At 56.8% G+C, this 92,670-nt stretch carries 81 protein-coding genes and 1 pseudogene; 22 read left to right on the forward strand and 60 right to left on the reverse strand.

The features are described from left to right. Window positions 1–82: 82 nt before the first annotated feature. The 3 genes from ACVCAM_RS15925 to guaB form a co-directional block, all read right to left on the reverse strand. Window positions 83–1,273: a tyrosine-type recombinase/integrase gene (locus ACVCAM_RS15925; RefSeq protein ID WP_028120223.1), complete on the reverse strand. Its 1,191-nt coding sequence runs from the start codon at window positions 1,271–1,273 to the stop codon at window positions 83–85. Between the two features lie 307 nt (window positions 1,274–1,580). Continuing rightward, complete coding sequence (gene guaA, locus ACVCAM_RS15930) at window positions 1,581–3,158, reverse strand: glutamine-hydrolyzing GMP synthase (protein ID WP_025912810.1); 1,578 nt, start codon at window positions 3,156–3,158, stop codon at window positions 1,581–1,583. A gap of 67 nt (window positions 3,159–3,225) precedes the next feature. Continuing rightward, entirely contained in the window at window positions 3,226–4,692 is a 1,467-nt protein-coding gene (guaB, locus tag ACVCAM_RS15935) for an IMP dehydrogenase (protein ID WP_008502128.1), read from the reverse strand. 158 nt (window positions 4,693–4,850) lie between these two features. Between guaB and xseA the strand changes: the two genes are divergently transcribed. From xseA to ACVCAM_RS15950, 3 genes are read left to right on the forward strand one after another with little or no spacing between them, the layout of a single operon-like run. Then, window positions 4,851–6,224, forward strand: a complete 1,374-nt coding sequence (gene xseA, locus ACVCAM_RS15940; RefSeq protein WP_025912811.1) for an exodeoxyribonuclease VII large subunit — start codon at window positions 4,851–4,853, stop codon at window positions 6,222–6,224. A gap of 58 nt (window positions 6,225–6,282) precedes the next feature. After that, complete coding sequence (locus ACVCAM_RS15945; protein ID WP_025912812.1) at window positions 6,283–7,302, forward strand: M4 family metallopeptidase; 1,020 nt, start codon at window positions 6,283–6,285, stop codon at window positions 7,300–7,302. Continuing rightward, window positions 7,303–7,653, forward strand: coding sequence for a protealysin inhibitor emfourin (locus tag ACVCAM_RS15950; protein WP_025912813.1), 351 nt, complete (start codon window positions 7,303–7,305; stop codon window positions 7,651–7,653). On the opposite strand, the gene ACVCAM_RS15955 is transcribed toward ACVCAM_RS15950, so the two are convergent. The 17 genes from ACVCAM_RS15955 to ACVCAM_RS16035 all read right to left on the reverse strand — a co-directional run bounded on the left by ACVCAM_RS15955 (window position 7,650) and on the right by ACVCAM_RS16035 (window position 31,996). Beyond that, window positions 7,650–7,871, reverse strand: a complete 222-nt coding sequence (locus ACVCAM_RS15955) for a zinc ribbon domain-containing protein (protein WP_025912814.1) — start codon at window positions 7,869–7,871, stop codon at window positions 7,650–7,652. The two genes, ACVCAM_RS15950 and ACVCAM_RS15955, sit on opposite strands and share 4 nt — an antisense overlap. Before the next feature lie 50 nt (window positions 7,872–7,921). After that, window positions 7,922–8,956, reverse strand: coding sequence for an oxidoreductase (locus ACVCAM_RS15960; protein WP_407223584.1), 1,035 nt, complete (start codon window positions 8,954–8,956; stop codon window positions 7,922–7,924). A gap of 58 nt (window positions 8,957–9,014) precedes the next feature. Continuing rightward, window positions 9,015–10,559, reverse strand: a complete 1,545-nt coding sequence (locus tag ACVCAM_RS15965; RefSeq protein WP_008502133.1) for a peptide MFS transporter — start codon at window positions 10,557–10,559, stop codon at window positions 9,015–9,017. A gap of 299 nt (window positions 10,560–10,858) precedes the next feature. Next, window positions 10,859–12,334: a ribosome biogenesis GTPase Der gene (gene der, locus ACVCAM_RS15970; protein ID WP_447093626.1), complete on the reverse strand. Its 1,476-nt coding sequence runs from the start codon at window positions 12,332–12,334 to the stop codon at window positions 10,859–10,861. Window positions 12,335–12,446: 112 nt separating this feature from the next. After that, on the reverse strand, window positions 12,447–13,625 hold the full coding sequence (gene bamB, locus ACVCAM_RS15975; protein ID WP_008502135.1) for an outer membrane protein assembly factor BamB: 1,179 nt from the start codon (window positions 13,623–13,625) through the stop codon (window positions 12,447–12,449). Between the two features lie 10 nt (window positions 13,626–13,635). Beyond that, window positions 13,636–14,256, reverse strand: coding sequence for a YfgM family protein (locus ACVCAM_RS15980; protein WP_008502136.1), 621 nt, complete (start codon window positions 14,254–14,256; stop codon window positions 13,636–13,638). A gap of 13 nt (window positions 14,257–14,269) precedes the next feature. Beyond that, on the reverse strand, window positions 14,270–15,544 hold the full coding sequence (gene hisS, locus ACVCAM_RS15985; protein WP_025912817.1) for a histidine--tRNA ligase: 1,275 nt from the start codon (window positions 15,542–15,544) through the stop codon (window positions 14,270–14,272). 80 nt (window positions 15,545–15,624) lie between these two features. Continuing rightward, window positions 15,625–16,743, reverse strand: a complete 1,119-nt coding sequence (ispG, locus tag ACVCAM_RS15990) for a flavodoxin-dependent (E)-4-hydroxy-3-methylbut-2-enyl-diphosphate synthase (protein ID WP_023308814.1) — start codon at window positions 16,741–16,743, stop codon at window positions 15,625–15,627. Window positions 16,744–16,769: 26 nt separating this feature from the next. Continuing rightward, window positions 16,770–17,786 carry a cytoskeleton protein RodZ gene (rodZ, locus tag ACVCAM_RS15995; protein ID WP_407223586.1) on the reverse strand — a complete coding sequence of 339 codons (1,017 nt, stop codon included), beginning with the start codon at window positions 17,784–17,786 and terminating at the stop codon, window positions 16,770–16,772. A gap of 292 nt (window positions 17,787–18,078) precedes the next feature. Then, on the reverse strand, window positions 18,079–19,245 hold the full coding sequence (locus ACVCAM_RS16000) for a bifunctional tRNA (adenosine(37)-C2)-methyltransferase TrmG/ribosomal RNA large subunit methyltransferase RlmN (protein ID WP_014171168.1): 1,167 nt from the start codon (window positions 19,243–19,245) through the stop codon (window positions 18,079–18,081). Window positions 19,246–19,414: 169 nt separating this feature from the next. Next, window positions 19,415–19,846 carry a nucleoside-diphosphate kinase gene (gene ndk / locus ACVCAM_RS16005; protein ID WP_003860625.1) on the reverse strand — a complete coding sequence of 144 codons (432 nt, stop codon included), beginning with the start codon at window positions 19,844–19,846 and terminating at the stop codon, window positions 19,415–19,417. A gap of 121 nt (window positions 19,847–19,967) precedes the next feature. Continuing rightward, entirely contained in the window at window positions 19,968–20,843 is an 876-nt protein-coding gene (locus ACVCAM_RS16010; RefSeq protein ID WP_025912819.1) for a 4Fe-4S binding protein, read from the reverse strand. Continuing rightward, complete coding sequence (locus ACVCAM_RS16015; RefSeq protein WP_348582017.1) at window positions 20,843–21,631, reverse strand: dimethyl sulfoxide reductase anchor subunit family protein; 789 nt, start codon at window positions 21,629–21,631, stop codon at window positions 20,843–20,845. The genes ACVCAM_RS16010 and ACVCAM_RS16015 overlap by 1 nt, the downstream gene beginning before the upstream one ends. Continuing rightward, window positions 21,624–22,253 (reverse strand): DMSO/selenate family reductase complex B subunit, encoded by a 630-nt coding sequence (locus tag ACVCAM_RS16020; RefSeq protein ID WP_025912820.1) that lies wholly within the window; start codon window positions 22,251–22,253, stop codon window positions 21,624–21,626. The genes ACVCAM_RS16015 and ACVCAM_RS16020 overlap by 8 nt, the downstream gene beginning before the upstream one ends. Next, complete coding sequence (locus tag ACVCAM_RS16025) at window positions 22,250–24,628, reverse strand: DMSO/selenate family reductase complex A subunit (protein WP_025912821.1); 2,379 nt, start codon at window positions 24,626–24,628, stop codon at window positions 22,250–22,252. Before ACVCAM_RS16025 ends, ACVCAM_RS16020 begins: the two co-directional genes overlap by 4 nt. 86 nt (window positions 24,629–24,714) lie before the next feature. Beyond that, window positions 24,715–27,042 carry a peptidoglycan glycosyltransferase PbpC gene (gene pbpC / locus ACVCAM_RS16030; RefSeq protein ID WP_025912822.1) on the reverse strand — a complete coding sequence of 776 codons (2,328 nt, stop codon included), beginning with the start codon at window positions 27,040–27,042 and terminating at the stop codon, window positions 24,715–24,717. Between the two features lies 1 nt (window position 27,043). Then, a complete protein-coding gene (locus ACVCAM_RS16035; protein WP_025912823.1) occupies window positions 27,044–31,996 on the reverse strand; it encodes an alpha-2-macroglobulin family protein in 4,953 nt (1,650 codons plus the stop codon). A 288-nt stretch (window positions 31,997–32,284) separates the two neighbouring features. On the opposite strand from ACVCAM_RS16035, the gene ACVCAM_RS16040 reads away from it, so the two are divergent. The 4 genes from ACVCAM_RS16040 (at window position 32,285) to ACVCAM_RS16055 (ending at window position 36,915) form a co-directional block, all read left to right on the forward strand. Then, on the forward strand, window positions 32,285–33,829 hold the full coding sequence (locus ACVCAM_RS16040) for a PTS transporter subunit EIIC (RefSeq protein ID WP_220421227.1): 1,545 nt from the start codon (window positions 32,285–32,287) through the stop codon (window positions 33,827–33,829). Window positions 33,830–33,841: 12 nt separating this feature from the next. Continuing rightward, entirely contained in the window at window positions 33,842–35,209 is a 1,368-nt protein-coding gene (locus ACVCAM_RS16045; RefSeq protein WP_407223588.1) for a 6-phospho-alpha-glucosidase, read from the forward strand. A gap of 90 nt (window positions 35,210–35,299) precedes the next feature. Beyond that, window positions 35,300–36,145: a 3-mercaptopyruvate sulfurtransferase gene (gene sseA, locus ACVCAM_RS16050; protein ID WP_021241863.1), complete on the forward strand. Its 846-nt coding sequence runs from the start codon at window positions 35,300–35,302 to the stop codon at window positions 36,143–36,145. Then, complete coding sequence (locus tag ACVCAM_RS16055; protein ID WP_021241864.1) at window positions 36,145–36,915, forward strand: MurR/RpiR family transcriptional regulator; 771 nt, start codon at window positions 36,145–36,147, stop codon at window positions 36,913–36,915. Before sseA ends, ACVCAM_RS16055 begins: the two co-directional genes overlap by 1 nt. 17 nt (window positions 36,916–36,932) lie before the next feature. Here ACVCAM_RS16055 and sseB read toward each other — a convergent pair whose 3' ends face one another. The 11 genes from sseB to trmJ all read right to left on the reverse strand — a co-directional run bounded on the left by sseB (window position 36,933) and on the right by trmJ (window position 45,728). Next, on the reverse strand, window positions 36,933–37,709 hold the full coding sequence (gene sseB / locus ACVCAM_RS16060) for an enhanced serine sensitivity protein SseB (RefSeq protein WP_407223589.1): 777 nt from the start codon (window positions 37,707–37,709) through the stop codon (window positions 36,933–36,935). A gap of 141 nt (window positions 37,710–37,850) precedes the next feature. Beyond that, window positions 37,851–39,137 carry an aminopeptidase PepB gene (gene pepB / locus ACVCAM_RS16065; RefSeq protein WP_025912825.1) on the reverse strand — a complete coding sequence of 429 codons (1,287 nt, stop codon included), beginning with the start codon at window positions 39,135–39,137 and terminating at the stop codon, window positions 37,851–37,853. A 60-nt stretch (window positions 39,138–39,197) separates the two neighbouring features. Next, the gene (gene iscX / locus ACVCAM_RS16070) at window positions 39,198–39,398 is read right to left on the reverse strand and encodes a Fe-S cluster assembly protein IscX (protein ID WP_003860650.1); all 201 of its coding nucleotides are present in this window, start codon (window positions 39,396–39,398) and stop codon (window positions 39,198–39,200) included. A 1-nt stretch (window position 39,399) separates the two neighbouring features. Beyond that, on the reverse strand, window positions 39,400–39,735 hold the full coding sequence (fdx, locus tag ACVCAM_RS16075; protein WP_003860652.1) for an ISC system 2Fe-2S type ferredoxin: 336 nt from the start codon (window positions 39,733–39,735) through the stop codon (window positions 39,400–39,402). A gap of 1 nt (window position 39,736) precedes the next feature. Continuing rightward, window positions 39,737–41,587 carry a Fe-S protein assembly chaperone HscA gene (hscA, locus tag ACVCAM_RS16080; protein ID WP_407223590.1) on the reverse strand — a complete coding sequence of 617 codons (1,851 nt, stop codon included), beginning with the start codon at window positions 41,585–41,587 and terminating at the stop codon, window positions 39,737–39,739. A 14-nt stretch (window positions 41,588–41,601) separates the two neighbouring features. After that, a complete protein-coding gene (gene hscB, locus ACVCAM_RS16085; protein ID WP_008502155.1) occupies window positions 41,602–42,117 on the reverse strand; it encodes a co-chaperone HscB in 516 nt (171 codons plus the stop codon). A gap of 80 nt (window positions 42,118–42,197) precedes the next feature. Next, window positions 42,198–42,521: an iron-sulfur cluster assembly protein IscA gene (gene iscA / locus ACVCAM_RS16090; protein ID WP_008502156.1), complete on the reverse strand. Its 324-nt coding sequence runs from the start codon at window positions 42,519–42,521 to the stop codon at window positions 42,198–42,200. A gap of 13 nt (window positions 42,522–42,534) precedes the next feature. After that, window positions 42,535–42,921 carry a Fe-S cluster assembly scaffold IscU gene (gene iscU / locus ACVCAM_RS16095; RefSeq protein ID WP_003860661.1) on the reverse strand — a complete coding sequence of 129 codons (387 nt, stop codon included), beginning with the start codon at window positions 42,919–42,921 and terminating at the stop codon, window positions 42,535–42,537. Window positions 42,922–42,945: 24 nt separating this feature from the next. Next, window positions 42,946–44,160 (reverse strand): cysteine desulfurase, encoded by a 1,215-nt coding sequence (gene iscS, locus ACVCAM_RS16100; RefSeq protein ID WP_008502157.1) that lies wholly within the window; start codon window positions 44,158–44,160, stop codon window positions 42,946–42,948. Window positions 44,161–44,279: 119 nt separating this feature from the next. After that, a complete protein-coding gene (iscR, locus tag ACVCAM_RS16105; protein WP_008502158.1) occupies window positions 44,280–44,771 on the reverse strand; it encodes a Fe-S cluster assembly transcriptional regulator IscR in 492 nt (163 codons plus the stop codon). 231 nt (window positions 44,772–45,002) lie between these two features. Next, the gene (gene trmJ, locus ACVCAM_RS16110) at window positions 45,003–45,728 is read right to left on the reverse strand and encodes a tRNA (cytosine(32)/uridine(32)-2'-O)-methyltransferase TrmJ (RefSeq protein ID WP_008502159.1); all 726 of its coding nucleotides are present in this window, start codon (window positions 45,726–45,728) and stop codon (window positions 45,003–45,005) included. A gap of 131 nt (window positions 45,729–45,859) precedes the next feature. Between trmJ and suhB the strand changes: the two genes are divergently transcribed. Further along, window positions 45,860–46,663, forward strand: coding sequence for an inositol-1-monophosphatase (gene suhB, locus ACVCAM_RS16115; protein ID WP_003860668.1), 804 nt, complete (start codon window positions 45,860–45,862; stop codon window positions 46,661–46,663). A gap of 59 nt (window positions 46,664–46,722) precedes the next feature. Here the strand turns inward: suhB and ACVCAM_RS16120 are convergent, their stop codons facing one another. Both ACVCAM_RS16120 and ACVCAM_RS16125 read right to left on the reverse strand, forming a co-directional pair. Beyond that, entirely contained in the window at window positions 46,723–47,703 is a 981-nt protein-coding gene (locus ACVCAM_RS16120; RefSeq protein ID WP_320751692.1) for a nickel/cobalt transporter, read from the reverse strand. Further along, window positions 47,694–48,332: a DUF1007 family protein gene (locus tag ACVCAM_RS16125; protein WP_320751693.1), complete on the reverse strand. Its 639-nt coding sequence runs from the start codon at window positions 48,330–48,332 to the stop codon at window positions 47,694–47,696. Before ACVCAM_RS16125 ends, ACVCAM_RS16120 begins: the two co-directional genes overlap by 10 nt. A gap of 125 nt (window positions 48,333–48,457) precedes the next feature. Between ACVCAM_RS16125 and csiE the strand changes: the two genes are divergently transcribed. Next, window positions 48,458–49,735, forward strand: coding sequence for a stationary phase inducible protein CsiE (csiE, locus tag ACVCAM_RS16130; RefSeq protein WP_320751694.1), 1,278 nt, complete (start codon window positions 48,458–48,460; stop codon window positions 49,733–49,735). On the opposite strand, the gene ACVCAM_RS16135 is transcribed toward csiE, so the two are convergent. Then, complete coding sequence (locus tag ACVCAM_RS16135) at window positions 49,730–50,875, reverse strand: 3-phenylpropionate MFS transporter (protein WP_039266861.1); 1,146 nt, start codon at window positions 50,873–50,875, stop codon at window positions 49,730–49,732. The genes csiE and ACVCAM_RS16135 overlap by 6 nt on opposite strands. Window positions 50,876–51,048: 173 nt before the next feature. Between ACVCAM_RS16135 and ACVCAM_RS16140 the strand changes: the two genes are divergently transcribed. After that, window positions 51,049–51,471, forward strand: coding sequence for a DoxX family protein (locus ACVCAM_RS16140; protein WP_008502164.1), 423 nt, complete (start codon window positions 51,049–51,051; stop codon window positions 51,469–51,471). A 54-nt stretch (window positions 51,472–51,525) separates the two neighbouring features. Here ACVCAM_RS16140 and glyA read toward each other — a convergent pair whose 3' ends face one another. Then, entirely contained in the window at window positions 51,526–52,779 is a 1,254-nt protein-coding gene (glyA, locus tag ACVCAM_RS16145; protein WP_008502165.1) for a serine hydroxymethyltransferase, read from the reverse strand. Window positions 52,780–53,083: 304 nt separating this feature from the next. Here glyA and hmpA point away from each other — a divergent pair, with 304 nt between their 5' ends. Beyond that, a complete protein-coding gene (gene hmpA / locus ACVCAM_RS16150) occupies window positions 53,084–54,274 on the forward strand; it encodes an NO-inducible flavohemoprotein (protein WP_248244655.1) in 1,191 nt (396 codons plus the stop codon). A 73-nt stretch (window positions 54,275–54,347) separates the two neighbouring features. On the opposite strand, the gene glnB is transcribed toward hmpA, so the two are convergent. The 5 genes from glnB to purL form a co-directional block, all read right to left on the reverse strand. Next, a complete protein-coding gene (glnB, locus tag ACVCAM_RS16155; protein ID WP_003860685.1) occupies window positions 54,348–54,686 on the reverse strand; it encodes a nitrogen regulatory protein P-II in 339 nt (112 codons plus the stop codon). Window positions 54,687–54,766: 80 nt separating this feature from the next. Beyond that, complete coding sequence (gene glrR / locus ACVCAM_RS16160; protein WP_021241871.1) at window positions 54,767–56,104, reverse strand: two-component system response regulator GlrR; 1,338 nt, start codon at window positions 56,102–56,104, stop codon at window positions 54,767–54,769. Beyond that, window positions 56,091–56,828, reverse strand: a complete 738-nt coding sequence (gene qseG / locus ACVCAM_RS16165) for a two-component system QseEF-associated lipoprotein QseG (protein WP_025912830.1) — start codon at window positions 56,826–56,828, stop codon at window positions 56,091–56,093. The genes glrR and qseG overlap by 14 nt, the downstream gene beginning before the upstream one ends. A 1-nt stretch (window position 56,829) precedes the next feature. Then, complete coding sequence (qseE, locus tag ACVCAM_RS16170) at window positions 56,830–58,257, reverse strand: two component system sensor histidine kinase QseE/GlrK (protein WP_025912831.1); 1,428 nt, start codon at window positions 58,255–58,257, stop codon at window positions 56,830–56,832. A gap of 532 nt (window positions 58,258–58,789) precedes the next feature. Beyond that, the gene (gene purL, locus ACVCAM_RS16175) at window positions 58,790–62,677 is read right to left on the reverse strand and encodes a phosphoribosylformylglycinamidine synthase (protein WP_025912832.1); all 3,888 of its coding nucleotides are present in this window, start codon (window positions 62,675–62,677) and stop codon (window positions 58,790–58,792) included. Window positions 62,678–62,943: 266 nt separating this feature from the next. Here purL and mltF point away from each other — a divergent pair, with 266 nt between their 5' ends. Beyond that, window positions 62,944–64,494, forward strand: a complete 1,551-nt coding sequence (gene mltF / locus ACVCAM_RS16180; RefSeq protein ID WP_407223591.1) for a membrane-bound lytic murein transglycosylase MltF — start codon at window positions 62,944–62,946, stop codon at window positions 64,492–64,494. Here the strand turns inward: mltF and tadA are convergent. The 4 genes and pseudogenes from tadA to murQ all read right to left on the reverse strand — a co-directional run bounded on the left by tadA (window position 64,382) and on the right by murQ (window position 67,851). Continuing rightward, on the reverse strand, window positions 64,382–64,921 hold the full coding sequence (gene tadA, locus ACVCAM_RS16185; protein ID WP_008502172.1) for a tRNA adenosine(34) deaminase TadA: 540 nt from the start codon (window positions 64,919–64,921) through the stop codon (window positions 64,382–64,384). The genes mltF and tadA overlap by 113 nt on opposite strands. A gap of 24 nt (window positions 64,922–64,945) precedes the next feature. Next, window positions 64,946–65,581, reverse strand: coding sequence for a phosphatidylglycerophosphatase C (gene yfhb / locus ACVCAM_RS16190; protein ID WP_021241877.1), 636 nt, complete (start codon window positions 65,579–65,581; stop codon window positions 64,946–64,948). A gap of 3 nt (window positions 65,582–65,584) precedes the next feature. After that, window positions 65,585–66,946: pseudogene (locus ACVCAM_RS16195) on the reverse strand (PTS transporter subunit EIIC). Window positions 66,947–66,957: 11 nt separating this feature from the next. Further along, the gene (gene murQ / locus ACVCAM_RS16200) at window positions 66,958–67,851 is read right to left on the reverse strand and encodes an N-acetylmuramic acid 6-phosphate etherase (RefSeq protein WP_046091439.1); all 894 of its coding nucleotides are present in this window, start codon (window positions 67,849–67,851) and stop codon (window positions 66,958–66,960) included. A 117-nt stretch (window positions 67,852–67,968) separates the two neighbouring features. Here murQ and ACVCAM_RS16205 point away from each other — a divergent pair, with 117 nt between their 5' ends. Together ACVCAM_RS16205 and ACVCAM_RS16210 are read left to right on the forward strand one after the other, a co-directional pair. Then, window positions 67,969–68,817, forward strand: a complete 849-nt coding sequence (locus ACVCAM_RS16205; RefSeq protein WP_023294330.1) for a MurR/RpiR family transcriptional regulator — start codon at window positions 67,969–67,971, stop codon at window positions 68,815–68,817. Between the two features lie 46 nt (window positions 68,818–68,863). Next, window positions 68,864–69,124 carry a YfhL family 4Fe-4S dicluster ferredoxin gene (locus tag ACVCAM_RS16210; protein WP_008502177.1) on the forward strand — a complete coding sequence of 87 codons (261 nt, stop codon included), beginning with the start codon at window positions 68,864–68,866 and terminating at the stop codon, window positions 69,122–69,124. Here the strand turns inward: ACVCAM_RS16210 and acpS are convergent. From acpS to rseD, 12 genes are all read right to left on the reverse strand, one after another. Further along, entirely contained in the window at window positions 69,121–69,501 is a 381-nt protein-coding gene (acpS, locus tag ACVCAM_RS16215; RefSeq protein WP_008502178.1) for a holo-ACP synthase, read from the reverse strand. The two genes, ACVCAM_RS16210 and acpS, sit on opposite strands and share 4 nt — an antisense overlap. Then, window positions 69,501–70,232: a pyridoxine 5'-phosphate synthase gene (gene pdxJ / locus ACVCAM_RS16220; RefSeq protein ID WP_023325885.1), complete on the reverse strand. Its 732-nt coding sequence runs from the start codon at window positions 70,230–70,232 to the stop codon at window positions 69,501–69,503. The genes acpS and pdxJ overlap by 1 nt, the downstream gene beginning before the upstream one ends. 33 nt (window positions 70,233–70,265) lie before the next feature. Next, window positions 70,266–70,973 (reverse strand): DNA repair protein RecO, encoded by a 708-nt coding sequence (recO, locus tag ACVCAM_RS16225; protein ID WP_008502180.1) that lies wholly within the window; start codon window positions 70,971–70,973, stop codon window positions 70,266–70,268. 17 nt (window positions 70,974–70,990) lie between these two features. Next, window positions 70,991–71,896, reverse strand: coding sequence for a GTPase Era (gene era, locus ACVCAM_RS16230; RefSeq protein WP_008502181.1), 906 nt, complete (start codon window positions 71,894–71,896; stop codon window positions 70,991–70,993). Next, window positions 71,893–72,573, reverse strand: coding sequence for a ribonuclease III (rnc, locus tag ACVCAM_RS16235; protein WP_003860711.1), 681 nt, complete (start codon window positions 72,571–72,573; stop codon window positions 71,893–71,895). The genes era and rnc overlap by 4 nt, the downstream gene beginning before the upstream one ends. Window positions 72,574–72,795: 222 nt before the next feature. After that, window positions 72,796–73,770: a signal peptidase I gene (gene lepB / locus ACVCAM_RS16240; protein WP_008502182.1), complete on the reverse strand. Its 975-nt coding sequence runs from the start codon at window positions 73,768–73,770 to the stop codon at window positions 72,796–72,798. Between the two features lie 15 nt (window positions 73,771–73,785). Further along, entirely contained in the window at window positions 73,786–75,585 is a 1,800-nt protein-coding gene (lepA, locus tag ACVCAM_RS16245; RefSeq protein WP_008502183.1) for a translation elongation factor 4, read from the reverse strand. 184 nt (window positions 75,586–75,769) lie between these two features. Continuing rightward, entirely contained in the window at window positions 75,770–76,246 is a 477-nt protein-coding gene (gene rseC, locus ACVCAM_RS16250; protein WP_032653064.1) for a SoxR-reducing system protein RseC, read from the reverse strand. Next, window positions 76,243–77,196, reverse strand: a complete 954-nt coding sequence (gene rseB / locus ACVCAM_RS16255; protein WP_008502185.1) for a sigma-E factor regulatory protein RseB — start codon at window positions 77,194–77,196, stop codon at window positions 76,243–76,245. Before rseB ends, rseC begins: the two co-directional genes overlap by 4 nt. After that, on the reverse strand, window positions 77,196–77,846 hold the full coding sequence (rseA, locus tag ACVCAM_RS16260; protein WP_008502186.1) for an anti-sigma-E factor RseA: 651 nt from the start codon (window positions 77,844–77,846) through the stop codon (window positions 77,196–77,198). The genes rseB and rseA overlap by 1 nt, the downstream gene beginning before the upstream one ends. Window positions 77,847–77,877: 31 nt before the next feature. Next, complete coding sequence (gene rpoE / locus ACVCAM_RS16265; protein ID WP_006176728.1) at window positions 77,878–78,453, reverse strand: RNA polymerase sigma factor RpoE; 576 nt, start codon at window positions 78,451–78,453, stop codon at window positions 77,878–77,880. Next, the gene (gene rseD / locus ACVCAM_RS16270) at window positions 78,450–78,533 is read right to left on the reverse strand and encodes a rpoE leader peptide RseD (protein ID WP_223605340.1); all 84 of its coding nucleotides are present in this window, start codon (window positions 78,531–78,533) and stop codon (window positions 78,450–78,452) included. Before rseD ends, rpoE begins: the two co-directional genes overlap by 4 nt. Before the next feature lie 343 nt (window positions 78,534–78,876). On the opposite strand from rseD, the gene nadB reads away from it, so the two are divergent. After that, the gene (nadB, locus tag ACVCAM_RS16275) at window positions 78,877–80,496 is read left to right on the forward strand and encodes an L-aspartate oxidase (protein WP_407223592.1); all 1,620 of its coding nucleotides are present in this window, start codon (window positions 78,877–78,879) and stop codon (window positions 80,494–80,496) included. Here the strand turns inward: nadB and trmN are convergent. Then, window positions 80,481–81,218 (reverse strand): tRNA(1)(Val) (adenine(37)-N(6))-methyltransferase TrmN, encoded by a 738-nt coding sequence (gene trmN / locus ACVCAM_RS16280; protein ID WP_032675352.1) that lies wholly within the window; start codon window positions 81,216–81,218, stop codon window positions 80,481–80,483. The two genes, nadB and trmN, sit on opposite strands and share 16 nt — an antisense overlap. 132 nt (window positions 81,219–81,350) lie before the next feature. Here trmN and srmB point away from each other — a divergent pair, with 132 nt between their 5' ends. Then, entirely contained in the window at window positions 81,351–82,679 is a 1,329-nt protein-coding gene (srmB, locus tag ACVCAM_RS16285) for an ATP-dependent RNA helicase SrmB (protein WP_316462782.1), read from the forward strand. 50 nt (window positions 82,680–82,729) lie between these two features. Here srmB and grcA read toward each other — a convergent pair whose 3' ends face one another. Continuing rightward, window positions 82,730–83,113: an autonomous glycyl radical cofactor GrcA gene (grcA, locus tag ACVCAM_RS16290; protein WP_008502190.1), complete on the reverse strand. Its 384-nt coding sequence runs from the start codon at window positions 83,111–83,113 to the stop codon at window positions 82,730–82,732. A 313-nt stretch (window positions 83,114–83,426) separates the two neighbouring features. Between grcA and ung the strand changes: the two genes are divergently transcribed. Then, complete coding sequence (gene ung, locus ACVCAM_RS16295; protein WP_023294333.1) at window positions 83,427–84,116, forward strand: uracil-DNA glycosylase; 690 nt, start codon at window positions 83,427–83,429, stop codon at window positions 84,114–84,116. A 40-nt stretch (window positions 84,117–84,156) separates the two neighbouring features. Here ung and ACVCAM_RS16300 read toward each other — a convergent pair whose 3' ends face one another. After that, a complete protein-coding gene (locus ACVCAM_RS16300; protein ID WP_407223593.1) occupies window positions 84,157–85,257 on the reverse strand; it encodes a tRNA/rRNA methyltransferase in 1,101 nt (366 codons plus the stop codon). Between the two features lie 204 nt (window positions 85,258–85,461). On the opposite strand from ACVCAM_RS16300, the gene trxC reads away from it, so the two are divergent. From trxC to ACVCAM_RS16325, 5 genes are all read left to right on the forward strand, one after another. Continuing rightward, window positions 85,462–85,881 (forward strand): thioredoxin TrxC, encoded by a 420-nt coding sequence (trxC, locus tag ACVCAM_RS16305; RefSeq protein WP_021241886.1) that lies wholly within the window; start codon window positions 85,462–85,464, stop codon window positions 85,879–85,881. Between the two features lie 69 nt (window positions 85,882–85,950). After that, window positions 85,951–86,649 carry a tRNA-uridine aminocarboxypropyltransferase gene (tapT, locus tag ACVCAM_RS16310; RefSeq protein WP_023325890.1) on the forward strand — a complete coding sequence of 233 codons (699 nt, stop codon included), beginning with the start codon at window positions 85,951–85,953 and terminating at the stop codon, window positions 86,647–86,649. Between the two features lie 35 nt (window positions 86,650–86,684). Then, entirely contained in the window at window positions 86,685–89,348 is a 2,664-nt protein-coding gene (locus ACVCAM_RS16315; RefSeq protein ID WP_407223594.1) for a bifunctional acetate--CoA ligase family protein/GNAT family N-acetyltransferase, read from the forward strand. 110 nt (window positions 89,349–89,458) lie between these two features. Then, the gene (pssA, locus tag ACVCAM_RS16320; protein ID WP_023294337.1) at window positions 89,459–90,814 is read left to right on the forward strand and encodes a CDP-diacylglycerol--serine O-phosphatidyltransferase; all 1,356 of its coding nucleotides are present in this window, start codon (window positions 89,459–89,461) and stop codon (window positions 90,812–90,814) included. Window positions 90,815–90,859: 45 nt separating this feature from the next. Beyond that, complete coding sequence (locus ACVCAM_RS16325) at window positions 90,860–91,183, forward strand: YfiM family lipoprotein (RefSeq protein ID WP_008502197.1); 324 nt, start codon at window positions 90,860–90,862, stop codon at window positions 91,181–91,183. On the opposite strand, the gene ACVCAM_RS16330 is transcribed toward ACVCAM_RS16325, so the two are convergent. Beyond that, the gene (locus ACVCAM_RS16330; RefSeq protein WP_008502198.1) at window positions 91,180–92,475 is read right to left on the reverse strand and encodes an MFS transporter; all 1,296 of its coding nucleotides are present in this window, start codon (window positions 92,473–92,475) and stop codon (window positions 91,180–91,182) included. The two genes, ACVCAM_RS16325 and ACVCAM_RS16330, sit on opposite strands and share 4 nt — an antisense overlap. Window positions 92,476–92,670 lie beyond the last annotated feature (195 nt).

Genomic DNA, 92,670 nt, shown 5'->3' on the forward strand with positions numbered 1-92,670 from the left:
AGATTCAGTAAATTTTAGCGGCTAAAATTGCTCTCCTGGCGTAGATAAAAGAAGTATATCCACTTAAATTACTGATTATTAACTACTTACTAGTCCATTCATCAATCATATTCGCCCAATCTTGTAGCATCTCGGCCCTCTGCTCACGATATTCAGCCTTGTTATAAACAGCTCGTACCCCCTTTTGTTCATGGGCAAGGCACTTCTCAATCCAGTCAGTATTGTACCCGGCCTCATGTAGCAAGGTGCTGGCAGTACGCCGTAAGTCATGGGGACCAAACTTAGGTAACAAGTCCCCTTCTTTCTGAGCCAGACGATACGTCAGTGTCAAAACCCGGTTTAAAGTAGCGCTACTCATTGGCGCATCGGAATCGTACCGCGAAGGAAGGATAAAATCAGAGCTACCGGCAAAGGTTTTGAGAGCAATCATAATATCCATTGCCTGTCTGGAAAGAAAAACCAAATGTGGATTACGTCGTTTCATCCTCTCCTTTGGTATCGTCCATAATGCCTCACTAAAATTGATCTCGTTCCAGGTTGCGTTAGTAAGCTCACTTTTACGTACCATCGTTAACAGCAAAAGTTTAACCGCTGCTCTGATTGATGGCGTCGTTCCTACCCGTTCCATGTACCGATACATCAGACCAATTTCAACTGGCGTCAATGCCCTGTCACGAGGCTCAAATTTCGCTATGCTTGCAGGCCGTACCAGATCAGCGGGATTCTCAACCTTCTGACCGCGCTCAATAGCCCAGCGATAGACTTGCAATACAATCTCTCTGGCGTGCACAGCTGTCGCCGGTGCCCCTCTCTCGACAATGTTATCGGTTAATGCGCGTAAGTCTTCATGTGTAATCTCGGTCAATTTCTGCTGCGCAAATTTTGACTTCAACTCCCTTTGATATACCGAACGCCGCATATCACGCGTCGATTCAGCCATTTGATAACCGCGTAACCATTTCTCAGCCCATGCACCAAAAGTCTCCGCATCTTTGATACGAGCTTTATCTCTGGCTTTTTCCCTCGCTGGCGATCTTCCACTGGCAACCATTTTTTTAGCTTCATTGAGCCGTTCACGCGCTTCTGCAAGCGTGATCCCTCCAACACCATAGCGGCCAAAAGTAACGGTCTCCTGTCTTCCGTTTATTGAATAGTTATAACGAAATGAAATAGTTCCAGCCGGAGTGACCGCAACATACAGACCATCACGGTCATTAACTTTATAGAGTTTCTCCTTCGGCTTAAGGTGACGCAGCCTGGTGTCAGTCAACATGTTTTATTGTTTTCCTTTATCAAAAATACCATGTTGTAAAAAATTCAGAAAACTTGTTTAACTCTCTGTTTTTAATTGAGTTATAAAAAAATAAATACCATAACTCAACCGAAATTTATCACATGGTACTTTTTCAAACCTGAATTCGAAACCAGAGAGTACCATCAAAAATTCCATTGAAAAAACCGTGCTTCCCGTTGCTAACAGCTGCCAGAAAGTGCCAGATACAAAAACAAAAAAGCCCGCAGTTACGCGGGCTTAGAGGTACTTTACTGCTTTTACGTGCAGGCTGTTGCCAGACGTTAAATCATTCCCACTCAATCGTAGCCGGTGGCTTACCGCTGATGTCATACACCACGCGGGAAATACCGTTCACTTCGTTGATGATGCGGTTAGACACACGTCCCAGGAAGTCATACGGCAGGTGCGCCCAGTGCGCGGTCATAAAGTCGATGGTTTCTACCGCACGCAGGGAAACAACCCAGTCGTACTTACGGCCATCGCCCATCACGCCAACGGAGCGAACCGGCAGGAACACGGTGAACGCCTGGCTTACCTTGTTGTACAGGTCAGCTTTGTGCAGCTCTTCGATGAAGATCGCGTCCGCACGACGCAGCAGGTCGCAGTACTCTTTCTTCACTTCACCCAGCACGCGCACGCCCAGACCCGGGCCCGGGAACGGGTGACGGTAGAGCATGTCGTACGGCAGACCCAGTTCCAGACCGATCTTACGCACTTCGTCTTTGAACAGCTCGCGCAGCGGTTCAACCAGGCCCATCTTCATCTCTTTCGGCAGGCCGCCCACGTTGTGGTGAGATTTGATGACGTGTGCTTTACCGGTTGCGGAGGCCGCAGACTCGATCACGTCAGGGTAGATGGTACCCTGCGCCAGCCACTTCACGTCGTCCAGCTTCAGCGCTTCTTCGTCGAACACTTCAACGAACACGCGGCCGATGATCTTACGTTTCGCTTCCGGATCGTTCTCGCCTTTCAGCGCGTCCAGGAAGCGCTGCTCGCCTTCCACGTGAACGATGTTCAGACCGAAGTGGTCGCCGAACATGTCCATGACCTGCTTCGCTTCGTTCAGACGCAGCAGACCGTTGTCCACGAAGACGCAGGTCAGGTTTTTGCCGATGGCACGGTGCAGCAGCATCGCGGTGACGGAGGAGTCCACGCCGCCGGAGAGGCCGAGGATCACTTTGTCATCGCCAACCTGCTGGCGGATACGCTCAACGGCGTCGTCGATGATTTTTGCCGGGGTCCACAGGGCTTCACACTGGCAGATGTCACGCACGAAGCGCTCCAGCATGCGCATACCCTGACGGGTATGGGTCACTTCCGGGTGGAACTGCACGCCGTAGAAACGTTTTTCTTCGTTCGCCATGATGGCAAACGGGCAGCTCTCGGTGCTGGCAACGGTCACGAAGTCAGACGGGATAGCGGTGACTTTGTCGCCGTGGCTCATCCACACGTCCAGCAGCGGTTTGCCGTCTGCGGTCAGGGAGTCTTCGATACCGCGCACCAGCGCGCTGTCGTTAACCACTTCAACCTGCGCATAGCCGAACTCGCGCTCGCTGGAGCCTTCTACGTGGCCGCCCAGCTGCATTGCCATGGTCTGCATACCGTAGCAAACCCCGAATACCGGCACGCCAGCTTCGAATACGTACTGCGGCGCGCGCGGGCTGTTTTCTTCGGTGGTGCTTTCCGGGCCGCCGGACAGGATGATGCCGCTTGGATTGAATTCGCGAATCTGTGCTTCCGTGACATCCCACGCCCACAGTTCACAGTAAACGCCCAGTTCACGCACGCGACGCGCCACCAGCTGAGTGTACTGAGAACCAAAGTCCAGGATGAGAATGCGATGTTTATGAATGTTTTCCGTCATTGACGCTAATTCCGAGGCAAGTGAAACAAAAACAGAGCGCCCGGCAGAAGCCGGGCGCGGAAATTAATCAGGAGCCCAGACGGTAGTTCGGGGACTCTTTGGTGATCGTCACGTCGTGAACGTGGCTCTCCTGGATACCCGCACCGCTGATGCGTACGAATTCCGCTTTAGTACGCAGCAGGTCAATGGTACCACAGCCGGTCAGACCCATACAGGAGCGCAGGCCGCCCATCTGCTGGTGGATGATCTCTTTCAGACGGCCTTTATAGGCAACGCGACCTTCGATACCTTCCGGCACCAGTTTGTCAGCGGCGTTATCGGTCTGGAAGTAACGGTCAGAGGAACCTTTGGACATCGCGCCCAGTGAGCCCATACCGCGGTAAGATTTGTAAGAACGGCCCTGGTAGAGTTCGATTTCACCCGGGGATTCTTCGGTACCGGCCAGCATGGAGCCTACCATCACCGCCGCTGCGCCCGCAGCGATCGCTTTCGCGATGTCGCCAGAGAAGCGGATACCGCCGTCAGCAATAACCGGAATACCGGTGCCTTCCAGCGCTTCAACCGCGTCAGACACCGCGGTGATCTGCGGAACGCCCACGCCGGTCACGATGCGCGTGGTACAGATAGAGCCAGGGCCGATACCCACTTTCACCGCGCTGCAGCCAGCGTCAGCCAGCGCGCGAGCGCCTGCGCCAGTGGCTACGTTACCGCCGATGATCTGCAGGTCAGGGTATTTGGCACGGGTATCACGGATACGCTGCAGAACGCCTTCAGAGTGGCCGTGAGAGGAGTCAATCAGCAGGACGTCAACGCCCGCGGCAACCAGCGCGTCAACGCGCTCTTCGTTACCGGCACCTGCGCCAACCGCAGCGCCAACGCGCAGACGGCCATGCTCGTCTTTACAGGCGTTAGGCTTACGTTCTGCTTTCTGGAAATCTTTAACGGTGATCATGCCGCGCAGGTGGAAGTTGCTGTCAACAACCAGCGCTTTTTCAACGCGTTTTTCGTGCATTTTTGCCAGCACCACGTCGCGGGTTTCACCTTCGCGAACGGTAACCAGACGCTCTTTTGGCGTCATGTACACGCTGACAGGCTGGTTCAGGTCAGTCACGAAACGCACGTCACGACCGGTGATGATGCCCACCAGTTCGTTCTCTTCGGTCACCACCGGGTAACCGGCGAAGCCGTTACGCTCGGTCAGGGCTTTCACTTCGTGCAGGGTGGTGGTTGGCAGAACGGTCTGTGGATCGGACACGATGCCGGATTCATGTTTCTTCACGCGGCGAACTTCTTCCGCCTGACGTTCGATAGACATGTTTTTGTGAATAAAGCCAATGCCACCTTCCTGTGCCAGGGCAATTGCCAGGCGCGCTTCAGTCACGGTGTCCATTGCCGCAGAGAGCATAGGAATGTTCAGGCGAATGGTTTTCGTCAACTGCGTGCTGAGATCGGCAGTATTCGGCAGAACGGTGGAATGAGCGGGAACGAGGAGGACGTCGTCAAACGTCAGTGCTTCTTTAGCGATACGTAGCATGGGCAATATCTCTGACCTGGGTGGTTAAATATTGCCGTGGCATTATACAGAGCGTAACCGATTGCATCTACACTTTTTTATAAAAAAGCTTGCGATTGCCTCTCAGCAGGTTACTATCGACTGAATAACTTGCTGATTTAGAATTTGATCCCGCTCACATGTTATCCTCTCAATCCCCCTCAATTTATACCGTCAGCCGCCTTAATCAGACGGTGCGTTTGCTGCTTGAGCAGGAAATGGGGCAGGTCTGGATCAGCGGTGAGATATCTAACTTCACGCAGCCCTCCTCCGGACACTGGTATTTTACCTTAAAAGACGACACCGCCCAGGTGCGCTGCGCGATGTTCCGCAACAGCAACCGCCGCGTGACGTTCCGTCCACAGCACGGCCAGCAGGTTCTGGTGCGCGCCAATATCACCCTCTATGAGCCGCGCGGTGATTATCAGATTATCGTCGAGAGCATGCAGCCTGCGGGCGAAGGTCTGCTGCAGCAGAAGTATGAACAGTTAAAGACTAAGCTCTCGGAAGAGGGACTTTTCGACCAGCAGTTCAAAAAGCCGCTGCCCTCCCCTGCCCACTGCGTGGGGGTCATCACCTCGAAAACCGGTGCGGCACTGCACGATATTTTGCACGTCCTGAAGCGTCGCGACCCTTCCCTGCCCGTCATCATCTACCCGACCGCCGTGCAGGGTGACGATGCGCCGGGCCAAATTGTGCGCGCCATTGAGTTGGCGAACGCGCGTCAGGAGTGCGACGTCTTAATCGTCGGACGCGGCGGCGGCTCGCTGGAAGACTTGTGGAGCTTTAACGACGAGCGCGTGGCGCGGGCAATCTTTGCCAGCCTTATCCCCGTGGTGAGCGCCGTCGGCCACGAAACGGACGTGACGATCGCCGATTTTGTCGCGGATCTCCGCGCGCCGACGCCGTCCGCGGCGGCGGAAGTGGTCAGCCGCAACCAGCTGGAGCTGCTGCGTCAGATCCAGAGCGGCCAGCAGCGTCTGGAGATGGCGATGGACTACTACCTCGCCAACCGGACCCGGCGCTTTACCCAGCTTCATCACCGTCTACAGCAGCAGCACCCGCAGCTGCGCCTGGCGCGTCAGCAGACCGTACTGGAGCGCCTGCGCCAGCGCATGAACGTGGCGATGGACACCCAGATCAAGCGCGCGGTGTCGCGCCAGCAGCGCGTGACGCAGCGTCTGAACCAGCAGAACCCGCAGCCGAAAATTTATCGTGCGCAAACGCGGATTCAGCAGCTTGAGTACCGTCTGGCGGAAACTCTCCGCGCGCGACTGAGCGCCACCCGCGAACGCTTTGGCAATGCGGTGACCCACCTTGAAGCGGTCAGCCCTCTCTCCACGCTGGCGCGCGGCTATAGCGTGACGACGGCAACGGACGGCAAGGTGCTGAAGCAAACCAAACAGGTGAATACCGGCGACGTGCTGACGACGCGTCTGTCAGACGGCTGGGTAGAAAGCGAAGTGAAATCAATTAAACCGGTGAAAAAGACGCGTCAGCGTAAAACCGGATAATTCTTCGCCGGTTACTTACTATACTGCTGCTATTCCCTTTTTTAATAAGGAGAGCAGCATGCCCCATCTTCATAGCGTTATTCCCCCGTATATTCTTCGTCGTATTATCGAAAGCGGTTCCGAACCGCAGCAGCGCTGTGCCCGCCAGACCTTAACCCACGTCCAGACGCTGATGGCCCATATGCCGGGCAAACCCGCCGCGCCGCACGTGAATAAAGCCGGACAGCTGGAGCGTGATATCTACGACGCGAAGCAGACCCAGGAGCTGCCGGGTACGCAGGTGCGTTATGAAGGTCAGCCGTCGAACGGCGATGTGGCGGTAGACGAAGCGTACGAGTATTTGGGTATTACCCATGATTTCTTCTGGAAGGAATATCAGCGCGATTCGCTCGATAACAAAGGGCTTATTTTAACCGGCACCGTTCACTACGGTCGGGAATATCAGAACGCCTTCTGGAACGGTCAGCAGATGGTATTTGGCGACGGCGACGGGGAAATATTTAACCGCTTTACCATCGCCATAGACGTCGTGGCGCATGAGCTGAGCCACGGCGTGACCGAGACCGAAGCCGGGCTTATCTACTTTGAGCAGTCCGGCGCGCTGAACGAGTCGCTGTCGGACGTTTTTGGCTCGCTGGTGAAGCAGTACCATCTGAAGCAAACCGCCGATAAAGCAGACTGGCTGATTGGTGAAGGGCTGCTGGCAAAAGGCATCAACGGCAAAGGGCTGCGCTCGATGTCTGAACCGGGCACCGCCTACAACGATCCGCTGCTCGGCAAAGACCCGCAGCCTGCACACATGAAGGATTTCATCAAAACGCGTGAGGATAACGGCGGCGTGCACCTGAACTCCGGCATCCCCAACCGGGCATTTTATCTGGCCGCGACGGCGATCGGCGGTTACGCCTGGGAAAAAGCGGGTTATGCCTGGTACGACACGGTTTGCGATCGCAATCTGGCGCAGGATGCGGATTTTGAGGCCTTCGCAAAACTGACGGTAGCACACGGAGAGAAACGCTCCGGCGGCGACGTTGGGGCGGCCATAAAACAAGCCTGGGAACAGGTGGGAGTGTTGTAAATGCAGGTTCCGGAACTGACGGATGACGCCGTGGTTGAGGTGGCCCGGGAAGGCGGCGTCGCTTATATTCCCAAGCTGAGCGGCCAGCGCACCATCGCGCTCTCCTCGCTCAATGAGGCCCAGCGCCAGCGCCTGGTCAGCATCCTGGAGCAGGCCTTTCCGCGCGGTCAGCCGCCGGGGCAGGCCTCGTCACCCGGCAGCGGCGACCAGCGCTATTTCCGCATCCAGATTATCTGGACCGGGCAAAATCAGGCGCACTACGCCGATATCATCGTGCTGGTGCCGGAGCAGGAAGCTCCCGAGTCGCTAGTCGAGCTGTGGCAGAAAGGCGAAGGCTGCGTGTGCGATTAACCTTCGGCCCGAACAAACTCCACGCGTTTTTTGGAGATAAGGCCGTGGCCGTTCTGGCAGAAGTAGTCCACCGCCCCGCAGGCTTTTAAGACCTGGAGTGGCTGATGGCACTCCGGGCAGCGGGCTTCAAGCGCAATATCCTTATTACAGCTCTCGCAATGCGCCACCCCGTTCTGGGGCTCAAGCGGTGCCTGGCAATCCGGGCAGGTAATCGTCATGGTGACTCCTTAAAAGCATTCTGGTCTGCAATAATTTTACCACGTCGCGGTCAGTGCGGGCCACGTAGCTGTTGCTGCAAGGTCAGCAGCAGCTCAACTTCCTCGATTCGGCGACGCGTCGTGCGGCTCACCTCGTGCGGATCCCGTTCAAAAAGACTGTTGGTGCCCAGAATGTGCCCGGCAAGACAGTGCTCGTAGAGTGTCCCGGGAATATGCCAGCGCTGAATGTTCTGACCCTCAATCAGCTCAAGCACATCCTCCGCGCCGCGCCGGTCGTGGCTAATGATGCGCCCGTCGCGCAACCAGAGCCGTAATCCTTTTTGCCCGCCCGCGGGTCCCGCGTATTTGTTAAGCCAGATATCCACCGGCACGCCGCTGATGCGGCCCTGAAGATGCGCCTCGCCCTCCGCCGTGGTCAGGTCTCCTTTTGCGATAGCGCGGCCCAGGCGGTCTTTAGCCGTGACCACCTGCAACGTCATCTCATCACTTCCGCCCAGATAACGCACCGTTTCGCGCAGCATCGCCAGCACGTGCGTACCGATATCCAGGATTACGCCGTCCGGGTGGCGAAGCGTACGCGCGTCCGGCTCGCCGGTAGCAAAGTTAAGCGCGATGGGTTCCCCTGCGGCGTTAACTCCGCTCGGCTCCTGCAAAAAGCCGTCGATTTTGACGATGTCAGAGACGCTGCCAACCAGTGACCGCTTTACCGTTTCGATGCGCGCCATCCAGTGATCGAGCGCCAGCACGCGGGAAGCAGCGTCGGGGTTTGCCAGCAGCGCGTTGAGCTTTTCGATTTGGGGAAGCGTGGCGACGATCGGTTTTTCAATCACAATCCGCGGAACGGCCGAGGCTATGGCCTGTTCCAGCACCTCGAGGTGGTGCAGCGATGCGGTGGTAATAAAGAGAGTATCAAGCGGTACGGCGAGAAGGTCCGTAAACGAAGCGCAGCGCGTGACGCCTTCAGGCTGCCTGGTGGGGAGAACATCAAATCCAAAACAATGAACAGTGTGACCAAAAAGGCGACGTAAGGCGGGCAGATTCGCGGTTTCCACGACCGCACCAAGACCGACAAATCCTAACTGCATAGTTTCACCTCAGGGAATCGATGCCGGGGCATAACGCCTGCCCCGGCAAGCCCGAGGTTTATGAGGCGTTAGCAGCCGGTTTAGTCTGCGCATTTTCCAGCATGCGACGTACCGGAACAATGAGGACGATCAGTACCGCGGCACAAATCAGCAGCGCGACGGAGCAGCGCGCAAAGAGATCCGGCAGCATATCCAGCTGGTCGGCCTTCACGTGGCCGCCAATCAGACCCGCCGCCAGGTTACCCAGCGCGCTCGCACAGAACCACAGCCCCATCATCTGGCCGCGCATTCTCTCCGGCGCCAGCAGCGTCATGGTCGCCAGGCCAATCGGGCTGAGACACAGCTCGCCGAGCGTCAGCATCAGGATACTGCCCACCAGCCAGAACGGCGATACGCCCGCCCCACCGCTGCTCAGCACGTTCTGTGCCGCCAGCATCATCAGGCCAAAGCCCGCTGCGGCACACAGGATACCGATAACAAACTTGGTGATGCTGCTCGGACGAATGTTCATGCTCGCCAGCTTCGGCCACGCCCAGCTGAACACCGGTGCCAGCAGGATGATGAACAGGGCGTTGATTGACTGGAACCACACCGCCGGGATTTCGAAATCGCCGATCATGCGGTTAGTGTAGTCGTTGGCAAACAGGTTGAACGAGGTTGGCTTCTGCTCGAACGCGGACCAGAAGAACGCCGCGGAGATCAGCAGAATAAAGCAGACCAGCAGTCTGGCGCGCTCTTTACGGTTCAGTCCTGCAAAAACAAACAGATAAATAAAGTAGAGGGCAACGGATGCCGCAATCACGTAGACCAGCACGCTGGCTACCGCGACCGGGTTAATCACAATCACACCCTGCGCAATCAGCGTCACGATCGTTGCCACGCCTGCCGCCAGCGCCAGCAGCCAGGCGCCCACGCCGTTACGCTTCACCACCGGGCTGTTCCAGGTGGAGTCGAGGCCGACTTCGCCGTCATAGCGTTTCATTGCCGGAACGGCAAACACGCGGAAGATAATCAGCGCCACCAGCATCCCGATACCGCCAATACCAAAGCCCCAGTGCCAGCCGTGGGTTTTGATCAGCCAGCCGGAAATCAGCGGGGCAATGAACGAGCCCATGTTGATGCCCATATAGAACAGCGAGAAACCGCCGTCACGGCGCGCGTCGCCTTTTTTATACAGGGTACCGACCATTACCGAGATACAGGTCTTAAACAGCCCGGAGCCAAGCACGATGAACATCAGGCCGATAAAGAACAGGTTATTGCCCATGATGGCCGAGAGCGCAATCGACAGGTGACCGAGCGCAATCAGGATCGAACCGTACCAGACGGCTCTCTGCTGGCCGAGCCAGTTATCCGCCAGCCAGCCGCCCGGCAGCGCGGCCAGGTACATGGTACCGGCAAAGATACCGACAATCGCCGAGGCGTTTTCACGCGCCAGGCCCATCCCGCCGTCATAGACGGTGGCGGCCATAAACAGGATCAGTAACGGACGAATGCCGTAAAACGAGAAACGCTCCCACATCTCGGTGAAGAACAGGGAACCGAGCGGATACGGATGGCCGAAGAACGTTCGGCTTTCTTTTTGATTAACAGAGGATTGCATAATTCTCCCGAAAGGTATGTCGTCGTGCTTGTAAACACCAGCATGTACGCCGGCCAGTTACGTATCTGGCCGATTTTTTACATGCGGCGAAAAGTTGGTTAACCATTTGATAACCAGGCGCTAGTTTTGTCTAGTACCGGACCCTGGACTTTAAGATGAAAATTCGACGATTGTCTACTTTCTTAGATTTAAACTTGGTTAAAAGTGAATAGTGATTGACTTCACACAGAGAAAACCGGCGGTATGAATGGGCAAAAAAAGCCCGCGATAGTCGCGGGCTTTCGTGCGTTCAGCAAAGCTTATTTGCTTTTCTTAATGTGCTTAATCAGACGTTTACGCTTGCGCATCTGGTTCGGCGTCAGGGTGTTGCGCTTGTTGGCGAACGGGTTTTCCCCTTCCTTGAACTGGATACGGATAGGCGTGCCCATCACGTCCAGCGATTTACGGAAGTAGTTCATCAGATAGCGCTTGTAGGAATCCGGCAGGTCTTTCACCTGGTTGCCGTGGATCACCACAATTGGCGGGTTATAACCACCGGCGTGGGAGTATTTCAGCTTCACGCGACGGCCGCGCACCAGCGGCGGCTGATGGTCTTCCGCAGCCATATTCATGATACGGGTCAGCATGGCGGTGCTCTGACGACGGGTGGAGCTGTCGTACGCTTCGCGCACGGATTCGAACAGGTTACCCACGCCGCTGCCGTGCAGCGCAGAGATGAAGTGTACGCGAGCAAAGTCGATAAAGCCCAGACGGAAGTCGAGGGTCTCTTTCACCTGCTCACGCACTTCATTGCTCAGGCCATCCCATTTGTTGACCACGATAACCAGTGAGCGCCCACTATTGAGGATAAAGCCGAGCAGAGAGAGGTCCTGATCGGAGATCCCTTCGCGCGCGTCGATAACCAGCAGCACAACGTTGGCATCTTCAATCGCCTGCAGGGTTTTGATAACGGAGAATTTTTCCACCACATCGGTGATTTTCCCACGCTTACGCACCCCGGCGGTGTCGATGAGGACATACTCACGCTCATCGCGCTGCATCGGGATGTAGATACTGTCGCGGGTGGTGCCCGGCATATCGTAAACGACCACGCGATCCTCACCCAGAATACGGTTAGTAAGTGTAGACTTACCTACGTTTGGACGGCCTACGATGGCCAGCTTGATCGGCAGATCCTGCGGGTTGAAGTCGTCTTCAGGCTCTTCTTCTTCGCCCGCTTCGCCGTCTTCAAACTGCGCCCAGTATTCCGCGTCTTCGTTCACCTCTTCCGGCGGGTTCACTTCGTCAACCCACGGCAGCAGAACGGTTTCCAGCAGGCTGGTGACGCCACGGCCATGCGATGCTGCGATAGGGTAGATCTCACCCAGACCCAGTGACCAGAAATCTGCGATGGCCTGATCGGCATCGATGCCGTCGGTTTTGTTCGCCACCAGGAAGGTTGGCTTTTCGCGTGAACGCAGGTGTTTAGCGATAGCGGAGTCCGCCGGCATCAGGCCAGCGCGCGCGTCCACCATGAACAGCACCACGTCCGCTTCTTCAATCGCCAGCAGCGACTGTTCCGCCATGCGGGTTTCCACGCCGTCTTCTGTGCCGTCAATACCACCGGTATCAATACAGATGAACTCGCGTCCTTCCACCTCTGCACGACCGTACTTACGGTCACGCGTCAGCCCCGGGAAATCCGCAACCAGCGCATCACGGGTGCGTGTTAAACGGTTAAAAAGAGTGGATTTTCCAACGTTAGGGCGCCCGACAAGCGCGACCACAGGTACCATGTTTGAAGCCTCATAAAATTCAAAATAACGTCGCTTTCGCGGCGTTTTTAAAAATGTCAAAACGGCTCCTGAGTGAACAGGAGCCGTTTAGTATACTACAACCGCCGGGTAATTAACGCGTGATCGCGTACAGCGTGCCGTCTTTTGCCTGAATCAGCAGTTTGCCGTCGGCCACGACCGGGTCGGTCAGGAAACCAGAGCTGTCGACTTTTTGCTGTGCAACAAAGCGGCCATTATCCGGATCGATCCAGTGCATATACCCTTCGCTGTCGCCCACAACCAGGCTACCGTTGTACAGCGCTGGCGCAGTCAGCAGACGGTGCAGCAGATCGCTTTGCGTCCACAGCGTCACGCCGCCTTCGGTGCTCAGGGCCAGCAGACGGTCGTTCTGGTCAACCATATAGATACGGTTACCTTCAACGATGAAATCATTCACCGAGCCCAGCTCACGTTTCCACATGATCTGGCCGCTGCGCAGATCCAGCGCGGTCAGGTTGCCGTTGTAGGCCAGCGCGTAAACCACACCGTTAACGATGACCGGCGTTGTGTCCACGTCGCTCAGACGGTCAATTTCCGTTGAGCCAGTGGCCTGAGAGATACGCTGCTGCCAGATCATCTGGCCCTGCTGCATCAGCACGGCGCTTACGCGACCGTTGTCGCCGCCGACAATGGCAGCACCAAATGCGGTAGCCGGGGCAGATTCGCCACGCAGAGAGAGCGCAGGCATATCCAGGTTAACGGTCCATTTCACCAGGCCGTCCGCTTCGTTCAGCGCCTGCAGCTGGCCGTTGCTGGTATGAATCAGCACCAGGCCATCGCTCACCACCGGACGAGAGAGGGATTCACCCGCCACGGTCGTTTGCCAGGCAATGGAACCGTCGCTGCTGTTCAGGGCATACACCTGCGCTTTTTCGCTGCCCACGTAGACGTGGCCACCGGCAACGGTCAGGCCGCCAGACAGCAGTGCAGGCTTACGGGAGAACCAGCCGTCTTTTTCCGCCAGGTTAACGGACCACACTTCTTTTCCGTCATCCGCGTTCACCGCTTTTACGGTACCTTTGCGATCGGCCGCATAGACAACGCTGTCTGCATACGCAGGATGAAGGTTGGAATAGAAATCACCAATCCCATTGCCCACGGAGACATCCCACGCGGTGGATGGGGTAAACTGGTTTTCAACCGTCGGCAGTGGGGACATTTTCACAACGTCTTCTTCGCCACTGAACAGTGAACAACCACTCAATAACGTAACAGAAAGCAGTCCTGGCAGAAGTAATTTACGCAATTGCATCGGGTCCCTCTCAGACGGACAAATTATTTATTTTCATCTGCATCATTTCGCTCAGCGCAGGTGAGGCATTGCTCTCTACGCCAGCTTGCCACGCTTTACGCGCGCCCGCTTTGTCACCTTTGCTCAGCAGTGCTTCACCGCGCAGATCGGCAACGATGGCAGCAAAACCTTCGCCTTTGATGGTATCGAGCGTTTTCAGCGCATCGTCAGCTTTTTTCTGCTGAACCTGAATACGTGCCAGGCGCAGATTGATCACCGCTTTCAGATTTTCATCACTGGCGGCAGCAAGGCCCTGAGACAGCTGAGCAACGGCTTTATCCAGTTCGTTCTTATCAACGTACTGCTGAGCCACTTCCAGCGCAGCCAGTGCACCGTAGGTGTTTTTGTTGTCAGCCGCAAATTTTTCTGCCGCCGTCAGCGTTTGCGGCTGATCGGCACGAATTGCGCTCACGGTATTTTCATAGGACAGGGACGCGCCGCGCGCGGAATCCGCCTGATGATTGTTCCAGTAACGCCAGCCTACCAGCGCACCGACACCTAAAATAACCCCAACAACCAGCGCTTTGCCGTTTTCAGCAAAGAAGCGTTTAATCGCGTCGACCTGATCGTGTTCGTTCTCGTAAATTTCCACGCAGTCCTTCTCCTTAGCCCAATAGAGTGCGCAAGTGCGCCGCAACGCCGTCCTGCGTTACCGTTGTCTGCTCACCAGAGCGCAGGTCTTTCACCACCACTTCGCCGTTAGCCACTTCGGACTCACCCAGCACCAGTGCGATACTTGCGCCCCACTTATCGGCACGAGCAAACTGTTTTTTGAAGTTGCCGCCGCCATGGTTGGTCATCAGCTTAACGCCCGGCAGCGCATCGCGCATGCGTTCGGCAAGCTGCATTGCCGCAGACTGCGTTTCCGCGCCTGAGGCCACCAGGTATATATCGACAACAGAATCTGCTTTAAATTCCGGATTAACTGCCTGAACCAGCAAAACAAGTCGCTCAAGACCCATCGCGAAGCCAACCGCAGGCGCAGCGCGACCGCCAAGTTGCTCTACCAGACCGTCATAACGGCCGCCCGCGCACACGGTGCCCTGAGAGCCGAGGCTGGTGGTCACCCACTCAAACACGGTACGGTTGTAGTAGTCCAGACCGCGCACCAGGCGCTGGTTTACGGTGTAGGCGATGCCAGCCGCTTCAAGCAGCTTGCACAAGCCCGCGAAGTGTTCGCGAGATTCTTCATCCAGGTAATCACCCAGCGCAGGCGCATCGTTCAGCAGTGCCTGAACATCGGCGTTTTTGGAATCCAGAACGCGCAGCGGGTTGCTGTACATGCGACGTTTGCAGTCTTCGTCCAGTTTCTCTTTATGCTGTTCCAGGAACGCCACCAGCGCATCGCGGTAGTTCGCACGCGCTTCCAGAGAACCGATAGAGTTCAGCTCGAGGGAAACGTGATCGGCGATACCGAGCGCACGCCACCAGCGGGCGGTCAGCATAATCAGTTCAGCGTCGATGTCCGGGCCCTGCAGACCAAAGACTTCCACACCCAGCTGATTGAACTGGCGATAACGACCTTTCTGAGGACGTTCGTGGCGGAACATCGGGCCGATATACCACAGGCGCTGCTCCTGATTGTACAGAAGACCATGTTCGATGCCGGCGCGTACGCAGCCCGCCGTACCTTCCGGACGCAGGGTCAGGCTGTCGCCGTTGCGGTCCTCAAAGGTGTACATCTCTTTTTCAACCACGTCGGTCACTTCACCGATCGCGCGTTTGAATAACGGGGTCTGCTCTACAATCGGCAAACGGATTTCGCTGTAACCGTAGCTGCCGAGCACCTGCTTCAGTGTGCCTTCAATGCGCTGCCAGATGGCGGTTTCGCCAGGCAGATAATCGTTCATGCCGCGGATGGCTTGAATGTTTTTTGCCACGTTTATTCTCTTTCTATATACAAAAAAAACCCAAAGAATGGGTTCAATCATACATGGGAAGCGGCACGCTTCCCATCACGTTATTTTTCAACCTGCTGAACGCTGATACGCTGTGTTTCGTCCATCATGGCGGCTTTGGCGCGGATGCGGGCTTCAAGCTGGTCGATCATGTCGCTATTATCCAGACGATCTTTACGAACGCCATCTTCATAGAGACCACTTTTCTTGTTACCGCCGGTTACGCCCAGAGTTGACACCAGCGCTTCACCCGGACCGTTTACCACACAGCCGATGATGGAGACGTCCATCGGGGTGATAATGTCTTCCAGACGTTGCTCAAGGGCATTCACCGTCCCGATCACATCGAACTCCTGACGTGAACAGGTTGGGCAGGCAATGAAGTTGATCCCACGCGCGCGAATACGCAGTGATTTCAGAATATCGAAACCAACCTTGATCTCTTCGACCGGATCGGCCGCCAGCGAGACGCGCAGGGTGTCACCGATCCCTTCAGAGAGCAGCAGCCCCAGACCGATCGCGGATTTTACCGAGCCGCTACGCAGGCCGCCCGCTTCGGTGATCCCGAGGTGCAGAGGCTGATCGATCTGCTTTGCCAGCAGGCGATAAGATTCTACGGCCAGGAACACGTCGGACGCTTTTACGCTGACTTTGAACTGATCGAAGTTAAGGCGATCGAGATGATCGACGTGACGCATCGCGGATTCGAGCAGCGCCTGCGGCGTAGGCTCACCGTATTTTTCCTGCAGATCTTTTTCCAGGGAACCGGCGTTAACGCCGATACGGATAGGAATATTTTTATCGCGAGCGCAGTCCACGACCATGCGGATACGCTCTTCGTTACCGATGTTGCCCGGGTTAATACGCAGGCAATCGACACCGTATTCGGCCACTTTCAGTGCGATGCGGTAGTCGAAGTGAATATCCGCCACCAGCGGAACGCTGACCTGCTGTTTGATCAGTTTGAACGCCTCAGCCGCATCCATGGTCGGGACGGAGACGCGAACAATGTCCGCGCCGACACGTTCTAATGCTTTGATTTGATTGACCGTCGCTTCCACATCGGTGGTGCGCGTATTGGTCATCGACTGAACGGCGATAGGTGCCCCATCGCCGATTGGCACATTCCCAACGTAAATCCGTTTCGATTTTCTACGTTGAATCGGAGCCTGGTTATGCATGAAAAATCTCCCGCGTTGCCCGTCTGTTACTGTGCTGCTGATTGTTCGGCATTAACGGTAAGACGTGCAACCTGGTTAGTTCTGATAAAGCGGCTCAGGTCGACAGGTTTTCCTTGATACTGGATCTGTACCGCTGACGGAGCGCCGATTTTAAGTTTATAAGGCGCCTGGCCCGTTAGGTTTAACGTGCCATCTTTGCGCTGCAGGCCGCTGAACAGTTTTTTACCTGTCGCGTCAGTCACTTCCAGCCAGCAGTCGGCGCTGAAGTTCATTACCAGCGCGTTAGGATCGGCTGCGGGTGTCGCCGTACCCGCCGGGCTGGTTGGCAGAGACGCTGCGGTATTGTCTGCAGGCTGAGTAGCCGCAGGCGCGTTCGCCGCAGTATCAACATTCGCCTGAGAAGGGGCAACCACCGCGTTTTGATCCTGAGCCTGAGGCGCAGCGGTGTTAGCCGTTGCTGCCGGAGCCTGCGCAGCATTGGTCGCTGTCGCATCTGGCGCTGCGGTCTGTGGCTCGCTGGAAGTCGCTGCACCGTCGGTATTCAGCGGCACGCTCTGGGCGTTATCCGCTCCGGCCTGGTTGAGTTCGGCGGAGGATTGATCGGCCATAGTGGTGATCTCTTCCTGCTGCGCCTTGTGGTTTTGCCACCACCACGCACCGGTCAGACCGACCACCACAAACAGCACCAGCCAGGTAAAGCTCATCAGCCAGCCATCACGTTTTTTACGACGTTTCCCCAGGGAGAAGGTCTGCATCGGCGCAACTTTTGCTGCACGGACCGGCGCCTGCTTCTCCATCATTGGCAGTAATTCGTTTTCGGGGATGTGCACCAGTTTTGCGTAAGAGCGGATATAACCGCGCAAGAACGTTGAAGCCAGATCGGCGGGTGCCTTATCTTCTTCAATATCGCGAACCGTGGAAACCTTCAGGCACAAGCGTTCTGCGACGGCTTGCTGGCTGAGTCCGAGTTGTTCACGGGCGTTGCGAAGACGAACGCCAGTGGAGAGTGCTTCATGTTGGTCGTGAGTGGCTTCAGTATTCATTCGCTACAACTACTGGTACGTGAAAAAAAGGGTTCAGGCGCCGGTGAGTCACAATGCCACCCGCACCGCGAAACTTCTGGTCAGTTAACCTTGAACACAGAGTATAAGACTGTCAGCCCGGAGATGACAGTACAGCCCTGCCCGTACGGCTAAACTGTTGTTACGTCGTTACATACTGCCCGAAAGTCGGATGAAACGCACCGTAATTATTGATCAGTCTTCACGAATCTGACTGATTATTCAGTAAGGTTATGTCTCACGGCGCAGATAATGCGCCGTGAGTGCATAATAATCAAACAGCTTTAACCGCGATCGTCTCGCCCTGCATGCGTTTACGCAGGGTACGCTTGGTACGGTCAATAACATCACCAGCCAGCTGTCCACATGCGGCATCAATATCATCACCACGCGTTTTACGCACGATGGTGGTGAAACCATACTCCATCAGCACCTTGGAGAAACGGTCGATACGGCTGTTCGAGCTACGGCCATACGGCGCGCCCGGGAACGGGTTCCACGGGATCAGGTTGATTTTACATGGCGTATCTTTCAGCAGTTCAGCCAGCTGATGCGCATGTTCGGTACCGTCGTTGACGTGGTCCAGCATCACGTACTCGATAGTGACGCGACCCTGGTTGGCGTTGGATTTCTCCAGATAGCGACGTACGGCAGCGAGGAAGGTTTCGATATTGTACTTTTTGTTGATTGGCACAATTTCGTCACGAATTTCATCGTTTGGCGCGTGCAGGGAGATCGCCAGCGCGACGTCAATCATATCGCCGAGCTTGTCCAGCGCAGGCACAACGCCTGAGGTCGACAGCGTGACGCGACGCTTGGACAGACCAAAGCCGAAGTCATCCAGCATGATTTCCATCGCCGGAACGACGTTGGTCAGGTTCAGCAGCGGCTCACCCATCCCCATCATCACCACGTTGGTGATTGGGCGAGTGCCGGTCACTTTTGCCGCGCCGACGATTTTCGCAGCACGCCAGACCTGGCCGATAATTTCTGAAACACGCAGGTTACGGTTAAAGCCTTGCTGCGCGGTTGAGCAGAATTTGCACTCCAGCGCACAGCCAACCTGGGAGGAGACACACAGCGTCGCGCGGTCTTCTTCCGGAATGTAGACGGTTTCAACGCGCTGATCGCCCACCGCAATCGCCCATTTGATGGTGCCATCTGCGGAGCGCTGCTCTTCCACCACTTCCGGGGCGCGGATTTCAGCCACTTCTTTGAGCTTATTGCGCAGGACCTTGTTGATGTCAGTCATGTCATCAAAATTGTCGCTGCAGTAATGGTACATCCACTTCATGACCTGATCGGCACGAAATGGCTTTTCGCCCATCTCTTTGAAGAACTCGCGCATCTGCTGACGGTTCAGATCCAGCAGGTTGATTTTTCCATTTTTATTGGGAACCGCAGGAATGGCGACTTCGGAGGTATTCACTAATTCAGACATAATATTTACCGGCCTCGTTGTTACACGTTATGGCCCATGGAGGGTTGAATAGAAACGCCCCGGAAAGCGGTCTGCTCGTCCGGGGCGTTGCATTGTACAAAGTCTGGCGCAGGGATGCCACGTCTGGACGCGGCATTTACGAAAATAATGTGTAAACGAAACCGTTAAATTAACGGGTACGTGGACACACTTCGCCTTCTGCGAAGAAGAAAGCGATTTCGCGTGCAGCAGATTCAACAGAGTCAGAACCGTGGGTACCGTTCTCGGTGAAGCTGTCAGCGTAGTCAGCGCGCAGAGTACCTGCCAGCGCGTTGTCCGGGTTGGTTGCGCCCAGCAGGTCGCGGTGACGCTGTACGGCGTTTTCGCCTTCCAGTACGGATACCACGATTGGACCGGAGGTCATGAACTCAACCAGGCCGTCAAAGAATGGGCGACCTTCGTGCTCAGCGTAGAAGCCGCGCGCCTGCTCAACGGTCAGGTGCAGCATTTTGGTACCAACAATTTTGAACCCTGCAGATTCAAAGCGAGCGAAGATGCTGCCAATAACGTTTTTTGCCACCGCGTTTGGTTTGATGATGGAAAAAGTACGTTCAATAGCCATGATAACCTCTGTCAATGTTCTGTTGTTTTGCATACCTGAGTATGGTGTGGCGCGGATTATAAAGAGCTATAGCGCTATTGCCTATGGTTCTGCATAACATTTTTTTAAAATGAGACGAAGATTAGCAACAGTCCGGGTTTCGCATATCGTGTTGATGGTGAAAACAGAGCGGACACTGCTTTTCATCAGGCGTAAATGACCAGAAATGACGGTGGCACGTCAGGCAAACGGCTTCATATGCCAGTATGGCGACGTTTTTCGCCGTTCCTTCTGTTTGCGTCACTTTTATCGCCGCATGCTGGCATACCGCTTCGCAGCCGCAGCAACCGGTACAACGTCCGGTTTCGACGATCAGTTCAGCGTTCTCAAACCGAATCGCGTTTTCCGTACAACTCCGCCAGCACGCGCCGCACAATACGCACTTTCCGGCGTCGAGATCTATCTCTGCCTCACTAACCCCAGAAAACGCTCTGCGCAGTTCACGCTGACCGGGCACGACGCTACAGGTCCGGACATCCTCACGGGGAACGTGCATCAGCGCACGGCGGGCGATATTAACCTCGTTGACGGGGAAAAGTTTAAACGCCCATGCCGCTTCACCGCGTCGACGAAGCACAAGATTAAGCCGGGCAATCGCCAGCAGCCAGTCAGGATACTGCTCCACGTCGATACTGATAAAACGAACATGGTGCTGTGCATGCCAGAGCAGCAGTTCATTCACATCCGGCGCACGTTCAGTAAAAGGCCCGACAAGCGTATCGCCACACAAAAAGCGTTTTCGCGGCGTGATGCCGGTGATGGCCTCAGTGGGGCAAACAAACAGGCAGTCACCGCATTCAATACAGCGGTTCTCATCAACCGAGATATCTGCGTCCGTAAAAGAAAAAGCCTGCACGGGGCAAACGTCAGCGCAGGCGCAACAGGAAGCATGGCGAAAACGGCGACGGACGCACGCATGCGTCACGTCCATCGCCGGGCCAAACGTCAATCTGCCCATCAGTCAATACTGAAGAAAACGAAGCGCAGCATCAGCTCACCCGCAATCAGCAAGGCGCTGCCCAGCAGCATTGTGCCTCGCGCCGCTTTTAACCCGCCTGCAGCAAAGCACAGCATACCCACGACAGACACACACCAGCTCAGCAGATGCACGGTGCGCAGTTGTTGCAGCATCTGTAATGGCGCATGAGGGAACGTCACCACGGTGTTGTCCATAGCCGAGATGTCGGCCAGCCAGACGGGCTGCATCACCAGACGCACAAGCACCAGCAGCGTGATAATGACCACCGCCGCACGCAGAGTAGCCCGGGAACGCATCCCAACCGCCATGCAGGCTGAACCAATAATGCCCACCGAGCCGATAAACAGCACCAGCGTGTTGATATGCTGCCACGTCACCACGGACGCATGCATGTAGATCTGCGCCATGCAGAACACATCCACCAGCCCGACAAGGCCCGCCGCCGCCAGAAGCAGCTTCCAGCCTGGCTTTTTGGCGAACATCAGCAGCGTCGCGAGCCCCAGCGCCGCCAGGTAAAGGCTGGCAAAGATAATCTCACGGCTCAGCCAGGAGCTGGAGACATGGCGCAGCGCGTTGAGAGCATTGAGCGGATAGCCCATGTGCAGCGCCGAGGCGAGCAATCCGAGGCTTGCGAGCACAAACGCCCCGGCAGCAGGCAGAAGCGCGCTACGCTGCAAAACATGCGCCCCCCCGAACGCCAGCCAGAGCGTCACGCCTACCGAGCCCTGCAGGAACAGTGTAAAAATCAGCAGCGGTAACTCATGCATGGCGTTTGCCCTCTTTCTCTGCACTCTGATGCGCTTTGATCACCAGATTCGGTTTTGTGATGGAAGAATCAGGCAAGCCTTTCACGTCACAGACCGCACCATACTTCGCCCGCAGTTCATCAATCGGCCCGAATTTAATCGCTTCGAGTGGACAGGTTGCCACACAGACGGGCTGCTCCCCCTTCGCCTGCAGATCCACGCAGAAATCGCATTTTGACATCTGCCCGGTCTGCTCGTTGAGCTGTGGCGCGCCGTAAGGGCATGACCACGCACAGTAGCCGCAGCCGACGCACTTATCTGTATCAACGCGCACAATGCCGTCTCCAGGACGCTTGTGCATCGCCGTGGTCGGACAGTTTTTAGTGCAGATGGGGTCTGCACAGTGGTTACAGGAAATAGAGAGCGTGTAGGCAAACACATTGTTGCTGACGCCGCCCTGCCCGGTGGGGATGAAATTCCCGCCGTTGACTTCGTACAGGCGACGGAAACGACGTCCGACCTCAAGGTTGTTTTTATCTTTGCATGCCACCTGGCAGGCTTTACACCCTGAGCAGCGTGAAGAGTCGATATAAAAGCCCAGCTGTTTGTCGCTCACCGGCGCGTAGTGTTTAAACTGACTCATGCTTTTGCCACCTCCACCAGCATGGTTTGATGTGAATTCCCTTTCGCAAGCGCGGTAATACGAGCCGAACTGAGCACGTTCGCGCAGCCGCCTTTATCAATGCCCTTCTCATCCGGCTGCCACCAGGCACCTGCCTGCATGGCTACCACGCCAGGAATGATGCGCGGCGTAACCTCCGCCGGGATCTCACAAATGCCGCGTGCGTTATGGATACGCACGGTATCTCCCTGCGCAATGCCGCGCTTCTGCGCGTCCTGAGGGTTAATCCACAGCTTCTGCTGCTGTGCTTCAATTAACCACGGGTTGGCGTACTGGGTAGAGTTGGCGCGGTTTTTCCCTTTCCAGGTGATCAGCTGTAGCGGGAAGGTTTTTGCCAGTTCGTCTTCCGGCCCTTCGTGGGCAGGCACGTAGTGCGACAGCGCCGGAATTTCCGGGTGCTGCATGTCGTACAGACGCTTCGAGAAGATCTCAATTTTCCCGGACGGCGTCGGGAACGGATGATTTTGCGGGTCGCGAATATTGTCTTCAAAGGCGACAAACGGCGCGCTTTTGAAGAGATGCTGACGCGTCTTTTGCAGCGTCGCGAAGTCCGGCAGGTTTTCATCTGGCATGGAGAGCCGCGTCTGCTCCCAGATGTGCTCAATCCACGCCTTTTCGTCACGCCCTTCGCTGAATGCCGGTTCGACGCCAAGCTTAGCAGCGACCTCCCGCAGCCAGTCGTAGTCTGAACGGCGCTCAAATTCAGGCTCAATCAGCTTTTCCGACAGGATCAGATAGCTTGCAGTACCCCAGGTTTCGCCGATATTCCAGCGTTCCATAAAGCTGGTTTCCGGCAGGAGAAGATCGGCGTATCGGGCGCTCGGCGTCATAAACAGATCGCTCGCGACGATAAACTGGATTTTCGACTCGTCTTCCAGCACGCGGGTTGCCTGATGAAGATCCGGGTTCTGGTTAGCCAGATAATTGCCCGCCAGCGAGAAGAGGATGCGGATATTGCTGTCCAGCTTTTCGGCATCCTTCAGGCCGACGTCCGCCGTTACCTTAGAGGCATCGTCGGCGGCCTGCACCCAGTTCATCACCGATATTTTGGCTTTCACCGGGTTATCCGGCATCTCCGGGCCTGCGGCAAATTTACGGTTAGCACAGCCGCCGTAGCCTGCAGCCCAGCCGCCTTTCACCCCGACGTTACCCGTCAGCGTGGCCAGTATCGTCGAGCCGCGCGCGGTGCGCTCGCCGCAGTTATGGCGCTGCGGTCCCCAGCCCTGGATCAGCGCAGCGGGTTTGGTGGTTGCGTAGTCGCGCGCCAGCTGACGAATGGTTTGCGCAGGCACGTGGGTGATCTTCTCTGCCCACTCAGGCGTTTTTGCTACGCCATCTTTTGCCCCGTTCAGGTAAGCCATCAGGGATTCATTGGCCGGAACGCCTTCCGGCATAGCGTCTTCATCAAAGCCCAGGGTATAGCGCTGAATAAAGTCGCGATCGTGCAAGTTCTCCGTGACGATCACGTACATCATGGCGTCCATCAGGGCGTTATCGGTTGTTGGCAGCAGCGGGACCCACTGGTCAGCAAGGGAGGACACCGTATCTGAATAGCGCGGATCGACAACGATGAAACGGGTGCCGTTTTGCTTCATCTTCTGGAAGAAGTAGTTGCTGTGACCAAAAATCGTTTCCGTCGGGTTATGTCCCCAGAGGATGACCAGTTTGGTGTCCAGCAGCGTGTCCAGCGAGCTGCCGCTGGAGGCGGTGCCGTAGGTATAGGGCGTTGCCGCTGCGGTGTTGCCCATGCTGACCGAGTGATAGCTTTCGAGATAGCCGCCGGTTAAGTTGAGGAGACGACGAACCATTTTATCGCCGGAGAACGTTCCTCCCGAAACTGCGGTGCCAACATGCACATAGCGCGAAGCAGCACCGTATTTTTGCGTAATGGTTTTTAATTGATTCGCAATAAGCGTTGTGGCTTCATCCCAGGTAATACGTTCGAATTTTCCTTCGCCACGTTTACCCACGCGTTTCATTGGATATTTAAGCCGATCGGGATGATAAACAAATTTCCGATACGCGCGTCCGCGAACGCAGGCGCGCATCACCGGCATTTGAGGATCCAGTTCATTATCCGGACGCGTAGAGATGCGTGTGACCACGCCGTCGCTGACGTGCGCCCGAATATCGCATTTCCCGCCACAGTCAAAGGTGCTGCAGGTTTGAATGACTTTTTCTTCGGGTTCGTTCACTGCCGCAGGCATTGTCGCCGCCTGCGCTTTTCCGCCTTTTACCACAAACGGCAGAGCGGCAAGCGCGGACCCGGCCTGAATAAAGTGACGCCGGGAGAGAGCGGGATTAAGACTCTCTCTCAGTTTATTATTTTTTTTCATTGCTCGTTCCTTCAAATAAAAACGCATTCTCGTTTTTTTGCAGAACCGAACATTGATAATTATCAAGCTAACCCTTCTGGATTATTTTAATAAGCCATTTCGAAATTCACCGTCGCTATTTGACCGTTTTCATCCATTACTATTAATTGATATTCACCCGGCAAATATAATTTCAGTGAATATTTATATTCATGTCCCTCTAAAGGCTCGCCATTTAAAAACCACCATCGCTGCCCTTCTCCACCGCTGGTTGAGAGAGAAAGCGTTATAGTTGTCTCACCCGGAAGACGCTTGATGACGGCCCCCTCTCTGACCCCTGACAGCATAAGCGGCGCGATATTGCTGTTATCCAGAGGCGGACAAACTGTTGATGCTGCCGGGAGACGCGCCGCTCTTTTTTCCGAAGCGGGCAGCCACGGCTCCAGCGGCAGCGGCCAGACATCCAGGACTTTTTCAGTAGCATCCGGGCAATCTGCGGCCACGCGTTTGCCGGTTTTATCCAGCCAGACCGGGAAACGAATGCCGCGTATGCCCTCCTGTTCAGGGAGAAGCAGCGTGGGCGGTTCACTCCCTTCCAGCAGCCAGGTCGACAGGCGACGTCGACAGTTTTCACTGCCTTCCGGTAGCGACTGGCCGCCCGGCCAGCAGATCACGCCCCGCCCGACGCTCTCCGGACGCGGATCGCGCGGCAGGCGGGCTTCGTCTACCGTTGAACGTGACTGAAGCAGATTATTGACCTGGTTTAACAGCGGAACCGCGCTGGCAAACCCAAACTGTCCCGCCACGGGCGTGCCGTCCGGTCGTCCGGTCCAGATGCCTATCACATAACGGGCATTCAGACCGATGGCCCAGGCATCACGGTACCCGTAGCTGGTGCCGGTTTTCCACGCCAGCGGCGCAATCTGTGGCAGCGCATTGTCCGGCAGCGGCTGCGCTTCATTGGCAAGAATACGGCGAATAATCCACGCCGAGCCTGGCGATAACAGCGGGCGTTCAGTCAGCGGATCGCCCGGCTGTAACCGCAGCCTTCCCGCCTTACCGTGTCGGGCAAAGGCACTATAGGCCGCAGCGATATCTGCCAGCCGCGCGCCCGCCCCGCCGAGGATCAGAGACAAATTCGGCTGTGCCCCCGCAGGCAGGATCAGCGGCAAGCCTGCGTTGCTTAGCATCCCGGCAAATCGTTTTGGTCCGTAGGCTTCCAGCACCTGAACGGCCGGCAGGTTGAGGGAGCGGACCAGCGCTTCACTCATGCTGACCGGTCCATGGAACCCGCTGTCAAAATTCCCGGGACGATAATCACCGGTTTTTCGGGGAACGTCCTGAAGCAGCGAGGCGGGATGGATCAGGCCATCGTCCAGCGCCATGCCGTAGATAAAGGGTTTTAAGACCGATCCTGGGGATCGGATCGCATTGACCATATCCACATGGCTAAAACGCGTGTCATCGTTGATATCCACCGACCCAACCCAACCGCGCACTTTCATATCGGTATGATCGACCACGATCATCGCCAGCGAGCTGCGGGCCGGCAGGCGGGATTTCCAGTTCATCGCCAGCTCTTCCAGCTGCCGCTGCAGTCCGGCATCCAGCGTGGTGACAATTTTCGTGTCGCGACTTTTGCCGAGCATCATCCGAGCAAAGAGCGGCGCCAGCTGCGGCATCTGCCGGGGCGCCAGCCATACTGATTCTTCACGGGACTCTTTGACCTGCTTTGCGGACCAGACCCCCTGCGTCGCCATGCGGTCGAGCACTTTATTGCGCGCCGCTTCGGCCCGTTCAGGCCAGCGGTCCGGGCGTAATCGACTCGGTGCCTGCGGCAGCACCGCCAGCAGCGCCGCGTCGGAATAGCTGAGCTGCGACGGCGGCTTGCCCAGATACGTCCAGCTTGCCGCTCCCACGCCCTGCAGCGTACCGCCAAAGGGGGCGCGATTGAGATAGAGCGTCAGGATTTCGCGTTTGGAAAGATGCCACTCCAGCTGCATGGCACGCCAGAGCTGGCGAATTTTGCCGCCAAAGGTGCGCGGATGCGGGTCCAGCAGTCGCGCGACCTGCATGGTGAGCGTGCTTCCGCCAGAGATGACTTTCCCGGAACTGAGATCCTGCCAGGCGGCGCGCAGGACAGAGAGCGGGTTTACGCCGGGGTGATCCCAGAACCAGCGATCTTCATACTGGATCAGCGCCTCAAGATAACGGGGAGAGACCTCTTCGATCGTCACCGGATAGCGCCAGATCCCATCGCTATCGGCAAAACGCCAGAGCGGCGTGCCCTTCTCATCCACCACCACCCGGGCAGGGTTAACCTCTTTCAGCGGCAACGGCCACAGGCGGTCGGCAGCGATAATCAGCCCCCCTAAAACGAGAAGCGCTCCCGCCAGCCATAGCCAGCGGGAGCGTGTCAGACGTGCCATTCGCATATTACGGAACAACAATCAGCGGGCCGCTGGCCGCACCCGTTGCCCGCCACTGCGGCACATACATAGACTCGACCATCGGAACCGGCACCTGGTAGGTTCCCGGCGTCACGGCGCGCGCCAGATAAACCAGCGTGACCGGCTGACCTTCATTTACCGGCACGGCCGCCACAAAGCGGTCGTCGCGGAATTCCATATGCTGAATGTCCGCCTGCTGCATCTGGCTGAGCAGGTTCTGCACCTCACTGCCGCTGTCCTGCAGGCTGGCGCTGCTGCTTGCCAGGTTCTGGTTTTCCAGCTCCAGCCCCGCAGGCAGGAGATCTACCACCAGCGCGTCCGGCACGTTCTGGCTGGCTTTAACTTCCAGCCACACCAGCACCAGCTCGCCGCTCTTCAGCGAAGAGAGTGATTTCGTACTGCCGTCGGTTGCCAGGATATGACGTTCGACCTGCAACACGTTCGAGCTCGGCTGAGGGGCATATTCCGGATAACCGGTGCTGTCCAAACGTACCCAGAGCGGTGTCGTTCCGGTATTGGTGACCTGCAGCGCGCCAAGCTGGTCGCCGCTCACGTTTTGTACCTGCGCTTTATCGCCACCTGATGCGGAATCTGACAGGGAGGTTTTCGCCTGCCATGCACCTGACAGAGTTTGCAGCGAACGTCCGGCCAGGAACAGCGCGTTGCTCTCCTGAGTGGACAACCAGCGCTGGCTGAAGGCCTGTTCAGACAGGGCATTCAGCAGCGTATTTTGCGCATCCGGCAGCAGTTTGTACTCCTCCAGCAGGGAGAGCATCAGCGCGTTATCGCGAAGCTGGCTGCCGTAATCGGCCATCCAGGTTTTGCTGTCGTTGCGCGGCGTTTTGAGCGCCAGATCCAGCGCCTGCTGGCTGCGCGGGGCATCGCCCATCAGCCTGAGCGCCATGCCCAGCTGCATCAGCGGCAGGCCGGACGCCGCCTGATCGTGACGATCCCAGATTTCACGCAGCGCGCCCAGCGGCGCTTTTTGCTGACGAGCCAGCACCAGCGCGGCATAGGCCTGAACGGCAAATTTACTGGCCTGAGTATCATCGCTATAGCGAATGGACATCATGCCCGGGTCCTGCAGGTAGCGCAGCAGACGGCTATTGGCGTTATTTACCGCATCGGCAGGCACGCTATAGCCCTGCTCGCCCGCCCGCACCAGGAAGTCGGTCACGTAGGCCGTCAGCCAGTACTCTTCCGGACCGTTTTTATCCCACAGCGCAAAACCACCGTCTTCACGCTGCATCTGCAGCAGACGGGAAATACCGATATCAATGGCGGCACGGCGTTTATCGTCCGTATCACCTTTGATACCAAGCGCCGTCAGCTGCGCCGCGTTGGTGTAGAGCGACGGGAACAGGCCGCTGGTGGTCTGCTCCAGGCACCCATACGGATAGGCCTGCAGTTCGCGAATATAGCGCGCCAGGTTGAGCGGTGGTTTGCCGCTCAGCAGCAGTTGCCCCTGCAGAGTGGCAGGAGAGAAACCGTTACTGTGCTGCGCCGGTGCGGTCCAGGATTCGCCAGGGTTGAGCATGGCACCGGTATTCACCGTCTGTGCCGGAAATGCCGGACGCACGCCGATTTTCCAGCTCTTCTGCTGTGGTGCAAAGGTCTCGCCCGGAAGCTGCAGGCCGGTAACCTGTGCTGTTACCTCTCCGTCACCATACCCCTCCAGCGCACGCACCGGAATAAACAGGGTGGTCCGCGCCCCCGGAGGCAGCTGCACCGGCTGCGGCTGTCCACCTTCCAGCGACAGTTTGCCTGTCGCGGTCAGGGCAACGTTCAGCGTTTGCGGCTGGTCGGTCAGGTTGGTGAGATCCAGCGTCAGGCGTGAGGTGTCTCCACTTGCCAGGAAGCGCGGCGTGTTGAGCTCAGTAATAACCGGCGCGGCCACCACAACCTTGCTTTCGCTGCTGCCGAAATCGTCTTCTGTCCAGGCCTGCGCCATCAGACGCAGTTCGCCGTTGAAATCACCAATCGGCAGCGTAATCGTGCCTTCCCCGTTGACATCCAGCGTAACCGGCTGTGCCTGCTGGGCAATGATGGTGACGTGGTTCACCGGCGGTTTGCCGCCGCGCTTCAGTTCATCCCCATCGCCACCGAAGCGCAGCGCGGCCAGACGGCCCTGCCCTTCAATGACCTGGCCGTATATATCGTAGATATCCGCGCCGTAACGCTTCTGGCCAAAGAAAGCCTGCCACGGATCCGGCGTGACGTAATCGGTAATGTTCAGCACGCCGCTGTCCACCGCCGAGACCAGCACGTTCACCTTCTGCGGCACGGCCCCCTCTTTCACGCTGGCTTTCACCTTCACCGAGAGCGTCTGGTTTGGACGCATTTTCTGCGGGTTATCGAGCGCAATATTCAGACGGCGATTTTCATCGCCCATCGGCAGATGCAGCAGACCGACCGCACGTTTCGGCGTGGCGGATTTGGATTTATCTCCGGGACGTACCACCAGCGTACTCAGGTAGAGGTCGTGACGCTTCCAGGCCTTGTCGACCGGGATAGCGAGATCCAGTCCGTTTGCCGGTACGTCGATCTCTTTCCACCACAGCGGCCCTTCGCTGGACTCGATCATCGCATAGCCCTTGCCTGCGGCCGGCGCGGCGATGTGCAGTTGGATGGTGTCGCCCGGCTGATAGGCTGGCTTATCCAGTTTCAGCGTCACGCGGTCAGGGCGCGCGGCCCCAGTGCCATCGCTGTTATCCTGCCAGCTGTAGCCTGCCCAGAAGCGCACGCTGCTGACCATTTCATCAGGCGCTTTGACTTCCAGACGATAAGAGCCCCACTCTACCGGGAAGGTAACTTTACCCGTTTCATCGGCCTTAAGCGTCAGCTCCTGCTCGCCTTCGACGAGGTCTTTCTGATCGAACTGAGACTGCCAGCCTTCGCTCTCAGACCAGTTCCAGAAGTAGTCCCGACGCTCGCGAATCAGACGAACCTGTAACCCGGAAACGGCCTTTTTCGCGCCGCTGGCATCGGCATACACGATGTCGAAACTGGCGTTGCCGTTCTCATCAACAATCGGCTGGTTGACGGTCGTATCGGTGCGGTAGTCGTAAACCGCCTTGCTGGCGAACTGAGGGCGAATACCCGGCAGCTCAGCCGCCGGCCAGATAGCCTGCTCAGCGCGACGCGTCACCGGACGACCACCTGATTCCAGCAGGCTGGCCTGCAGGATCAGCTGCAGCGGAGAGTGCACGTCTTTCCACTGGCTTTCGGTAGAAACCTGCCCACGCCCCTGCTCGTCCAGCGTAAGCTGAACTTCATCCAGGCTGCGGCTCAGGTTCTCTTCGGCGATATCACCAAACTGGAAGCCCGGCAGCGCGGCCACCGCGTCACGCAGCGGACGCAGGAAGAGCTGGCCCTGCAGAGAGTTACCGTTGGCCGGTGCGCCATACAGGTAATAGCCGACCACGTTAAAGTCGACGTTATCCTGCGGTGAAACCGGCGTTTTTTGTCCGCTCAGGTTGAGCGCCATGCGCTCTGGCATGAAGTCTTCGACGTGGAAGTCCCACAGGCGCTGCAGGTTATCGCCCGTGTTGGCGCGGATATGCCACATGCCGGTCTGCGCCCCGCTGTCCAGCGGGTAGTTGAATCGGTAGAGACCGTTTTCAGGCTGAACAACGATCGAGCGAGCCACCTGACCGTCAGGGCGCAGCACGTCAAGCTTCACGGGCTGATCGGGAAGCGGCTTACCGTCACTGTCGCGCAGCAGGCCGTTGAGGATCACCGTTTCGCCCGGGCGATAGAGATCGCGTGGGCCAAACATGAAGAATTGCTTGCTGTAGCCCGGGCTCCCGGCAATATCAAACTCCGCCAGATCAAGAGCCGGTAGCTTGAGGTCAAGCAGCGTGGTCTGGCCGTCTTTACTCGCCAGAATCAGGGCAGCCTCTTTGTCGGTCTCAAGCTTTGCGTGGCCATCGCCGTCGCTTTTCGCTTCGGCAAGGGTCTGCCCTTTGTCATTCAGCAGGGTAACGGTAACCCCGGACTGCGCCGCACCGTTCTCCAGACTCTGGGTGAAGATGTCCAGGCGATTATGATAACGGTGAGCGGACAGGCCAATATCGCTTAAGGTAAAGAGCGTCGCGGCGTTGCTGTAGTTATAGTGCCCGGCCTGGTTCATGACCGCGATGTAAACCCCAGACTGCTGGAGCGGTTTAATATCCTTCAGGGGCAACAACAATTTTTCGCGCGTGTTGCGCGCCGGATTAAGATCGAAGCGACCGGTGTAAACCAGCTCCGCCATCTTTAGCAGGTTGTCGGATTCCCAGTTGGTGAGGGAGTTGCGGTATTCCCACTGGCTGACAAAAGAGGCCAGCGATTCCGGCTTCACGCGGTAGAAATTGACGTCCACGTTGTTGACGTTAAGCGCCATCACCGGCAACCCTTCCACCACCTTGCCCGGCAGCAGCGAGCCGCGGCTGGCAAACCCGACGGTAGGCTCGACGTCCCGGGTGGTGAGGGCTTTTTCATAATCAATGCCGAACGTCGCCTTATTCAGCGCCTGCAGGCCCCGTTCAACGGTGACGACCAGGTTGCGGTTGGGCTCCAGATGACGCAGGCGAAGCTCTTTCAGGTTAGGCGCAAGTTCCCACGCCCCGTCAACTTTGCCGCTTTTTTTGTCCACGACATGCACGGTTTTCGCGAAATCCTGATCGGGATTCAGCGGAACCGAGAATGTCAGCACCAGCGTGGCGGCACCGTCGAGCTGAACTTCAGAAGCATCCAGCAGGGTCAGCGCTTTTCCCTGACTCTGGGCGGCTAGCTTAGCCAGCGTTTCAGCATTTGGCTTTTCCGCGGCTTTTGGTGTGGATGCGGTGGATGCCGCGGGAGCCGCAGCCTGAGGTTTATCGTCGCTGTTATCACAGCCGACAAGCGTAAACGTAGTAAGCAGCGCAAGAGAGAGCGCGGCTAAGCGAAACGGTTTCATCCTTTGTCCCTGGCCCAGAGGGGGCCTGTTGGTCGTCGTCCGGATAAGTATTATCCGCAAGTTTCATTAATTCAAAAAGTCCAATTTTAGAATCTGGAAAACGCCTCGCAGAATGGCATCACGCCGCTACGCCGTGATGGAACCGCGATCACAGCGCATAACGTCACATGTTACCTTTCACGTCATTTGTTTTTAAAACAAGAAGATAGCTGGATAAACACATCTGAAGACTGCTAGTTTTATGACCATGACGCACCCCGAGTGCGCGGTTCAAAAAGAGAGAAAGCCATGAAACGAGCCGTGAACGCCCTACAAAATTTCGGAAAATCATTGTACGGACCGGTGCTTATCTTACCGATCGTCGGTCTGTTTATCGCCTTTGGTAACGTGCTGGGTAACGGTAATCTCGCCGAGTACCTGCCGTTTCTCGGTCATCCGCTGATTCAGCATCTTGGTCAGTTGATCGCAAAATCTGCCGTGTCGGTGCTGGTTAACCTGGCGCTGGTGTTTGCCGTCGGTATTCCGATTGGCCTGGCAACGCGCGATAAAGGATATGCCGCGCTGATTGGCCTGGTCACTTTTGTCGTATTCATCAACGCCATGAACGTCACGCTGCAGCTGCAGGGCGCACTGGCGCCAGCGGCGCAGATGAAAGCGGCCGGACAGACGCTGGTACTGGGCGTGCAGGTGCTGGAGATGGGGGTCTTTGCCGGGATACTGACCGGAGCGCTTTCCGGCTATCTGTACAACAAATATTCCGGCGTACAGTTTAACGGCGCGATGGCGATTTACTCCGGCCACTGTTTTGTCGCCATTGTGATGCTGCCCGTCTCCATGCTGCTCGGCGTGGTGTTGAGCGAACTGTGGCCCTTTGCCCAGCATGGCATTAGCGCCCTGGCGCTGGCCATCAAAGGCTCCGGGCCGTTTGGCGTGGCCATCTACGGTTTCCTGGAACGCATTCTGGTCCCCACCGGCCTACACCATCTGGTTTATACGCCGTTCCTCTATACCGAGCTGGGCGGCACGCAGGAGGTATGCGGCGCAACCTATCAGGGCGCGCGCAATATCTACTTTGCCGAGATGGCCTGCCCGGACGTGAAGCAGCTCAGCAGCACCGTGGTGTGGGACGCACGCGGCATCAGCAAAATGTTTGGCCTGCCTGCCGCGGCGCTGGCGATGTATATGACCGCCAGGCCAGAGCGTAAAGCGGCGGCGAAAGCGATTCTGATCCCGGCGGCACTGACTTCGCTGCTGGTCGGCGTGACCGAGCCGATTGAGTTCTCCTTCCTGTTTGTCGCCCCGCTGCTGTTCGTGGTGCACGCGGTGCTGACCGGCATCGGCATGATGCTGTTCTCGCTGCTGGGCGTTCACGCCATCGGCGCCAACGGGATTATCGACTTCATCCTTTACAACCTGCCGCTCGGCACGGCCAAGTCCAACTGGCCGATGTACATCTTTGTCGGGCTGATCATGTTCGCCCTCTACTTTGTGGTGTTCCGCTTCCTGATCCTGCGCTTCAACATGAAAACGCCGGGCCGTGAAGATGAGGACCAGGAGACGCGCCTCTACAGCAAGCAGGAGTACCAGGCGAAGGGCAATAACGACGGTCTGGGCGAGTCCATCGTGGTGGGGCTGGGCGGTCGGGAAAACATTGAAGTGGTGGACAACTGCTACACCCGCTTGCGCGTCACGGTAAAGGACGTCGCCATTATCGACGAGCCGCGCCTGAAGGCGACTGGCGCGAAAGGGATTATCAAACAAGGTAACAACGTTCAGGTGGTCTACGGGCTGCATGTCAAAAAAATGCGAGAAGCCGTTGAGACGTTTCTCTGAAAGGAGCTAAAGATGTTAACACCCCCATTCATTCTGTCGATTGCCGGCGGCGGCAGCACCTACACGCCGGGCATTGTGAAAAGCCTGATGGTGCGCCTGCAGGATTTCCCGCTGGCCGAAATTCGCCTTTACGATATCGACGAAGCGCGTCAGAACACCATTGCGCCGGTCGTCGAGAAGGTCATTCGCGACCACAGTCAGCGCATCACATTTACCGTCACCAGTGACCCGGAAGTGGCCTTTAGCGGCGCGCATTTTGTCTTCGCCCAGATGCGCGTCGGCCAGTACAAAATGCGTGAGCAGGATGAGAAGATCCCGCTGCGTCACGGCGTGGTGGGCCAGGAAACCTGCGGCCCCGGCGGGCTGGCTTACGGCCTGCGCACGATCCTGCCGATGGTGGAGCTTATCGATCTGGTCGATCGCTACGCGCATGAGAAAGCCTGGATCGTGAACTACTCCAACCCTGCCGCGATCGTCGCGGAAGGCATGCGCCGCCTGCGCCCGAACGCAAGGGTGCTGAACATCTGCGATATGCCGGTTGCCGCGATGCGCAATATGGGCGCCATTCTGGGCGTGGATCGTCATAAACTGGAAGTGGACTACTTCGGCCTGAACCACTTCGGCTGGTTTACCCGCGTGCTGGTGGACGGCGAAGACAAGCTCCCGGCGCTGCGTAAGCATATCGCGAAGTTTGGCCTGCTGACGGAAGATGCGGCTAAAACCGACCCGCAGCACTCGGATCCGTCGTGGGTGAAAACCTGGCGCAATATCAAGCCGATCATGGACAACTTCCCCGAGTATCTGCCGAACCCGTATCTGCAGTATTACCTGATGCCGAACCAGATTGTGGCGCATCAGAACCCGGACTATACCCGCGCCAACGAAGTGATGAACGGGCGCGAGAAAAAGCTGTTCGCCGCCGCCGAAGAATATCAACGCACCGGAATTTTACCGGATGCCTTCCACGTGGGCGTCCACGGTGAATTTATCGTTGACGTCGCCTGTTCGCTGGCGTTCAACCTGCGAAGCCGCCATCTGGTGATGGTGGAAAACCGCGGGGCGATTACCAACCTGCCGTACGATGCGGTGGTGGAAGTTCCCGCTTATATCACCGCCGAAGGCCCGGAACCGATTCGCGTCGGCCAGGTGCCGCTGTTCCATCAGACCCTTTTGCAACAGCAGCTCGCGTCTGAACAGCTTCTGGTAGAGGCGACAATCGAAGGCAGCTATGAAAAAGCGTTGCAGGCATTTACCCTGAACCGCACCGTGCCGACCATGGAACATGCAAAAGCGATTCTGGATGAGATGATTGAAGCCAACCGCGACTACTGGCCAGCGCTGCAAAAAGCCTGGCAGGACGGCGAACCGGTGAAAAAATAGGGGCTTGCTCGCGAGTTGAACGTGGTTTGCTTGTCGGTGTCAGAAAAAACACCGACAATCCTTTTTTACGGAAAAGAATGGAGGCAACCCATGTCCACCTCATATTTTGTCGCTGCCGACTGGCTGATTGAGCACGGCGACGATCCGGAAGTGCAGATTATCGACGCGCGTATGGCCCCTCCGGGACAAGAGCATCGTGACGTGCCCGGTGAATACCGTGCCGGGCATCTGCCGGGTGCGGTATTTTTTGATATCGAAGCTCTCTCCGATCACACCTCTCCCCTGCCGCACATGCTGCCGCGCCCGGAAGCGTTTTCCGTGGCGATGCGCGAGCTGGGCATCAGCAAAGACAAACACCTCGTTGTCTATGACGAAGGGAACCTCTTCTCCGCGCCGCGCGCGTGGTGGATGCTGAAAAACTTCGGCGTGGAAAAAGTTTCGATTCTGGCGGGCGGCCTCGCGGGTTGGAAGCGTGACGAACTGCCGCTTCAGCAGGGTGACGTCACGCTGCCGGAAGGCGAGTTCGATGCCACGTTCGACGCACACGTGGTAAAACGCCTGACCGACGTGCTGGTTGTAAGCCACGAAAAAACGGCCCAAATCGTTGATGCCCGCCCTGCGCCACGCTTCAATGCCGAGGCGGATGAACCGCGTCCGGGGCTGAAGCGTGGACATATTCCGGGCGCGCTGAACGTGCCGTGGGGCGACCTGGTGTTTGAGGGCGAGCTGAAAACCACCGACGAGCTGCGCGCCATTTTTGAACGTCAGGGCGTGGATTTGCATCGTCCGATTATCGCCAGCTGCGGTTCCGGCGTAACGGCCTGCGTGGTCATTCTGGCGCTCGCCACGCTCGGCGTAAGCGACGTCACGCTCTACGACGGTGCCTGGAGCGAATGGGGCGCGCGTGACGACCTGCCGGTTGAACCCGCGAAATAATGGATAACCGCCTGGCCACGCTGTTAACGCGCGGGGCGTCATTGACCCGCGCCGAGTATCGCGTCCTCGCCCACCTCACGGAGCATCCGCTGCTGGTGGGCAACATCACGGTGCGCGAGCTGGCGCAGGCGACGTTTGTTTCTACCGCCACCATCATGCGACTGTGCCAGAAGCTGGGGTTCAGCGGCTTCAGCGAGTTTATCTGGCACTGCAAGCAGCTGCTCTCCGACACGCCGCATATTGCCGCTCAGGCGCAGTCGCGTCCTGAACTCCCGGTGCTGTTTAACCAGTTTATCGCCAACTATCAGCACACCTTTCAGTGGGTTACCCAGGACAAACGCCAGCAGTTTTCCGACCTGCTGCGCCAGAAAGAGAGCTTCTTTCTCTACGGGGCCGGGTTTTCTTATCTGTTTGCGGAGTACCTGACCAAGAAGCTACAGGTAATGGGCAAAACGGCGTTTATCTCCGGACCGGGCGACAGCCGGAACATTTTTCTCAGCAATGCCGCCCGCTATCAGGTGTTTATTGCCGTCTCGCGCAGCGGCGAAACGGAGCAGGTGCTGGATAAAGCGCGGATAGCCAAAAACGTCGGCATGACGATCGTCGCGTTTACCCGCGCCTCGGCCAACACGCTGGCGGAGATGGCCGACGTGCACTTTGCGCTCTATGACGAAGCGGTACACTTCGCCGCCGAAGCCGCAGGGGTGACGTCGTTTGAGTCGAATCTGGTGCTGCTGATGGATTTACTGCTGCTGGAAGCAACGGGGTGATATTCACCCCGCTGTCATCAGATGATGCGGTTGGTCTTGAGATCGCGCAGGAAGCCGCCCCAGCGACGCTCGTAGAACGGCGTAATGTGCTCGGTAATAAAGTGGCTGATGCCCTTCTCACCGTTTTTCACCTGGCAGATATCAATTGGTTCATCGCCCGGTAGCGTGTCGGTCGCCACGCTGCCCGCTGCCTGAACGATCTCGTCGAAATCGCCATCAGCTTCAATACCGATCAACAGCACCGGCTTTTCGTCCGCGCGCTCTTTAATGGAGCAGAGAAACGCGCGCCTGACGGGCTTGAGCGTTTTGAACAGCGTCGTCAGGGAATCAATCATCTGCGCGGGTGGCTCGGCCACTTCAGAGAGCAGCAGCGTTTCGCCCCCTTCCAGCACTTCCTGCGTGCTGAGCGGGTTGCCCTCTTCGCCAATCAGGTGGCTGATTTCACGTGGCGTAAACTCTTTCCCGGTCGGCAGCTTCGCGTTCAGGAACAGCGTCTGGCCGAGCGTCATTTCAAACAGGGTACGCACCGGCATCACCACGAACGCCTGTTCGTCTTCTACCGCTTTCTGCAGCGCTTCCAGCGAGGTGAAGAACGGGATCACCGACGTGCCGTCGTCTTCCTCCCAGTGCAGCAGATCCAGCGCGCTGTCTTCTACGACCTGTTCACCTTCCGCGGCGGTACCCGGCACCCAGACGGTGGATTCCAGCAGCGTGCGGAAAAAGGCCGGACGGTGGGCGGGTTCGGTCGCCGCCTGCTCCAGCAGGGTTTCTAATTCGTTTTTGGTATCTGACATAGTTTGGCTACTTCAAATAACGCCGGGTGGCGCTTCGCTTACCCGGCCTACAAAACCGTAGGCCCGTGCAAGCGCAGCGCCGCCGGGCAATATGATGACGCCGAAGGCGCGCGTAAGCGTAGCGCCACCCGGCAAAAAAGATTACTCAGCCGTCAGCAGGTTCGCCACGGTACGCACGCCCAGACCGGTCGCGCCTGCGGACCACTGCTCAACCGCCGCTTTACGGTACGTCGCGGAGCAGTCGATGTGCAGCCAGCCCTCGTGGTAGTTCTCAACGAAGTGAGACAGGAAGCCTGCTGCGGTGCTTGCACCCGCCGGGTACGCCGCGCTGGCGGTGTTGTTCAGCTCGGCAAAGTTAGACGGCAGCTGGCTGCGGTGGAACTCGGCCAGCGGCAGGCGCCAGAACGGCTCGTTCTCTGCGGCAGCACTCGCCAGCAGGCGTGCGGCCAGCTTGTCGTCAAAGCTGAACAGCGCGTGGTAGTCGTTACCCAGCGCGGTTTTCGCCGCACCGGTCAGAGTCGCCATGTCGATGATCAGCTCAGGCTTCTGGGCAGATGCGTCGATCAGGCCATCGGCCAGCACCAGACGGCCTTCGGCGTCGGTGTTCATCACCTCAACGTTTTTGCCGTTGCGGTAGCGGATGATGTCGCCCAGCTTGAAGGCGTTACCGCTGACCATGTTGTCGGCGCAGCACAGGTACAGCTTCACGCGCTTGTTCAGACCGCGGGTAATCGCAAACGCCAGCGCGCCGGTGATGGTGGCCGCGCCGCCCATGTCGGACTTCATGGAGTCCATGAACGCGCTCTGCTTCAGGCTGTAGCCGCCGGTGTCGAAGGTGATGCCTTTACCTACCAGGCAGGCAAAGACAGGGGCGTCTTTATCGCCGGTTGGGTTGTAGTCCAGCGCCAGCAGCACCGGAGGACGCTCGGAGCCGCGGCCCACGGTGTGGATACCCATGTAGTTCTGCTCGCGCAGGTCTTCACCCTTGGTGATGCGGTAGGACATCTTGTCGCCCGCCACGCCGCACAGGAGATCCACGGCACGCTGCGCCAGCTGCTCAGGGCCTAACTCTTCCGCCGGGGCGTTAATGGTGTCGCGTACCCAGTCGATGATTTTCAGGCGGCTTTCCAGCTCTTTCTGACCGGCTTCGTCGAGGTTCGCCCACTCAATTTTGCGGGTGCCTTTCGGCCCTTTGTAACCCGCCCAGAATGCCCAGCTGCGGTCGGTGTCCCACCCTTCGCCTTCCAGCGAGACATGCTTAATGCCCAGACCGTCAATTTTACGCGCGGCGCGCTGGATCAGGCCCAAATCATCATTGCCCGTCAGGTGCAGGGTAATACCGTCGTTATTAATGCTGTAGGTGGCTTTCTCGCCCCAGCGCGCGTCGGCAGGCTGATTCGAGAGCGTAATCTTCATCGCTTCGGTCATTTTATTTTTCCTTATTAGCAACTAGCAAACGGGCCGCCTGAAGGCAGCCCGTTTTGTTATTTATTCTGCTTCATCTAACCAGACTAACAGAATCGCCTCCAGAATTTTTTCATTGGATGCGTTTGGATCGTCGTCGAAATCCTCTAAATCGCAGATCCACTGATGCATATCGGTGAATCGTACGGTCTTCGGATCGAGATCCGGGTTCGCGTCGTAGAGCGCTTCGCCGATTTCACGGCTGTCTGTCCACTTCAGTCCCATATTAATGCTCGCGTGCGTGGTTGATGGTGTAGCGTGGGAACTCCACGACCAGATCTTCATCGGTCACCGCTGCCTGGCAGCTTAAGCGGCTGTCTGGCTCCAGACCCCATGCTTTATCCAGCATGTCGTCTTCGTCTTCGGTGCTCTCGGCAAGAGAGTCAAAACCTTCACGCACGATGCAGTGGCAGGTGGTGCAGGCACAGGATTTTTCACAGGCGTGTTCCACTTCGATACCTGCACGCAGGGCTACATCGAGAATGGTTTCACCGGTCTTCGCTTCCAGAACAGCACCATCCGGACAGAGGTCCGCATGAGGCAAAATTACAATCTTTGGCATATTAAACCTCGTCCACGGACTGGCCTTTCAGCGCGACGCGGACAGATTTGTCCATGCGGCGAGCAGCAAAGTCCTGGGTTTGTTTATCAACGTTTTTAATGGCTTCTTCTATTGCGTCAGCGTCATTACCTTCGGCCACGGCGCTTAAGCGCGCGGCAGCGTCGTCAATCACCTGGCGCTCAGCGGCGCTTAACAGCGCGGCGTCGGCAGCGAGCGCGCCGTTCAGGCTCTCCAGCACGCGGGCGGCTTCAACTTTTTGTTCAGCCAGCATACGCGCCTTCACATCCTGCTCGGCGTAGCTCATTGAGTCCTGAATCATGGAGGCGATTTCGCCATCGGTCAGGCCGTAGGACGGCTTCACCTGAATGGACGATTCCACGCCGGTGGATTTTTCCATCGCCGTGACGCTCAGCAGACCGTCGGCGTCCACCTGGAAGGTGACGCGAATATGCGCCCCGCCCGCCGGCAGCGCCGGGATGCCGCGCAGCGCAAAGCGCGCCAGAGAACGGCAGTCCTGCACCAGCTCGCGCTCGCCCTGCATCACGTGGATGGACATCGCGGTCTGGCCGTCTTTAAAGGTGGTGAACTCCTGCGCGCGCGCCACCGGAATGGTGGTGTTACGCGGGATCACTTTCTCCACCAGGCCGCCCATGGTTTCTAAACCCAGCGACAGCGGGATGACGTCCAGCAGCAGCATTTCGCTGTCCGGCTTGTTGCCAACCAGAATATCGGCCTGGATCGCGGCGCCCACGGCAACCACTTTGTCCGGGTCGATGGAGGTCAGCGGCGTGCGGCCAAAGAATTCACCCACGCGCTCGCGCACCAGCGGCACGCGGGTCGAACCGCCCACCATGACCACTTCCAGCACTTCGCTAGCCTCAACGCCGGCATCTTTCAATGCGCGACGGCAGGCCAGTAAGGTGCGTTTCACCAGCGGGGCAATCAGATCGTTAAACTGGTCACGGGTGATGTCACCCTGCCAGCCCGCAACATTGACGATAACCGTCTGCGCATCGCTCAGGGCGATTTTGGCATCGATGGCCGCATCCAGCAGTTCACGCTGTATGCGCGCATCGCTGCGATCGCTGATGCCCGCCTGCTCGCGGATGTAGTCCGCCAGCAGATGGTCGAAATCATCGCCGCCCAGCGCGGAATCCCCGCCGGTCGCCAGCACTTCAAATACCCCGCGGCTCAGGCGCAGGATAGAGATATCAAATGTCCCGCCGCCGAGATCGTAAACCGCGATCACCCCTTCCTGACCGGAATCGAGGCCGTAGGCAATCGCCGCCGCCGTCGGTTCGTTCAGCAGACGCAGCACGTGCAGGCCCGCCAGACGCGCGGCGTCTTTGGTGCCCTGACGCTGTGCATCATCAAAGTAGGCAGGAACGGTGATCACCACGCCGTCCAGATCGCCGCCGAGCGTGGCCGTGGCACGCTCCGCCAGCGCTTTGAGGATGTCAGCGGAAACACGAATCGGGTTCAGCAGACCGGCCGCGGTCGCAATCATCGGCAGGCCGTTTTCACTGGCCTGCAGCTGATACGGCAGATGCGGGTAGCAGGTCTGAATATCGGCCAGCGAGCGGCCCATCATGCGCTTGACGGAGCTGATGGTGTTTGCCGGATCGCGCGCGGCGTTAGCGCGGGCGTCATAGCCGACCGCGTGACCCTGCTGCTGGTAGTGGACCACGGAAGGCAGCAGATGGCGGCACTGCTCGTCAGCCAGCGTTTCCGCCTGGCCGCTGCGCACGGTCGCCACGAGGGAATTGGTGGTGCCCAGATCGATACCCACCGCCAGACGACGCTGGTGCGGTGCGGCACTTAAGCCAGGCTCACTAATTTGTAATAAGGCCATAATTGCTTCCGAAATTAAAAATCGAGCAGCTTTTCTTCGAGTTGTTCAGCACTGCTTCGCAGTTTATCGAGAAAACGGAGTTTGCGCACAGTGTCTGCCGCCACGTCCCAGGTCTCGTTGTTCAGTTGCTCCACCATCTGCTGATGGCGGGTATCGAACATGCCCTTCACGCGCGTGATGAAGCTTTCCAGACGCGCTTCGTCTTTGGCCTGTTCAATCTCATCCAGCTCTTCGCGCAGCTCCAGCTGCTCCATCAGAAACGCCGTGTCGCGCACGGTGTGCTGTTCGCTCGCCAGATCAAAACCGTGGAGCGAGAGCAGATACTCAGCGCGCGCCAGCGGATGGCGCAACGTCTGCCAGGCCTGGTTGATGGTCGCGGATTGCGACACCGCAGCCAGCTGCTCTGCCTGAGTACCGCTCGCGAATTTGTCCGGATGGTACTGACGCTGCAGATCCTGAAAACGGATCGTCAGCGCCTGGAGATCGATCGGGTATTGAGCGGGTAGTCCGAAGAGAGTGAAGTAATCCATAACAATCTCAGGGGTAGCCTGTTAGAACAAACCCCACGCGTAGCGGGTAACGCCACGGTGGGGTTTCGGATGACGCGCGGTTAAACGTGGAAGCTTTCGCCGCAACCACACTCGTCTTTGACGTTCGGGTTCGTAAATTTGAACCCTTCGTTCAGGCCTTCTTTGACGAAGTCCAGTTGAGTGCCGTTGAGGAATTGCAGGCTTTTGCCATCGACCACCACCTTCACGCCCTTGTCTTCAAACACGATGTCGTCAGACGCCGGCTCGTCAACAAACTCCAGTACGTAAGCCATACCAGAACAGCCGGAGGTACGTACGCCCAGTCGCAGGCCAAAGCCTTTACCACGGTTCGCCAGAAAAGAGCTTACTCGCGCGGCAGCGCTGTCGCTAAGGGTAATCGACATACTCAAACCTCAATTATTTTGCTTCACGTTTGCTTTTGTAATCCGCAATGGCGGCTTTGATCGCGTCTTCTGCCAGAATTGAGCAGTGAATTTTCACCGGTGGCAGTTCGAGTTCTTCAGCAATATCCGTGTTCTTGATTGCCTGTGCTTCGTCCAGAGACTTGCCCTTCACCCATTCGGTGACGAGGGAGCTGGACGCGATAGCAGAACCGCAGCCGTAGGTCTTGAAGCGCGCGTCTTCAATGATACCTTCATTGTTGACTTTAATCTGCAACTTCATCACGTCGCCACACGCTGGCGCACCGACCATGCCGCTACCAACAGATTCGTCGCTGTTGTCAAAAGAGCCAACGTTGCGTGGGTTTTCGTAATGATCGATGACTTTTTCGCTGTATGCCATGATTGAATTCTCCTTATGTACCGATTAGTGATGTGACCATTCAATGCTGTTCAGATCCACGCCCTGTTTGAACATTTCCCACAGTGGAGAAAGGTCGCGCAGACGGCCAATGGAGTTGCGAACCAGCTTGATGGTGTAGTCAATCTCTTCTTCGGTAGTGAAACGACCTAAAGAGAAACGGATAGAGCTGTGTGCCAGCTCGTCAGTCATACCCAGCGCGCGCAGCACGTAGGATGGCTCAAGGCTTGCAGACGTACAGGCAGAACCGGAAGAAACCGCCAGGTCTTTCAGCGCCATGATCAACGACTCGCCTTCAACATAGTTGAAGCTGACGTTGAGGATGTTTGGTGCGCCCTGTTCGAGATCGCCGTTCAGATACACTTCTTCCATATCTTTCACGCCGTCCCACAGACGGTTACGCAGCGTGCGCAGGCGTGCCATCTCGGTTTCCATCTCTTCTTTTGCAATGCGGTAGGCTTCGCCCATGCCCACGATCTGGTGAACAGGCAGCGTACCGGAACGCATGCCGCGCTCGTGACCACCGCCGTGCATCTGTGCTTCGATGCGGATACGCGGTTTACGACGAACGTACAGCGCGCCGATGCCTTTCGGGCCATAGATTTTGTGGCCGGAGAAGGACATCAGGTCAACTTTCAGCTGGCTCAGGTCGATAGGCAGTTTGCCCACGCTCTGGGTCGCGTCCACGTGGTAGATGATACCGCGCGCGCGGCACATTTCGCCGATGGTCGCGATGTCTTGTACCACGCCGATTTCGTTGTTGACGTGCATGATGGAGACCAGAATGGTGTCATCACGCATGGCCGCTTCGAGCTCTTTCAGATCGATAATGCCGTTGCTCTGTGGCGCCAGATAGGTGACTTCGTACCCTTCACGCTCCAGCTGACGGCAGGTGTCCAGCACGGCTTTGTGTTCGGTTTTGCTGGTGATGATGTGCTTGCCTTTTTTCTGATAAAAGTTGGCTGCACCTTTGATCGCCAGGTTGTCGGATTCGGTCGCACCGGAGGTGAAAACAATCTCACGCGGGTCGGCACCCACCAGGTCAGCAATCTGATTACGGGCGATATCGACCGCCTCTTCAGCATGCCAGCCAAAACGGTGTGAACGGGAAGCTGGGTTACCAAAGTTTCCGTCCAGGGTCAGACACTGCATCATTTTCTCGGCAACACGCGGGTCCACCGGCGTGGTTGCGGAGTAATCGAGATAAATCGGTAATTTCATTGCTCTTTAAACTCCGTACATCGCTTCAATGCAAGGAATCAGGCAACCGGCTGGATGTACGACCGAGTACACGGGGCGAGTCTACGCCCCGGCCTGATTCTGAAATACTTATCGTTTTATTACGCGCGTAATTTGACGTCGATAGCGTCCTGCGCGCGGGTGCTGCGTTGGGAATCATGGCTGTGCTGACGCCCCGAAACATCCAGAACTTCCTGGTTATTCACCAGCTCACCGAGGGTGATGTTGTTCAGGAAGCCGGTCAGACGGTCGCTCAGATCGCGCCACAGCGCGTGGGTCAGGCATTTATCGCCGCCCTGGCAGCCGCCTTTACCCTGGCAACGGGTCGCGTCAACGGATTCGTCAACGGCGCTGATCACTTCGCCAACTGCAATACTGCCCGCGTCTTTACCCAGCAGATAACCGCCGCCTGGGCCACGAACGCTGGAAACCAGTCCATTTTTACGCAGTCTGGAGAACAGCTGTTCCAGATAAGAGAGGGAGATCCCTTGTCGTTCAGAAATATCAGCCAACGGAACCGGGCCCGCTTCGGAGTTGAGCGCAACGTCCAGCATCGCGGTCACGGCATAACGCCCTTTAGATGTCAGTCTCATGTCTTACTTAACCTCAAACTCGCCCCTGCCCGGGGTTTTTTATTGTAAAATGGGGTATTGCATAGCAGGGCCAAGTCTGACATTCCTGACTAAAATGGTCAACTATTTACTTGACTGTTTTAGTCAGGTATTTAACCTTCCGTGCCGTTTTTTGTCGGGTGACGCTTCGCGTACCCGACCGACGGTTTTGTAGGCTGGGTAAGCGAAGCGCCACCCGGCGAACAGACGACACTACTCTTTATTCTTCTGCTCAATCGACGCCAGGATCCCGCGCAGGATGTTCAGCTCCTGGCTTTCCGGACGCGCGCGGGTGAACAGACGGCGCAGCTTATTCATTACCTGCCCCGGGTGGCCTTCGCGGATAAAGCCGGTTGAGAGCAGCGTCTGCTCCAGGTGACCGTAGAAACGCTCAAGGTCGTCCACCAGCGGGTAAGCCGTCTCTTCTTTAGGCTCAACCTCTTTTTCCTGCGTTGCCAGCCACGCCATACGCACTTCATAGGCGATAACCTGCACCGCCATCGCCAGGTTCAGCGAGCTGTACTCCGGGTTTGCCGCAATCGCTACGTGATAATGACACTTCTGCAGCTCGTCGTTGGTCAGGCCAACGCGCTCGCGGCCGAACACCAGCGCAACCGGTGCTTGTTCAGCCTCAGAGACACTTTTCAGGCCGCATTCACGCGGATCGAGCATTGGCCACGGCAGCGTGCGCGAACGCGCGCTGGTACCGACAACGAGGCTGCAGCCGGCCAGCGCTTCGTCAAGGGTATCGACGATCTGGGCGTTGCCGATCACGTCGCTGGCTCCGGCCGCCAGGGCGATGGCCTGCGAGTCTGGCTTCACCAGCGGGTTAACCAGCCACAGGTTCGTTAAGCCCATGGTTTTCATAGCGCGGGCAACGGAGCCCATGTTGCCGGTGTGCGATGTTTCGACCAGCACGATTCGAATGTTTTGCAGCATAATTTTTAATGTCTGGATTCAGTGTCTGAAGAATATTCGGGCATATTATCATAAACGGGAGACATAATCCGATCCCGCTGCTATACTCTGCGCCGATTTTCCTGTTCTTTAACATCCAGTGAGAGAGACCGATGCATCCGATGCTGACCATCGCCGTGCGCGCAGCGCGCAAGGCGGGTAATGTAATTGCCAAACACTACGAAACGCCAGACTCCGTAGAAACCAGCCAGAAAGGCAGCAATGATTTCGTGACGAACGTCGATAAAGCCGCAGAAGCGATTATTATCGAAACGATCCGCAAATCTTACCCACAGCACACCATCATCACCGAAGAAAGCGGTGAACATGAAGGTACCGATCAGGATGTTCAATGGGTTATCGATCCACTGGATGGCACCACCAACTTCGTCAAACGCCTGCCACACTTCTCTGTGTCTATCGCCGTACGCATTAAAGGCCGTACTGAAGTCGCCGTTGTGTACGATCCAATGCGTAACGAACTGTTCACCGCGACCCGCGGTCAGGGCGCACAGCTGAACGGCTACCGTCTGCGCTGCAGCAACGCACGCGATCTGGACGGCACCATCCTGGCGACCGGTTTCCCGTTCAAGGCGAAACAGCACGCGACCACCTATATGAATATCCTCGGCAAACTGTTCACCGAATGCGCGGACTTCCGTCGCACCGGTTCTGCTGCGCTGGATCTGGCCTACGTTGCCACCGGCCGCGTTGACGGTTACTTCGAACTCTCACTGAAGCCATGGGATTTTGCAGCGGGCGAGCTGATCGCGCGTGAAGCAGGCGCCATTGTGTGTGACTTCACCGGCGGCCATAACTATATGTCTACCGGCAACATTGTTGCGGGTAACCCACGCGTTGTTAAAGCCATGCTGGCCAACATGCGTGATGAACTGAGCGATGCGCTGAAGCGTTAATCCAGTTTGTTAAGCCCGGTGGCGCTACGCTTACCGGGCCTACAAAATCCCTCAGTACGCTAGAAAGGCCGCAATCCCCTTCCCACCGGCACCGCGCTCATCCACATCGTCACCGCCGCCACCAGCAGAATCACTCCCCCCGCCAGCGCAAGCGTTGTCCACCCTATCTGTCGCCACAGCACCGGCGTTTTACTGCCGCTGAGTTTGACCGCCAGCTGACGGAAGCTGTGAACCAGCAGCGCTAAAGACGAAATGGTGAGAGAGGTTCCTGCCGCCATCGCCAGCGCCGAGAGCATTCCCCAGCCAAAGACACCTATTATCTTACTGAACAGCAGCACCATAATGGCACCCGAGCACGGGCGCATCCCCATCGAGAGAATAATCATCAGCCGGGCGCGCCAGTCGTCGCCGTTCTGTAATTGTTCCTGCGTGGGCAGATGCTGATGACCGCAGCCGCAGTGTTCATCATGAACGTGGTGCGGCGTAAAGGATTTGAACGTGGGCTTTTTCAGCAGCGCGCACAGTTTTTTCAGCGCCCGCCAGCAGAGGATCAGCCCCAGCACGCCCACCAGCGCATAGCTGCCCTTCTCCAGCCAGAAGCTGCTCATGTGGAGCTGGCGCGCCGGAAGCTGTAACAGAGAAAGCACAACAACAACCAGCGCAATCGCCACGCCGCCCTGAAGCAGCGAAGAGGCCAGCGTCAGGCCGATGCTCGATTTCAGCTTAGACGGATGGGTGGCAAGCCAGGTGGTGATGACGATTTTGCCGTGCCCCGGCCCCAGCGCGTGCAGAACGCCATAGACAAAACTGAACGCCAGCAGGGAGCCGCCCGCTTTGGCCGGGTTCTCGGCCACCGCCTTCAGCAGTCCGCTCATCTGCTGGTTGACCTCACGCTGCCAGATAATGCTTTTCATCATCACCTGCGGCCAGGCCTGCCACAGCCAGAGCGAACCGCCGAAGGCAAACAGTAAAAAGAGCGCCAGCGGCCAGAGGTGCAACCAGCGGCGCGGTTTTCGTACCGGAGAGGAGATCACTGACATTGTAACGTTACCTTCTGTGCGAACTGTTTACCCAGTTCCATGTCCTCAGGCGGGGCATCTGCTTTATCCAGCGAGATCGCAAAGTTCAGCGTCTCTTCGCTGGGTTTCGGGGTGTGCACGCCAATTTTACAGCTTTTTTGCAGCGCGTCCGGCAGCCGTACGTCGCTGTCGTTGTCATAGCGCATGTCGACATAGTAGGTAGGGTCAAAAGTGGAAAAGCGGTACGTTTGCCCGGCCAGCGGCTGAGGATGCGCCAGCGGAAGCACGAACGTCAGCACCGCCTGATGCCCGTCACGCGTCATCCCGTATTCCGTTGGACGGTTCTGAAATTTGACCTTTTGGCCGTTATGCCAGAATTCGGTGAAGTAGTGCTGGCCGAGCACGTTGGCCATTACTTCCGCCGCCAGCTTTTTCCAGATGTCGTCGCCGGGCTTCGCGTTTCCCGCATCATAGAGCAGGTCAGCCGAGGTGATTTCATCCATCGTCCAGCGCATTTTCAGGCCGCTCAGCTGCGTGCCGTCGGTGACCAGCTCGGTCTGGAGGCCAATAAAACTGTGAGGGTGTGCGCTGGCGGTGAAGGTGATAACCGCCAAAAATAACGCCATCGCACTTTGTTTAACTGTTTGCATCAATTCCTCACGTCAAAAATTCTGTGATGTTCCCCTGCAATCCTGAGTGAAAGGCCTGCCGGCGCGCTTTTCAGCGCTCATCCTTTAGCTATTCTTATCAAACATTCACACTGGATACCCGACAGATGATGACGACGCTTGAAATTCCATCTGTGCTTTCCAGTTCGCAGCGCCGCTGCCAGGTGCTTTTGATGCTTTACCTGCCCGATGCTGCCGTCACCGCACAGAGCATAATCGCTGCCAACGGCGTGGACGACGCGATGGCACGGCAAGATATAGCCGAGACGCGCGATGAAATCCAGCGCTATCACCGGCTGGATATCGTCACGCACCACGACGGCTGCTACCGGATTGAAGGCACAGTCCTGAATCAGCGTTTATGCCTGCTGCACTGGCTGCGCCGGGCGCTGCGGCTTTGTCCGCAGTTTGTCTCGCACCAGTTTACCCCCGCATTAAAAACCGCGCTTAAACAACTCGGCATCGCGCGCCCGCTTTACGACGATGCGAACCTGCGGGCGCTGATCGGCTTCTGCTCACGCAAGCTGCAGCGCCAGTTTGAATGCCGCGATGTGCAGTTTTTACAGCTCTATCTGCAATATTGTCTTATTCAGCACCAGCTCGGGAATACGCCGCAGTTTTCGCATGCCCAGCGCAGCTGGACCCAGTCGCGGGGAGAGTATTTTACGGCGCAGGAGATTGTCCGCCACTGGAAGCGGCGCGTGCCGCAGGGCGCGCACGTGGATGAACAGCTGTTTCTGGCGCTGCTGTTTATGATGCTCCGCACGCCCGATCCGGTGCTCGATAAGCACCAGCAGGATCAGCGTCTACGCCGGGCCATCGTGCGCATGGTGGCCCGTTTTCGCTCGCAGACCGGAATGAACTTCAGCGATGAGCAGGGGCTGACCGATCAGCTGTATATCCATCTGGCTCAGGCGCTGGACCGTTCGCTGTTTGAGATCGGCATCGACAACAGCCTGCCGGAGGAGATCCATCGCCTTTATCCCCGGCTGTTACGCACCACGAAAGAGGCGCTGTTTGAGCTGGAGGCAGAATTCGGGCTGCGTTTTTCCGACGAAGAGATGAGCCTGGTGGCGGTAATTTTCGGTGCCTGGCTGATGCAGGAGACCGATCTGCATGAAAAACAGGTGATCCTGCTGACGGGAGACGATAAAGCCAGTGAGGAACAGATCGAACAGCAGCTTCGCGAGCTGACGCTGCTGCCGCTCAACATTCGCTACCTGACGCTGCAGGCTTTTCAGAAAGAGGGAGCGCCGCGCGAAGCCGCGCTGGTTATCACCCCCTACCCTACGGCCCTGCCGCTGTTCTCGCCGCCGCTGATCCATGCCGTTGAGACACTGAACGCGCAGCAGCAAGAACATATTCGCGCCATGCTGGAATCATAGCGACGCGCGGGCGGCCACTTTAGGTCGAACAACAATGGCGGGCAAGGCGACGAGCGCCATCACCCAGAAGACGCCGTGCCCCAGGTGCTGGTAAAGGAACCCCGCAAAGACCGTCATGATCGCAATACTGCCCCCCATTGCCACTGCCGAATAGACGGCCTGCAGGCGAATCACGTCCCCGCCCTCGCGCGCTGCGATATAGCGCATGGCCGCCAGATGGCACACGGTAAAGGTGCCGCAGTGAAGAATTTGCGCCACAATCAGCCACGGCAGATCGGTCGTCCAGCCCATAATCCCCCAGCGCGCCACGCCGCACACGGCGGAAAGCAGCAGCAGGTCACGAGCGCCAAAGCGGCGGAACAGTTTTTTGCTCAGGGCAAAGATAATGACTTCGGCCACCACGCCCAGCGACCACAGATAGCCCACGGCGGAAGCGGAATATCCCGCCCCCTGCCAGTAGATGGCGCTGAAACCATAGTACGCCGCATGTGCCCCCTGAAGGAGGCACACGCACGCCAGAAAACGCCAGCTCTGTGCGACCAGGCTCTGCCATGCGGGCCAGCCCGCGCTCTCCTGATGGCGACTTTCCCCCTGCGGCATCACCGACGGTCGCAGAAGCATGCCCAGCAGCATCGAGGCAATACCGATACTCAGCAGGGCAAGAATGGCGCGGTAATCGTAGAGGCTGACCAGTTTCCCCACCAGCGCCGAGCCAATCACAAAGGCGATAGAACCCCACAGGCGCACGCGACCGTAGTCCATGGTGATCTGCTTTTGCCAGGTGTTCGCCAGGGCATCCGTCAGCGGCACCAGCGGTGAGAAGAACAGGTTAAAGCCGACCATCACCACCATCAGCCAGGCAAACTGGTGGCTGACCCAGAAGCAGGCCACAAAGACCAGGGTCAGCAGAGCCAGAATGCGTACGGCCTTGATCAGTAAGGAGGGATCGCTGACGCGCGGGGCGATCAGCAGGCTGCCGAGGAAACGCGCCACCAGCCCGGCCCCCAGCAGGACGCCGATGGTCTCAGGCGTCAGGCCGATCCCCTTAAGCCAGACGCTCCAGAAAGGCAGAAAAATGCCGTAGCTAAAGAAATAGGTGAAATAACTGAGCGCCAGCCAGCGCGTGGAATGCAAGACCATGAATCCCTCCCGAAATCGAGGCCATAGTCTGGCGAGAATATAAAAATTAAGCAAGTAGATAGCCTGCTATAAATTAACGAAAAATTAACATCTTGTGCAGTCGTCTGGCTTATGGCAGGGAATGAAAATGTGTATTACGTTTAAATTACTCCACTTGCAGAGGTATTTCTGCCATGAACTCACTACGTTATCTCGATTTTGGTCAGTCGCGTCATCTGCTGCTGCTCATTGGCCGCATCGCGCTTGTCGTGCTGTTTATTATCTTTGGTTACCCGAAACTGACGGGGTTTAGCGGTACCGTACAGTATATGACCTCGCTGGGTACGCCGATGCCCATGCTGGCGGCCATTATTGCGGTGGTGATGGAAGTGCCTGCTGCGATCCTGATCGTACTGGGCTTTTTCACCCGTCCTCTCGCGGTACTGTTTGTGTTCTACACCCTCGGAACGGCGGTGATTGGGCATCACTACTGGGATATGACCGGTGATGCAGTCGTACCGAATATGATTAACTTCTACAAAAACGTCAGTATTGCTGGCGCCTTTATTTTGCTGGCGATTGTGGGACCTGGCGCCATCTCCCTGGACCGGCGTTAAGCCATAAAAAAAGGCCGCAAGCGCGGCCTTTTTTATTTCTGCAGGGCAGAGGAATTATGCGTAGACCGGGAAGCGCGCGCAGATATCCAGAACTTTACCTTTGACGCGCTCGATAACCGCTTCGTCATTGATGTTGTCCAGAACGTCACACATCCAGCCAGCCAGTTCTTTCACTTCCGCTTCTTTGAAGCCGCGGCGAGTCACGGCCGGAGAACCGATACGGATACCGGAGGTCACGAACGGGCTCTTCGGATCGTTTGGCACGCTGTTTTTGTTCACGGTGATGTTGGCGCGGCCCAGGGCAGCGTCAGCTTCTTTACCGGTCAGGTTCTTATCAACCAGATCCAGCAGGAACAGGTGGTTTTCAGTCCCACCGGATACCACTTTGTAGCCACGGTTCAGGAACACTTCCACCATCGCTTTGGCGTTCTTAGCAACCTGCTGCTGGTAAACCTTGAACTCTGGCTCCATCGCTTCTTTCAGCGCGACCGCTTTTGCCGCGATAACGTGCATCAGCGGGCCGCCCTGCGCGCTTGGGAACACCGCGGAGTTCAGTTTTTTGTACAGCTCTTCGTCACCGCCCTTCGCCAGGATCAGGCCACCGCGTGGACCCGCCAGGGTTTTGTGGGTAGTGGTGGTCACAACGTGAGCGTGTGGAACCGGGTTAGGGTAAACGCCTGCGGCAATCAGGCCCGCTACGTGCGCCATGTCAACGAACAGGTAAGCACCGATGCTGTCTGCGATTTCGCGCATTTTTGCCCAGTCAACGATACCGGAGTAAGCAGAGAAGCCACCGATGATCATCTTCGGCTTGTGCTCTTTAGCCTGCTTCGCCATGTCTTCGTAGTCAATTTTACCGGACTCATCAATACCGTAAGGGATGATGTTGTACAGTTTGCCGGAGAAGTTAACCGGGGAGCCGTGAGTCAGGTGGCCGCCCTGCGCCAGGTTCATACCCAGAACGGTATCGCCCGGCTGCAGCAGCGCGGTGTAGACCGCGAAGTTAGCCTGAGAGCCAGAGTGCGGCTGGACGTTTGCATAGTCAGCGCCAAAAAGTTCTTTCGCACGATCGATAGCCAGCTGCTCAACGATATCAACGTACTCGCAACCGCCGTAATAGCGTTTGCCCGGGTAACCTTCAGCGTATTTGTTGGTCAGCTGAGACCCCTGCGCCTGCATCACGCGCGGGCTGGTGTAGTTTTCGGAGGCGATCAGTTCGATGTGCTCTTCCTGACGTACTTTTTCCTGCTCCATAGCCTGCCACAGTTCGGCATCATAATCGGCAATGTTCATTTCACGCTTTAACATCCGCATCTCCTGACTCAGCTAACAAGTAAATTTTGGCCTGAAAAGGCAGTCCTGTTGGACGACGGGCAACAGTATAACTGATTAGTTCTGTGATAACAGGTCTTGACAAACGATTTTACGCAAACGTTTTCCTACCCGCCACGCAAGGGTTTGAGGAATAAAGCGCTCGCCCTTTCCAGCGGATTTCTTTTCAGGTTTGTGATGCATATTTTTCATCTTGCAAAGAACCATTTACAACGCAGGGGTATTTTTTATAAGATGCATTTAAAATACATCATTAAAGTAACATCAGAAGGACGCGCTCATGCTCGACGCTCAAACCATCGCTACCGTAAAAGCCACTATTCCCCTGCTGGTGGAAACCGGCCCTAAACTCACCGCCCATTTCTACGATCGCATGTTCACGCACAACCCGGAGCTCAAAGAGATTTTCAACATGAGCAACCAGCGTAACGGCGATCAGCGTGAAGCGCTGTTCAACGCCATCGCGGCTTACGCCAGCAATATTGAAAACCTGGCTGCGCTGCTGCCCGCGGTGGAAAAAATCGCGCAGAAACATACCAGCTTCCAGATCCAACCCGAGCAGTACAACATCGTCGGCACTCACCTGCTGGCGACGCTGGACGAAATGTTCAGCCCGGGTCAGGAGGTGCTGGACGCGTGGGGTAAAGCCTACGGGGTGCTGGCAAACGTGTTTATCAACCGTGAAGCACAGATTTACAGCGAAAACGCCAGCAAGAACGGCGGCTGGGAAGGCACCCGCGCGTTCCGCATCGTTAAGAAAACCCCGCGCAGCGCGTTAATCACCAGCTTCGAGTTTGAGCCGGTGGACGGTAAACCGGTGGCCGATTACCAGCCAGGACAGTATCTGGGCGTGTGGCTGAAGCCTGAAGGTTTCCCGCATCAGGAGATCCGCCAGTATTCTCTTACCCGCAAGCCAAACGGCAAAGCCTACCGCATTGCGGTGAAGCGTGAGGACGGCGGTCAGGTTTCCAGCTGGCTGCACAACGAAGCTAACGTGGGCGACGTGGTCCATCTGGCCGCGCCAGCGGGCGACTTCTTCATGGCCGTTGAAGCGAATACCCCGGTGACGCTGATCTCTGCGGGTGTCGGCCAGACGCCAATGCTGGCGATGCTCGATACGCTGGCAAAATCACACCACGGTGCGCAGGTTAACTGGTTCCATGCCGCCGAAAACGGCGACGTGCACGCCTTTGCGGATGAGGTGAAAACGCTCGGAGCCTCCCTGCCGCGTTTCACCGCGCATACCTGGTATCGTCTGCCGACGGAAGCGGATCGCGCTGCCGCGCAATTTGACAGCGAAGGGTTGATGGATTTAAGCCAGCATGAAGGTGCGTTCAGCGCACCGGAGATGCAGTTCTACGTCTGTGGACCGGTGGCGTTTATGCAGTATGCCGCGAAGCAGCTGGTTGAGCTGGGCGTGAACAAAGACAACATTCATTACGAATGTTTCGGGCCGCATAAGGTGCTGTAATGCAAAAAGCCCCTCGTTCGAGGGGCTTTTTTTCGTAGGGTGGCGGCTGCGCCTTACCCGGCCTGGAAAATGTTTAAATCGCGGCGTCGTCTTCTTCGCCGGTACGGATACGGATCACGCGCGCCACGTCAAAGACGAAGATTTTACCATCGCCAATCTTGCCGGTCTGCGCCGTGCGGATAATGGTGTCCACACAGGTATCGACGATATCGTCGCTGACCACGATTTCAATTTTCACTTTCGGCAGAAAGTCCACCATGTACTCTGCGCCACGGTATAGCTCGGTGTGGCCTTTCTGACGACCAAAACCTTTCACTTCCGTCACGGTCATCCCGGTGATGCCGACTTCCGCCAGCGCTTCACGCACATCATCCAGTTTGAAAGGTTTAATAATCGCATCAATCTTTTTCATGGTGGGTCCTTAAACTCTTGCCTGTAAGCTGCCTCGTAATCGATTGCCCACAGTACCATATTCAGGCAAATTTTGCGGTACTACTCTTTAAAATCGTTTGCTTCGAGCTCGTGGCGCGAGAGCAGCTTGTAAAACTCGGTGCGGTTGCGTCCGGCCATCCGCGCCGCGTGGGTCACGTTGCCTTTGGTGATCTGCAATAGCTTGCGCAGATAGTTCAGCTCGAACTGGTTACGCGCTTCGGCAAACGTCGGCAAGGCCGTGTTTTCCCCTTCCAGTGCCTGCTCCACCAGCGCGTCGCTGATGACCGGTGAGGAGGTCAGCGCCACGCACTGCTCAATCACGTTGACCAGCTGACGGACGTTACCCGGCCAGCTTGCGGCCATCAGCCGCTTCATCGCATCGGTGGAAAACGCGCGCACGAACGGTTTATGGCGATCGGCCGCCTGGCGCAAAAGATGGTTCGCCAGCAGCGGGATGTCTTCCGCACGTTCGGCCAGCGCCGGGATCTTCAGGTTGACCACGTTCAGGCGGTAGTAGAGATCTTCGCGGAACTCGTTGCGGGCCATCACTTTTGGCAGATCGCGGTGGGTAGCGGAGATAATTCGCACGTTAATATCGATATCGCGGTTGCTGCCCAGCGGGCGCACTTTGCGCTCCTGCAGCACGCGCAGCAGCTTGACCTGCAGCGGCGCGGGCATGTCGCCAATCTCGTCCAGGAACAGCGTGCCGCCTTCCGCCGCCTGGAACAACCCTTCACGGCTGCTTACCGCACCGGTGAATGCGCCGCGGGCATGACCAAACAGTTCGGATTCAAGCAGCTGCTCCGGGAGCGCGCCACAGTTAATCGCAATAAAGGCGTTCTTGCTGCGCGGGCTGGCGTTATGAATTGCCTGCGCGAGGATCTCTTTCCCGGTTCCGCTCTGGCCGTTGATAAGCACGCTGACGTCAGACTGCGCCACCATCCTCGCCTGTTCCAGCAGACGCAGCATCACGGGGCTGCGCGTGACGATAGATTCCCGCCAGGCTTCATCCCCCGCCGGAGCGGCATGTTCCAGCGCGCTGTCGATAGCCTTATACAGTGCGTCTTTGTCCACCGGCTTGGTCAGGAAGCTGAACACCCCCTGCTGCGTCGCGGCAACCGCATCCGGGATCGACCCGTGCGCGGTCAGGATAATCACGGGCATACCCGGCTGCTGCTTCTGGATCTCCGCGAACAGCTGCAGGCCGTCCATTTCATCCATCCGCAGGTCGCTTATCACCAGATCGATTTTCTCGCGGCTGAGAATTTTCAGCCCCTCCAGCCCGCTTTCCGCGGTCACGACGCTGTAGCCCTCACTCACCAGACGCATTCCCAGCAGCTTTAACAGCCCGGGATCGTCATCCACCAGTAAGAGATGGGCTGGTTTACGGCTCGTCATGCTTCACATCCTCTTGTTTCGGCGTATCGCTGTCCGGCGCAGCGGATGAACTCCCCGGCTGATATTTACGCGACGAGAGCTGTCTTTCGATATCGGTCAGGTTCTCCAGCTTGCGCGTCGTGGTATCCAGCTGGGTACGTAAATGTTGCTGCTGTTGACGCAGCGTATCCAGCTCGCTGTCGGTTGACTGTTGCAGCTTGCTGTAGCGGGAGCGCTCTTCAGAAAGCTGAAGCTGTAGCGTCTGCCCCTCGCGCCAGAGCTGGTATACCGGGCGGATCTGTACCGGAAGATTGACGACAAAGGTGTCCAGCCGGGTCACGTTGGCCCGGCGTTCGACGGGAGTGATTTTCGCATCCGCCAGCAAAATCCCACGCTTGAAGGCGTCCTGCCAGGTGTCATCATCCAGCATCGCCGCTTTCGCGCGGGCGTCGACCGGCGCCAGACGCTGCGCGCAATCTATCCCGCGCAGCCAGAACAGCGGGTTACTTTCGACGTCATGGCCTGAGAGGTTCCAGATGTCGTCACAGCGGGTTGAGAGGAAATCAGCCAGCTGGTTATCGGGCCATTTATCTTCTTGTTTATCGCTAATCGCACTTTGCGGCACATGGGAAACACACCCTGCCAGAAATACACAGGGCAGGCTCAGGCGAAGCGTGCTGCGGGAAAACACCGCACGTACGGCGCGGGAAAAGACGTGTGACATACTCACCAGACATAGATTCATTTTATTGATTTTTCCGGCTCAGGGGCAGTTCAATACGGAAGCAAACATCCGAACGTTCGTCCGTGGCGATGTTAAGCTCACCCTGCATGCGTCGTATGCAGTCCCGGGCGATGCTTAAGCCCAGACCACTGCCTTTCACCGCACCTTTCCGCTGATGACTCCCCTGGAAAAAGGGCTCGAAGATCATGGTTTTTTCGTCATCGGGGATCGGGGTGCCGGTGTTAGCGACGTCTATAAACACCCGGGAACCCTTCGTATAGCTTCGGATATAAATGTTACCGGATTCAGTACCATAGTGCACCGCATTGGAATAAAGATTATCCAGCACGCTCATTAGCAGCATGGGTTCAGCAAGACAGGTCGGCGCATTCAGCTCTACACCGGTATGCATCATTTTAGCTCTTGCTGGCAGGCTATGGGCGGAGATCACCATATCCACCAGCGGTTCAATGTCGACGTTTTCCAGTACGACCGCTCCGTCAGCCAGCTTGCGGTTGTAATCCAGCAGCTGCTCAATCAGCTTCTGCAGATTGCGGCTGCTGTTATCCAGGATCTCGACAATTTCTTGCTGTTCGGGCGTAAGCGGCCCAGCCACTTCGTCCGCCAGCAGCTCCGTCCCTTCGCGCATGCTGGCCAGCGGCGTTTTAAGCTCATGGGAGATATGGCGCAGGAACTGATGACGCTGTGATTCAAGCCACGCCAGGCGCTCGGACAGCCAGATAATACGCTGACCGACGGAACGCAATTCGCGGGGACCTTTAAAAGCGACCGTATCCCCGAGCGATTTCCCCTCCCCCAGGCGGTTGATCATCCGCTGGATACCCTTCACCGGGCCGATGATCATGCGGGTAAAGAGCAGCACCAGCCCGAGGCTCACGAGGAACAGCACCAGCGCCTGCCAGCCGAAGAACTGGCCGCGCTCGGCAATCTCCTGCTGAAGCTGCTGGCCGCGAGAGAAAATTACCGTGCGGGTTGACTGCACCATCTCGGTATTGGCGTTGGCGAAGGCTTCCAGGCGCGCGGCGGCGGCAGCATCGGGTCCACTGTTGTGGCACTGCAGCTGCGCAAGATCGTTCAGATCCTGACGTAACGCCTGATACAGCTTGTCGTCAGGCAATACGCCGGCGTGGGCGTCCAGCATTTCGCTGTAGCGCTTGCGCTGACTCTGGTACACCTTTTCCAGCGTGCGATCGTCAAGCACGCAGTACTGACGATAGCTACGCTCCATCTCAAGCGCGGCGTTGGTCATGGCTTCACTGCGTCTGGCGTCAATAAGCGTCGTGCGGTTCGTCAGTGCCGCCTGGGCACTCAACGCGTTCAGGCTTTGCCAGGCCTGCCAGGCAAGGATCAGCAACGGCAGCAGGATCAGCAGGAAGGCCATCATCACGAGCTGTCGCAGGGAACGGGGAAAAACGGGCCAGCGTTTCAACGCATTACTCTCTTAATGGGGATATACGCAGAGCGTAACTGAGTCTGCCCTTTAGATACAACAAAGCCGGGTAAAAACCCGGCTTTGTCATGGAATGAGGCGGTGCCTAACTCGACGTTTCGCCCTGGCCTGATAAAGCATCGCTATGATCAGTAGTTGGACGGCAGGCACCTTTTTGTGCGTCATTCGAAGTTTATGTAGCACGTCCCGAAGGGGCTGACATAAGAAGGTGAATGAGCCACTGGTTAATATTATGCAACACCCATGCCAAAATGCAAAACAAAATATTAACACATTGAAATATATGATTTTTACTCGCTTAACCCGTTCATTATCGGTTGAATGATTTCCAGGCTAAGTGTCGCTGTTCAGCAACACCTTAACGGGAACCTTTTCTACAGTATATAAATCAATAGGTTAAATGTCTCCTTTTGGAGACACCCAAACCAGAGGGTTGTCGCGATTTTGCGACAGAGACAAAAAAGCCCGGTGGCGCTCGCGCCTACCGGGCCTACAGTCAGGATGCTGAAACTTAACCCAGCTGTTTACGGGCGTTGCGGAAGATGCGCATCCACGGGCTGTCCTCGCCCCAGTTTTCCGGGTGCCAGGAGTTGCTCACGGTGCGGAACACGCGTTCCGGATGCGGCATCATGATGGTTGCACGACCGCTTTCGCTGGTTACCGCGGTAATACCGTTCACCGAACCGTTCGGGTTAGCCGGATAGGTTTCTGTCACCTTGCCGAAGTTATCGACAAAGCGCAGCGCCACCAGACCTTTGCTCTCCAGCTGAGCCAGATGCGCAGCATCACGCACCTCTACCTGACCTTCACCGTGGGAAACGGCGATTGGCATCTGTGAACCGACCATACCCTGCAGCAGCAGAGACGGGCTCTGGGTCACTTCCACCAGGCTAAAGCGCGCTTCGAAGCGGTCAGACTGGTTACGCACAAAGCGCGGCCAGGCTTCGCTGCCCGGGATCAGCTCGCGCAGGTTAGACATCATCTGGCAGCCGTTACACACGCCCAGCGCCAGCGTCTGCGGACGGTGGAAGAAGGTTTCGAACTCGTCGCGTACGCGGCTGTTGAACAGAATGGACTTCGCCCAGCCCTCGCCCGCGCCCAGCACGTCGCCGTAGGAGAAGCCGCCGCACGCCACCAGCGCCTGGAAATCTTCCAGACCGGTACGTCCGGCCAGCAGATCGCTCATGTGGACGTCGATAGCGTCAAAGCCCGCGCGGTGGAAGGCAGCCGCCATCTCAACGTGGGAGTTAACGCCCTGCTCGCGCAGCACGGCCACTTTCGGACGCGCGCCGGTCGCAATGTACGGCGCGGCGATGTCTTCGTTGATGTCGAAGGAGAGCTTCACGTTCAGGCCTGGATCCTGATCATTGGCCTTCGCGTTGTGCTCCTGATCGGCACATTCCGGGTTATCACGCAGGCGCTGCATCTGCCAGGTGGTTTCCGCCCACCACATGCGCAGCGTGGTGCGGCTTTCGCTGAACACGGCGTGACCGTCAGCTTCAATGACAAAGCGGTCACCCTGAACGGCTTTACCCAGATAGTGCACGCAGTCAGCCAGGCCATGCTGCGCCAGCAGCGCTTCAACCGCATCGCGATCCGCCGCACGCACCTGAATCACGGCGCCCAGCTCTTCGTTAAACAGCGCCGCCAGGCGGTCTTCGCCAAGCGTGGCAATGTTCGCTTCCACGCCACAGTGGCCGGTGAAGGCCATCTCTGCCAGCGTCACCAGCAGGCCGCCGTCGGAACGGTCGTGGTAGGCCAGCAGCTTACGCTGCGCCACCAGCGCCTGAATCGCGTCGTAGAAGCCTTTCAGCTGGGCCACGTCACGCACGTCGGCTGGCTTATCGCCGAGCTGGCGGTAAACCTGCGCCAGCGCGGTGGCGCCCAGCGCGTTGTGGCCTTTACCCAGGTCAATCAGCAGCAGGGCGTTATCTTCGGTCACCAGCTGCGGCGTAACGGTGTGACGCACGTCTTCCACGCGGGCAAACGCGGTGATCACCAGCGACAGCGGAGAGGTCATCTCGCGCTGCTCGTTGCCTTCCTGCCAGCGGGTTTTCATCGACATGGAGTCTTTGCCCACCGGAATGGTCAGGCCGAGGGCAGGACACAGCTCCTCACCCACCGCCTTCACGGCTTCATACAGGCCCGCGTCTTCGCCTGGGTGACCGGCAGCGGCCATCCAGTTTGCGGAGAGCTTAATACGTTTGATATCGCCAATCTGCGTCGCGGCGATGTTGGTTAGCGCTTCACCGACCGCCAGACGGGCAGAGGCCGCGAAGTCCAGCAGCGCGACCGGGGTGCGTTCACCCAGCGCCATCGCTTCGCCGTAGTAGCTGTCGAGGCTCGCGGTGGTTACGGCGCAGTTCGCCGCCGGGATCTGCCACGGGCCGACCATCTGGTCGCGGGATACCATACCGGTCACGGTACGGTCGCCGATGGTCACCAGGAAGGTTTTCTCTGCCACAGCTGGCAGGTGCAGCACGCGATTAACGGCTTCTGCCACGGTGATGCCCTGGCGATCCAGCGCTTTGCCCGCCGCCTTACGGGTCTGCACGTCGCGGGTCATCTTCGGCGTTTTTCCGAGCAGGACATCGAGCGGCAGATCGATCGGCTGGTTGTCGAAATGGGTGTCGCTCAGAGTCAGGTGCTGCTCTTCGGTCGCTTCACCGATGACGGCATACGGCGCGCGCTCGCGGCGGCACAGCTCGTCAAACAGCGGCAGCTGATCCGCCGCAACGGCCAGCACGTAGCGCTCCTGGGATTCGTTACACCAGATTTCCAGCGGGCTCATGCCCGGCTCATCGCTCAGGATGTCGCGCAGGTTGAAACGACCACCGCGGCCGCCGTCGCTCACCAGCTCCGGCATGGCGTTGGACAGACCGCCCGCGCCCACGTCGTGGATAAAGAGGATCGGGTTAGCATCGCCCAGCTGCCAGCAGCGGTCGATCACTTCCTGACAGCGACGCTCCATCTCCGGGTTGTCACGCTGCACGGACGCGAAGTCGAGATCCGCATCAGACTGGCCGGAGGCCATAGACGAGGCCGCACCGCCGCCCAGACCGATGTTCATTGCCGGGCCGCCGAGCACGATCAGCTTCGCGCCGACGACGATCTCGCCTTTCTGCACGTGATCGGCACGGATGTTGCCGATCCCGCCCGCCAGCATGATCGGTTTGTGGTAGCCGCGCAGCTCTTCGCCGTTGTGGCTGTCCACTTTCTCTTCATAGGTACGGAAGTAACCGTTCAGCGCCGGACGACCAAATTCGTTGTTAAACGCCGCGCCGCCCAGCGGGCCTTCGGTCATGATATCCAGCGCGGTCACAATGCGCTCTGGCTTGCCGAAATCTTCTTCCCACGGCTGTTCAAAGCCCGGGATACGCAGGTTGGAGACGGAGAAACCGACCAGACCCGCTTTTGGTTTTGCACCACGACCGGTCGCCCCTTCGTCACGGATTTCACCGCCGGAGCCGGTCGCCGCACCCGGCCACGGGGAGATCGCCGTCGGGTGGTTGTGGGTTTCCACTTTCATCAGGATATGCGCGGGCTCCTGATGGAAGTCATAGCGCCCTGCTTCGCGATCGGCGAAGAAGCGGCCCACCTCAGAACCTTCCATCACCGCGGCGTTGTCTTTATAGGCAGACAGCACGTGGTCAGGCGTTTGCTCCATGGTGTTTTTGATCATTTTGAACAGCGACTTTGGCTGCTGTTCGCCGTCAATAATCCAGTCGGCATTGAAAATCTTGTGGCGGCAGTGCTCCGAGTTCGCCTGCGCGAACATGTAGAGTTCAATGTCGTTCGGGTTACGGTTGAGCTTAACGAACGCATCCTGCAGATAGTCGATTTCGTCTTCTGCCAGCGCCAGGCCGAGACGCAGGTTGGCGTCAATCAGCGCCTGACGGCCCTGTCCCAGCAGGTCCACGCTCTGTACCGGTGCAGGCTGATGGTGGGAGAAAAGCTTCTGCGCGTCATCAAGAGAGGCAAATACGCTCTCCATCATGCGGTCGTGCAGTTCAGCCGCAACCGCCTGCCACTGCGCGTCGCTCAGGGTAGAGGCTTCCACGTAGTACGCTACGCCGCGCTCCAGACGGTTAATCTGGCTCAGGCCACAGTTGTGGGCGATGTCGGTGGCTTTGGAAGACCAGGGGGAGATGGTGCCCGGACGCGGCGTCGCAAGGATCAGTTTGCCGGTTGGCGTATGGCTGCTGAGGCTTGGGCCATACTTGAGCAGGCGTTCCAGCTGTACGCGCTCCTCTGCATTCAGGGGGGCATTCAGGTCAGCAAAATGGACATACTCAGCGTAAATATTGCTTACCGGAAGGTCGGCCGCCTGAAAACGTGCCAGCAGTTTGGTAATACGGAAGGCAGACAGTGCAGGCGAACCACGCAGAATTTCCATCATAAGTCTCTCGTCTTCGAAGCGCCGGGGCGCTTTCAGTGTGCGCAAGGGGGAAAACGGGCGTCATTATAGAGAATCCTGAGCGCCGACGAAACCGTTTGCGTCGAAATAAAATTGACGAAGAGATTTAACAATAGATGTGACCTGTCTCTCTAATTGGTTGCCAAGTGGCGCAAGTTTACGCAAAATGCCGCTCATTCAATGGCAAACCTTATTGTTAACATGGCTACAGCAGACTGAGGCAACCGGCGTCGCAGAGAATTAACTAATTGAAAAAATTAAAGATTAATTATCTGCTCATCGGCATTGTAACGTTGCTGTTGGCAGTGGCCCTCTGGCCTTCCATCCCCTGGATCGGCAAAGCCGAAAACCGTATCGCCGCCATTCAGGAGCGGGGGGAATTGCGCGTCAGTACCCTCAACTCTCCGCTGATTTACAGCGACATCAACGGCAAAATCATTGGACTGGATTATGAACTGGCACAGCAGTTCGCCGATTACCTTGGCGTAAAGCTGAAAATCACCGTCCGCCAGAATATCAACCAGCTGTTTGACGACCTCGATAACGACGATGCCGATATGCTGGCCGCCGGGCTGGTGTATAACAGCGAGCGCAGCAAAAACTATCAGCCAGGCCCGACCTACTACTCCGTTTCGCAGCAGTTGGTTTACCGCGTCGGGAGCCTGCGCCCGCGCTCGCTGGCGTCGATTAACGATCGGCAGCTAACGATTGCCCCCGGACACGTGGTAATTGACGATCTGCGCGAGCTCAAGGAGAAGAAATATCCGGACCTGAGCTGGACGGTGGATGCGAAACTCGGCACGACGGAGCTGCTGGAGCAGGTAAAAGATCAGAAAGTTCCTTACACCATCGCCGATTCGGTCGCGATCAGCCTGTTCCAGCGCGTGCATCCTGAAATCGCCGTGGCGCTGGACGTCACCGACGAGCAGCCTGTGACCTGGTTTACTCAGCTCGATGACGATCAGACCCTCTCTGCCGCGATGCTCGATTTCTTCAACACCATGAATGAAGACGGTACGCTGGCGCGCCTGGAGGAGAAGTACCTCGGTCATGGTGATGACTTTGACTACGTTGATACCCGCAGCTTCCTGCGTGCGGTAGACAGCGTCCTGCCGGACCTGCAGCCGCTGTTCGAAAAATACGCCCAGGAAATTGACTGGAAACTGCTGGCGGCTATTTCTTATCAGGAATCCCACTGGGATACCCAGGCCACGTCTCCGACTGGCGTACGTGGTTTGATGATGTTAACCAAAAATACCGCGCTGAGCCTGGGCGTCAATGACCGTACCGATGCGGAACAGAGCATCAGCGGCGGCGCGCGCTACCTGCAGGATATGATGGCCAAAGTCCCGGAAACGGTGCCGGAAGAGGAGCGGATCTGGTTCGCGCTGGCGGCCTACAATATGGGCTATGCGCATATGCTGGATGCGCGAGCGCTGACGGCCAAAACGAAAGGCAACCCGGACAGCTGGTCAGACGTAAAACAGCGGCTGCCGCTGCTGAGCCAGAAGCCATGGTATAACAAGCTGACGTACGGCTACGCGCGCGGGCATGAAGCCTACGCTTACGTGGAAAATATCCGTAAATATCAGATTAGCCTGGTCGGGTATCTGCTGGAGAAAGAGAAAGAGGCGCCAGAGGCCAAACGGCTGGCCCAAAGCTACCCTGCCGTGGCGCCGGACGAGCTTAACCGTCCGTCGGCTTCAATTCTGCCTTTTGCTGCTTTTTCTGCTGACGGCGCATTCGAAAGAAATCGCTTAATAGCCCCGAACACTCTGGTGCAAGCACCCCGCCGATAGTCTTTACCTGGTGGTTCATCCCCGGATGACCCAGCACGTCCATCAGCGAACCGGCCGCACCGGTTTTTTCATCCCGCGCACCGAAGACCAGAGTCCCGATCCGGCTGTGCACCATCGCCCCGGAGCACATTACGCACGGCTCCAGCGTCACATACAGCGTGGTATCAAGCAGGCGATAGTTTTGCAGCACCAGACCGCCCTGACGAAGCGCCATGATTTCGGCGTGCGCCGTCGGATCGTGGCGGCCAATGGGACGGTTCCACCCTTCACCAATCACCTGGTTATTGTGGACCAGCACGGCGCCCACGGGCACTTCGCCCTCGTCCCAGGCACGCTGAGCGAGCGTCAGCGCATGACGCATCCAGTATTCATGTGAGAATTCAGGGTTGGACAACGGTTGATACTCCAGTCGAAAAGCGGGCGGCATTATACACACCCCTTATGGATAAGACTATTCGAGTTGCTGAAGTTCACCTGATGGCGTGACGCGCCAGCGGTGCTGGCAAAAATAGAGCAGCGGGTTGTCCTGCTTGCTGTCGCTGTAGCCGCTGTACAGGCGCAGTGGCGTGCCGATACGTTTTTCCAGCTGGACCACTTTTTCATGCCCCAGGCAGCGCATCGTCAGCACCCAACCGCCGTAGCCGCGGGCAATTTGCGTGGCGATAAGATTCACGCGCGGTAGCCAGGGGGTATCAAAGTAGACCTGCTCCACCAGCGTCTGCGGGGAGCCGGTAATCAGCCAGATGTCGGCATCGTTCGCGTCGAGGTAGCCGGTCAGGCGCGCCTGCACCACCGGGAATGCGGCAACGTGGCCGCGGAACCACTGCGCAAAATCCTGCTCGAGCTGTTTAAGCCGCGCTTCGCTGTGCCCAAACGTACATCCCCACAGCAGCAGGCTCATCGGCCATCGCGCCGCACGGCCTTTCACCAGCAGCGCGATCCCGATAACCGGTAAGAGCGGTAGCACGAGCAGCGCATTCAGAGGCTGACGCCGCAGCAGGTAACGCATAAACGTACCAAACATATCCTGCTGATGCAGCGTGCCATCCAGGTCGAAAAAGACAACGCGACGCCCGTGATTTGCCAAACCTTACTCCTCTGGGTCGTTGAAACCTAATAGCCAGGTAAACAGGAACCCGGCGATCACCGCTACTAAATAGCCTAACAGATAGAGCACCACTTTTCCGGTCACGATGGTTAATGCCAGCGGTAACCCCGAGAGACCAAAGGTGATGACGGTGGCAACTTTCCAGTAGCTGATCAGCGCCCCGCCTACCGCGCCGCCCAGACAGGCCGCGAGGAACGGTTTACCCAGCGGCAGCGTAACACCGAAAATCAGCGGCTCGCCAATGCCGAGCAGTCCGACCGGGAGTGCGCCTTTAATCATTTTTTTCAGACGCGCGTTGCGGGTTTTCATCAGTACCGCAATTGCCGCACCGACCTGCCCTACACCCGCCATCGACAGGATAGGCAGCAGCGCGTTATAGCCGTGCGCCTGCACCAGCTCGACGTGGATTGGAACCAGCCCCTGATGCAGGCCGGTCAGCACCAGCGGCAGGAAAGTACCCGACAGCACCGCGCCCACTAACAGGCCGCCGCGGTCAATCGCCAGCGACGCACCGTGGGCGATGGCCTCAGAGATCCACCCGCCTAACGGCTGGAGGGCCACAATCGCTACGCTACCGGTAATCAGCGTGGTCAGCAGCGGGTTGAGAATCAGCTCGATGGAGCCTGGCAGAACCGCGCGCAGCCGTTTCTCGATCCAGCACATCAGGATGACCACCAGCAGCACCGCGATCACCCCGCCGCGGCCCGGCTGAAGCGCCTCACCAAACAGCGTAATCTGCGCCAGCTGCGGGCTGGACAAGATGCCCGCCATCACCCCGCCCATCGCCAGCGATCAGCCAAACACCTTCGCGGTATTCACCCCGACCAGAATGTTCATGATGGCGAACACCGCGCTGCCGAAGATCCCGAGAATCCCCAGCAGGTTCGGATACTGCGTGGCGAAATCCCCCACAATATCCGGGCGCTTGAGGATATTGATGATCCCGGTGATCAGGCCTGAGGCAATAAACGCCGGGATCAGCGGAATAAAGACATTTGCCAGCTGTCGCAGCGCATCGCTCATGGGGGCTTTGTATTTCGCCTTTGCCTGGGCTTTGGTGCGCTCAGCATCGTCAATCGATACGCTCGCACTCACGCCCATCAGCGCGCGCATGGCATCGACAACCTGCGCCGCTTTCCCTGGGCCGACGATCAGCTGGTGCTGCTGCCCCTGTTTCACGTAGCCGCTGACGCCGGAAAGCTGCTTCAGACCCGGCACGTCAAGCTGGTCGTCGTCATGCACCTCGACGCGCACGCGCGTCATGCAGTTTTCGAGACGCTGAATATTTTGTTCCCCACCAATCCCCTGCAGGATGCCGCTGGCGAGCGCTGCTGTTTTGTCCATACACGCCTCTGTTAGTGTTCTAATGCCGCCCGTAAGAAACCGTTATGCGCATCGAGTTTGGCTCTTGCGGCCGCCGCATCCAGCCCGCTTAAGATCATCAAAATGGCCGGTTTAACATCGTGATCGGTCTGTTTGAGTACCGCTTCCGCCTCTTCGCGGCCTGCGCCCGTCGCCTCCATCACCATGCGGCAGGCTCTGTCCACCAGCTTGACGTTGGTGGCCTGCATATCCACCATCAGGTTCTGATACACCTTGCCGAACTTCACCATCGCGCCGGTGGAGATCATATTGAGCACCAGCTTTTGCGCGGTCCCGGATTTCAGGCGCGTGGAGCCGGTGAGCGCTTCCGGCCCGACAACTGGCGAGATAGCAATAGCGGCCACCTGCGCAATCGGTGAGCCAGGGTTGCAGGAGATGGCGACCGTCGTGCAGCCGGTCTGGTTGGCGTATTCCAGCCCGCCAATCACGTACGGCGTACGCCCGGATGCCGCCAGCCCGACCACCAGATCCTTCGCCGCTAGATTAAGATCCTTCAGGTCATCCTCGCCCAGCTGTTTGTTGTCTTCCGCCCCTTCAACGGCTTTCAGCAGCGCACCGGGGCCACCGGCGATCAGCCCAACTACCAGACCATGCGGGACCCCAAAGGTTGGCGGACATTCTGACGCGTCCAGGACCCCTAAACGCCCGCTGGTCCCCGCCCCCATGTAAATAATGCGTCCACCGGTCTTGAGGGCTTCCGCAGCCGCATCGACCGCTTTCGCCACCTCTGGTAATGTCTCTTTCACTGCCTGCGCGACCAGCGTATCCTGTTGATTAAAGCGGTTAACCAGCTCCAGGGTGGAGAGCGCATCCAGATCCATGGTTTGCGGGTTACGTGTTTCAGAAACAAGTGAGCCAAGATTCATTTTTGTACCTCAAGAATTTTTAATTCATAATAATCACACTATAATGGAATATAAAATTCATTCAGGCGAGCAAAATCCGTATTTGCGCAGATAATCACATTTTCGCCAGGAGACCGTATGAACTGTTTAATTCGCATTCGCCAGCGCTACGCAGGCTTTGCCCAAAGCGACAAGAAGCTGGCGGATTTTCTGCTTTCTCAACCCGACCACGCGCGCCATCTCAGCTCGCAGCAGCTGGCGAGTGAAGCCGGGGTGAGCCAGTCCAGCGTGGTGAAATTTGCGCAGAAGATTGGCTTTAAGGGATTCCCCGCCCTCAAGCTGGCGATCAGTGAAGCGCTGGTCAGTAACCCTAACCCGCAGTCCATGCCGGTGCATAATCAGATCCGCGGAGACGATCCGATGCGGCTGGTCGGCGAAAAGCTGATCAAAGAGAACGTGGCGGCCATGCATGCGACGCTCGATGTGAATACGGAAGAGAAGCTGCTGGAGAGCGTGGCGATGCTGCGCGGCGCGCGGCGGATCGTTCTGACCGGCATCGGCGCGTCCGGACTTGTGGCGCGTAACTTTGGCTGGAAGCTGACAAAAATTGGCCTTAACGCCATCGTCGAGCAGGATATGCACGCCCTGCTGGCGACCGTACAGGCGATGGATCCTGACGATCTGCTGCTGGCGATCTCCTATTCCGGCGAGCGCCGCGAGATCAACATGGCCACCGACGAAGTCCTGCGCGTCGGCGGTAAAATTCTGGCGATCACCGGTTTTACGCCGAATGCCCTACAGCAGCGGGCCACGCGCTGTTTATATACCATTGCCGAGGAACAGGCCACGCGCAGCGCGGCTATCTCGTCCACCAGCGCACAAATGATGCTGACGGACCTGCTGTTTATGGCACTGGTGCAGCAGGATCTGGAGCGTGCGCCCGAGCGCATTCGCCACAGCGAAGAACTGGTAAAGAAACTGGTTTGACGCGTATAATGCCCGCCCAGTTTGTGTTGTTTCTGAGAATTTCCTGATGGCGCTGTTAATTACCAAAAAATGCATTAATTGCGATATGTGCGAGCCCGAATGCCCGAACCAGGCCATTTCGATGGGCGACAGCATTTATGAGATTAACAGCGACCGCTGCACCGAATGCATCGGCCACTATGAGACGCCGACCTGTCAGAAAGTGTGCCCGATCCCCAATACCATCCTGAAGGATCCGGCACACGTCGAGAGCGAAGAGCAGCTGTGGGATAAGTTTGTCCTGATGCACCACGCGGACAAACTTTAACTTTCGATGATCACCGTTGCGCTGGCATAGTGACGCTCATCCGCGATCGTCACGTGGACGTGATTCACGCCGAGCTTCTCTGCCAGCTTTTGCGCCTCGCCCCATAAACGCAGGCTTGGCTTACCCAGCTCATCGTTAAACACTTCAAACTGGTTGAACGCCAGACCATTACGAATGCCGGTCCCGAAGGCTTTGGCGGCCGCCTCTTTTACCGCAAAACGCTTCGCCAGAAAACGCACCGGCTGCTGATGCGCTTCCCAGATGGCCCATTCGTTATCGCTCAGCACGCGCCTTGCGAGGCGATCGCCGCTGCGGGCGATCACCGCTTCAATACGGGCTATTTCCACGATATCGGTGCCTAAGCCCAGAATGGCCATTACTGACGCGCTTCCAGCATCAGGCGTTTCATCTCGGCGACCGCCTCTTTCAGGCCGCTCATCACCGCGCGGCCAACGATCGCGTGACCGATGTTCAGCTCGTGCATTTCCGGGATGGCGGCAATGGCCTTCACGTTATGGTAGGTCAGGCCGTGACCGGCATTGACCTTCAGACCCAGGCTCGCCGCGTAGGTGGCCGCTTTAGCAATACGCTCCAGCTCTTTCGCCTGCTCGGCATCGTTTTTGGCATCGGCATAGCAGCCGGTGTGAATTTCGATATACGGCGCGCCCACGTCGGCTGCCGCTTTAATCTGAGTGAAGTCGGCGTCAATAAACAGCGAAACCAGGATACCGGCATCAGCCAGGCGCTTGCAGGCATCGCGCATTTTGTCGAGCTGGCCGGCCACGTCCAGACCGCCTTCGGTCGTGACTTCCTGGCGTTTTTCCGGCACCAGGCAGCAGAAGTGCGGCTGGGTCTCACAGGCAATCGCCAGCATCTCTTCGGTGACCGCCATCTCCAGATTCATACGGGTGTCCAGCGTCTGACGCAGAATGCGAACGTCGCGGTCGGTGATGTGGCGACGGTCTTCACGCAGGTGAACGGTAATGCCGTCGGCGCCAGCCTGTTCAGCGATAAACGCCGCCTGAACCGGATCGGGATACGCCGTGCCGCGCGCATTACGCAGCGTGGCGATGTGATCGATGTTGACGCCTAACAGTAATTCAGCCATGACAATCCTCGGTTTTCTTTTCGATTCTGTGGTCTAACGTTTCGGCACAAACTGCCTGAATAATTCGCGGCTCTTTAAGGGCTTGCCGCCAAGATACGGCTTGAGGGCAATCCGGGTAAAGCGTTTTGCTGCGCGCAGGGTATCCTGATCGGGAAACTCGCGCTCATAAAGCGCCCTGAGCTGACGCCCGGTAAAGGTGCTGTTGTCGATCACGACGCTGGCAATGAAGCCTTTTTCTTCACGGTAGCGGTAGGTCATGGTGTCTTCCACTTCGTCACCGCTGCCCGCACAGTGCAGAAAATCGACCCCGTACCCAAGATGGCCCAGCAGCGCCAGCTCAAAACGCCGCAGCGCAGGCTCGGGCGTACCGGTTGCGCCAGCCAGCGCCTGGATACAGTGGAGATAATCAAAGAAAAGTTCAGAGAAGCGGGTCTCATGTTCAAGAACGCGTGAGATGAGTTCATTGACATACAGACCGCTGTAGAGCGTGATGCCGGAGAGAGGAAGCGCCAGGGAGACGGCTTCGGCGCTGCGCAGGGTTTTGACTTCCCCTCGCCCACCAAAGCGGACCAGCAACGGCGTGAAAGGCTGTAAGGCACCTTTCAGGTTAGAACGTTTGGAACGTGCGCCTTTTGCAACAAGGCGCACGCGGCCCGACTCTTCCGTGAAGACGTCCAGCATCAAGCTGGTTTCGCTCCAGGGACGACTATGCAGGACAAAGGCACGCTGCCATCCATCCATATGCTCGTCGTCTTGTGTTACTGGTCTTCGCCGTAACCGAGGCTGCGCAGAGCACGCTCATCATCGGCCCAGCCAGATTTCACTTTCACCCACAGTTCAAGGTGAACCGGCGCTTCGAACATCTCCTGCATGTCCTTTCGGGCTTCGATGCCGATGGTTTTGATCTTGGCGCCTTTATTGCCGATCACCATCTTCTTCTGCCCTTCACGCTCAACGAGGATCAGGCCGTTGATGTCGTAGCCGCCACGCTCGTTGCTCTGGAAACGCTCGATCTCCACCGTCACAGAGTACGGCAGTTCAGCGCCCAGGAAACGCATCAGCTTTTCACGGATGATTTCAGACGCCATAAAGCGCTGAGAGCGATCGGTGATGTACTCTTCCGGGAAGTGATGAATCGCTTCCGGCAGATGTTTGCGCACGATGCCCGCGATGGTATCCACGTTCAGACCCGTCTCCGCAGACAGCGGAACGATGTCGAGGAAGTTCATCTGGCTACCGAGCCACTGCAGATGCGGCAGCAGATCGGCCTTTTCCTGCACGTTGTCAACTTTGTTGACGGCGAGGATGACCGGCGTTTTGCCGTCGCGCAGCTTGTTCAGCACCATCTCGTCGTCCGGCGTCCAGCGGGTGCCTTCCACAACGAAAATCACCAGCTCCACGTCGCCAATCGAGCTGCTCGCCGCCTTGTTCATCAGACGGTTGATGGCACGCTTCTCTTCCATGTGCAGGCCCGGGGTATCGACGTAGATCGCCTGATACGCGCCTTCAGTATGGATACCGACGATGCGGTGACGCGTGGTCTGTGCCTTACGCGAGGTGATAGAAATCTTCTGCCCAAGCAGATTATTCAACAGGGTGGATTTGCCGACGTTCGGACGTCCGACGATGGCAATAAATCCGCAATAGGTCTTTTCTTCGCTCATTCCAGCTCCAGCATTTTTAACGCCTGTTCGGCGGCAGCCTGTTCAGCCTTACGACGGCTTGAACCTGTGCCCACCACCGGTTCACTCAGGCCACTGACCTGGCAATGGATGGTAAATTCCTGATCGTGCGCTTCGCCACGAACCTGCACCACCAGATAAGATGGCAGCGGCAGATGACGGCCCTGCAAATATTCCTGCAGACGCGTTTTGGGATCTTTTTGTTTATCGCCCGGGCTGATTTCGTCCAGACGGGTCTGATACCAGTTCAGGATCAGCTTTTCGACGGTCTGGATATCGCTGTCCAGGAACACACCACCAATTAATGCTTCGACCGTATCGGCAAGAATAGATTCACGACGGAAGCCGCCGCTTTTCAGTTCACCCGGCCCAAGACGCAGACATTCGCCCAGCTCAAATTCGCGCGCGATTTCCGCAAGGGTATTACCCCGAACCAGCGTGGCACGCATGCGGCTCATATCACCTTCATCCACGCGCGGGAAACGATGATAAAGCGCATTCGCAATCACGAAACTTAAAATAGAGTCGCCTAAAAACTCGAGACGCTCATTATGTTTGCTGCTGGCACTGCGGTGGGTTAATGCCTGTTGCAACAACTCCTGATGATGAAAAGTGTAGCCCAGCTTCCGTTGAAGCCGATTAATTACGATGGGGTTCATGCGATACCAATAAATGAATGCGTCAAAAATGCAGCACACGAAACCGACCTGAGAAAACCAACGCGGTTTCGTGTGCCGTGGCACCCTTGCAGGGCCAACCTTAAACTTCGGGGGAATATTCTATACACAACGACAGGGGATGTCGTTAGTTCGAAGAGATTTATCGGTGAAATAATTCATGTAGCCGCGTTAATTCGCGGCTACACGTTCATTTAGTGAGAATTAATGGATTCCGCCAATACGATTCAGGCGTACGCCGGTCGGCCATTCGCCTTCCTGCTTCTCAAAACTCATCCAGATTGCGGTCGCTTTACCCACCAGATTCGCTTCCGGCACAAAGCCCCAGTAACGGCTGTCCGCAGAATTATCGCGGTTGTCACCCATCATGAAGTAATGGCCTGGCGGTACAATCCAGCTTGCCAGCTGCTGGCCCGGCTGACGATAGTACATACCCACTTGATCCTGCGCGATTGGCACGGTGAGGATCCGGTGCGTCACGTCACCTAGCGTCTCTTTGCGCTCAACCAGACGAATACCGTTATCTTTGGTTTCGCCTTTCGGTACCTGGAAGAATCCGCTGCTCGCTTCGCCGCCGTTGTGACGGGCAAAGGTCTGCACAAAGTCACTTGGCTCAACGTTCGAGTAAGTGATTGGCAGCGCGTTTTCACATGCAGTACCGGAGCTGCAGCCTGGCTGAACGGTGACTTCTTTCGCAACCGGATCGTAAGTCACTTTGTCACCCGGCAGACCTACCGCGCGCTTGATGTAGTCCAGGCGCGGATCTTCCGGATATTTGAACACCACGATGTCGCCACGTTTCGGATGACCGGTCTCGATCAGCGTTTTCTGGTAGATCGGATCTTTAATGCCGTAGGCAAACTTCTCTACCAGAATAAAATCACCAATCAGCAGCGTTGGCATCATTGAACCTGATGGGATCTGGAACGGTTCGTAAATAAACGAACGTACCACCAGCACAATCGCCAGCACCGGAAACACCGAGGCGCCCGTTTCCAGCCAGCCCGGTTTCGGACCGACCTTCTTCAGGGTTTTCGCGTCAATACCATCGCCAGTGGCTGCCTGTGCGGCAGCCTGACGTTCACGACGTTTTGGGGCGAAGATAAACTTATCCAGACACCACAGCAGACCTGTCACCAGGGTAGCAATGACCAGGATCAGGGCAAACATGTTCGCCATGCCAACTCCTTAGGGTTATTTGCCGTCTTTACCAACATGAAGGATGGCAAGGAATGCTTCCTGCGGCAGCTCGACGTTACCGACCTGCTTCATACGCTTCTTACCTTCTTTCTGCTTCTGCAGCAGCTTTTTCTTACGGCTGACGTCACCGCCATAGCACTTCGCCAGAACGTTTTTACGCAGCTGTTTCACGGTAGAACGCGCGATAATGTGGTTGCCAATGGCCGCCTGAATCGCGATATCGAACTGCTGACGCGGGATCAGATCTTTCATCTTCTCAACCAGCTCGCGGCCACGGTATGGCGCATTGTCGTTGTGGGTGATCAGCGCCAGCGCATCCACACGCTCGCCGTTGATCAGCACGTCCACACGCACCATGTTGGAGGCCTGGAAGCGTTTGAAGTTGTAATCCAGTGACGCATAGCCACGGGAGGTGGACTTCAGACGGTCGAAGAAGTCGAGTACCACTTCCGCCATCGGGATTTCGTAGGTCAGTGCGACCTGGTTACCGTGGTAAACCATATTGGTCTGCACGCCGCGCTTCTCAATACACAGCGTAATGACGTTACCGAGGAATTCCTGCGGCAGCAGCATGTGACATTCGGCAATAGGCTCACGCAGCTCGTGAATATTGTTCAGCGGCGGCAGCTTGGACGGGCTGTCGACGTAGATCACTTCTTTCGAGGTGGTTTCAACTTCATACACTACCGTCGGCGCGGTGGTGATGAGGTCCAGATCGTATTCACGCTCCAGACGTTCCTGAATGATCTCCATGTGCAGCAGGCCGAGGAAGCCGCAGCGGAAGCCGAAGCCCAGCGCCGTTGAGCTTTCTGGCTCGTAGAACAGGGAGGCATCGTTCAGGCTCAGCTTGCCAAGCGCATCACGGAAGTTTTCGTAGTCGTCAGAGCTGACCGGGAACAGGCCCGCGTAAACCTGCGGTTTCACCTTTTTAAAGCCTGGCAGCGCTTTTTCTGCCGGGTTACGCGCACCGGTCAGGGTATCGCCCACCGGCGCACCGAGGATGTCTTTGATGGCGCACACCAGCCAGCCTACCTCGCCGCATGTCAGCTCGGTACGGTCAACCTGTTTTGGCGTGAAGATACCCAGACGGTCGGCGTTATAGACCTGTCCGGTACTCATAACCTTGATTTTGTCGCCTTTGCGCATGGTGCCGTTTTTAATACGCACCAGGGAGACAACGCCCAGATAGTTATCGAACCAGGAGTCAATAATCAGCGCCTGCAGCGGGGCATCCGGATCGCCTTCCGGGGCCGGAATATCACGTACCAGACGTTCCAGAACGTCGGTCACGCCGACGCCGGTTTTCGCAGAGCAGCGCACGGCATCGGTCGCGTCAATACCGACAATATCTTCAATCTCTTCCGCGACGCGCTCAGGATCGGCGGCTGGCAGGTCAATCTTGTTCAGAACCGGCACAACTTCGAGATCCATTTCCATCGCGGTGTAGCAGTTTGCCAGGGTCTGGGCTTCTACGCCCTGCCCGGCATCGACTACCAGCAGCGCGCCTTCACAGGCCGCGAGCGAGCGTGAAACCTCATAGGAGAAGTCAACGTGGCCTGGGGTGTCGATAAAGTTCAGCTGATAGGTTTCGCCATCAGCCGCCTTGTAATCCAGCGTGACGCTCTGCGCCTTGATGGTGATACCGCGTTCGCGTTCCAGGTCCATGGAGTCCAGAACCTGGGCTTCCATTTCACGATCAGACAGGCCACCGCAAATCTGGATAATACGGTCAGACAGCGTCGACTTACCGTGGTCAATGTGAGCAATGATCGAAAAGTTACGTATGTTCTTCATATAGTTAAATAATTATGCCTTACGAATTCCTGGAGGCCGCTGTTCTTAGCCTGACGTTTTTCAGTGCGAAAACGCAGCATTCTACACTACATCTCCGCTACCTGGAAATGGACTTAGCGCCAGGTATAGCGTGAAGAAAGGACGTTTTCTGTTTTAAGACGTAAAAATGACAAAGCCCGATGAATCACCGGGCCTCAGAAGAGAGCGTCTCAACGCGAAGCTGGTCTGGCGCCAGCCCAACGCTGAGAATGACAGGCTGCCACTCCTCGCGCGCGGCAAGCGTCGGGGAGAGGCCTTTGGCAAGCCAGAATCCCCCCAGCCCCCCTAATGCGGCACCGCACATGGCGGCTCCGTCGGTGCCAAACAGCATCTGGAAAACGCCGCCCATAATAAACAGCCCGATCAGCGGAGAGAGATAGACCAGCATGGCGGAGCTGAGCAGACTGCCTTCCGCGATGCCCAGTTCAACCTTCTGCCCGGCCATCAGCGGCTGTTCGCTCGGCACAGAAATCGTGTGCGAGGTTTGCGGCCCAAGTTTATTCAGCACGCGGCTGCCGCAACCGGCTCGGGATGCGCAGCTATTGCATGAGGCTTTTACATCGCAACTCACCAGCGCAATGCCGTTTTGCCACGAGACTACCGTCGCCCATTCTTTGATCATTGTGCGGCCCTGAATTTAATGCTGTCGGAGATGCGCTTCGCCGTTTGCGGAGGAAGTTCCCCCACAATGGTGATCTCTGCATTATCGCGTACCGTTGTGCTCACCGTACGGCGCCCGGTACGCAGAATTTGTTCAGTGCTGTTTGCCGTTGCGCGATTGATATTCACCGAGAAGCTGAACAAACCATCGGAATAGAGGCGTGATTCCACCGGCGTTTCAATCGTTGGCAGCTGGCGACGGCTGCTGGACACTTCGCTAAATCCTTGCGGGATCCAGGCAGGTACCCAGTTGAAATTAACGGAATCGCCTGCCGGAACGGAAAGCAGCGGCGGCAGGCTGGCCTTAGCCAGATTCTGCATGCTGTTGCCAACCTGGTTGTTCACGCTAAAGGAGATAACGCGGAACTGTTCCAGCGTTTCACCGTCACGGTCAAGCAGGTCTACACGCATGGGGAGTTTGGTTTCCGCGTCAATCCAGACAATATAGCTGTAGCGCGTTCCATCCCGGGCGACAACGCGGATCACCTCACACAGTCTGTCCGCAATACGCGTACGCCCTACCGAAATAAAATCGTAGTAAGGGGCAAGCCGTTTGAAGTCGGTGTAAATGAGTGACGGCAGGGAATCAACGATATAGTCGCCATTGAGCGTGAAAGGCTCCAGGCCGGGTTCGAAATAGCTGATTTCGTTACCACGCTGGACAACTTCCCGACGCGGGCCATCCATCTGTAAAAGCTGGGCGAGCGGCTGATTATCAAGACGGGCATGGCGATAGCGTAACGACTCGACGCCCTGCTTATTGATGCTGATAAATGCCAACTCGTAATTGAGTGACTGGCTGGCCAGATTCATTTGCTGCAACAACGCCCCGGATGATACATCAGCCGAGGCGTTGGCAGAGAAGAACAGGCTACCCGCCATCAGAGACATGGCGAACCAAAGTTGCTTCATTACTGCGATTGCGTTCCTAAAGTTTGGTTTCCGGGCACCTGCACAGCAGCTTGCTGTGTCTGCGCCTGCTCAAACTGAAGCTGTTCAGAGTGCAGACGACGCTGCAACTCGTAATCCTGCAACATCGCATTAATGCGACGGCGCTGCTCCTGAACCTGCTGTTGCTGGCCGCCGCTGGCGGAAGCATCAGCCGGTACGCCCAGGCTTACCGGGCTGGCTTTGCCCATCATCGGCAGTGTGTTAAACACTGGCGCTTCTGGCTGCTGATTAGTTTCAGACTGAGTATTATAGTGCTGGACGCCAACGATAACTGCAAGCGATACGCATGCAGCCACACCCATTTGGGTAAGCTGGCTGGCCCACGGACGCACCTTTTGCCAGAATGGCATTTTCTGCCACTGGTGAGGTGCGGGTTGAGCTTCAGGAATCAGCGGAGTGGTCTGATGAACAGGCTCATTCTCAATCGCCGCCATGACGCGGGCTGAGATATCGAAATGGAGAACCTCGCCGGTGTCACCGCGGAGGGTGTCACGGATGAGATGGTAACTCTCCCAGGTCTCTTGCATTTCGGGAGAATGAGACAGCTCGTTGAGCAGCTCACTATCCACCGTTTCACCATCCATTAAAGCGGAAAGTTTTTCTTTCTGCATGCCTAATACCTTTTCCAGTATCCCGCTATCGTCAACGCCTGATAAGCGGTTGAACTTTATTATCAATAGCTTCTCGCGCACGGAAAATTCGTGAACGTACCGTGCCGACCGGACAATCCATGATAGCGGCTATCTCTTCATAGCTCAGACCATCCAGCTCCCGTAACGTAATTGCCATGCGTAAATCTTCCGGGAGCGACTCGATCGTGCGAAAAACGATTTGTCTCAGTTCTTCTGACAACATTAAGTTCTCAGGGTTCGAAATTTCTTTCAATGCGCCGCCACTTTCGAAGTTTTCGGCGTCGATTGCGTCGACATCACTAGAAGGCGGACGACGGCCCTGAGCGACCAGATAATTCTTTGCCGTATTGACCGCAATACGGTACAGCCAGGTATAAAAAGCACTATCTCCCCGGAACGAATCCAGCGCGCGATAGGCCTTAATAAAAGACTCTTGCACCACATCAGGCACATCACCTGACGGTACATAGCGGGAAACCAGGCTCGCCACCTTATGCTGGTAGCGCACCACCAGTAAGTTAAAGGCTTTCTGATCTCCCTTCTGGACCCGTTCAACCAGGACCTGGTCCGTTAACTGCTCGCTCATCCGAGGTAATGTCTCCCCAAACCTAAATTCCACGCGTTATCGAAACGCCACTCTAAAAATACCGCACTTTGAGCAAGCACCGAATTAGAGTGTCTGATCTTCAATAAGTTCCGTAACGCCTTTGTTTTTGTTCATCGCGCCGCAGACTGTTCATTTTCTCTCATTATAAGTCTGTTCACGATACGCACCACTTTCTGACAAGAAACATCTTTTTCCCGCCAGAAGAGTAACGCAACCCAGTCTTTATTTCATCACAAAATCTGACGCTAACGATCTGCTTCGCAAAATAATTTCACTCATTTACCCTCCGTTTACCTCCGCTTACGCGTTTAGCCATTGCAACACCCGTTAAAAAAAATGTGCGATAAATCGCATTCAGGTGCTATTCTGAGCCAACACTGTTTAGTAAATTAAACAACAATCATGAACACAACACCTGAACTCCATTGTGATGTACTGATCATCGGCAGCGGCGCTGCCGGTCTCTCTCTGGCGCTACGCCTGGCGGAGCATCAAAACGTTATCGTTCTGAGTAAAGGGCCGATAAGCGAGGGTTCCACGTTTTATGCCCAGGGCGGGATTGCCGCCGTGTTTGATGAGACAGACAGCATTGCCTCCCACGTCGACGATACGCTGATTGCCGGGGCCGGGATCGTGGATGCGCACGCCGCAGAGTTTGTCGCCAGCAATGCCCGCCATTGCGTGCAGTGGCTCATCGACCAGGGCGTCTTATTCGATACGCAGGTTCAACCCAACGGTGAAGAGAGCTATCACCTGACGCGCGAAGGCGGCCATAGCCACCGCCGCATCCTGCACGCAGCGGATGCCACCGGAAAAGAAGTGGAGACCACGCTGGTCGGCAAGGCGCTGAGCCATCCTAATATTCGGGTGCTTGAACGAAGCAATGCCGTTGATCTGATTATCTCCGACAAGATTGGCCTGCCGGGCACGCGTCGCGTGGTGGGCGCCTGGGTGTGGAACCGCAATAAAGAGAAGGTGGAAACCTGCCAGGCGAAGGCTGTGGTGCTGGCTACGGGCGGCGCCTCTAAAGTGTATCAGTACACCACGAACCCGGACATTGCCTCCGGAGACGGTATCGCGATGGCCTGGCGCGCCGGCTGCCGGGTGGCGAACCTTGAGTTCAATCAGTTTCACCCAACCGCCCTGTTCCATCCTCAGGCGCGCAACTTCCTGCTGACGGAAGCCCTGCGCGGCGAAGGCGCCTATCTGAAACGCCCTGACGGCACCCGCTTTATGCTGGACTTTGACGCCCGTGGAGAACTGGCCCCGCGCGATATCGTTGCCCGCGCCATCGACCATGAAATGAAGCGTCTTGGCGTGGACTGCATGTATCTTGATATCAGCCACAAGCCAGCAGAGTTTATTCGTCAGCACTTCCCGATGATTTACGAAAAACTGCTCAACCTTGGCATCGATTTAACCCGCGATCCGGTACCCATTGTGCCAGCCGCTCACTACACCTGCGGTGGGGTGATGGTTGACGATCATGGCCGTACCGATGTGGATGGTCTTTATGCTATTGGTGAGGTCAGCTATACCGGACTTCACGGCGCGAACCGTATGGCCTCTAACTCGCTGCTGGAGTGCCTGGTCTACGGCTGGTCTGCCGCAGAAGACATCACGAAACGCATGCCCTACGCCCGCGAAACAGAGCGCCTGCCTGCCTGGGATGAAAGCCGCGTGGATAACCCGGACGAGCTGGTCGTGATCCAGCACAACTGGCATGAGCTACGGCTGTTTATGTGGGATTACGTGGGGATTGTGCGCACCACGAAACGTCTTGAACGCGCGTTGCGCCGCATCACTATGCTGCAGCAGGAAATTGACGAGTATTATGCCAATTTCCGCGTATCGAATAATCTACTGGAGCTGCGCAACCTGGTGCAGGTTGCCGAGCTAATCGTTCGCTGCGCGATGATGCGTAAAGAGAGCCGCGGGTTGCACTATACGCTGGACTATCCGGATCAGCTTGAGGAATCCGGCCCGTCGATCCTCGCCCCGCAGGTTTACATAAACAGATAAAACGCCTGGGTCAGGGCAGTGTAATCTTCGGAATAACGCTGGTCTGGCCCACGGATCACCATTCGATCGTTAAAGCATTCCCCCTCTTTCGGCGAGAGCGCCAGCAGCACGCGATGCGGCAGTCGGCCTTCGGTATCCGAAATATCGGTACGCAGACGCAACGTCCAGCCGATCTCCTGCGCGATACCGATGAACGTGTTGCCCGTACTTTCAGGCAGGACCACGCAGAAAAAACCCTCTTCGGAGATAAGCTCGGCCGCGCTGGTGAGCAGCGCTTTATGATCGAGGGAACGGGTATAACGCGCCTGTTCGCGCTCGGGTGTCCCGCACTCAACGCCGGGCTCGTAGTAGGGAGGGTTGCTGACGATCAGGTCGTAACGCGCGGTTTGTTCAGGCGCCCAGGCGAGCACATCCGCACATTCCACTTTCATGCGGGCTGCCCAGGGCGATTCGGCCATATTGTCACTCGCCTGCTCTGCCGCCTGCGCGTCCAGTTCGACGGCATCAATGGTGACATGCTCTTCCGTGCGCTGCGCCAGCATCAATGCCACCAGCCCGCTGCCGGTACCGATATCAAGAATACGCTTAACCCCTGCGACAGGCGCCCACGCTCCCAGTAAAATACCGTCTGTACCGACCTTCATGGCACAGCGATCGTGAGCGACAAAAAATTGTTTAAACGTAAAACCATCGCGGCGCAGTTGCGCTTTGAGTTGAGACATGTCGGGGCAACCTTCTAAGTGAAACTGGAGTAGCATAGGGGAAAGCGAAGTGGCCGAAAAGCGATATCCGTACAAACAGATGAAGATTACAGCCGTAACGTCTATAATCAGCGCCCCACACAGAGGTAGAACATGACTGTAACGACTTTTTCCGAACTTGAACTCGATGAAAGCCTGCTCAATGCACTTGAGAGCAAAGGCTTCACACGCCCGACCGCCATTCAGGCAGCGGCCATTCCGCCTGCGCTTGAGGGCCGCGATGTGCTCGGTTCTGCGCCAACCGGTACGGGGAAGACTGCAGCCTATTTGCTGCCTGTGTTGCAGCATCTGCTCGACTTTCCACGTAAAAAATCTGGCCCGCCTCGTATTTTAATCCTGACGCCGACGCGCGAACTGGCCATGCAGGTGGCCGATCACGCGCGTGAACTCGCGGCAAATACCCATCTGGATATCGCTACCATCACCGGCGGCGTTGCGTATATGAACCACGCCGAAGTGTTCAGCGAAAACCAGGACATCGTCGTTGCGACGACAGGCCGCCTGCTGCAGTACATTAAAGAAGAGAACTTCGACTGCCGCGCGGTTGAAACGCTGATCCTCGACGAAGCCGACCGTATGCTGGACATGGGCTTCGCACAGGATATCGAGCACATTGCCGGGGAAACGCGCTGGCGTAACCAGACCATGCTGTTCTCTGCCACCCTTGAAGGGGAAGCGATTAAAGACTTCGCAGAGCGTCTGCTGGAAGATCCGGTAGAAGTGTCGGCGACGCCGTCCACCCGTGAGCGTAAGAAGATCCACCAGTGGTACTACCGCGCGGACAACCTTGAGCACAAGGTCGAATTGCTGAAACACCTGCTGAAGCAGGAAGATGCGCTGCGCACAATCGTGTTTGTCCGTAAGCGCGAGCGCGTGCACGAGCTGGCAGAAATGCTGCGTAACGCCGGGATCAACAACTGCTATCTTGAAGGCGAGATGGCGCAGATCAAGCGTACTGAAGGCATTAAGCGCCTGACCGATGGCCGCGTTAACGTGCTGGTTGCCACAGACGTTGCCGCTCGTGGGATCGACATCCCTGACGTCAGCCACGTCATTAACTTCGATATGCCGCGCAGCGGCGATACCTATCTGCACCGTATTGGCCGTACCGGCCGCGCGGGCCGCAAAGGTAATGCGATTTCACTGGTCGAAGCGCATGACTACCTGCTGCTGCAGAAAATTGGCCGCTATGTTGACGAGCCGCTGAAAGCGCGGGTTATTGATGGCTTGCGCCCAACCACACGTGCGCCGAGTGAAAAAATGACGGGTAAACCGTCCAAGAAAGCGCTCGCGAAACGTGCTGAGAGAAAAGAGAAAGAAAAAGAGAAACCGCGCGTGAAGCAGCGTCACCGCGACACCAAAAATATTGGTAAGCGCCGTAAGCCAAGCTCTGCCGCGCCAGAGACAAAAACGGAAGAGTAAAAAAAGCCGGGGAAATCCCCGGCTTTTTTATTCCCCCCGTAGCTGAAGCCTTACAGGCTTTCAGTAAAGGTACGCGCGATAACGTCGCGCTGCTGTTCTGGGGTCAGAGAGTTGAAGCGTACCGCATAGCCGGACACGCGAATGGTCAGCTGCGGGTATTTTTCCGGATGCTCAACCGCGTCCATCAGCGTTTCGCGGCGCAGTACGTTTACGTTCAGGTGCTGACCACCTTCCACGCGCACTTCCGGCTTCACTTCCATTGGAATTTCACGGTATTCGATTTCGCCCAGTTTGCTCACCGGCACGATTTCATCTTCAGCAAAACCCGCTTTCGCGACGACACAGCGCGCTTCGTTTTTCTCGCTGTCCAGCAGCCAGAAAGAGTTGAGCAGATCGTCATTTGCAGCTTTAGTAATCTGGATACCTGTAATCATGTGTTGCCTCCCTAGGCTACATTAACTGATGTCGGCCTCTCGCGGCCAATTGGTAAAACCATTGTTTCTTGTGTGTATATATATCATTCACACCTCGGTGATTTATTGATTTAAATCAACAAAAACACCAACCACATAAAGAGTGTGGTTTGAGTTTATTGCTTTAGATCAATTTTACGACCTTACCAATTCAATTTATCCTGCACATTTTCAACATAAATTTAGCTACTTAGCGCACATTTCGGCGTGGAATTTTGCTCACCGGGCTTTAGCAGGTAAGCTAGTCAGAGATTGAGATTCGCAGGAGAGCGAGATGACGACACCTTTAACCTGGCATGACGTGCTGGCAGAAGAAAAGCAGCAGCCCTATTTTATCAATACGCTCAACACCGTTGCGGCTGAGCGTCAGTCCGGACAGACGATTTACCCACCGCAGAAAGATGTGTTCAACGCCTTTCGCTACACCGAACTGAGCGATGTGAAAGTGGTCATTCTGGGCCAGGATCCCTATCACGGTCCGGGCCAGGCGCATGGGCTGGCGTTTTCCGTACGTCCGGGCGTGGCGATCCCCCCTTCTCTGCTCAATATGTATAAAGAGCTTGAAGGAACCGTGCCCGGGTTTACCCGACCAAACCACGGCTACCTGGAAAGCTGGGCGCGCCAGGGCGTGCTGTTATTGAACACGGTACTCACCGTGCGGGCCGGCCAGGCGCACTCGCATGCCAGCCTGGGCTGGGAGACGTTCACCGATAAAGTCATCAGCCTGATCAACGAACACCGTGAAGGGGTCGTGTTTTTACTCTGGGGATCGCATGCGCAGAAGAAAGGGGCGATTATTGACCGCCAGCGTCATCACGTGTTGAAAGCGCCGCACCCGTCACCGCTGTCTGCACATCGCGGTTTCTTCGGCAGTAATCATTTTGTTCTGGCGAACGAATGGCTGGAAAAACGTGGCGAAACGCCAATTGACTGGATGCCTGTGTTACCGGCTGAGAGCGAGTAGTATTTTAATGTGCCGGGTCAGGCCCGGCACATGAAGAGGCTTATGCCTTATTCTGACGCCACCATTCGGCCAGCAGTACGCCGGTTGCAACGGATACGTTCAGACTTTCCACATTGCCTGTCCCATCAATTGAGACGCTCAGATCCGCACTGGAGAGCGCCGCTTCAGACAGACCATCGCGTTCCTGACCCAGCACCAGCACCATCTTGCGTGGCAGCGTCGCTTTAAACAGCGGCGTACCGGCATGGCTCGAGGTAGTCACGATGGAATAACCCGCTTTACGGAACTGCTCAAGGGCATCCAGCACGCTATCGCCGGTGATCGGCTGTACGTGCTCGGCTCCGCCTTCCGCAGTACGGATCGCAGCGCCGGATTCCAGCAGCGCGGCATCCTGCAGCAGAACGCCTTTCACGCCAAAGTGCGCGCAGCTACGCATCATTGCGCCCAGGTTATGCGGGTTGCCCACATCTTCCAGCGCCAGCACGCAGTCATCGGCATCCGCCTGACTGACCCACTGCTGAACGGTCGTTCCGTTACGTTTTTTGATCAGGAAGCAGACGCCGCCGTGGTGTTCGGTACCGGATGCTTTGGTCAGCTCGGCATCATCAACCACGTGGTAGGCTTTGCGGTTTGCCGCCATCCAGCGCAGCGCTTCTTTAAAGCGCGGGGTTACGCTCTGAATAAACCAGGCGCGGACGATACATTCAGGACGGCTCTGGAACAGCGCCTGGCAGGCGTTCTCGCCATACACGCGGGTCTCTTCCGCACGCTGACGGCGCAGCACTTCCGGGTCGATAAAGCTTTTACCGCTGATACCGCCGTGATCGGCCTTTTCTGGCGTTTCGTCGCCAGGTGCACGAGAAACGGTGCGCCACGGGGAGGCGTTATCACGTGAGAAGTCATCCCGCGGACGGTCATCGCGTTTGCGATCGTCACGCTTGCGGTCATCACGTTTGCGGTCATCACCGCGGTTGTTTCTGTCATCGCGGGCGGGGCGACGGCCACCGTCTGCACGAGAAGACGCCGGACGCCCGCCACCTTTTCCGGTACGCGGATTTTGGGTGCGTTTATCAGAGTCATCATCACTGCGGACATACATCACTTTGACCTTGCCGCTTTTATTTTTCATTTCGTCGTTCATGCTTTTCTCCACCAGCGCTGCGCGAAGCGCGCAGATTACCCGATGTGCCAGCGCATAGCCATAATTTCGTACAAAAGCCTGTGACTATTGTTCTCATTGAATAAAACGCATTGTTGTTTCAAACAGGCTCATTGATAATATGTAACATATTAGAAACATTATCGGCGTCTTGCCGCTGTCCCACGGCTCTATCAGAGGTTAGTTATGAATACCGTATGTGCCAACTGTCAGGCTCTTAACCGCATTCCGGACGATCGGATTGAAGATGGTGCGAAATGCGGACGTTGTGGCCATGAATTGTTTGATGGCGATGTCATTAACGCGACGGGTGCTACGCTGGACAAACTCCTCAAGGACGATCTGCCTGTCGTAGTGGATTTCTGGGCGCCCTGGTGTGGCCCATGCCGAAGCTTCGCGCCGATCTTCGAAGACGTGGCCGAAGAACGCAGCGGGAAAATACGTTTCGTTAAGGTCAATACTGAAGCTGAACCTGAACTGAGCGCCCGTTTTCGCATTCGCAGCATCCCGACGATTATGATTTTCAAAAAGGGTGAAGTGGTCGACATGCTCAACGGTGCGGTGCCTAAAGCCCCGTTTGATAGCTGGCTTAACGAATCACTGTAACATTCACGGGGCACATCTTGTGCCCCGTTCCCGCCTCTGCGAAAATAGGGTTTTTCCTGCATTTCGCCCATGACTGATAACGCTGTTCTTCAATTACGCGCCGAACGCCTTGCGCGCGCCACCCGTCCGTTCCTCGCGCGCGGAAACCGTATTCGCCGCTGTCAGCGTTGCCTGCTGCCGCTGAAGGTTTGCCTGTGCGAGACGCTGACCCCGAGTTCGGCACAGAGCCGTTTTTGTCTGGTCATGTTTGATACCGAGCCGATGAAGCCCAGCAATACTGGTCGCCTGATTGCCGATATTCTGCCGGATACCGCGGCGTTTCAGTGGTCCCGCACGGAGCCCCCTCAGGCCCTGCTCGACTTAGTGGCAAACCCGGACTATCAGCCGATGGTCGTTTTCCCTGCGTCATATGCAGGTGTCGATCGCCAGGTGCTTTCGACGCCGCCATCCGGTAAACCGCCGTTGTTTATTATGCTGGACGGCACCTGGACCGAAGCGCGAAAAATGTTTCGCAAAAGCCCTTATCTCGACGCACTGCCGGTGATTTCTGTCGATCTTTCCCGCGTCTCCGCCTACCGCCTGCGTGAAGCGCATGCTGACGGGCAATACTGCACCGCCGAAGTGGCCATTGCGCTTCTGGATCTGGCGGGTGATACCGCTGCGGCTGGCGCCCTGGGCAACCATTTCTCCTGTTTCCGGGAACGCTATCTGGCAGGAAAAACCGTTCATAAGGGCAGCGTCACAGCAGCCGAGACTGAAAGCGTTTAAAATCATCAGGTCGCTTGCATTCACAGGAGGCCTGCATGAGCCAGCGAGGGTTAGAAGCGCTACTTCGTCCTAAATCCATTGCCGTCATCGGCGCATCAATGAAACCGGATCGTGCTGGCTATCTGATGATGCGCAACCTGCTGGCCGGAGGATTTAATGGACCCGTCATGCCCGTCACGCCCGCGTATAAGGCAGTTCAGGGAGTGCTTGCATGGCCTGATGTACAGAGCCTGCCTTTCGTACCGGATCTGGCCGTACTGTGTACAAACGCGAAACGGAATCCGGAGCTGCTGGAATCGCTCGGCAAGAAAGGCTGTAAAACCTGCATTATTCTCTCGTCTCCGCCTGAACAGAAAGCCGAGCTTCTGGCCTGCGCCAGCCGCTATCAAATGCGCATTCTTGGGCCAAACAGTCTCGGCCTGCTCGCCCCCTGGCAGGGCTTAAATGCCAGCTTCTCTCCGGTTCCGATCCGCAAAGGCAAGCTCGCGTTTATCTCGCAGTCGGCTGCGGTATCGAACACCATCCTCGACTGGGCGCAGCAGCGTGAAATGGGATTCTCCTACTTCATTGCTCTCGGCGACAGTCTGGATATCGACGTTGATGAGCTGCTGGATTTTCTGGCGCGCGACGGTAAAACCAGTGCGATTCTGCTTTATCTTGAGCACCTCAGCGACGCGCGCCGTTTCGTCTCGGCATCGCGAAGCGCGTCGCGCAATAAGCCGATCCTGGTAATCAAAAGCGGCCGCAGTCCTGCGGCTCAGCGTCTGCTGCATTCGCATTCCGGCATGGATCCCGCCTGGGACGCCGCCATCCAGCGCGCGGGGTTGCTGCGGGTGCAGGATACGCACGAGCTTTTTTCCGCCGTTGAAACGTTAAGCCATATGCGCCCGTTGCGCGGCGAGAAGTTAATGATTGTCAGTAACGGCGCCGCCCCTGCTGCACTCGCCCTTGATGAGCTGTGGCGGCGCTTCGGCAAGCTGGCCACGCTGAGTGAAGAGACGCTGCAGCGCCTGAAAGATGCGCTTCCGACCAGCGTGACGCCCGGCAATCCGCTTGATTTACGCGATGACGCCAGTAGCGACCGCTATATCAGGGCCATTTCCATTTTGCTGGATAGCCAGGATTTCGACGCGCTGATGATTATCCACTCCCCCAGCGCGGTCGCGCCGGGCAGCGAAAGCGCGCGCGCGCTCATTGATGCCGTGCGCAATCATCCGCGAGGCAAATATGTCACCCTGCTCACCAACTGGTGCGGTGAGTTTTCTTCGCAGGAGGCGCGACGCCTGTTCAGCGAAGCCGGACTGCCAACCTACCGCACGCCGGAAGGCACCATAACCGCGTTTATGCATATGGTGGAATATCGCCGCAACCAGAAACAGCTCCGCGAGACGCCGGCGTTGCCCGGGAATTTGACGGCCAATACCATTGACGTTCACCGGGTGTTGCAGCAGGCGATTGAAGAAGGCGCGACGTCGCTGGATACGCATGAAGTCCAGCCCATTCTGGGCAGCTACGGGATGCAGACCCTGCCGACCTGGATCGCCAGCGACAGCGCTGAGGCCGTACATATTGCCGAGCAGATTGGCTATCCGGTTGCCCTGAAGCTGCGTTCGCCGGATATCCCGCATAAGTCTGACGTTCAGGGGGTGATGCTCTACCTGCGGACGGCGGCAGAGGTGCAGCAGGCAGCCGATGCCATCTTCGATCGGGTCAAAATGGCCTGGCCGCAGGCAAGGATCCACGGCTTGCTGGTGCAAAGCATGGCTAACCGCGCAGGCGCTCAGGAGTTACGCGTGGTGGTCGAACACGATCCCGTTTTCGGCCCGCTCATCATGCTGGGTGAAGGCGGCGTGGAGTGGCGCCCGGAGGAGCAGGCCGTGGTGGCGTTACCGCCGCTGAACATGAACCTGGCGCGTTATCTGATCATCCAGGCGATTAAAAGCAAAAAGATCCGCGGCCGGAGCGCGCTACGTCCGCTTGATATTGCCGGGCTAAGTCAGTTCCTGGTACAGGTCTCTAACCTGATTGTGGATTGTGCCGAGATCCAGCGGCTGGACATTCATCCGCTGCTCGCCTCCGGCAATGAGTTTACGGCGCTGGACGTGACCCTGGATATCGCGCCATTCGAAGGAGACAGCGAGAGCCGTCTGGCGATCCGCCCGTATCCCCTGCAGCTGGAGGAGTGGGTTGAGATGAAAAATGGGGAACGCGCCTTGTTCCGCCCTATTCTGCCGGAAGATGAGCCCCAGCTGCGGGCCTTTATCTCTCAGGTCACGAAAGAGGATCTTTATTATCGCTATTTTAGCGAAATCAACGAATTTACCCACGATGATTTAGCCAATATGACCCAGATCGACTACGATCGAGAAATGGCGTTTGTTGCCGTTCGTCGCGCCGATAAGGGTGATGAGATCCTCGGCGTCACGCGTGCGATTTCTGACCCGGATAACGTCGATGCGGAGTTTGCCGTGCTGGTGCGCTCCGATCTTAAAGGTCTGGGCCTGGGAAGACGACTGCTGGAAAAACTCATCAGTTATACGCGAGATCACGGATTGTTACGCCTTAATGGCATTACTATGCCTAACAATCGCGGTATGGTGACCCTGGCGCGAAAACTTGGGTTTGACGTTGATATTCAGCTGGACGAAGGTATTGTTGCCTTATCCCTCAGTCTGACATCAGCAGACAAACGCGAGTAAGCTACTGGAAATGTTACCCACTTTGGACGGGACTGGTGGTATCATTGTCCGCTTATGTTGTTTGCATAGTACAGACAACCCTTCAATGAACAGAGAAGAAACGCACTGTGATGTTGTCAAAATTTAAGCGTAATAAACATCAACAACACCTTGCTCAACTACCGAAGATTTCTCAGTCAGTTGATGATGTAGAGTTCTTTTACGCTCCCGCTCATTTTCGGGAGACGCTTCTGGAAAAGATAGCCAGCGCCACGCGACGCATTTGCATTGTGGCACTGTATCTTGAACAGGATGAAGGCGGGCGCGCGATCCTGAACGCGCTCTATGAAGCCAAACGTCAGCGTCCGGAACTGGATGTTCGCGTGCTGGTAGACTGGCATCGCGCCCAGCGTGGCCGTATTGGCGCTGCCGCATCAAACACCAATGCTGACTGGTATTGCCGCACGGCGCAGGAAAATCCTGGCGTTGACGTGCCTGTTTATGGCGTCCCGGTGAATACCCGTGAAGCGCTCGGCGTTCTTCATTTCAAGGGGTTCATCATTGATGACAGCGTGCTATACAGCGGCGCCAGCCTCAATGATGTCTACCTTCATCAGCTCGATAAATATCGCTACGACCGCTACCATCTGATCCGTAATCCGCAGATGGCCGATATCATGTTCAACTGGGTTGATAAAAATCTGGTTCATGGCCGTGGCGTTAATCGTCTTGACGATCCCGAGCGTCCGAAAAGCCCGGAGATCAAAAACGATGTTCGCGCCTTCCGCCAGGAGCTGCGCGATGCGGTCTATCATTTCCAGGGCGATGCGAACAACGAAGAGTTATCCGTTACCCCGCTGGTAGGGCTCGGCAAATCAAGCCTGCTGAACAAAACGATTTTCCATCTGATGCCGTGCGCGGAGCAGAAACTGACTATCTGCACGCCGTATTTCAACCTTCCTGCCGTGCTGGTGCGTAATATCATTCAGCTGCTGCGCGAGGGTAAAAAAGTGGAAATCATCGTGGGTGATAAAACGGCAAATGACTTCTTCATTCCCGAAGATCAGCCGTTCAAAATCATTGGTGCGCTGCCTTATCTCTATGAGATTAACCTGCGTCGTTTCCTGAGCCGCTTACAGTATTACGTCAACACTGACCAGCTGGTTGTGCGTCTCTGGAAAGATGAAGACAATAGTTACCATCTCAAAGGCATGTGGGTCGACGATGAGTGGATGCTGCTGACAGGTAACAACCTGAACCCGCGCGCATGGCGACTGGATCTGGAAAACGCTATCCTGATTCATGACCCGCAGCATGAGTTAGCCGCCCAACGTGAACGCGAGCTGGAGCTGATTCGCACCCATACGACCGTGGTGAATCACTACCGCGAACTGCAGAGCATTGCCGATTATCCGGTAAAAGTTCGCAAGCTTATTCGCCGCTTACGTCGTATCCGTATCGACCGACTTATCAGCCGTATTCTGTAATATCCAGGCCCTGTGACCCGCAGGGCTTTTTTATGGAGCCCGTTGATGCGTATTCCTCTGGTACTGAGTGTGCTCTTCCTGAGTGGCTGTAGCCATATGGCTAACGATAGCTGGTCCGGACAGGACAAAGCACAGCATTTCCTCGCTTCCGCGATGTTGTCCGCAGCCGGTAATGAATATGCCCAGCACCAGGGATACAGCCGGGATCGTAGCGCGGCGATCGGGTTAATGTTCTCAGTAGGTCTTGGGGCATCAAAAGAACTGTGGGATAGCCGCCCCGCAGGGAGCGGCTGGAGCTGGAAAGATTTCGCCTGGGATGTCGCCGGCGCAACGACCGGCTATGCCGTATGGCAGATGGCGCGCTATTAAAGTCGAATGCCTTTCCCTTTGCGATGCAGCATCAGGGAGACAACAAACGCCAGTGCCCCCATTCCCGTTACGTACCAGAAGAATGTCGTTTCGCTTCCCCATGATTTAAGCGACAGCGCGACGTACTCCGCCGATCCGCCAAACACCGCGTTGGCTACCGCATAAGAGAGCCCTACCCCTAACGCGCGGACCTGCGCCGGGAACATCTCGGCTTTCAGTATCCCACTGATGGAGGTATAGAAACTGACAATCACCATCGCCACCATCACCAGCGCAAAGGCGGCATACGGTGAAGAGACATGCTGAAGCGCTGTCAGAATGGGAACGGTACATAATGCCGATAATCCGCCAAAAATGAGCATTGAGGTACGTCGGCCAATTTTGTCCGAGAGCGCACCGACGATCGGCTGTATGAGCATAAAGACAAACAGCGCCGCGGTCATGACCACACTGGCGACGTTGGCGTGCATGCCGGTGGTATTCACCAGATACTTTTGCATATAGGTGGTGAAAGTATAAAAACTGAGAGAGCCGCCCGCAGTGAAGCCCAGCACCATCAGGAAAGCTTTGCGGTTACGCCATAACCCTTTGAATGTTCCCGCCTCCTTCAGCATCCGGACCTCTTTCTGAGAGGTTTCATCTAACTGACGGCGTAGCCAAAGTGCGACAATCGCCAGCACTGCCCCCATTGCGAAAGGAATTCGCCATCCCCAGGCATGAAGTTGTTCGTCCGTCAAAATCTGCTGCAGGATCACCACCACAAGAATGGCCAGCAGTTGACCGCCAATCAGCGTGACGTACTGGAATGAGGCGTAAAAACCTTTACGGCCTTCCAGTGCAATTTCGCTCATGTAGGTCGCACTGGTACCGTATTCACCGCCCACCGATAATCCCTGAAATAAGCGTGCCAGCAAAAGTAGCGCCGGTGCCCAGGTGCCAATCGATTCATATCCCGGTAAGCAGGCGATCACCAGCGAGCCAAAGCACATCATACACACCGAGATCAGCATCGAGGCCTTACGCCCGCGACGATCCGCAATACGGCCGAACAGCCAGCCCCCGATGGGTCGCATTAAAAATCCTGCGGCAAAAACCCCAGCCGTTTGTAGCAGCTGTGTAGTGGTGTTGCCGGATGGGAAGAAAATATGTGCGAAGTAGAGTGAACAGAATGAGTAGACGTAAAAGTCGAACCATTCAACCAGATTCCCTGAAGAGGCGCTGATGATTGCCCATACCCTTCTTCGGGTATCACTGTGAGCCAGCGTCCCGTGTGATGTCATGCTTTCTGTCATTGTGATTATGCTCCTGCCATAAACTGCGGCGTATTGAGCCAGAAGGCTCAATAACCTCGTAAATGAAATGTTATAATTTTGTTATAAATAACATTGCGACAGGGATCACACATTCCATTAGCAGGATAAGGGATTAAGAGAAAGGCCAGGATGGAGATAAAAGCAAAAAACCCCGCACCTTCCGGTACGGGGTTT

The organism is Enterobacter sp. CFEC122 (genome assembly GCF_052983755.1).

Coding starts and splice junctions, on each gene's coding strand:
- ACVCAM_RS15925 (WP_028120223.1), bottom strand. CDS start 1,273: ATGTTGACTGACACCAGGCTGCGTCACCTTAAGCCGAAGGAGAAACTC.
- guaA (WP_025912810.1), bottom strand. CDS start 3,158: ATGACGGAAAACATTCATAAACATCGCATTCTCATCCTGGACTTTGGT.
- guaB (WP_008502128.1), bottom strand. CDS start 4,692: ATGCTACGTATCGCTAAAGAAGCACTGACGTTTGACGACGTCCTCCTC.
- xseA (WP_025912811.1), top strand. CDS start 4,851: ATGTTATCCTCTCAATCCCCCTCAATTTATACCGTCAGCCGCCTTAAT.
- ACVCAM_RS15945 (WP_025912812.1), top strand. CDS start 6,283: ATGCCCCATCTTCATAGCGTTATTCCCCCGTATATTCTTCGTCGTATT.
- ACVCAM_RS15950 (WP_025912813.1), top strand. CDS start 7,303: ATGCAGGTTCCGGAACTGACGGATGACGCCGTGGTTGAGGTGGCCCGG.
- ACVCAM_RS15955 (WP_025912814.1), bottom strand. CDS start 7,871: ATGACGATTACCTGCCCGGATTGCCAGGCACCGCTTGAGCCCCAGAAC.
- ACVCAM_RS15960 (WP_407223584.1), bottom strand. CDS start 8,956: ATGCAGTTAGGATTTGTCGGTCTTGGTGCGGTCGTGGAAACCGCGAAT.
- ACVCAM_RS15965 (WP_008502133.1), bottom strand. CDS start 10,559: ATGCAATCCTCTGTTAATCAAAAAGAAAGCCGAACGTTCTTCGGCCAT.
- der (WP_447093626.1), bottom strand. CDS start 12,334: ATGGTACCTGTGGTCGCGCTTGTCGGGCGCCCTAACGTTGGAAAATCC.
- bamB (WP_008502135.1), bottom strand. CDS start 13,625: ATGCAATTGCGTAAATTACTTCTGCCAGGACTGCTTTCTGTTACGTTA.
- ispG (WP_023308814.1), bottom strand. CDS start 16,743: ATGCATAACCAGGCTCCGATTCAACGTAGAAAATCGAAACGGATTTAC.
- rodZ (WP_407223586.1), bottom strand. CDS start 17,786: ATGAATACTGAAGCCACTCACGACCAACATGAAGCACTCTCCACTGGC.
- ACVCAM_RS16000 (WP_014171168.1), bottom strand. CDS start 19,245: ATGTCTGAATTAGTGAATACCTCCGAAGTCGCCATTCCTGCGGTTCCC.
- ndk (WP_003860625.1), bottom strand. CDS start 19,846: ATGGCTATTGAACGTACTTTTTCCATCATCAAACCAAACGCGGTGGCA.
- ACVCAM_RS16010 (WP_025912819.1), bottom strand. CDS start 20,843: ATGGGCAGATTGACGTTTGGCCCGGCGATGGACGTGACGCATGCGTGC.
- ACVCAM_RS16015 (WP_348582017.1), bottom strand. CDS start 21,631: ATGCATGAGTTACCGCTGCTGATTTTTACACTGTTCCTGCAGGGCTCG.
- ACVCAM_RS16020 (WP_025912820.1), bottom strand. CDS start 22,253: ATGAGTCAGTTTAAACACTACGCGCCGGTGAGCGACAAACAGCTGGGC.
- ACVCAM_RS16025 (WP_025912821.1), bottom strand. CDS start 24,628: ATGAAAAAAAATAATAAACTGAGAGAGAGTCTTAATCCCGCTCTCTCC.
- pbpC (WP_025912822.1), bottom strand. CDS start 27,042: ATGCGAATGGCACGTCTGACACGCTCCCGCTGGCTATGGCTGGCGGGA.
- ACVCAM_RS16035 (WP_025912823.1), bottom strand. CDS start 31,996: ATGAAACCGTTTCGCTTAGCCGCGCTCTCTCTTGCGCTGCTTACTACG.
- ACVCAM_RS16040 (WP_220421227.1), top strand. CDS start 32,285: ATGAAACGAGCCGTGAACGCCCTACAAAATTTCGGAAAATCATTGTAC.
- ACVCAM_RS16045 (WP_407223588.1), top strand. CDS start 33,842: ATGTTAACACCCCCATTCATTCTGTCGATTGCCGGCGGCGGCAGCACC.
- sseA (WP_021241863.1), top strand. CDS start 35,300: ATGTCCACCTCATATTTTGTCGCTGCCGACTGGCTGATTGAGCACGGC.
- ACVCAM_RS16055 (WP_021241864.1), top strand. CDS start 36,145: ATGGATAACCGCCTGGCCACGCTGTTAACGCGCGGGGCGTCATTGACC.
- sseB (WP_407223589.1), bottom strand. CDS start 37,709: ATGTCAGATACCAAAAACGAATTAGAAACCCTGCTGGAGCAGGCGGCG.
- pepB (WP_025912825.1), bottom strand. CDS start 39,137: ATGACCGAAGCGATGAAGATTACGCTCTCGAATCAGCCTGCCGACGCG.
- iscX (WP_003860650.1), bottom strand. CDS start 39,398: ATGGGACTGAAGTGGACAGACAGCCGTGAAATCGGCGAAGCGCTCTAC.
- fdx (WP_003860652.1), bottom strand. CDS start 39,735: ATGCCAAAGATTGTAATTTTGCCTCATGCGGACCTCTGTCCGGATGGT.
- hscA (WP_407223590.1), bottom strand. CDS start 41,587: ATGGCCTTATTACAAATTAGTGAGCCTGGCTTAAGTGCCGCACCGCAC.
- hscB (WP_008502155.1), bottom strand. CDS start 42,117: ATGGATTACTTCACTCTCTTCGGACTACCCGCTCAATACCCGATCGAT.
- iscA (WP_008502156.1), bottom strand. CDS start 42,521: ATGTCGATTACCCTTAGCGACAGCGCTGCCGCGCGAGTAAGCTCTTTT.
- iscU (WP_003860661.1), bottom strand. CDS start 42,921: ATGGCATACAGCGAAAAAGTCATCGATCATTACGAAAACCCACGCAAC.
- iscS (WP_008502157.1), bottom strand. CDS start 44,160: ATGAAATTACCGATTTATCTCGATTACTCCGCAACCACGCCGGTGGAC.
- iscR (WP_008502158.1), bottom strand. CDS start 44,771: ATGAGACTGACATCTAAAGGGCGTTATGCCGTGACCGCGATGCTGGAC.
- trmJ (WP_008502159.1), bottom strand. CDS start 45,728: ATGCTGCAAAACATTCGAATCGTGCTGGTCGAAACATCGCACACCGGC.
- suhB (WP_003860668.1), top strand. CDS start 45,860: ATGCATCCGATGCTGACCATCGCCGTGCGCGCAGCGCGCAAGGCGGGT.
- ACVCAM_RS16120 (WP_320751692.1), bottom strand. CDS start 47,703: ATGTCAGTGATCTCCTCTCCGGTACGAAAACCGCGCCGCTGGTTGCAC.
- ACVCAM_RS16125 (WP_320751693.1), bottom strand. CDS start 48,332: ATGCAAACAGTTAAACAAAGTGCGATGGCGTTATTTTTGGCGGTTATC.
- csiE (WP_320751694.1), top strand. CDS start 48,458: ATGATGACGACGCTTGAAATTCCATCTGTGCTTTCCAGTTCGCAGCGC.
- ACVCAM_RS16135 (WP_039266861.1), bottom strand. CDS start 50,875: ATGGTCTTGCATTCCACGCGCTGGCTGGCGCTCAGTTATTTCACCTAT.
- ACVCAM_RS16140 (WP_008502164.1), top strand. CDS start 51,049: ATGAACTCACTACGTTATCTCGATTTTGGTCAGTCGCGTCATCTGCTG.
- glyA (WP_008502165.1), bottom strand. CDS start 52,779: ATGTTAAAGCGTGAAATGAACATTGCCGATTATGATGCCGAACTGTGG.
- hmpA (WP_248244655.1), top strand. CDS start 53,084: ATGCTCGACGCTCAAACCATCGCTACCGTAAAAGCCACTATTCCCCTG.
- glnB (WP_003860685.1), bottom strand. CDS start 54,686: ATGAAAAAGATTGATGCGATTATTAAACCTTTCAAACTGGATGATGTG.
- glrR (WP_021241871.1), bottom strand. CDS start 56,104: ATGACGAGCCGTAAACCAGCCCATCTCTTACTGGTGGATGACGATCCC.
- qseG (WP_025912830.1), bottom strand. CDS start 56,828: ATGAATCTATGTCTGGTGAGTATGTCACACGTCTTTTCCCGCGCCGTA.
- purL (WP_025912832.1), bottom strand. CDS start 62,677: ATGATGGAAATTCTGCGTGGTTCGCCTGCACTGTCTGCCTTCCGTATT.
- tadA (WP_008502172.1), bottom strand. CDS start 64,921: ATGCCGCCCGCTTTTCGACTGGAGTATCAACCGTTGTCCAACCCTGAA.
- murQ (WP_046091439.1), bottom strand. CDS start 67,851: ATGAATCTTGGCTCACTTGTTTCTGAAACACGTAACCCGCAAACCATG.
- ACVCAM_RS16205 (WP_023294330.1), top strand. CDS start 67,969: ATGAACTGTTTAATTCGCATTCGCCAGCGCTACGCAGGCTTTGCCCAA.
- ACVCAM_RS16210 (WP_008502177.1), top strand. CDS start 68,864: ATGGCGCTGTTAATTACCAAAAAATGCATTAATTGCGATATGTGCGAG.
- acpS (WP_008502178.1), bottom strand. CDS start 69,501: ATGGCCATTCTGGGCTTAGGCACCGATATCGTGGAAATAGCCCGTATT.
- pdxJ (WP_023325885.1), bottom strand. CDS start 70,232: ATGGCTGAATTACTGTTAGGCGTCAACATCGATCACATCGCCACGCTG.
- recO (WP_008502180.1), bottom strand. CDS start 70,973: ATGGATGGATGGCAGCGTGCCTTTGTCCTGCATAGTCGTCCCTGGAGC.
- era (WP_008502181.1), bottom strand. CDS start 71,896: ATGAGCGAAGAAAAGACCTATTGCGGATTTATTGCCATCGTCGGACGT.
- rnc (WP_003860711.1), bottom strand. CDS start 72,573: ATGAACCCCATCGTAATTAATCGGCTTCAACGGAAGCTGGGCTACACT.
- lepB (WP_008502182.1), bottom strand. CDS start 73,770: ATGGCGAACATGTTTGCCCTGATCCTGGTCATTGCTACCCTGGTGACA.
- lepA (WP_008502183.1), bottom strand. CDS start 75,585: ATGAAGAACATACGTAACTTTTCGATCATTGCTCACATTGACCACGGT.
- rseC (WP_032653064.1), bottom strand. CDS start 76,246: ATGATCAAAGAATGGGCGACGGTAGTCTCGTGGCAAAACGGCATTGCG.
- rseB (WP_008502185.1), bottom strand. CDS start 77,196: ATGAAGCAACTTTGGTTCGCCATGTCTCTGATGGCGGGTAGCCTGTTC.
- rseA (WP_008502186.1), bottom strand. CDS start 77,846: ATGCAGAAAGAAAAACTTTCCGCTTTAATGGATGGTGAAACGGTGGAT.
- rpoE (WP_006176728.1), bottom strand. CDS start 78,453: ATGAGCGAGCAGTTAACGGACCAGGTCCTGGTTGAACGGGTCCAGAAG.
- nadB (WP_407223592.1), top strand. CDS start 78,877: ATGAACACAACACCTGAACTCCATTGTGATGTACTGATCATCGGCAGC.
- trmN (WP_032675352.1), bottom strand. CDS start 81,218: ATGTCTCAACTCAAAGCGCAACTGCGCCGCGATGGTTTTACGTTTAAA.
- srmB (WP_316462782.1), top strand. CDS start 81,351: ATGACTGTAACGACTTTTTCCGAACTTGAACTCGATGAAAGCCTGCTC.
- grcA (WP_008502190.1), bottom strand. CDS start 83,113: ATGATTACAGGTATCCAGATTACTAAAGCTGCAAATGACGATCTGCTC.
- ung (WP_023294333.1), top strand. CDS start 83,427: ATGACGACACCTTTAACCTGGCATGACGTGCTGGCAGAAGAAAAGCAG.
- ACVCAM_RS16300 (WP_407223593.1), bottom strand. CDS start 85,257: ATGAACGACGAAATGAAAAATAAAAGCGGCAAGGTCAAAGTGATGTAT.
- trxC (WP_021241886.1), top strand. CDS start 85,462: ATGAATACCGTATGTGCCAACTGTCAGGCTCTTAACCGCATTCCGGAC.
- tapT (WP_023325890.1), top strand. CDS start 85,951: ATGACTGATAACGCTGTTCTTCAATTACGCGCCGAACGCCTTGCGCGC.
- ACVCAM_RS16315 (WP_407223594.1), top strand. CDS start 86,685: ATGAGCCAGCGAGGGTTAGAAGCGCTACTTCGTCCTAAATCCATTGCC.
- pssA (WP_023294337.1), top strand. CDS start 89,459: ATGTTGTCAAAATTTAAGCGTAATAAACATCAACAACACCTTGCTCAA.
- ACVCAM_RS16325 (WP_008502197.1), top strand. CDS start 90,860: ATGCGTATTCCTCTGGTACTGAGTGTGCTCTTCCTGAGTGGCTGTAGC.
- ACVCAM_RS16330 (WP_008502198.1), bottom strand. CDS start 92,475: ATGACAGAAAGCATGACATCACACGGGACGCTGGCTCACAGTGATACC.